Below are 112,234 nucleotides of genomic sequence, written 5' to 3' on the forward strand. Positions count from 1 at the left end.
GCTCCCGCGCTGGAAACGGCGCGGCACCTCGACGAGGTGCTCGAAGCCGGTGGTGCGCTGGTGCGGCTCGTGGGGCAGCCGGTCGATCACGACGCCGAAGCCGACGAGTTGCTTGCGCGGGTACGCGCCAGCGATGTGAGCGCCGAGACGCTCACCCGCATCGAGGCGAGCGTCGACGATCTGGCCAGCGCGTACGCGACCAGCCGGCCGGTGGATCTGCTGCCGCTGGTGCGTAGGCGGTTGGCGTACGTGGGTCGACTGCTCGACGGGCGGGGGACGCTGGCGCAGCGGCGGCGGTTGATCGTCGCCGGTGGCTGGTTGACCGTGCTGCGGGTGACGGTACACATCGATCTGTTGCAGCGTTCGGCGGGCAGCGCTCATCTGGTCGCCGCTGCCAGGCTTGCCGAGCATGCCGAACACCGGGAGATCCAGGCGTGGTGTCTGGAGACTCAGGCCTGGGACCGGCTGACCCAGGGCGGGTACCGGCAGGCGATCGACCTGTCCCAGCAGGCGCAGCGGGTGGCACCTCGGGGAAGCTCGGCGCACCTCCAGGCGACTGCTCAGGAGGCGCGGGGGTGGGCGCGGGTGGGTGACGTGCGGCGGACTCGTGCCGTGCTGGACCGCCTGGAACAGTCGACCTCTAACCTGCCGGTGCCGGAGCGGGCTGAGCACCATTACCGGTACGACCCGACGAAGGCCCTGGCGTACACGGCCACGACGCTGTCCTGGGCGGGCGATCCGGCTGCGGTGCAGGTGGCCCGGGTCGCGCTGGCGGAGCTGGATCCGCGCGGTGACGGGGGTGAGCGGCCCCGACGGTCCGCCTCTGCCCGCCTGGACCTGGCCTTGGCGTTGGTGGCCGCCGGCCAACCCGACGAAGCCAGCGCGGTCGCCGCTGAGGCGATCCGGTCCGGACGGGTGGTCTCGTCGAACTGGTGGCGGGCCCGCGAGGTGCTGGAACGGGTCGAGCAGATCGACGCGGCGGAGGCGTCGGTGCTGCGTGCGGCCTACCAGGTCTACCGGCCGGTCGACTGACAGCGGACAACCGACACGACCAGCGGACACCCAACTTCTTTGGGTAGCCGTGTGCTCGCTCAATGCTGTGACCAGGGCGGGTGTGTCACGGTCACCGCGACCGGACGCGACCCGCGCACAGCCGGGCGCGGCGGTGGCGGTCCTCCCACGAGCACGCCGCCGCGCCCCCTTCGAGCGGGAGTGGCGATGGGTGACGACAAACCGCAGCAGAGCCTGGGCGAGCAGCTCCAGTCCGCCGAGCACGAGGCGGCCCGCCAGCGGATTCTGGATCTGGCGGAGGCGGAGCGGATTCCGGTCGAGGAGACCACCCGCGTCGTCCCGGACCGCCATAGGCGGCGTGGTCGTGGGTGAGCTGCCGGTGGGCCGGCGGGTGGCGTACTGGCGGGCTCGCCGCCGCCTGTCGCAGCAGGTCTTCGCCGATCGGCTCGGTAAGTCCAAGAGCTGGGTCGACAAGGTGGAGCGTGGCGTCCGTGCCCTGGACAAGCTCTCCACCCTCCAGGACATCGCCACCGTCCTGCGGATCGACGCCGCCATCCTGTTCGGCCGCGACGCCCGACCCGTCGAGGTGACCACCCGGGCCGACGAGCTGGAACGCGTCCGGGCGGCCCTGTCCCGCTACGAGATCCCGTTCGGTCGGCCGCCGGGTGCCCGGCCGGTGTTGCCGGCCGACCGGATGGCCCGGCAGGTCGCGCACGCGTGGACCACCTTCCAGTACGCCCGCTATCCCCACCTGGTCGGCCTGTTGCCCGGCCTGTTGACCGACGCGCACCACTGCCACGCCGCCGATCCGGTCGGTGGGCGGGTGCCGTTGGTGCAGGCGTACCGGGTCACCGCGGCCGTACTGGTCAAGCTTGGTGATCCAGACCTGGGTTGGTTGGCCGTGGACCGGGCGATGAACGTCGCCAGCGGTGACCGGTACCTCGTCGCGGCGGCTGCGGTGCAGCTCGGGCAGGTGTTACGTGCCGCCGGGCGGGCCCGGGTGGCGAAGTCGGCGATGCTCGCCGCCGCGTACCGCATCGCCCCGGCCGAGCACGGCGACGGGCCGCAACTCTCGCTCTGTGGCACCCTGCTGGTCCAGGCGGCCCTGGCCGCCGCGCGGGACGGTGACGACAGCGCGGTGGCCGACCTCCTCGACGAGGCCGGGGCCATGGCCGCCCAGGTCGGCGACGGCCTGGACCACCAGTACACCGGGTTCGGGCCGACCGCCGTCACCCTGGCCCGTGCGGCGGCGGCGGTCGACCTCGGTGATGTCGGCCAGGCCATCGCCTGGCATCAGAGCGGCGTCCGCCGCGACGGCTGGCGCTGGCTGCCTGCCGAACACCGCGCCGCGCACCTGGTCGACACCGCCCGCGCCCACCTGCACGCCACCGACCCGCGTACCGCCGGGCGCATCCTCACCGAGGCGGACCGGATCGCGCCCGCCGAGGTACGCCGCCGACCTGCCGGCCGTGACCTGCTGGCCCGGATCGCCCACGACCCTGACGCGCCGGCCACCATCACCCACCTCGCGACCTGCCTTGGCGTCGGCTGATGACCGGCCCGTTCCTGAGCCTGGCCCAGATCCACAACCGGCTGGTCCTCACCGCCCGCCAGGTCCTCCGTCAGCACCGACCCGGCACCGACGGCCGCTGCCCGGTGTGCCGCACGGCAGGCTGTCCGGTCGCCGACGCCGCCCGCGACATCATCCGGACGGTCAGCCAGGTCCGCCTCTGGCGGGTCACCGGGCAGGACCGGTGAGGGTCAGCCGATGACGGCGGTGGCGGTGCGGGCCTCCGGCTGGAAGCAGGCCAGCGCGTACCCCCGGACCGTGGTGACCACCCACGGGTGCCCCACGTAGGTGTGCTGGCGGCGGGTCTGGCCCGGGTCCAGCACCGCGTACTGGCGTCGGCGGCCGTCGTAGCCGATCCAGTGGATCACCACCGGGTGCGCGCGGGTGTTCCGGAACTCCACGTACGTCTGCGCACCGCCGCCGACCGAGCGGAGCCGCCGCTCGGCCGAGGCGGGCAGCGGCGTGAGTTCCGCCGGCCGTGGTGAGCTGGACGGTTTCGGTGGTGCGGTCGACGGACGGGGCGAAGGCGGTGCCGTGCTGGGGCGTACCGACGGGGTGTTGGCGGGCTTCGGGGCCGGCGGTCGGGTCGAGGGCCGGGAGGTGCTGGGCGTCGCAGTGGGGGTGGCCGTGGAGGTGGGCGGGGGCGGGCTCGTCGCGGTCGCACGGGCCGACAGCGAGCCCGACGAGGTCGCGCCGGTGCCGGTCGGCGGCGGGGCCGGCTGGAGGCTGTCCGCCCCGACGATCGCGATCGGCGTCTCGTCCATCGGCTGGTATTCCGACCGCTGCGGCCCGGTGAGGTAGGGCAGCAACCCGATCGCCAGGGCCGCGAGCAGCCCGACGGCGACCAGACCCGGCACGACCGCCGCCCCGCCCCGGCCGGTCGTCCGCCGTCGCGGCCCGTCGTGCTCCGACAGACCCACGAGGGGTACGCCGGGAGTATCCGTCCCGGTCGGGTAGGTGCTGAGTGTGATGCGCGGCTCGCCGCGAGTGTGGTCCGGTGCGTCCGCCATGAACCCCTGATCCCGAGTACGCGGGTGCCACCGGCGTTGTCGCCAGTGGCACGGCCACGATTATGCGGCCAGGACCGGTGGATTCGTCAATGGTGCGCTCGATTGATCTTCATCCGGGGTGCTTCGGACATAGCAGATCCACCGCGTTCGCGGGCGTTATCCACAGTCCACAGGGTTATCCACAGGCGACGGTCGGTGAGCGGTCGGGTGTGTCCCGGTGACGGCAGGGTGGGGCCTCAGTCATCCCGTACCCCTGGAGGCCGCGATGCCGCCCCGTACCTCCGTTCCGACCGGCCGACGACGGCCGCTGATCGTCACCGCCGACGGTGAACTGCTCGACGACCTGCTCCGGCTCGCCGCGGCCGGGGGCGTCGAGGTCGACGTGGCGGCCGATCCGGCCGCCGCGCGGGCCCGCTGGCTGCCCGCACCCCTGGTACTGGTCGGCAGCGACCAGGCTCAGGCCTGTCTGCGGGCCCGGTTGCCGCGCCGGCCACGGCTGGTCATCGTGGGCCGCTCCGGTCAGCTCGACCCCGGCTGGGAGATCGCCGAGCTGGTCGGGGCCGAGCACGTCGCCACGCTGCCGGCCGCCGAGCCGTGGTTGGTCGACCGGTTCGTGGAGTGTGCCCCGGACCAGCCGACCTCGACCGCCCGGATGGTCGCGGTGCTCGGCGGGCGGGGTGGTGCCGGGGCCAGCGTGCTCGCCGGTGGGCTCGCGGTCACCGCCGCCCGGTCCCGGCTGCGTACCCTGCTCGTCGACGCCGATCCGCTCGGCGGTGGCCTCGACCTGGTGCTCGGGTGGGAGCAACTGGAAGGGTTGCGCTGGCCGGCGCTCAGCGACACCGACGGCCGGGTGGACCCGCCGGCCCTGGTGCGCGCCCTGCCCAGCCGGGGCGACCTGGTGGTGCTCTCCTGGGACCGGGGTGAGCTGCTCAACCTGCCGGCTCCGGCGATGGCCGCCACGATGGACGCGGCGCGGCGCGGCCGGGACTTCGTGGTCGTCGACCTGCCCCGACAGCTCGACGACGCGGCCGTGATCGCGTTGCAGAGCACCGACCAGGCCTACCTGGTGGTGCCCGCCGAGCTGCGCGCCACCGCGGCGGCGGCCCGGGTGGTCGCCACCGCCGCCGCGCACTGCGCGCAGCTGTCGGTGATCGTCCGCGGCCCGGCGCCGGGCCGGTTGAAGGCGGCCGAGATCGCCCGCTCCCTCGGGTTGCCGCTGGTCGGCACGCTGCGCCCGGAGCCGGGTCTCTGCCGGGGCCTGGAACGGGGCGAGGCACCGGCCGCCGCCGGGCGGGGGCCGCTCGCGGTGCTCTGCCAGCGGCTCGTCGCCGAGGTGACCGGCCGGTCGACGGCGGGTGCGGCGTGACCGCCCGCGCGGACACCGAGGCGCTCTCCGCCCGGGTCCGGCAGCGCTTCGCCACCGCGGCCACCCCGGTCACCGCCGCCGCCATCGTCTCCGCCGTACGCGCCGAGCCGGCCGCCGCGGTGCTCGGCGACACGGCGCTGCTGCGGATGGCCGACCGGGTGCACGACGACCTGGTGGGCGCGGGACCGCTCGCTCCGCTGCTCGCCGACGAGCAGGTGACCGACATCCTGGTCAACGGCACCCGGGTCTGGGTCGACCGGGGCCGGGGCCTGCACCAGGTGGCGGTCCCGATGGGCACCGTCGAGGACGTCCGGCGGTTGGCGGTGCGGCTGGCGGCCGGTGCCGGGCGACGCCTCGACGACGGTGTGCCGTACGCCGACGCCCGGCTGCCCGACGGGACCCGGCTGCACGCGGTCCTGCCGCCGGTGGCGACCACCGGCCCGTACCTGTCGCTGCGGACCTTCCGGCAGCGGCCGTTCACCCTCGACGAGCTGGTCCGCCAGGGGACCGTGCCGGCGGCGGTGGCCCCGGTGCTCGCCGCCGTCGTGGCGGGTCGGCTGGCGTACCTGGTCACCGGTGGTACGGGCTCGGGCAAGACCACGCTGCTCAACACGCTGCTCGGCCTGGTGCCGCCGACCGAGCGGATCGTGCTGGTGGAGGACGCGGCCGAGCTGTACCCGGTGCACCCGCACGTGGTCGGCCTACAGGCGCGCACCTCCAACGTGGAGGGCTCCGGCGCGGTCGGGCTGAGCGACCTGGTCCGGCAGGCGCTGCGGATGCGTCCCGACCGGCTGGTGGTGGGGGAGTGTCGGGGCGCGGAGATCGTCGACCTGCTGGCCGCCCTGAACACCGGCCACGACGGTGGCGCGGGCACCCTGCACGCCAACGCCCCGGTCGACGTGCCGGCCCGGTTGGAGGCGCTCGGGCTGCTCGGTGGGCTGCCCCGGGCGGCCCTGCACGCCCAGGTGACCGCCGCCCTCCAGGTGATCCTCCAGGTCCGCCGGGGTGCCCGGGGCCGGCTGCTGGAGTCCATCTGCCTGCTACTGCCCGAAGGGCCGGAACGCCTGGTCGGCGTGGTTCCCGCCTGGACCCGGGGGCAGGGGCCCGGCCCGGCCGCCGGTGCCCTGGCCGCGTTGCTGCACACCCGCGAGGTGCCGCCACCGGCGGTGCTGGCCTCGACCGGGGAGCGGAGGTGACCGCCCTGGTCTGGTCGCTGGTCGTGGCGGTCCTGGTGGTCGCCGGGCTGCTCGGGGCGATGGCCCGACGGCAGGCCCGTCGCGTCGTGTCGTCCCGACCGGATCCGCTGGTCACCTGGGTCACCGAGCTGAGCCGTACGCCGGAGCACGACGCACCCCGTCCCGGCCGGTCCGGCACCGGGTCGGTGCCGCCGGGTGCCGGGGCGGGGCGGCCCGAGATCGGTGGGTATCACCGCCAGGTCCGGCCGCTGCCGTCCCGGCCGCCCGGCCGCCGGGAGTCCCTCCGACCGCCGACGGTAGCGACGCTGGCGCACCCGGCGCTCGACGAGCACCCCGATGCTCTCCCCGACCCGCACGACGACCCACCGGACGCGGCCCACGCCGGCTGGCGGGTGCGGATCGCGCGGCTACCGGGCCGGATCGCCGACGTGCCCCGGCGGGCCCTGTTCCTGAGCGGCCTCGCCGCAGCCGTGGCCGGTGGTGTGTCGGCCGGTCCGGTGGCGGCGGTGGCCTGCGCCGGGTACGCCCTGCTGGGCAGCGGTGCGCTGATACGACGGCAGAGCACCCGGCGGGCGCAGCGCGCCCGGCGGCGGCGCCTCGACCAGCTCTGCGCCCTCGCCGCCGACCTGCGGGCCGGGCTACCGGCACCGACGACGATGCGGCTGACCGGATCGGGCCCGACCGCCGCCCGGATCGACAGGCCGGATCGGATCGACAGGCCGGACCGGATCGACAGGCCGGACCGGATCGACGTGCCGGAGCGGGGCGACGTGCCGGACCGGGGCGACGTGCCGGACCGGGGCGACGTGCCGGATCGGATCGAGCAGCTGACCGTGGCCGCCGTACGCCTGGCCGAACGTACCGGTGCACCCCTGGCCGAGCTGCTGGAGCGGATCGAGGCGGACCACCGCGCCGGTGACCGGGGGCTGGCCGCGGCGGCAGCGCAGGCCGCCGGCGCCAGGGCGACCGCCTGGTTGCTCGCCGCGCTGCCGCTCGGCGGGATCGGACTCGGCTACGGCATCGGCGTCGACCCGATCGGCATCCTGCTGCACACCCCCATCGGGGCCGCCTGCACCCTCGCCGCCGTCGCCCTGCAGGCCGTCGGGCTGGCCTGGGCCGACAAGCTCACCAGCGGGCCGGGAGGAGTCGGCTGATGTCCCAGGCATCCCTGCTACTCGCCGGTCTGGGCACCGTGGCGGTGGCCGCGCTGGTCGCCCTTGCCACCCGCCGTCCGCTGCGTCGCCTGCGCCGGCTGCCGGCCGCCCCGGCCGGGACGTCGAGGCCGCGACGCACCGGGCCGGTCGACTCCGCCGGGCCGCAGGCCGGTGTCCGTCCCCGGCCGGGCTGGCGGCCGGACCGGATCCGCTGGGCGGCGGCGTTTGGCGGGCTGGCCGTGGCGGTCGTGGTCGGCGGCTGGGCCGGGGCGATCGGCGCGCTGCCCACGGCGGTGCTCGCCGACCGGCTGCTCCGACGGATCGAGCCCCCGGCGGAACGTCGGCGCAGGCTGCGGGAGGCCACCGACCTGCCGCTGGCCGCCGACCTGTTGGCGGCGGCCCTGCGGGCGGGTGCCCCGGTGGACCGTTCGGTGCTGGCCGTGGCCGAGACGCTCGACGGTCCACTGGGTGCGCGACTCGGTCAGGTCGGCCGGACGCTGCTGCTCGGTGGTGAGCCCGGCGAGGCGTGGGCGTACCTGACCCCGGTGTCCGGGGCGGACCGGCTGGTGGCCGCCGCCATCCGGTCGTCGGCCAGCGGCGCGGCGCTGACCGGTGCGTTGACCCGGCTCGCCGACGACCTGCGGGCCGACCGATCGGTGGCCGTGGAGGCCTCGGCCCGTCGGGCCGGCGTGCTCATCGTGCTGCCGCTGGGGCTCTGCTTCCTGCCGGCCTTCATTCTCGCCGGCCTGGTGCCGGTGATCGTCGCCGTCCTCGGCGACGTGCTCTGACAACTCCTTCGAGAAGGGAACGACATGCGCACACTCCTCACCCGGTTACGAACCCGGCTACGCAGCCGCCTGCGCGGCGACGCCGGGATGAACACCGCCGAATACGCGGTGGGCACCCTGGCCGCCGTGGCCTTCGCCGGCCTGCTGCTCAAGGTGCTGACCTCCGACAGCGTGCAGGCGGCGCTGGCCGGGGTCGTCGACCGGGCCCTGCAGTGACCCGGCGCCGGTGGGCCGGTGACGACCGGGGCTCGTTCACCGCCGAGTTGGCGGCCGGCCTACCGGCGCTCCTGCTGCTCCTGCTCACCGGGTTGACCGCCGTCGACTCGGTGAGCACGAAGGCCAGTTGTCTGAACGCGGCCCGGGAGGCGGCCCTGGCCGCCTCCCGGGGCGACGACGGCGAGGCGGCGGCCGTCGGTGTCGCGCCGGTCGGTGCCCAGGTCACCGTCGGCGTCGATGCCGGCCGGGTCACCGCGACGGTGCGGGCTCCGGTCCGGGCCCTCGGTGCTCGGTTGCCCCGGCTCAACGTCTCCGCCACCGTCGTCGCCGCCGTGGAACCGGGCCTACCGGAGCCGTCCCGGTGAAAAATGCGCCCGAGGACCGGGGTGGGGCCACCGTCTGTGTGTTCGCCGCGGGATTGGTGCTGCTCACGTTCGCGACCTTCGCCGCGGCGGTCGCCGCTGCCGGGGTGGCCCGACAGCGGGCCGGCGTCGCGGCGGACTTCGCGGCGCTCGCCGGCGCCGGTGCGGTGGCCCAGGGCGACGAGGCGGCCTGCCGATCCGCCGCGACCCTCGCCGAGGCCAACGGCGGGCGGCTTACCGGTTGCCGGGTCGACGGCCTCGACGTGCAGGTGACGGCGGCGGTCACCGTGACCGCCCTGCCCGGCCTCACCCGGACCGTCACCGCCACCGCCCGCGCCGGCCCGGTACGCGCGTGACGGGAGTGGTGAGCGTGCTGTCGTGGACGGTCCAGCCCGGCCGGGGCGGTGGAGGGAGGTGCCGACCTTCGGCGGTCGGCACCTCCGGCGGGTCACCGGCCCTGGAGCGCGTCCAGGGCGATCGACATGGCGATGACCAGCCGCCGGTCGATCTGCGGGTTGGGGATCTCGACGACGTACCGGTCGCGCAGGCCCCACTTCTTGATCACCGAGAAGACCGGCTGACCGTTGGCGGCGAAGTCGAAGTGGTACGGCAGCCAGGAGAGCGAGTCGACGAAGCGCCGCAGGATCGCCACCGGCATGCTGCGTTCCTGGCCGACGACCGCCGGCAGGCCGGGCTGCTCGACGTGCCAGGTCGAGCGGAGCAGGGACTGGCCGAAGTCCTTACGGAACAGGCCGATCGGGTTGCCGGCCGCGTCGGTCACGTCGTACGTGGCGGCGAGGTCGAGCCGTTGCCGGGCCTTGAAACCGAGCAGCGGCTGCTGCTTGGTGTCGTCGGTGTAGATGGTCACCTGCTCCTTGAAGGCGAGCCGCTTCTGCTGCGCGAACGCGAGCAGCCCGGCCTCACCACCGTCGGGCCCGACGGCGTGCACCTCGTACTGGTTGACCATCAGCCGGATGCGCTGGCGGATGTGGAACTGCTGCTGGCCCTGCAGAACGTCTGGCTGCATGAATATCTCCTTGGAAGGGTGCGCCGGAGTGTTGCACAATCCGGCAACCCGCTGGTGCCTGCTCCCGCCCGGACGACCGGCACCGCGCCGCCCGGGTCAGCGGGTCAGCGTCCGCCGTCCACCGGTACCCGCATCACCAAGGTGTTGAGCACCTGGTGGATGCTGCGCAGCCGCTCACTTATCTGGTCCAGTCGTTCGGCCTGGGCCAGCGCGGCGAGCGCCGAGCCCAGGGCGATCTGCTGGTCGGGGGTGAGGTGCTCCTGGTTGATCGTGTACAGCAGGTCGACAGTTTCGGCGATGGTGTCGGCCACGACTCCTCCTCCGGCGGAAGGGCAACGAGCTAAGGGCTGCGCCAACGTCGATGGAAGCGCTCCCACGCCCCCCATTTCCCAGACTGACCGCGATCTATTCCTGCCGCCGGCCAGCCAGCTCGGCCAGCACCACGTCGAGGACCCGGACCGCCTCCGGCTTGGCCAGCGGGTTGTTGCCGTTGCCGCACTTCGGGGACTGGACGCAGGACGGGCAGCCGGACTCGCAGCCGCACTGGTCGATCGCCTCCCGGGTGGCCCGCAGCCACTCGGTGGCCGTCCGGTACGCCCGTTCGGCGAAGCCGGCCCCGCCGGGGTGCCCGTCGTAGACGAAGACGGTCGGGGCCTCGGTGTCCGGGTGCAGCGCGGTGGAGAGTCCGCCGATGTCCCAGCGGTCGCAGGTGGCGATCAGCGGCAGCAACCCGATCGCGGCGTGTTCGGCGGCGTGCAGGGCGCCCGGGACGTCGGCCGGCTCCACCCCGGCCAGCGCCAGCGCCTGCGGCGACACGGTGAACCAGACCGCGACGGTGCGCAGCTCACGGGCGGGCAGGTCCAGCGGGCGGGTGTCGATGACCTCGCCGGAGGCGATCCGTCGCCGCTGGTACGAGACCACCTGGCTGGTCACGTCCACCTCGCCGAGGAAGAGCCCGACCGGGCCGGCGTCCACGTACGACCTTACGGAGACCACCGACAGCGAGGTGACGTCCCGGGCGTGGGTGGACCAGTCCGGCTCCTCCGGGTGCACCAGCGCGCAGCCGTCGGCGAGGTCCAGCTCGTCCACCACGTACGACACGCCCTGGTGCAGGTAGACCGCGCCGGGGTGGATCAGGAAGTGCGACGAGCCGCCGTCGACGGTGCCGAGCAGCCGACCGGTGGCCGACTCGACCACGCAGACCGGTGCGCCGCCGGAGCCCCGCAGGTCCACCTCGGGGCGTTCCCGGTGCCGCCAGTACCAGCCGGTCGGCCGGGCCCGCAGCGCGCCGGCGGCGACCAGCGAGTCCACCGCCTCCTTCGCCCCGTCGCCGAAGAGCTCCAGGTCGGCGGGGGTGAGCGGGGACTCGGCCGCCGCGCAGGCCAACTGTGGGGCGAGCACGTACGGGTTGGCCGGGTCGAGCACGGTCGCCTCGACCGGGCGGCCGAACAGCGCCTCCGGGTGGTGCACCAGGTAGGTGTCCAGCGGGTCGTCCCGGGCCACCAGCACCGCCAGCGCCTCCTGCCCCGAGCGTCCGGCCCGGCCGGCCTGCTGCCACAGCGACGCCCGGGTGCCCGGCCAACCGCAGATCAGCACGGCGTCCAGCCCGACCAGGTCGACGCCGAGTTCCAGCGCGTTGGTGGAGGCGAGCCCGAGCAGGTCGCCGTCGAGCAGCGCCCGTTCCAACTCCCGGCGTTCCTCCCGCAGGTAGCCGGCCCGGTAGGCGGCGACCCGGTCACCCAGCCCGGCGACGGCCTCGTCGAGGGCCCGTCGGGCGTTGGCGGCGACCACCTCGGCACCCCGGCGGGACCGGACGAAGGCGAGCGTGCGTACCCCCTCGGCGACCGTGTCGGCGAGCAGGTCGGCGGTCTCCCGCAGCGCCGACCGGCGGACCTGGGTCAGCTCCGCGACGGCGGCGTCCACGGCGGAGTCCGGCGGGAGCAGTGGCGGCTCCCAGAGGGCGAAGGTGACCCCGCCGCGCGGCGAGGCGTCCTCGGTGACGGCGGTTACCGGCACCCCGGTGAGTCGTCCGGCGGTCGTCGCCGGGTCACCGGAGGTGGCCGACGCGAGCAGGAAGACCGGCCCACCGGCCGCCCCCGCCCCCACCTGCCGGGGAATCCGACCATCACCCGCGCCCGCCGAGCCCGCGCCCGCGCCCGCGCCCGAGCCCGAGCCCGCGCCCGCCGAGCCCGAGCCCGCCGAGCCCGTGCCCGCGCCCGCGCCCGCGCCCGCCGAGCCTGCGGCCGCCGAGCCCGCGCCCGCCGCGCCCGAGCGGCCCGGGACGCCGGCCGAACCCCGGCCGGACGGCGCGCAGCGGCGGCGGAGCCGGCGGAGCACGTGTGCGACGTGGGAGCCGAAGACGCCCCGGTAGGTGTGGCACTCGTCGACGATCACGTACGTCAACCGGCGCAGGAACCCGGACCACTGGGCGTGTCCGGGCAGGATGCCGTGGTGCAGCATGTCGGGGTTGGTCAGCACGAACCGGGAGTGCCGCCGGATCCACTCCCGTTCGGTGCGCGGGGTGTCGCCGTCGTAGCAGGCGGGGCGTACCCCGGGTAGTTCCAGGGCGGCGACGGCGCGCAACTGGTCGGCGGCGAGGGCCTTGGTCGGGGCCAGGTACAGCACCGTGGCGCGCGGGTCGGCGAGCAGGGTGGCCAGGGCGGGCAGCAGGTAGGCCAGGGACTTGCCGCTGGCGGTGCCGGTGGCGACCACCACGTGCCGGCCGGCGTACGCCAGGTCGGCCGCCTCGGCCTGGTGCCGCCAGGGCGCGTCCACGCCGCGCCCGGCCAGCGCCGCCCGTAGCTCCTCGGGGACCCAGTCGGGCCAGGGCGCCGGTACGCCGATGCGGGCCGGCACCTGCTCGACGTGGGTGACCGGGTCACCGGCGGTCCGGGCGCGCAGCCGGCGTAGCAGGTCGGCGGGCGCCGCCACCGGCGTCCGCTCGCGGCCGGCTCGGGTGGCTGCGGAGGTCACGTCCTGCACTCTCGCACTGGTGTTCGGAGATGAAAACCGGGGGTGCTGGGTATGGGGTGGAGCGGTCGACGCTCCACCGGGGGCTTCGACCGGGGATGGTTAGATGCCCCAGAAGAGTTTACGGCTCTTGCGAGGAGGACCGATGGAGCTGTCGCTGGCGACCCACACGGTGGGGGAGCACACGGTGCTCTCCGTCGGCGGCGAGGTGGACGTCTACACCGCCCCCCGGCTGAGGGAACGGCTGCTGGAGTTGATCGACGGCGGGGACCGGCGGATCGTGGTGGATCTCGGTCGGGTGGACTTCCTCGACTCCACCGGCCTGGGTGTGCTGGTCGGGGCGCTCAAGCGGCTGCGGGCCGCCGGTGGTTCGTTCGCGCTGGTCTGCGACAAGGAGCCGCTGCTCAAGATCTTCCGGATCACCGCGCTGGACCAGGTCTTCCCGTTGCACCCCACGGTCGACGCGGCGGTCGAGGCGGACCCGACCGGCTCCGGCGCGTGATGGCGACCGTCAAGCTCTCCTTCTCGCCCGCTCCGGTGCACGTGCGCACCGCCCGCCTGGTCGGCGTCGCGGTGGCCCGTCGGGCCGGGGTCCGCGAGGACCTGCTCGACGAGGTACGCCTGGCCATCGGCGAGGCCTGCACCCGGGCGGTCGCCCTGCACCGGCAGTACGGGGTGCCCGATCCGGTGCTGGTGGAGATGTCCGACGGCGGGACGTACGCGGTCCGGGTGGTGGACCGGGCCCCGATCGAGGCGAGCATCGGCCTGGCCGCGTTGCCGCCGGACGCGCTGGCCAACGAGTCGCTCACCGATGAGGCGCTGACCACCGGCGTGGGCTTCGCCCTGCTCGCCGGGTTCGTCGAGGACCTGCAGGTGCGCCCGGTCGACGAGGGCGTCGGCACCGAGGTCCGGATGGTCTGGCCGGTGTCCCGCTGACCCCGCAGCGGCGGCGACAGGTGCTCCGCTAAAGCGGAGTCGACGACTGCCTATATCAGATTTTTCCTCGTAACACAGCGACGAAGATCATCAGCTGTGGGTGCACCCTCCGTGTGACCTCCAACACGACCGGCGGCTACAGTACCCGGGTTGTCAGCAAGTGATCCGCCCCGCAGCCAGCGGGTACGTTCGGCGCTGGTCTGCCCCGACGGGCCGGCGCACTTGCTTTTCCGCATCCGGGCGCCGGTCGGTGCGTCTCCACCGTCGGCGCGAGTGCACGGTTCAGGAGGACATAGATGTCCGGGACTCTGGCCGCCCAGGGTGGCGAGCTCTCCCTCACCGGTGCCAATCTGACGTATGTCGTCATCGCGGCGGTCGTCGCGCTGGTGGCCCTCGTCTTCGCCGCCACCCTCACCAAGACGGTCCTGGCGGCCGGTACGGGCACCGAGAAGATGCAGGAGATCTCCGGAGCTGTCCAGGAGGGTGCCTCGGCGTACCTGACCCGGCAGTTCCGGACCCTGGCGATCTTCGTGGTCATCGCGGTGGTGCTGCTCTTCCTGCTGCCGGTGCACGACACCGACGGCAGTGAGCTGCTGGTCAAGATCGGCCGTTCGGCGTTCTTCGTGGTCGGCGCGCTGTTCAGCGCGTTCATCGGTGGCGCCGGCATGTGGCTGGCCACCCGCGCCAACCTGCGGGTCGCCGCCGCCGCCCGGGAACGTGAAGGTGGCCGCGAGGCGGCCATGAAGATCGCCTTCCGGACCGGTGGCGTGGTCGGCTTCCTCACCGTCGGCCTCGGCCTGGTAGGTGCGGCGGCGGTCGTGCTGCTGTACCGGGGTGACGCGCCGACCGTGCTGGAGGGCTTCGGCTTCGGTGCCGCCCTGCTCGCCATGTTCATGCGGGTCGGCGGTGGCATCTTCACCAAGGCCGCCGACGTCGGCGCGGACCTGGTCGGCAAGGTCGAGCAGGGCATTCCCGAGGACGACCCGCGGAACGCGGCCACCATCGCCGACAACGTGGGCGACAACGTCGGTGACTGCGCCGGCATGGCCGCCGACCTCTTCGAGTCGTACGCGGTCACCCTGGTCGCCGCGCTGATCCTCGGTCGGGCCGCGTTCGGCAACGAGGGCCTGGTCCTGCCGCTGATCATCTCGACCATCGGCGTACTGGTGGCGATCATCGGTGTCTTCATCACCCGGCTGCGCGCCTCCGACCGCAACGGGCTGACCGCGATCAACCGGGCCTTCTACCTCTCCGCGGTGATCTCCGCCGCGCTGGTGGCTGTCGCCTCCTTCGGCTACCTCCAGCCCAGCTGGGCCGACCAGCTCGGCGACCAGTGGCGGCAGGGGCTGGGTGTCGACGGCGGCGACCCGCCGTTCGGCCCGCGCGGCACCGTCATCGCCGCGGTGGTCATCGGTATCGTGCTGGCCGCCGCGATCCAGGCGCTGACCGGCTACTTCACCGAGACCAACCGGCGGCCGGTGCAGGACATCGGCAAGAGCTCGCAGACCGGGCCGGCCACCGTCATCCTCGCCGGCATCAGCATCGGCCTGGAGTCGGCGGTCTACTCCGCGCTGCTGATCGGCGCGGGTGTCTTCGGCGCGTTCCTGCTCGGCGGCGGGTCGATCACGCTGTCGCTGTTCGCCGTGGCGCTGGCCGGTACCGGCCTGCTCACCACCGTCGGCGTGATCGTCGCGATGGACACCTTCGGCCCGATCTCCGACAACGCCCAGGGCGTGGCGGAGATGTCCGGCGACATCGACGAGCACGGCGCGCAGACGCTCACCGAGCTCGACGCGGTAGGCAACACCACCAAGGCGATCACCAAGGGCATCGCGATCGCCACCGCCGTGCTCGCCGCGACCGCGCTGTTCGGCTCGTACACCGACACGCTGCGCACCGCGTACGCCGACGCGGGTGTCGGTGACGTCGGCGCGGAGATCCTCAACGCGCTGAACGTGGCCAACCCGCAGAACCTGGTCGGCCTGATCATCGGGGCGGCGGTGGTCTTCCTCTTCTCCGGGCTGGCCATCAACGCGGTCTCCCGCTCGGCAGGTGCCGTGGTGATGGAGGTGCGCCGGCAGTTCCGCGAGCTGCCCGGGATCATGGACGGCACCCAGCGCCCCGAGTACGGCAAGGTGGTCGACATCTGCACCCGGGACGCGCAGCGGGAGCTGCTCACCCCGGGGCTGCTCGCCATCCTCGCCCCGATCGCGGTCGGTTTCGGTCTCGGTCCGGGCGCGTTGGCGGCGTACCTGGCCGGCGCGATCGGTGCCGGTACGTTGATGGCGGTCTTCCTGTCCAACTCCGGTGGGGCCTGGGACAACGCCAAGAAGCTGGTCGAGGACGGCGCGTACGGCGGCAAGGGCTCCGAGTCGCACTCCGCCACCGTCATCGGCGACACCGTCGGTGACCCGTTCAAGGACACCGCCGGCCCGGCGATCAACCCGCTGCTCAAGGTGATGAACCTGGTGTCGCTGCTGATCGCCCCGGCCGTGGTGGCGTTCAGCGTCGGCGACGACCGCAACGCGCCGCTGCGCATCGGCATCGCCGTGGTGGCGACGCTGATCGTCGTCGCGGCGGTGGTGTTCAGCAAGCGCAAGGGCGTGGCGATGTCCGACGCCGACGACGGTGACGCCGGGCGCTCGGACCAGCGTCCGGAGACGGTGAACGCCTGAGTCGTACCGGATGACGGGACCCCGACCGATCACCTTCGGTCGGGGTCCCCGCCGGGGTCCGGTCGGCAAACCTGACCGGTGGCATGCGTGGCCTGAGGCCGTACCCTGCAACGCATGCGTACCTGCCGGGCGAGCGCCGCCGGAAAGCTGACGGTCGTCCTGGCCACGCTCCTGCTCGTCGCCGGTTGTGCCAGCGGGCCCAGCCCCCGGGCCTGGGCCGCCTCGGTCTGCGAGGCGCTCACCCCGTGGCGGGCCGAGATCAGCAAGCTGACCAGCAGCACGCAGCAGCAGATGACCGCCAAGACCACCCCGCCCCAGGCGAAGGAGAATCTGGTGCGTCTGTTCGCCGGGGCGGAACAGGCGAGCGAGACCGCCCGCCGGACGGTCGAGGAGGCCGGAGTGCCCCAGGCCGACCAGGGCGAGCAGGTTGCTGCCGGCTTCCTCGCCGCGCTGGGCAAGGTGCGGGACGCGTACGGCCGGGCCCGCGACACCATCGACGGACTGGGCACCGGCGAACCCGCCGCCTTCTACGACGGGGTCCGGGCCGCCGTGACGAAACTGAACGAGGAGTACGACGCCGGCGCGCTGGACACCAGCCGGCTGCATTCGGAAGAGCTCAAACAGGCCTTCGACGAGGTCCCGGAGTGTCGCTGACGCCACCCGACCCGACCACCGGCCCACCCGGGGCGGCGGTCCGGCAGCTCTCGCTCTTCGGCGCGGAGGTGGCCGAGCCGTCGGTCGCCGACCTGGCCGGGTTGCTCGCCGGGCCGGGCGAGGTGGTCCGGATGGGCGGCACGGCCCGCCTGAGCATCGTCGTGGACGCCGCCTGGCGGGTACACGCCCTGGTGCGTGAGCTGGCCCGCCGGGGACTGGCCGCGGCCTGGGAGCCCACCGCCGACCAGCGGCACACCGTGCGTACCTCGTACGCCAGCACGCTGGCTCCGCTGGCGGTGGCCTGGCTGCGCGGCGACGTCCAGTGCCCACCCGCCCGCTTCCACCTCGACGGCCGCCGGTTGCGGCTCTGGCTGATGGCCGCCGGTACCGCCGACCCGTCCGGTTTCCGGTTCGGGCTGGGCGGGCACGAGGCCGGTTGGGAGCCGGTCGGTGCCGCGCTGGCCGCCGTCGGCCTGCCCGGGATCCTGCTGGACCCGGCGGCGGGCGGCCCGGCGTACCGGATCACCGGCCGCCGTCGGCTGGCCCGCCTGGCCGAACTGGTGGGCGATCCGCCGCCGACGGTGCCCGGGACGCACTGGCCGGCCCGGGACCCCTGACGCGGTGACGTCCGTCGCTGTAACGTTCGGTGTGCTGTCCGATGGGGGACAGCCGCACGGGTCGTTTCCGGCGGAGGATGGGCTGGTCCCGCCTCGACCGGTGAGGCGGGTTCGTCACGGTCGACGACTGACCGGCCTACCCACGGTGTACGGTCGTGCCGTCCGGGTCGACCGGCGCAGCGGTGGTGTCGACCGCCGTCGCCGGGGCGGGACGGGTCGCCGCCTGCGACACCGAAACGCGGGCGAGGCGTTACGTTGGACGTCCGGACCGCCGTGGGCCGGTGGGGCCCGGAGCGGGTCCGTGCCGGGCCGGTCGGCGGGGACACGAGCAGGAGTGAGGTCGGGGAGTAACGTGCCGAGCAACGCCAGGACCACCCGTCTGGTCATCGTCGAGTCACCGGCGAAGGCCAAGACGATCTCGGGCTACCTCGGCCCGGGGTACGTCGTGGAGGCCAGCTTCGGTCACGTCCGTGACCTGCCGCGCAACGCCGCCGACGTGCCCGCCAAGTACAAGGGCGAGTCGTGGGCCCGGCTCGGGGTCGACGTGGACAACGGCTTCCACGCCCTCTACGTGGTCTCCGCCGACCGCAAGCAGCAGATCAGCAAGCTGGTGAAGCTGGCCAAGGAGGTCGACGAGATCTTCCTGGCCACGGATGAGGACCGCGAGGGCGAGGCGATCGCCTGGCACCTGGTGGAGACCCTCAAGCCCAAGGTGCCGGTCAAGCGGATGGTCTTCCACGAGATCACCAAGCCGGCGATCCAGGCCGCGGTGGCCAACCCCCGGGAGATCGACCGGGACCTGGTCGACGCCCAGGAGGCCCGGCGCATCCTCGACCGGCTGTACGGCTACGAGGTCTCCCCGGTGCTGTGGAAGAAGGTCATGCCGAAGCTCTCGGCGGGCCGGGTGCAGTCCGTGGCGACCCGGATCGTGGTCGAGCGGGAACGCCAGCGGATGGCCTTCCGCACCGCCGAGTACTGGGACATCCTGGCCACCCTCGCGGTGACCGACGCCGGCGAGGGCCCGCGAAACTTCAACGCCACCCTGGTCGCGCTGAACGGCGACCGGATCGCCACCGGCAAGGACTTCGAGCCGACCACCGGCCGGGTACGCCCCGGCGCCGGCGTGGTGCACCTCGACTCCGACGGGGCACGGGGGCTGGCCGCCCGACTCGAGGGCCGGCCGTTCACGGTCACCCGGGTCGAGGAGAAGCCCTACCGCCGCCGCCCGTACGCGCCGTTCATCACCTCCACCCTCCAGCAGGAGGCGGCCCGCAAGCTGCGGTTCTCGTCCCAGCAGACGATGCGCACCGCGCAGCGGCTCTACGAGAACGGCTACATCACCTACATGCGTACCGACTCGGTGAACCTGTCGGAGACCGCCATCGCCGCGGCCCGCCGGCAGATCGTCGAGCTGTACGGCGAGCGCAGCGTGCCGCCGGAGCCGCGCCGCTACACCGGCAAGGTCAAGAACGCCCAGGAGGCGCACGAGGCGATCCGCCCGGCCGGGGACAACTTCCGCACCCCGGGCGACGTGGCCAACGAGCTCTCCGGCGAGGAGTTCAAGCTCTACGAGCTGATCTGGCGGCGGACCATCGCCTCGCAGATGACCGACGCGGTCGGCTCCAGCGTCTCGGTCCGCATCCGCGCGGTCTCGGCCGCCCAGGAGGAGGCCGACTTCGGCGCGACCGGCAAGACCATCACCGACCCGGGCTTCCTGCGCGCCTACGTCGAGTCCAGCGACGACGAGAACGCCGAGGCCGAGGACGCCGAGCGTCGCCTGCCCAACCTGGTCAAGGGCCAGCCGCTGACCGCCGACGAGCTGGCCGCGCAGGGCCACCACACCCAGCCGCCGTCGCGCTACACCGAGGCCTCGCTGGTCAAGGCCCTGGAGGAGCTGGGCATCGGCCGCCCCTCCACCTACGCGTCGATCATGCAGACGATCCAGGACCGGGGGTACGTCACCAAGCGCGGCCAGGCGATGATCCCCACGTTCCTGGCCTTCGCGGTGATCGGGCTGATGGAACGGCACTACCCCCGCCTGATCGACTACGACTTCACCGCCAGCATGGAGAACGAGCTGGACGAGATCGCCGGCGGTGACCACGCGGCGGTCGACTTCCTCACCGCCTTCTACTTCGGCGGCGCCAACGGCGCGGGTGACCAGGACATCGCCCGCTCCGGTGGGCTGAAGAAGCTGGTCACCGAGAACCTCAGCGAGATCGACGCGCGCAGCGTCAACTCGATCCCGCTGCACATCGACGACGAGGGCCGCGAGGTAGTCGTCCGGGTCGGCCGGTACGGGCCGTACCTCCAGCGGGAACTGCCCGGTGGCGAGTCGGCCACGACCGCCGGTGCCGGTGCCGGCGGTGCTGGTGCTGAGGGTGCCGCTGGTGCCGGTGGTGCTGGTGCTGGCGGTGCCGAGGGCGGTGCTGCCGACGGCGGTAGCCAGGGGGACCGGGCGCCGATCCCGGAGGGGCTGGCCCCCGACGAGCTGACCCCGGAGAAGGTGCACGAGCTGTTCCTGGGCGGCGGCGGCGAGCGCAAGCTCGGCGACGACCCGGCCACCGGAGAGCCGATCCTGCTCAAGGCCGGCCGCTTCGGCCCGTACGTCGCCAGTGGCGAACGCAAGTCCTCGCTGCTGCGCTCCCAGTCGCCGGACTCGCTCACCTTCGACCAGGCGTTGCGGCTGCTCAGCCTGCCCCGCCTGATCGGGGTGGCCCCCGACGGCGGCGAGGTCTTCGCCAACAACGGCCGCTACGGCCCGTACGTCAAGCGTGGTGACGAGTTCCGCTCGCTTGACTCGGAAGAGAAGATGTTCACCGTCACGCTGGACGAGGCGCTGGCCCTGCTGGCCGCCCCGAAGACCCGCCAGCGTCGCGCCGCCGCGCCGCCGCTGCGGGAGATGGGCGTCGACCCGCTGACCGAGAAGCCACTGGTGATCAAGGACGGCCGGTTCGGCCCGTACGTCACCGACGGGGAGTTCAACGCCTCGCTGCGGCGCGGCCAGACCCCGGAGGAGCTGACCGTCGAGCAGGCCTCCGAGATGCTCGCCGAGAAGCGGGCCAAGGGGCCGGCCCCGAAGAAGAAGGCCACCGCCAAGAAGGCCCCCGCCAAGAAGACCGCCACCAAGGCCGCCGGCGCGACGAAGGCGGCTGCCACCAAGGCGGCTGCGGCCAAAGCCGGTGCGGCGAAGGCGGGCGCGACCAAGGCGGCTGCTACCAAGGCGGCTGCTACCAAGGCCGGTGCGGCGAAGGCCGGTGCCGGTGGTGCGGGTGCGGGTGCGGCGAAGGCGACCGCCGCCAAGAAGGCGGCCCCCCGCAAGGCCGCCCCCAGGAAACAGAGCAGCACCTCAACCTCCGAGTGAGCCCGACGGTCTGACCGGAGACGGAACCACCTTGGACCGGCCTGCCCTGTTCGACGGCCTGCCCTGTTCGACGGCCTGCGAGGCATCTGCGGCAGACAGGGTGACTGGGAAACGAAGCCCAAGGGCTCTTCTACCCATCACCTGGACTGCTGCCGACGCCTCGCTGGCCCGAGCGGACAGGTGGGTGCAAGGTGGTTCGATTTCTCGGTCACCCCCACCAGCCCCGACCCGTCGATCATCCCGGCTCCCGCCCTCTTCCGCCGCCGATGCGCCTCGCCCTCTCCGTGCCCGACCGGGGTGTAGATCTTGGACACTTACCGTCCAAATAGAACGGTAAGTGTCCAAGATTCACTTCGGGGCCCGCTCCGGCGGTGACGGGGTGGGTGGGTGGGTGGGTGGGGAGATGGAATGGGCTTGCGTCGAAGCCGAGGGCCGAGGGCCGAGGGCCGACAGCCGAGGGCCGAGGGGTAGGGACAGTTCTCGGTCAGGGGCCGAGGAGATGGGTCAGGTGGGGGTTGGCGAAGACCCGGTGGGGGTCCAGGCGGTCGCGGAGGCGCTGGAAGTCGGCGAACCGCGGGTAGGCGGGGGCGAGGGACTCCGCGTCGCGCCAGTGCAGCTTGCCCCAGTGCGGCCGGCCGGCCAGGTCGGTGGCGACCCGTTCGAAGGCCCGGAAGTACGGCTCGTACGGCATTCCGGCGTACTGGTGGATGGCCAGGTACGCCGAGTCCCGCCCGTGACCGTGCGACAGCCAGATGTCGTCGGCGGCGGTGAACCGTACCTCGGCCGGGAAGAGCACCCTGGTCGGTAGCGTGTCGACGATGCGGCGCAGCGCGTCGAGGGCCTCGGGCAGGGCGGCGCGTGGCAGGGCGTACTCCATCTCGGTGAAACGGACCCGGCGCGGTGAGCAGAAGACCCGGTCGGAGCGGCCGGTGTAGCGGCGTTCACCGAGCAGCCCGGCAGCGGTCGCGCTGATCGTCGGGGCCAACGCCGGTACGGCCCGGCCGAGCCGGCAGGCGGCACCGAAGACGGTGTTGGCGAGCAGGTCGTCGTCGAGCCAGCCGCGCCACCGGGACAGTGGCCGGTCGTCGACAGGTACCCGGTCGTTGGTCTTGACCTGCACCCGGTCGGTGTAGGGGAACCAGAAGAACTCGACGTGGTCGTGTGCCTCGACCAGGGCCGGCAGGTCGGCCAGTACGTCGCCGAGCCGGGCCGGTCGTTCGTGGGCGTGTAGCACGAACGCGTCGACACACTGGAGGGTCACGTCGACCAGGATGCCGAGCGCGCCGAGGGAGACCCGGGCGGCGGCGAAGACGTCGGGGTGCTGGTCGGCCGAGCAGCGCAGCACCTCACCGGTGCCGGTGACCAGGGTCAACGCGGTGACGGCGGTGGCCAGGCAGCCGAGTCTCGCGCCGGTGCCGTGGGTGCCGGTGGAGATCGCGCCGGCGATGGTCTGCGCGTCGATGTCGCCGAGGTTGGGCAGCGCGAGGCCGTGCCGGTCGAGCAGTCGGTTGAGCGCCCGCAGGGTCGTCCCGGCCGGCACGGTGACCTGCCGCCGATCGACATCCACCCGGACACCGGCCCCGCCACCCGGCCCGGCAAGCGGCCCGTCACCCGGCCCGGCAAGCGGCCCACCACCTGGCCTGTCGGCCAAGCCATCGAGCGGCCCGGCAAGCGGATCGCCACCCGGCTGGAGGTGGTATCCGTCGGTGACGGCGAGGGCGGTGAAGGAGTGGCCACTGCCGACCGGTCGGATCCGTCGACCCTGGGCCGCGGCGGCCCGGACGGCGGCGACGGTCTCGGCGACGGTGCCGGGTCGGATCACCTCGGCGGTGGTCCGTTGGTTGCCCGCCCAGTTGGTCCAGAGGACACGCGGTGTCACCGGTTCGGCCATCGACCCTCCTCGAAACATAGGTGAACGAACTTCGCAACAGGAACGTTGTCCCTGGTAGATACCGCAATCGAGGTCGGCTCGTTAGTACCGGTAGTCACGCATTCGTGACGGGCAGATATGTTCATCCGTCGAAGGGGGGTGGCGCCGAGTGTCCACACCAGCCGCCACGACCGGGCCACTGCGCCGGGTACCGGTGCAGGGTCGAAGCGTCGCTCGGGTCCAGCGGATGCTGGACGCCTGTGCCGAACTCGTCGACGAGGTGGGGTACGAGGGCCTGACCACGACCCTGCTCGCCGAGCGCGCCGAGGTGGCGATCGGGTCGGTCTACCAGTTCTTTCCGGACAAGCGGGCGATCGTGCAGGCGTTGACCCTGCGCACGATCGAGTCGTACCTGCAGCGACTCGACGAGCGGTTCGCCGTCGACGACCTCGCCCACTGGTGGGACGGGGTCGACGCGGGCATCGACGAGTACATCACGATGCACCGTACGGTCCCCGGATTCCGTACCCTCCACTTCGGCGACGTGGTCGACCTGCACCTGCTCGACGAGCAGCGGGACAACAACGGCGTGATCGCCGACCAGTTGGCCCGGGTGCTCATCGAGCGTTTCGGCATCGCCGACGAGCCCCGGTTGCGGTTCATCCTGGAGATCGCCGTCGAGGCCGCCGACGCCCTGATCAAGCTGGCCTTCCGCCGTCAGCCCGACGGCGACGAGCGGGTGCTGGTGGAGGCCAAGGCGCTGATCCGGGAGTACCTGCACCGCCAGGTCGACGCCCCGGCGGTCAGCAACCAGCCCGGCTGACGCCAGGTCGGCGGCCAGCCCGGCTGACGTCGGGCCGGCAGCGGCCAGCCTGGCTGACGTCCGGGTCACAGGAAGGCCCGTCCCTCGCCCCGGTAGGTGGGCACCGTGGCCACCACCGTGTCGTCGGCGACCAGGTGTAGTTCGTTCACCCGTTCACACAGCTCACCGGCCTTGGCGTGGCGGAACCAGACCCGGTCGCCCAGCCGGAGTCCGGCCGCCGCCGGGCCGGTGAGCGGGGTCTGCACCTCACCGGCGCCCTCCGCGTTGATCAGTTTCAGTCCCTCGGGTAGCCACGGGGTGGGCAGTCGGCTGGGCGCGGCCGACCCGGAGGCGATCCAGCCGCCGCCGAGCACGGTGACCAGCCCGGGGGCCGGGTGCCGGACCACCGGGCAGGCGAAGAACGCGGCCGGGGTGGGGCGCCAGGTCCGGTAGGCGTCGAAGAGCGTCGGCCCGTACAGCCCCGATCCCGCGGTGACCTCGGTGACCGCGGGATCGGCGCTGGTCGCGGCGATGCTGCCGGTGCCGCCGCCGTTGACGAACGCCAGGTCGGCGTGTTCGCGTACCGCGGCCACCGCCGCACCACGACGGGCCAGCAACTCGCGGTACGACCCGCGCTGGGCGAGCCGGATCGCGGCGGCCAGCGCGGCCCGGCCGGGCGGGGCGTCGCCGAGGCCGGCGATCTGTGCCTCGTACGCCATCAGCCCGACCAGCCGGAAGCCGGGCCGGGCGGTGATCGCGGCGGCGAGCGCGCCGGCGGCCCGTGCGCTGTGCACCGGCGATCGGCGTACCCCGAGGTGTAACCGTCCGCGTAGGGGTCGCCAGGAGGCGTCCAGGTCGAGGCAGATCCGGACGGCGGGACGCCGGGTGGCGGGGCGGACGGCGTCGACGAGGTCGAGTTGCCCGGTGGCGTCCACCATCAGGGTGACCCGGTCGGCGAGGGTGGTGTCGGCGGTCAACTCGGCAAGCGCCGCCCGGTCGGCGCTGGGGTAGGCCACCAGCACGTCGTCGGTGAGTCCGGTCCGGGCCAGCCAGATCCCCTCGGCCAGGGTGAAGGCGAGTACCCCCCGCCAGCCGGGCCGCGCCAACGCCCGGCTGGCCAGGTCGCGGCAGCGCACCGACTTGCTGGCCAGCCGGACGGGCTTGGCCCCGGCCCGGTCGGCCAGGGCGGCGGCGTTGGCATCGAAGGCGGTCAGGTCCAGGACCGCGTACGGCGGGTCGAGGTGGGCGGTCGCCCGGTCGAGGCGTTCGCGAAGTTCGTCACGTTCGGTGGCCACTGGTGCACGCTAACTGTCCGGCGAAGAATGCGAAATAGCCTCACCTCTGTCGGGGCTGCGGTCGGTGGCTCCGGCCACCTAGGCTCGACGAGCAGGCGATGTCGCGGCGGGGTGACTCCCCTCCGGGGCTAGAGTGTTCCACCGGGGGTGCCCAGCGATGGGCCGGCACGTGGAGGTACGGCCATCGAAAGCCAGCAGCACGGCGAGTCGCCCGGCGTGTCGTCGAACAACGATCCCGCCACCGGCGGAAAGGACCCGACGGGTGCCGGCCAGCCCGGTGGCCAGAGCGACCGCTCCGGGTACGCGGGGATCCGCTCGGTGCTGCGCATCCAGCCGTTCCGCCGGCTCTGGATCGTGCTCGGCGCGGCCTCCTTCGGCGACTGGCTCGGCCTGCTCGCCACCTCGGTCTTCGCCGCCGCCCAGGTGCAGGGCAGCACCGCGCAGGGTGCCGCGTTCGGTGGCGTGATCGCCATCCGGCTGCTGCCGGCGTTGCTGCTGGGGCCGATCGCCGGTGTCTTCGCCGACCGCTTCGACCGGCGCTGGACGATGGTCATCTGCGACCTGCTGCGGTTCCTGCTCTTCGCCTCGATCCCGATGGTCGCGCTCCTGGGGGCCCGGGGTGCGGTGGTGGTCGGCTGGGCGGCCGTGGCCACCTTCCTGATCGAGACGATCACCCTGCTCTGGATCCCGGCCAAGGAGGCCGCGGTCCCGAACCTGATCCCCCGGGCCCGGCTGGAGGCGGCCAACCAGCTCACCCTGATCACCACGTACGGCTTCACCCCGGTGCTCGCCGCGCTGGGCATCGCGGTGCTCGACCGCAGCGTGCGCGCGGCGACCGGCGGCGAGATGCCCAACTGGGCCGAGCCCGCCCAGTTGGCGCTCTGGTTCAACGCGTTCTCCCGGCTGGCCACCGCGCTGGTGGTGGCCTTCGGGATCAAGGAGATCAGCCGGACCCAGGCCGCCGAGCGGGACCGCACCGAGCAGAGCATGATGCGCCAGTTCACCGAGGGGTGGCGGTTCATCGCCAAGACGCCCCTGGTCCGGGGCCTGGTGCTGGGGATCTTCGGCGCGTTCGCCGGCGGCGGCATCGTGATCGGCACCGCCCGGTTCTTCGCCAACTCCCTCGGTGCCGGTGACGCCGCCTTCTACCTGCTCTTCGGCGCGATCTTCATCGGTCTGGCACTCGGCATCGGGCTCGGCCCGATGATCGTGCGGGACATGTCCCGCCGCCGCTGGTTCGGCATGAGCATCGTGCTGGCCAGCGCGGCCGTGATGACCCTGGCCTTCGCCATCCACCTGTCGATGGCGATCGTCGGCGCGATCGTGGTCGGCGCGGGCGCGGGCATGGCGTTCCTGGCCGGCACCACCCTGCTCGGTGGCGAGATCGCCGACGAGGTACGCGGCCGGGTCTTCGCGGTGGTGCAGATCGGCACCCGGATGGTGCTGATCCTGGCCATCGGCCTGAGCAGCCTGCTCGCCGGGGTCGGCGGCTCGCGCGAGCTGAACATCGTCGACCTGGGCATCTCGATCTCCTCGACCCGGCTGCTGCTGCTCGCCGCCGGTGCGGCCGGCATCTTCGCCGGGATCAGCGCCTTCGGCCAGATGGACGACAAGAAGGGCGTGCCGGTCCTGGCCGACCTCTGGGGCTCGATCCGGGGCCGCCCGCTGATGCCGGCCGAGCCGTTCGTCTCCGCCGGCCTCTTCGTGGTCTTCGAGGGTGGTGAGGGCGCCGGCAAGTCGACCCAGGTCAGCCAGCTCGCCGGGCGGCTGGACGGTCAGGGCCGGGAGGTCCTGGTGACCCGCGAGCCCGGGGCCACCGGGGTCGGTGAACGGATCCGCGCGCTGCTGCTGGGCACCACCGAGGCCGACGCGCCGTCACCGCGGGCCGAGGCGCTGCTCTACGCCGCCGACCGGGCCCACCACGTCGCCACCGTGGTCCGTCCCGCCCTGGTCCGGGGCGCGGTGGTGATCAGCGACCGGTACGTCGACTCGTCGCTGGCGTACCAGGGTGCCGGACGGACCCTCCCGGTGGACGAGGTCTCCTGGCTCTCCTCCTGGGCCACCGGTGGGCTCAAGCCCGACCTGGTGGTGCTGCTCGACGTCGACCCGCGCACCGGGCTGTCCCGGGTCACCGCCCGCGGCGCGGACACCGACCGGTTGGAGGCCGAGTCGGTGGCCTTCCACGAGCGGGTCCGGTACGCCTTCCTCGACCTGGCCGCCACCGATCCGAAGCGCTACCTCGTGCTCGACGCCTCCCGCCCGGCCGAGGAGCTGGCCGAGCTGGTCGCCGCCCGGGTCGACGAGCTGCTCGTCGCGCCCGGTGACCCGGCGCGGCCCCGGCCGACCGGGACGTCGGAGACGCCGGGCCGCCCGGAGTTATCGGACGAGGAACTGGTGGGCGTGAGGCGCCCGGGCTGATGTCGGACGTCTTCGTCGATCTGGTCGGCCAGGACGACGCGGTCGACACCCTGCGCCGGGCGGCCGCCGCCGCGGCCGACGTGCTGCGGGGTACCGCCGACCCCGGGGCCGGGATGACCCACGCCTGGATCTTCACCGGCCCGCCCGGTTCGGGCCGCTCGGTGGCGGCGCGGGCCTTCGCCGCCGCCCTGCAGTGTGCCCACGGCACCGGGTGCGGCCGGTGCCCCGGCTGCCACACCACGCTGGCCGGGACCCACGCCGACGTCCGGCTGGTCGTGCCGGAGGGGCTCTCCATCGGGGTCACCGAGATGCGGGCGTTGGTGCTGCGGGCGGCGAGCACCCCCTCCGGGGGCCGGTGGCAGGTGGTGGTGGTCACCGACGCCGACCGGCTCACCGAGGCGGCGGGCAACGCCCTGCTCAAGGCGATCGAGGAGCCGCCGCCGCGTACCGTCTTCCTGCTCTGTGCGCCGTCGACCCACCCGGACGACGTCTCGGTGACCATCCGGTCGCGGTGCCGGCTGGTCCAGCTCCGGCAGCCGCCGGCCAGCGCGGTGGCCGAGGTGCTGGTCCGCCGGGACGGGACCGCCCCGGACGTCGCCGAGTGGGCGGCGGCCGCCGCGCAGGGGCACGTGGGCCGGGCCCGCCGGCTGGCGGCCGACCCGCAGGCGCGCGAGCGGCGGGCCGCGGTGCTGGCGGTGCCGCGTCGGTTGACCGGGGTGGGTGCCGCCTTCGACGCCGCCGCCGCGTTGATCGCCGCCGCCGAGGCGGAGGCCGAGGCGGCGGTGGCCGAGAGCGACGCCGCCGAGCGGGCGGCGCTGCAGACCGCGCTCGGTGCGGGTGGCACCGGCCGGGGGGCCGCCGGGGCGGCCCGGGGCAGCGCCGGTCAGCTCAAGGAGCTGGAACGGCGGCAGAAGTCGCGGGCCACCCGGGCCCAGCGGGACGCGCTGGACCGGGCCCTGGTCGACCTGGCCGGCTTCTACCGGGACGCGCTGACCATCGCGGTCGGTGCCCCGGTGGCCCCGGTGCACGCCGACACCGCCGAGCTGGCCGGGGCGGGGGCGCAGAAGTGGTCGGCCGAGGGGGCGTTGCGCCGGTTGGAGGCCGTACTGGCCTGCCGGTCGGCGATCGAGGCCAACGTCAAGCCCCGGATCGCGGTGGAGTCCATGATGCTCACTCTCTGGCGGGGCTGACCTGCCGCTCAGGCAGGCCCCCGCGTAGGGCCATCGACAGTCGCAACCGGGTGCGGTACGGTCCCGGTGATGTCACCGTGACCCTGGTGGCACGCTGCGTGAGGCAGCGCGGTCGGCCCGACCAGGCGACCGTGGCGAGCACTGCCGGGAGGAGCCGCCGATGCCGCGGGGGGAGATCGACGAGGCCTGGATCGAGGAGGCGGTGCGCAGATACCGCCGGATCGAGACCCTGCAGGCCGAGTTCGACCGGGCGGTGGCCACCGTCGAGGTGACCGTCCGGTCGCCGGACGGGCTGGTCGAGGTGGTGGTGACCGCCGACGGGAAGATCACCGACGTCCGGTTCCTGGGCCCGCTGCACTCCCGCAACCCGCGCGCCGTCGCCGGCAGCGTACAGGCCGCGATCGCCGCCGCCGCCGACGCCGCGCAGTGGGCCCGGGAGAAGCTGCACAACGAGACCTTTTCGGCGTACCGCACGTTGGCGGGGGCCTGAGATGGACCGGTTGCCGGCGCTCGCCGCCCGGCTGGACGAGGCGAGCGACACGCTGAGCACGCTTGCCCGCTCGGTGACCGCCACCGACCCGGCCCACCCGGCCTTCGGCGCCGACGCCGCGGGCCGCCCCGGTGAGGTGGGGCGGGCCCTGCACCGGCAGTGGGTCGCCGCCACCGAGCAGCGGGCCCGCGAGGCCACCGCCGCCGCCGCGCGACTGGCCGCCGCCGCCACCGCCGTGCGGTCGGCCGCCGAGCGGTACGTCGACACCGACGCCGCCGCCGAACACCGCCTGCGCGGCCTCGACCCTTCCGCCCACCGCACCGGCGGGCCGCGGTGATGGACGCGCTGGACCGGCTCGCCGAGCCCGGCCTGGACCTGCTCCGCCGGGTGGACACCCTGCTCGCCGGCGGCGCGCCGGAGGGGCACCCGGTCTGGCCCCTGCTGCGCCGCCTCCAGGTGCTGCCCGCCGAGGCCGTCCGCGGCTTCCTCGACCTGCATCCCGCGCCGTTGACGACCGCCGGCGACGAGGTGCGCCGGCTGATCCGCTCCTACGACCAGGCCTGCGCCCCGTTGACCGATCCGGTCGCCTGGTCGGGGCCGGCCGCCGCGTCGTACGGGCAGGCGCGGGCGGCGTTGCTGCGCCACCTCGACGAGGGGCCGGAGAGCCTGATCGGCCGGCTGGAGTCCACCGCGGGGTACGCCGACGCGCTCGCCGACTGGGTGGAGCGCAGTCGGATCGCGCTGGCCCGGACCCTGGCCGAGGTGCTCGGCTCGACCGAGGCGGTGACGGTGGTCGCGGCCACCACGACCGCCACCGGCGCCGGCACCGGCCTGACCGCCAGCGGCACCGGCCTGACGGCCACCGGCGTCGGCGCGGGCGTGACTGCCACCGGCGGCACCCCGACTGCCGGCGGTGCCGTCGACCAGCAGCCGGGGGCCGGCCGGCGGGGTCACCGCGAGGCGGCCGAGATCGCCCGGCGGGTGCTGGCGGTGCTCTGTGTGGCCTACGACGGCGCGGAGACCCTGCTGCGGCAGTGGTCGCCGAGCCTGGCCGTCGCGCCCTGGCGGCCGGCGGTGGACGCCCCGCCGCGCGTCGACGCCACCACCCGGCTGGGTTGGTGACCGTGACTGCTGACGGTGATCCTCCGGTGACCGCCGGCCGGACGCCGCCGGCCGATCCGTCGTAGGGTGGGGCCATGGGCATGCTCTGCGCGGTCAGCTTCAACCGGTACGGGCGTCTCTACTACCTGGACCCCGGCGAGTTCAGCCCACAGGTCGGCGACAAGGTGCTGGTGCCCACCGACGACGGCCCCGAGGTGGCCGAGTGTGTCTGGGCCGCCCAGTGGGTCACCGAGGACACCGACGGTTTCCCCCGGCTGGCGGGGCTGGCCCAGGACGACGACCTGCGCCGCGACGAGACGCTGCGGCGGCGTAAGGCCGAGGCCAAGGTGGCCGCCAAGCGGCTGATCCGGGGGCACGGCCTGCCGATGAAGGTGGTCGCGGTGGACCACGTCCTGGCCGCCGCTGACGGCAGCAGCGACCGGACCACCATCTACTTCACCGCGCCGCACCGGGTGGACTTCCGGGCGCTGGTCCGGGACCTGGGGGCCACCCTGCGGTGCCGGGTCGAGCTGCGGCAGCTCTCGGCCCGTGACTCGGCCCGGGTGCAGGGCGGCATCGGCTCCTGCGGCCGGGACCTGTGCTGCGCCACCTTCCTCAACGACTTCGAGCCGGTGACCATCCGGATGGCCAAGGACCAGGACCTCCCGCTCAACCCGCTGCGGATCTCCGGGGCGTGCGGCCGGCTGATGTGTTGCCTCAAGTACGAACATCCGCTGTATGCCGGAGGCGGCACCTCCTATCCGAACCCGGGCCAGCGGGTGGAGACCCCGGAAGGCCAGGCCAAGGTGATCTCCCGGCACCCACCGAGCGAGACCGTCGTGGTCCGGCAGCTCACCGGGGGCGAGACCAAGCGGTGCGGCCTCGCCGAGGTCTGTGGCTCCCGCCAGGCGTACGAAGCAGGGGGCGATCCCCTTCCTCTCCGGGCGGAGTGACGGTCAGTTGGATGCCCGGGCGTCGGCCGGGACGACGGTCGGCGGCTCGGCCAGCCGGGGGCGCAGCGGCTCGGCGGGAGCCAGCCAGGAGGCGTCCGGACCGGGATCGGGGTTGACCTGCCAGCGGCGGCCCACCCGGTCGATCGCGACCGGATAGATCGTCAGCGTGCCGTCGGGGTCGATCCGCATCCGCAGGAAGGCCTTGGCGTCCTCGATGCCCTGACCGGCGAAGAGCTCGTTCAGGTTCACCCCGAACGCCCCGGCCAGCAGCAGGTACCCGGCCACCAGCTGGGTGGCCACCAGCCCGGCGACCGGGCCGTACAGCGCCGCGGCGGCGACCGCCGGCAGGGGCCAGGGCCAGTCGTGCGGGGGCAGGCCGAGCCAGGCCCAGGTGCCGAGGGCGGCCAGCCCGACATGCGCCAGCCCGTGGCCCACCCCGAGCAGCCAGTGCCGCACCTGCCGGTTGCCGCTGGCCGTGGGTGGCTTGGCGAAGAAGGCCGCCCCGAGCAGGGTCACCACCACCATCATCACCAGCGGTACGCTGAACAGCCGCTGGTCGGTGCTGTCCACGTCCTGGGTGGCGACCCCGGCCATGGCCAGCATCAACAGCGTGTGCAGGGTGCCGAGCAGGGTGACGAAGCCCGGGTTGCGCCAGGGCAGCCGGGCGAAGACCCCGAAGCCGTACCGTCGGGAGCGGCCCGCCGTCGGATAGCGCCCGGCCAGCGCGTACTCCCGGGTGCGGCTGGCCCGCCGGGACAGCGTCTCCCGGGGCGGCACCTCGATCCGTTCGGGCAGCTGGTGGGTGGGGTAGAGGTACGCCCCGCCGCCGCCACAGGTGATCAGCTGCCGGTCGCCGCTTTCGTACCGGGAGTAGTGGTGCAGGTCGCCGGAGAGGATCACCCGGACCCGGGCCCCGGTCGGCGCGACCACGGTCCGCACGAAGTAGTCGATCGAGTCGTACGCGGTGGGGTCGTCGACGGCCTTGACCCAGGTCGGCTCCGGCACCACCAGGATCACCCGGGACTGCGGCCCGAGCCGCCGGGCGACCTGCTCGAAGTAGGTAAGCTGCGGATCGTCGAGGTACGAGCCGGACTGGTCGTCCAGGCCGAGCAGCCACCAGTCGGCCGGCAGTTCGGCGGCGAAGTACGACCGGGTCTGCCCGGTCAGCCAGCCGCCGAAGTGCCGGTCCCGGGTCCGGGCGAAGATCCGCAGGAACGCGGTCAGCCCGTCGTACCAGTCGTGGTTGCCGGGAATCGCGAAGAGGGTGGGCCGCTCGGGCGGGGTGACCGGCAGCGCGGCCTGGTAGGGCCCCTTGCACCGGTCCTCGTACGCCGCGTAGCTCGCCGACGGGTAGACCTGGTCGCCTCCCATGATCAGGGTCTGCGCCCGGGGCAGCCGGTGGCCGTCGACGGTCAGCTCCCGCTGGGCGAGCAGGTACGCCACCGAGTACGTGGCGTCGAAGCCGTCACCCAGGTCGGCGACGTAGTCCAGCCAGAGCCCGCCGTCCGGTCCCACCTGTCGGGGCACCTCGTCGGCGAAGGCCCGCTGCAACTCCCGCTTGTCCAGGTACGCCCCGAACAACATCGCCAGCAGCGTACGCAGCCCGGTGCTGATCAACAGCAGCGGCGCGAGCCACGGCACCGGCCGGCGCGGCGTGAAGCCCAACTCGTGCGGCTTGGTGGAACGCGGCCGGTGCGCCTCGCGGCCGCCTGCGGCCTCGCTGGCGTGGGTGTCGTCCGGCTCGACGACGGGGGCGGAATCGTCGGTCACCCGGGGCAGCGTAGTGCTCCCGGCCCGGTGGCGCTGTCTGGCGACCGACGCTGGGCCGGTCGGGGAACCCGTGCGGGCGGAGGGCTGCCGGTGCCGTACACTTGCTGATCGTTGCCGCCTTAGCTCAGTCGGCTAGAGCGACGCACTCGTAATGCGTAGGTCGACGGTTCGATTCCGTCAGGCGGCTCAGAGGATGCCCTGACCAGCGGAGACGCAGGTCAGGGCATCGTTTGTATCGATGAGGATTCGAGTCACCCCCCCCGGAAGCCAGGTCAGGTGGCCGATGTGAACTCCGCTTCTCAGCTCTGCAGGTAGGCCAGGACCGCCAGGATCCGGCGGTTGTCGTCCTCGGAGGGCTTGAGACCGAGCTTGGTGAAGATGCTGTTGCTGTGTTTGCTGACAGTCTTCTCGGTGACGAACATCCGGGTGGCGATCGCAGCGTTCGACCGGCCCTGGGCCATCAGAGCGAGGACCTCATGCTCGCGCTGGCTCAGCTTCAGGAGCTTGGGGTCGGCGGCGCGGTGGGTGAGCAGTGCACTCACCACGTCGGGGTCCATGACGACGCTCCCGGAAGCGACCTGCCGGACGTTGTCGATGAACTGGCCGACGTCCGTGACCCGATCCTTCAACAGATAGCCCACCGCGCCCGCGCGATCCGACATCAGCTCCCGGGCGTAAATCTGCTCGACATACTGTGAGAGCACCAGAATGGGAAGCCCTGGAATCTGCCGGCGGACTTCTACGGCGGAACGCAGTCCCTCGTCGGTGAAGGTCGGCGGCAACCGCACGTCGACGATGGCGACGTCAGGACGGTGCGTCATCAGCGCCCGGATCAGGGCGGCCCCGTTGTCAACGGCTTCCACAACCTCGAACCCATTGGCCCGCAAGATCCTGATCAGGCCCTCGCGGAGCAGGGCGAGGTCCTCGGCTATCACGATACGCACGGCAGCGACATCCTCACCTCGGTAGGTCCGCCCGGCGGACTGTCAACGGTCAGCGTGCCGTCGAAGGCCGCCAGCCGACGCTGGATGCCACGCAGGCCGGTGCCGGAATCGATCGAAGCACCCCCACGGCCGTCGTCGGACACCAGCATCGTCAACTCTCCCGCAGCGCCGTCCCGATGGGGTGCGAACTCCACGGTGATCCGGATCTGCCGGGCCTGGGCGTGCTTGATGGCGTTCGACAACGCCTCGGCGACGGCGAAATAGGCCGCGGACTCGACCGGGGCCGGCAGCCGTCCCGGTAGGCGGGTCACCACCGTGGTCGGGATCGGATTCACCAGGGCCAAGGCCTTGAGGGCGCCGTCCAGGCCACGGTCGGCCAGTACCGGCGGATGGATGCCCCGCACCAGCTCACGCAGCTCGGTCAAAGCGCTGGCGGTCGACTCGCGGGCCTCGGCCAGCAACTGTCGGACGGTCTGCGGATCCTTGGGCAGTAACTGTTCGGCCAAGCCCAGGCTCATGCCCAGCGACACCAGCCTTGCCTGCGCGCCGTCGTGCAGGTCGCGTTCGATTCGGCGCAGCTCGTGGGCCTGGGTGTCGACGGTCTCAGCGCGCGTGGTCGCCAACTGTTGGACGCGGGCCCGCAGGCGCGCCTGCTCGGTGGGGCCGAGCAGAGCGCGGATCATCCGAGCGTTGAGGTTCGCCAGGCGCGCCGCAGTGGCGTACCAGAGCAGAAGGAAAACCGGACCGAGCGGTACCAGCGCGAAAGACTGCGCGACGCTGTGCAGCCGGAAGGACTCCCCCATCGGAGTGCGGAATACCTGAGGAGGCGTCAGTTGATAGATGAGCGGATAGGTCAGGTAGACGACTCCGAAGGCGAAGAACAGCAGCGACAGTCCGCAACTCCACCATATGGTGATCGAGTTGACCACCAACCAGATCCAGTCCCGCCACGTCGCCGGATCGCGCAGGATCGTCCAGAGCCGCACCAGCCAACCGGCGTCCGGTGTGGGCTGATAGGGGTGGGCGGGCACCGGTACGCCGAGCCGGTCGGCGGCCCACTGGCGGTGCAGGTCGGCAAACCAGCGCACCAGCGCGGTGGTGAGCAGAATCAAGGGGATCCCGACGCCGAGAGCGGCGACTGACATCGAGGTGATCCAGACCGTGGCCAGCACGGCACCCAGGGCCGAACCCGTCAGCAGCACCAGCGACCAGCCCAACAGGCTCATCCGCAAGCCCAGCGCGGAGCGCGGAGCTGGACCGCTGCGTGCGACGGGACCAGGCCCGGAGCGTTCCCGCGAGGGCGAGGAGCCGCCGGGAAGGGTGGTTCCGCTGGAATCGGTCATTTCACTCCCTCATCGCGCATCGTGCCGAATCGACGGGACTGGCGGTCGGTCCATATCGGCCCCCGGGCGATCCGCAATTTCCGCGCGGTGAGGTTTCTTCACTTCCGCCGGTAGACGACTCAGCCGGCTGAGTCGTCTACCGGCGCACACCTTACCCGCCGCGCAAGCAGTGTCGGCCCGCTCCCGGAATCTCTGCCGCCACCTCGCCGTCATCGAGATCCGGGCCCCTGTCACCCGCTGGCACGATGCCGTTACTTGACGGTGGCGGTCATCTGTGCGATTTCGTTGAGCACCAGGACGGGCTCGTCCTGGGGAACGTCGTGCGAGCTGCCCTTGGCGGTGACGAGGGTGCGGTCGGGCCCCGCCTTGACGAACGCGGCGGCCGCGTCGCGCCAGGCCTGAGCGTCCTGCGGAGATCCGTCGAAGGGTGTCTTGTCCGACACGACATAGATGACGGGGATGCTGTCGGGCCAGGAGACCTTGTGGTACGCCTGGTGCGTGGGACCGAAGTTGTCGGCCGTGGCAATGAGCTGGCGGTTCGCCTTCGTCGACGGCGCCTTCTTGAGCTCTTCGATCTGCGGCGCGGTCAGCGTGACAATTCGTTGGATCTGGGTGTCGGTGAAGAATTGCGGCACGTTGGCATCGATCAGCACCGCCCCGGAGACAACGCCGGGGTTCGCGAGGACGAAGTAGTGGGCCACCTCTCCTGCCTGCGAGTGGCCCGCGAGGATCACGTTCTGGGTGACGCCGAGTTCACGCAGACCGGCCTGCAGGTCGGAGGCGGCGGCCTGGGGGTCCCATGGTCCCGTCACCTCCTCGCTGGCACCCATGCCGGCCCGGTCGTAGGTGATGATCTGCGATCCGGTGGCCTGCGACAGCTGCGGCACCAGGGCATCCCAGTACGAGGAGTCCTCGCCGCCGCCGGCGTCCAGCACGATGGTGGGAGAACCTCCGGGCGTGACGTGGAAGGCAAGCTGATGCCCGTTGTTGGCGATCATATGCAGGCCCGCTGCGGGCGCCGCGCTTGTCGAGGTCGAGGGAACCGCGGCTTCCGGACCAGCCGCGGGCGCGGCCTGCGACGCCGCCGAGTCATCACACGCGGCGAGGGCCCCTATCACGGCGACGGGAAGGACGAGGGCCACGGCGGCCCGATGGAACCGTGAGATTTTCTGTGTGGTCATGGAAATGAGCTTCCACGGTTTCTAGATCTTGTGCAATCATGCTATCCCCCCAGTCGGGTTGGGAGTTATCTCCACGCTTTCCGGAGGCGAGTCAGAACCCGTCAGGTACTGCTGGACGCGCATTTTCCAGGATCCGTCCGGGTGATAACGGGGGCGCTGGAGCTACCGCTCCCGCCACGCCAGGTGCGCCCGGTCCTAGGCGAGAAGCCCGGCCCCGACGCCGTCGGCGTTCGGGTCGGTGCGATTGTGGAAGGGGCGTTCGGCGGTGGGGCTCAGCGAAGGGGTGCGGGGACGGTGAAGCTGGGCTTGCCGATGGGCATCTTCTCGGTGGTGGAGAGAGCGGTGTAGATGTCGAGGAACACGGCGCGTTCGCCATCCGTCGGGCGGTCGTCGCGCGGGTCGTCCAGGTCGAGGTCGAGCCGGACGTTCTCGACGGTGATCTTCCGGTTGGAGGGTGTGTCGGTCCAGTCGCTGAACAGTCCGGGGGCCTGGATGGTGCCGATCTGCACGGCGAGGCGGTGGCCGGCGGCGAGGGTCCAGTCGTTCGACTTGAGGTCGAAGGCGAGCTTGCCGCCGTTCACCAGTGCCACCTGCTCGTTGAAGAAGACCCCGGTGCCGTCGGGGGCGACGTCGTAGAGCCGGACCATCAGGTTGCCGTGGCCCCGGGCGGTGAGGGAGAGGCGAGGAGTGCCGGTCACCCGGGTGGCCTGGCGCAGCGGCTGTGACCAGCGGTAGAAGCTGTTACCGGTATCGACCTTGGGGTCGCCTTCGGCGCTGTCGTCGAGGTATCGGCCGCCGGGCAACGCGAGGGTGGGCGAGCTGTCCACGACCGGCCAGTTGTCCTGGGCGCGCCACCGGCCGTTGTTGTCCTGGATGGCGTACGCGGGGTAGTCGACCGTCGGCGTGACGCCGCGCAGGTACTGGTCGAAGAAGGAGATGGTCTCGGCGAACCAGCTGTCGCGGCCCATCTCCAGCCGGCCGTCGGCGGCGCGTTCGTTGCCCCGCTTGTGGTCCCACGGTCCGAGCCAGCCCCGCTGCGGACCATGGTGGTTGGTGAGGTATTCCTCCATCCCCTCCGGTTCGGTGTTCCACTCGGTGAAGCCCTGGGTGAAGAACAGCGGGGTGTCGCTGCCCTTGGCCTGCCGGGCCAGGTCGCGCGTCTGCCAGTACTCGGACTCGTAGTCGGCGGTCAGGTACTGGATCGAGTTGACGGCCACGCAGGGATGCTTCTCCTCGTACGCGGCATTGGTCCGGTATCGCTCGTCGTCGTCGGGCAGCTGGGGCAGGGTGGCGATCCGGTTGTAGCTGGTGGCCACGTTGCCGATGGTCGAGCGGGGTACGCCGTTGGAGCGGATGTTGCGGTACAGGTCCCAGATGGGTTCCTGGGCGACGACCGCCTTGAGGGCGTCCTGGTTGAGGTTGTTGCCGATCAGGCCGGTGATGGCGTCGTAGGACTTGCCGTACATGCCGACGGCGCCGGTGGACCAGGGCTGGGTGGCGGCCCAGTCGATGGCCGCCTTCACGTCGGCCTGCTCGCCGGGGCCCTGGAAGTCGAGGCATCCTGTGGAGCCGCCGAAGCCGCGTTGGTCGACCATCACGAACGCGTAGCCGCGGGAGAACAGGTCGGTGCCCTCGATGAAGTCGTAGAAGCGGTTCGAGGGGCCGGTGTGCGGGTGCTTCTCGTCATCGAGCTGCCCGGAGTGCCCGAAGTAGGCACCGACCGACAGGATCACCGGTACTTTCTTGCCCTCGGGCAGGTTCTCGGGCAGCAGGACGTCGGCGTGCAACTCGACGTCCGACCCGTCGGAGGAGGGGAAGTAGTGCTGGGTCCACCGGGCACCCTTGGCCACCCGCTTGTTCTCGGCATGGGTGACCGCATCTTCGGCGGTGGCGACCGCTGGCGCCGCCTGGACTGACGGCGTGCAGGCGCCGAGGCCGACCAGCAGGGACGCCGCGGCTGCGGTAGCGACAAGGCGGGCAGCGGTCTTTCCCGAGACGAGCGGCCTTTCCCGGTGGGTGGTGCGCGGGTCGGGTATGGCGGGCCTGTACACGAGTGGCTCCTTGAGTTCGTAGGCAGCAAGTTGCCGACGACCCGAGCGAGTCGGGTGCGGCTGGAAAGGACCGGCAGCGCCGGTGCCCCGGCGGCCGGCAGGGCAAAAGGCGGACGAGGGCCCGGTCAGGTCGACGAGCCCCGATAGGCGCGGTCCTCAGCCCGTACCCCGAAGGAGGTCCTTGACGGCGTGGAAGTCGCCGTACGTGAGGTTCAGCCGGTCGACGTCGATGACGGGTGAGGCGGACATGCACCCATCACAGCGCGGACGACGCCGGCCCGGCAGTGGCGCCGCGTCACCGCCGAATGTGACGTGGTGTCACTGTCCATGGTCCATGGCCACCTGCGCTGACGCCGTCCGCCCATGCGCTGACGGGCGTGTCACTATCCTTGTGGATATTGGCATTGCTGCCACTGGAGGGTGTGGATCGTGCGCGCGACGCTGGGCGGGAAGCACCGTCCCGGCGCGTCGCGCGCCCCGAACCACGATGAGGAACGTCGATATGACGGATTCGATGAAGGCCGTTGTGCTCGCCCGTTTCGGCGGGGCCGATGCCTTCGAGCTGCGCGATGTCTCCGTACCGCGGGTCGGACCCCGCCAGGTGCGGGTGCGCGTCCACGCGACCGCGGTCAACCCGCTCGACTACCAGATCCGTCGCGGAGACTACGCGGATCAGGTGCCGCTCCCGGCGATCATCGGGCACGACATCTCCGGCGTGGTCGAGGAGGTCGGATCCCACGTGACCGAGTTCCGCGTCGGCGATGAGGTGTACTACACGCCCCGGATCTTCGGCGGCCCCGGCTCCTACGCCGAGCAGCACGTCGCCGACGTCGACCTGGTCGGCCGGAAGCCTGCGAACCTCAGTCACCTGGAGGCGGCGAGCCTGACTCTCGTCGGCGGCACGGTCTGGGAGGCCCTGGTGACGCGGGCCCAGCTCGCCGTGGGGGAGACGATCCTCATCCATGGCGGCGCGGGCGGTGTCGGCACGATCGCGATCCAGATCGCGAAGGCGATCGGCGCCCGGGTGATCACCACCGCGAAGGCCGGCGACCACGAGTTCGTACGCTCTCTCGGGGCGGATGCGGCGATCGACTTCACGTCGGCGGACTACGTCGACGCGGTGGCCGAGCTGACCCGGGGCAGGGGGGTCGACGTCGTCTTCGACACGATCGGCGGCGACGCGCTCACCCGGAGCCCGCTGACGCTCGCCGACTTCGGACGCGTCGTCAGCATCGTCGACATCGCGCAGCCGCAGAACCTCATCGAGGCGTGGGGTCGCAACGCCGCCTACCACTTCGTCTTCACCCGGCAGAACCAGGGAAAGCTGAACGCGCTCACCACGCTTGTCGAGCGTGGCCTGGTGAAGCCGGTGATCGGCGCGACTCTTCCGCTGGCCCGGATGGGCGAGGCGCATGAGCTTCTGGAGAACCGGCGGTCGTACGCCCTGCACGGCAAGGTCGCGATCGACGTGGCGGGCGAAACCCTCGCGCTTCCCGCGCGCGTCTCGTAGCGGGGCGCTCGGGGGGTGGCCGGACGATGACCGCGGTGGTCAGCTCCGCCCGGAGAAGGTGGCGCGGTACTCCGAGGGGGACACGTCCAGGAGCCGGCGGAAGTGCAGGCGGAGGTTCGCTCCGGTGCCCAGGCCGACCTCGTGCGCGATGCGGTCGACCGACAGCGTCGTGCTCTCCAGGAGTCCACGGGCGGTGTCGACCCGCGCCCGCAGGATCCACTGCAGCGGGGTGCTGCCGGTCTCCTCGGCGAAGCGGCGCAGGAACGTGCGGGGCGACAGCTTCGCGTGTGCGGCGAGTCCGGCGATCGTGAGCTGCTTGTCGAGCCGCGTCAGGGCCCATTCGCGCGTCGCCGCGAGGGTTTCGCCGTGGGCGGCCGAGCTGCTCTTCGGCAGGTACTGGGCCTGACCCCCGGTCCGGTAGGGCGCGGTGACGAGTCCTCGGGCGATCTCGTTCGCCGCGCCCACGCCGAGATCCCGCCGGACGATGTGCAGGCACAGGTCGAGACCGGCGGCGGCCCCCGCCGAGGTGAGGATGGCTCCCTCGTCGACGAAGAGCACGTTCGGCTCGACCGTGATCCGCGGATGCCGCCGGGCGAGCTGCTCCGCCGCATCCCAGTGCGTCGTCGCCCGTAGACCGTCGAGCAGACCGGCATCCGCGAGGGCGAACGCGCCGTAGCAGATCGACGCGATGCGCGCCCCGCGGGACGCGGCGTTCCGCAGCGCTTCGCGCACCGCCACCGGTATCGGCCGACCCGCCGGGGCGTACCCCGGTACGACGATCGTGTCCGCGTCGGCCAGGGCGTCCAGGCCCCGCGGGACCGCGTAGCCGAAGTCCCCGTGGGACGGCACCGTTCCGGCGGTGACCCCGCAGGTCGACACCGCGTAGGGGAACCCCGTCTCCGGATGGAACACCTCCGCCGGGATCCCGACGTCCAGCGGGAGCGCCCCGTCGAGCACGAGGGACACCACCCGGTGCGGTCGCTGCATCACCCGACTCCGATCCGACCGACGCGCCGCCGACCGTGTCATGATCCTTGCGCGTACGCGCATTGCCGCCATCTTCGAGGAAAGTTCCGGTTGGCGGCAACCTGTGGCCGGCGGATCGCATGTACCCGGATGTACGCAACGACCGCCACGATCCACAGGGGTCCGGAAATGTCTGCACGTCGTCTTCTGCTGCTGCTGCCCGCTGCCGCCGCCCTGGCCGCACTCACCGCCTGTACCGTCACGGCGGCACCCGGTCCTGACTCCACCGCGTCCGCTCCGTCGCCGGCCGCCCCGGCGGACGGCACCCCCGGTGCTCCGCCCACGGCGGCCACCGGGGCGGCCGGGGATGTCGCAAGCGCCGCCTGCCCCTCGGGGGCGACCCTGCAGAAACTGGTCGAGCTGCCGGAGGGCGTCACCTTCGGCGGGGTCGAGTGCGTGCAGGGCTGGGCGGGAGCCGACCCGCAGGGGCCGAACGTCGGTGACGGCGTCTACCTGTTCCGCCACACCGCCGGTACCGGCTGGAAGTACTACGGCGAGGGCAGCGGATACGACTGCGCGGACCTCGGCGTCACCGAGCCGGCACCGTTCTGCATCTCCGGCTGACCGGGTGACCGCGGTCGCGCGCGGTGGTGTACACCAGCTACGGTGTGCGCCACAGTGGACGGCCTCGTCGACGCCGCCGCGCCCTGACTGGCAACCTGTGCGGTACGTGGGGGCACGAGCGGGGCATGGCGGATTCGATCGACGACCAGTTCCGGGAGTTCGTCCGGACCCGCTCGCCGGCGTTGCTCCGGACGGCGTTCCTGCTGACCGGCGACCGGCACCTCGCCGAGGACCTGGTGCAGGACGCGCTGGCCCGTACCCATCGGGGCCGGCGGCGGCTGGACGATCCGGGGCACTTCGAGGCGTACACCCGCACCGCCATGTACCACCAGCAGGTGAGCTGGTGGCGGCGCCGCAGGGTGGCCGAGTCCCTGCCCGGGGAACTGGCCGACGTGGCGCAGCCCGGCAGTGACCACGCCCGCCGTACCGATCTCAAGCTCGCCCTGCACCAGGCACTCGCCCAACTCACCCCGCGACAACGCGCGGTGCTGGTGGTCCGCTTCTTCGAGGACCGCAGCGAGGCCGAGGCCGCGAACCTGTTGCAGTGCTCGGTCGGCACGATCAAGAGTCAGACCAGCAAGGCACTGGCCCGGATGCGGGAGATAGCGCCCGAGCTGCTCTCGGCCGTGATGGAGGAGGCCTGATGACCGACCACTTCGGGCCGCTGCGTCAGGCCATGTCCGACCTGAGCGAGCACGGCGGCAGCGCCGACCTCTACGAGCGGTCCCTGCGCAGGTCGCGGCAGTCGCAACGGCGGGCGACCCTCGTCACCGGCACCACGGCCGCAGCGGTGGTGTTGGCCCTCGGCGGTACGGTCGCCTTCGTTACCAGCCACCGGCCCGATCCGTGGGCGACACCCGCCGCCGCCCCCAGCGGTGCCGGATCCGAAGAACCCGACTGTCCATCGGTCGAAGCCCTCGGTGACCTGGTCGAACTGCCCCAGGGCTGGTCCTTCGGGTCCGTCGGGGTGCAGTGCGCGCAGACCTGGGCGGCGGCCGACGTGCAGCGCCCGGGCGGCGGCAGCGTCCGCTACCTTTTCCACTACACGGCCGGTACGGGTTGGCGGTACCACGACCAGGGCACCGAATGGGACTGCGCGGAGCTCGGCCTCACCGAGCCGGCGCCGTTCTGCACCTCCTGACCGGCTGCCGTCCGCACCGTCGGCCGTCCTGTCCCGGGCCGAACTGCGGCCTCAGCGTCCCCGGGACAGGCCCGCCAGAGGAGTCGGCCCGCCCCGGGGTGCGGGACGGGCCGGGGCGCGCAGGTCAGTTGGCGGTGGTGGCGGCCGGGTCGGCGTTGGCCATCAGCACGACGAAGATCACGAAGAAGAGAACCGAGAGGCCGGTGAAGAGGTAGCTCAGCACCAGGCCGGCCTTGGCCAGCCCGGCACCCTGCTCTCCGGTCTGCCGGATCTGCCGCTTGGCCAGGTGACCCAGCACGATGCCGACCGGGGCGGCGACGAAGGCGAAGACCAGCGACAGGATCGCCAGGATGTTGGTGCCGCCGGCCCCGCCGGTGGGGGCGGCGGCGGACTTGTGGCCTTCGTGAACGGTGGCCTGGCTCACTGGAACCTCCCGTGTGGACCGTCGTCGGTGGCGGCACTGGTTTCCGCTCCGCCGCATCCATAAACCTGCCAGGTGCGGATCGGCCCGGCCCGTTGACCGTCACTGGGACCCACCCGTCCCCGTTGATCTCGGTGACGGCGTCCGCGCGGCCCCACCGCGCGCGAGCGCCGCGGTCAGGTCAGGAGCGCGCCGGACGCGAGGTTTGCCCCCGAAACAACGGGGTACGGCCTGAGCAGCAGATCCCGGACGCCCGAGGCAGTGGAGAGGCGCACGATGGAGAGCCGACTGAAGGTGCTGGGCCATCCCGTCCATCCGATGCTGGTGATGTTCCCGGTTGCCCTGCTGGTCACCGCCGTACTCTTCGACGTGGTCGACACCGTCGGCGGGCCGGACTTCCTCGGCGAGGTGGCGTACTGGAACATCACCGTCGGTCTGGTCGTCGGTCTGCTGGCTGCGGCGGCCGGGGTGTTCGACCTGCTGGCGATCCCCGCCGGCACCCGCGCCAAGCGGGTGGGCCTGACCCACGCCGCCGCGAACATCGCGGTGATCCTGCTCTTCGCCGCCGTCTGGGTGGTCCGGCTCAACGCCGAGTCCCGGGCCGCCGGAGGCGCGTTGATCGCGATCGAGGTGGTCGGCGTGGCCATCCTCGGCATCAGCGCCTGGCTCGGCGGCGAGCTGGTCGACCGGCTCGGGGTCGGGGTGGACCGCGACGCCGACCTGGACGCGCCCAGCTCGCTGCGGCCCGCCGCCCGGTCGGGGGAGCCACGGTGACCGAGCCGGAGCGCGGCTGGTGTTCGCCCGGCTGGGACCCCGTCGGCGAACTCCAGGCCCTGCGCGCCGAGCTGAGCCGGCTGATCAACGGCCGGTCCGGGCCGCCGGAGGTCGAGCTCTCCGAGGTCGCCGAGGGCTGGGAGGTCGTCGTCCGGCTACCCGGGGTGGCCCCCGAGGAGGTGGCCGTCGAGCTGGACGACCGGGAGCTGTGCGTACGGGCCCGTTCGGAGGCCGAGGTCAACGCCGACCAGGGCATCCCGGGCGGCTTCGAGACCCGTGGCTTCGAGTACCGGGTGGACCTGCCGGCCCGGGTCGACCCCGACTCGATCGACGCGGTGATGGACCACGGACTGCTCCGGATCCGGTTGCCCCGAGCCTCCCGCCCGCGACCGCGCACCATCACCATCGGCGGCACCAGTCGCCGGCCGCCCGGCCGTACCGCGCCACCGAGGGCCGGCGGCGGCGCGCCGCGACCGGTCGACCCGGCCGCCGACCGGGAGCTGCACCACCCGGACACCCGACCCGACGACGACCGGCGATGACGGACCGCCCGGCCACCCCGTCCCGGTTCACACCCGTCGGCAGTCCGCCGGTCGGCGGTGCCGCCCCGGGCCTTCCGGCCGACGGTTCCGGGCTGGGCCTTCCGGCCGGCGGTGCCGCCCCGGGCCTTCCGGCCGACGGTTTCGGGCTGGATCGGGACCGGCCGGTCGACGGGCCGGGCCCGCTGGGTGAGACGCGGGGTCGGGGGTTGGTGCCGGAGGTCGAGCGGATCGCCGTACTGCGGGCCAACGCACTCGGTGACTTCATCTTCATCCTGCCGGCGCTCGACGCGCTGCGGGCGGCGTACCCGGGGGCGGAGATCGTGCTGCTCGGCGCGCCGTGGCACGCGAAGCTGCTGCGCGACCGGCCCGGCCCGGTCGACCGGGTCGCGGTGGTGCCGCCGGCCCCGGGGATCCGGGCGGCCGAGCCGGGCGAGGCCGAGGGCCGGTTGGCCGCCTTCCTGACGGCGGCCCGTACCGAACGCTTCGATCTGGCGTTGCAGCTGCACGGCGGCGGTGCGAACTCCAACCCGGTGGTCAGCGGGCTCGGCGCCCGGGTCACCGCCGGTCTGCGCGCCGAGGACGCCCCGCCGCTGGACCGTTGGGTCCGTTACGTCTACTACCAGCACGAGGTGCTGCGGTACCTGGAGGTGGTCACGCTGGTCGGGGCCCCGGCCACCACCATCGTGCCGAGGTTGGCGGTCACCGACACCGACCGGGCCGAGGCCCGCGCCGTGCTCGGCGAGCCCGGCCGGCCCCGGGTGGCGCTGCACCCGGGGGCCACCGACACCCGCCGCCGCTGGCCCGTCGAACGCTTCGCCGAGGTCGCCCGGGAGCTGGCCACCGCCGGGTACGAGGTCCTGGTCACCGGTACGCCGTCCGAACGCGCCGTGGTGGACCGGCTGGTCACCCTCGCCGAGGCGCCGGTCCGGCCACTGGTCGGCACGCTCGGCCTCGGCGGGCTGGCCGCCTGCTACGCCGAGTGTGCCCTGGTGGTCTCCAACGACACCGGTCCGCTGCACCTGGCCGCAGCGGTGGGCACGGCGACCGTCGGCGTCTACTGGGTGGGCAACCTGATCAACTCCGGCAGCCTGGTACGCGACCGGCACCGGCCGATCGTCTCGTGGACCGTGCACTGCCCGGTCTGCGGCGTCGACTGCACCCGGGGCCTCTACCCGCACCGCGACGGCAGCGGGGAATGCCCGCACCGGGACTCCTTCGTGGCGGACGTACCCGCCGCCGAGGTCCTGGAAGCCGCCCACGAACTCCTCACCTGACCCGCCGCCCCGTCGCCCGCGCTCGCCGCGCGCTCTCCGCGCCGCGCGCTCTCCGCGCCGCGCGCTCTCCGCGCCGCGCGCTCTCCGCGCCGCGCGCTCTCCGCGCCGCGCGCTCTCCGCGCCGCGCGCTCTCCGCGCCGATTCGGGTGTGAGAAGGGGACCCTTCTCGACTGTATGCGTTAAGCAGGGGCCCTTCCTTACAGGAGTTGCCAGGCTTCGACGGCGCGGTCGGTGACGGTGGTGGGGGACTCCAGGTGGTAGGCGCCGCTGGGCAGGACGCCGGCGCCGCCGTGGGACGCCAGCACGGACAGTTGGGCGGCGACGTCCTCGCCCTGGTGGTTCGGCGGTAGCCGCCGCCAGAAGTCGAAGCCGCCGGAGTCGACCAGTTTCGCCCGGTCGTACAGCACGCAGCCGCCGATCCAGGAGACCCGGTACGCCCGCCAGCTCTCCGGCGTGAGGTCCAGTCCGGCGGTGACGTGCAGCAGGTTCGCCGCCGAGTGGATCTGCGCCCGGTCCCATTCCGGGCTGCCCGGCCGGATCCGCTCCGGCACCGGCGGGCCGTCCCACTCCCGGTAGTGCCGGTGCGTCTCGGGCCGCACGTCGTCCAGGTACGACAGTCCGTGTACGCCGTTGCCGACGAACCCGCAGCCCAGCTCCTCGATGGCGGTGACCAGCCGGTGTACCGCCCCGGGTTCCAGCCAGACGTCGTCGTCGAGGCAGAGCACGTACCGGGCGGTCGAGGCGGCCAGCAGGTACGCCCGGTGTTCGGCCAGGCCGCGCCGGGGCAGCCGCCGGGTGAGCAGCACCGGGTGACCCCGGTGGCGCAGGGCCCGGACCATGGTGGCCGCCGCCGGGTGGGCGAAGCCCGGCGGGTCGTCGGACTGGTCGCTGACCACCACCCCGAATCCGGGTACGCCCTCCTGGGCGGCCAGCCCGGCCAGGGTGACCGCCAGTTCGGCGGGGCGGTCGCGGGTGGGGATCAGCACGTCGAGCAGCCGGTCCCGGCGGAACTCCTGCACCGAGCCGGTGGCCAACGGCCGGTTCACGACGGCGTGCTCGGCACGGTCTGCTCAGGACCGGGCCGGGACGCGGCCGGGTCGGCCGGCGAAGCGGCAGGGCCGGGCGGGGTCGTGGCAGGGCCGGGCCGGGTCGCGGCGGGATCGGGTTCGGTCGGTAGGTGGTGGGCGCGGATCCGGTCGATGATCGCCGAGGTGGACCGGTCCGGGACGTACCCGAGGGTGCGCACCTGACCGCCGAGGCGGCGGACCAGCGGTGCCTCGGGCACCATCTCGGGCGGGTAGTCGCCGCCCTTGACGTACACGTCGGGGCGGAGGGCTCCGATCAGCCCGGCCGGTGAGTCCTCGGCGAAGACCACCACGTGGTCCACGCAGGAGAGTGCGGCCAGCAGGGTGACCCGGTCCTCGACCGGGTTGACCGGCCGGTCCGGGCCCTTGAGCCGGCGTACGCTCTCGTCGGAGTTGACCGCCACCACCAGCAGGTCACCGAGGCCCCGGGCCTGTTCCAGGTAGCGGACGTGGCCGGGGTGCAGCACGTCGAAGCAGCCGTTGGTGAAGACCACCGTCCGGCCCGCCCGTCGGTGTTGGGCGACGATGGCGCCCAGCTCGTCCGGGCCGACCAGCACCGGTCGTACCGTGCTGGTCGGTGCCTCGCCGCCGAGCGCGGCGAGCAGGTCGTCGCGGCGGCACACGCAGGTGCCGGTGTCGGAGACCGTGCTGGTGGCGGCGAGTTGGGCGAGCTGCGCGGCGACCGGCAGCGGTGCCTCGGCGGCCAACGCCAGGGTCATCGCGGCGAGGTACACGTCCCCGGCGCCCACCGCGTGGCTGGCCGGCACCGGGGTGCTGTGGCTGCGCCGGGGGGTGCCGTCGGCCCCGCCGACCACCGCGCCCTCGGTGTCCAGGGTCACCGCCACCACGTCGGCCCCGGTCTGCTCCCGCAGCTCGGTCAGGCGGGACTCGGCAAGTACGGCCCGGTCCACGCCCTCGCCGACGGTGGCGTTGACGGTCACCCCGGTACCGGTCACGCTCGACCCGTCCACGGTCATCGCCACCCGACCCTCAGCCGCCGTCGGCTCCCCCCGCGGCCCGGGTGCACCGGCCGGCGGGTAACCGTCGGTGGGCGCGGACCGGGCGGCCGGCCCGGACGAGTCGGTCGGCCCCGATCCTGCGGCGGCCGGTAGTGGCCCGGCGCGGCCGGGGGCGGCACCGACGGTCAGCTCGGACGGGCCGTCGGAGGGGTCGCTGCCCGCGTGTTCCAGGTGCAGGTCGCTGCCGCCGGAGCCGGCCGCGCCGGGGGTGGCCCGGGCGAGCAGCCGGGTCGCCTCGGCGAAACTCGGGGTCACCACCGTGGGGGCCAGCCCGTGCCAGTCGGCGAGGTCGTGCGCGTCCAGGGCCACCGTGGTGAAGCGGTCCCGGGCGGCGATCAGCCAGGCGCGTACCGGTGCGGGCAGGGCGCCCAGGCCGTAGTCGCAGACCACCAGGGTGGGGCGCTGCCCACCGGCGGCGGCCCGCAGCTCCTCGGTGGCGCAGTCCATGGCGGTGAGCAGCCGGGCCACCCCGTCGGCGGTGAGCGCGTCCTCCGGGTCGCCGGAGTCCTCGCGCAGCAGGATCTGCCGGTCGGCGAGCATCCGGCGCTTCACCGGGGTCGGCCGGCCGGGTTCGTTGACGGTACGGTCCCAGACGCCGGCCCGGTCCAGGCAGTCGTGCAACTCGTCACCGGCGACGTCGCCGCCGACCGGGGCGACGAGGACGGCCCGCCCGCCCAGCGCGGCGATGTTCACCGCCGTGTTGGCCGCGCCACCGGCGGCGGAGATCCGCCGGCGCAGGGTGAGTACCGGGGCCGGTGCCTCCCGACAGAGGCGCTCGGAGTCGGCGAACCGCCACTCGTCGAGCATCGCGTCCCCGATGACCAGTACGGGCCGTCCCAGCCAGCTCTGCACGACGGTGGCGAGCCGGTGCTGTTCCGCTGCTGCTCCTGCCATGCCCTGCCGGGTCCCCCGGGCGACCCCGGTCAAACCTGGCTCCGGACCGGGCTCCCGCCCGTCAGTTCTCCGGTTCCGCCGGACGCACTGACTGAAGAGGCATAATCCGGGCCAGGCGGGAAACCGGCTACCATGACGACCCATGCGGCCCGCCCGGTGTTGACCGCACGACAGTTGCGCCTGCTGATGGCCGGGTTGATGACCGGCATGCTGCTCGCCGCGCTGGACCAGACGATCGTGGGTACCGCGCTACCCACGATCGTCGGCGAGTTGGGCGGGATCGACCACTACTCCTGGGTGGTGACGGCGTACCTGCTGGCCTCCACCGCCTCCACCCCGCTGTACGGCAAGATGGCCGACCTGTACGGGCGGCGGCCGGTGTTCCTCTTCTCCATCGGCACGTTCCTGCTCGGCTCCCTGCTGGCCGGGTTGTCGCAGGACATGACCCAGTTGATCGTCACCCGTGCGGTGCAGGGGGTGGGGGCCGGTGGGCTGATGACGCTCGCCTTCACCATCATCTCGGATGTGGTCTCGCCCCGGGAGCGGGGCCGCTACCAGGGGGTGTTCGGCGCGGTCTTCGGCGTGTCGTCGGTGGCCGGGCCGCTGGTAGGCGGTTACTTCGCCGAGACCAACTGGCGGTTGATCTTCTACCTGAACGTGCCGCTGGCGATCCTGGCCATCGCGGTCTGCTCCCGGGTGCTGCGGCTGGTGCCGTTCACCCGGCGGCGGCACGCGATCGACTGGCTGGGCGCGACGCTGCTGGTCGCCGGGGTGAGCTGCCTGCTGCTGGCGCTGAGCTGGGGCGGCACCTCGTACCCGTGGCGCAGTCCGGTGATCGTCGGACTCTTCGCCGCCGGTGCGGTGCTGGCGGCGGCCTTCGTCTTCCAGGAGTCCCGGGCCCGCGAGCCGATCCTGCCGTTGCGGCTGTTCCGGGGCCGAACCTTCACGCTTGCCAACGTGGCCGGTTTCGTCCTCGGCCTGATGATGTTCGGGTCGATCATCTTCATCCCGCTGTACCTGCAGATCGTCAAGGGCGCCTCGCCCACCCGCAGCGGCCTGCTGATGTTGCCGATGATGGCCGGCATCATCGTGACCTCCATCGTGACCGGCCGGGCGATGAGCCGGCTCGGGCGGTACAAGTGGTTCCCGGTGGCCGGTTCGGCGGTGCTGCTGGCCGGGATGCTGCTCTTCACCCGGCTGCGGGTGGAGACCTCGCTCTGGATCGCCTTCGGTTTCATGGTGGTGATCGGGGTCGGGCTGGGGCTCAGCATGCAGTCGCTGGTGCTCGGCGTGCAGAACGCGGTGGACCCGCGTGACCTGGGTGCCGGCACCTCCTCGGCGACCTTCTTCCGGTCGCTGGGCGGCTCGTTCGGGGTGGCCATCCTCGGCGCGGTGCTCGCCGGCCGGCTCGACACCGCACTCGCCGACCGGCTGCCCGCCGCGATCGCCCAACTGCCGCCCGACCAGGCCGCCGCCGTCACCGCCCAGGGCGGCACCGACATCTCGATCAACGCGCCGGGTGCGATCCTGGCCCTACCCGAGCCGGTACGCGCGGCGATCCAGGCCGCCTTCGTCGAGGCGCTGCACCTGGTCTTCCTGACCACCGCGTTGATCGCGGTGCTGGCGGTGCTGGTCACCCTGGCCCTGCCGAACGACCAGCTCAAGGGGGCCGCCGACGACGACCCGCGGACCGGCGACGCCCCAGCCCCCGGCGGCCGGCCACTGGCGAAGGAGTCCAAGGAGGAGGCGGCGACCAGCATGGAGGCCAAGAGCCAGACGATGCTCTGAGCGTCGGGCCCGCGCCGCGGTCAGCGGTGGGTCACTTCAGGATCAGGCGGTTGGTCTGCTCGAAGACGGCCAGGTCGGCGAGGGTCTCCGGGACCGAGGCGGAGAGCGGGCCGGGGAACTGCCCCGGCCGGAAGAAGCCGGCGTCGGTGGTCTCGTCGGTGGTCCGGCTCAGCTGTCCGGACCACTCGTCGATGCGGAACGCGGCGGTGAAGATCTGGTACGTGTGGCCGTACATGTTGGTGTGGGTCCGGTCCGGGCCGGTGTAGAGGGCGAAGGCGCTTACCCGCAGGGCGCGTAGCCCGGTCTCCTCGCGCACCTCGCGTACCGCGCAGTCGGCGATCGACTCGCCCAACTCCATCGCGCCGGCCGGCAGCGCCCACTGACCGTTGTCGGAGCGCTGGATCAGCAGGATCCGGCCGGCGCTGTCGCGCACCACCGCGCGGGCGCCGACGAACATCAACGTCCGGTCACCGGCGAGTGCGCGTAGTTGGCCCACGTACGAGTCAGCCCAGGAGATGCTCACCCGGACAATTTACGAGGGTTCGCCGCTGCGGTGGGGCGTTCCGGGGTTCCCGCCGTAACGTTTTCCGGTGGGTCGTCGCCTTGTGGGGTAGGGGGCAACACTCCTCGATCCCTCCCCACAAGGGGCGGCCCCGGCGTTCGCACCGCGCCGGGGCCGCCCCGCCCTCCATTGTCGCGAAACTTATTCGCTTTCGCCCTGGTGACCGGAAATTCCGGACAACCCGGATCTCACTCGGTGGTGGTGACCAGCACCTTGCCGACCACCGAGTTCTCCACCGCCCGGTGGGCGGCGGCGGTCGCGGCCAGCGGATGGTGGTGCAACGGCAGTCCGGCCGCCGCGCCGACCCGTAGTGCGCCCTGTGCCGCCGCGGCGGCCACATCCGCGACCCCGTGCGCCTTGGCCGCCCGAGGCGCGGTGTAGACCAGCACGAACTGCCAACGGGCGTTCTGGGCCATCAGCGGACGGATCGGCAGGGTGACCTCGGCACCGCCGTCGTCGGCGTACACGCAGACCACGCCGCCGGGGGCGACGACCTGGACGTCGGTGGCGGCGTTGCGCGCGGCGGAGACCTCGACGACCGTGCGCACACCCTGCGGCGCGACGGCCCGGACCTCGGCCACCACGTCCTGCTCCCGGTAGTCGATCACGTGGTCGGCCCCGGCCGCCGCCGCGAGCTGCGCCTTCTCCGGGCTGCTGACCGTCGCGATCACGGTCGCGTCGGCCCAGCGGGCCAACTGGATCGCCGCGTTGCCCACCGCGCCCGCCCCACCCTGCACCAGCACCGTACGGTCGGCCAGCGCGCCCGGGTGCAACCGGTCCGGCATCGTCTCGCCCACGGTCAGGCACCGGTGCGCGGTCAGGAACGGGATGCCCAACGCGGCACCCAGGTCGAAGGAGGCGTCGCCGAGGCGTACCGCCTGGGTCACCGGGACCACCGTGTACTCGGCGGCCGTGCCCCAGGGCCGCTGCCAGGCGGCCTCCCAGAGCCAGACCCGCTCACCCGTCAACGCCCGGTCCACACCCTGACCGACCGCCTCCACCACCCCCGCGCCGTCCTGCCCGGGGATCTGCCAACCCGCCGACAACCAGCCCTGCTGGCGGGCCTTCCAGTCGGTCGGGTTGACCCCGGAGACGGCCACCCGCACCAGCACCTCACCCGGGCCGGGCTCCGGCACCGGCCGGTCGACGAGCTGCAGCACCGAGGCGTCCCCGGCGGATTCGTACACGATCGCCTTCATCCGGGGACGGTACCCGCCCCACCGAAGATCATGCCGTTCGGCGCGCTCAGGCCGCGGGCTTGAGCACCACCTTGGAGTAGCCCGCCTCGCGCTTGTCGAACCGTTGGTACGCCTCGGGCGCGGCATCCAGCGGCAGCTCCTTGCTGACCACGAAACTCGGCGTCGCCCGCCCCGCCACGATCAGGTTGCGCAGATACTCGTTGTACGCCTTGACGTTCGCCTGCCCACTGCCCATCCGCAGGCCCTTCTCGAAGAACCTGCCCATCTTGACCAGCAGCTCACCCCGACCGGAGTGCTCATCCGGCGCGCCCGGGTCATGCGCCAGGTAGAGCCCGACCACCCCGATCATCCCGGTCGCCCGGACCACCTCGATCAGGCTGTTCAACACCGCCGCCGGCTGCTCCTGCCCACCCGCGCCGTGCGCCTGGTAGCCGACCGCGTCCACACCCCGGTCGGTGCCAATGCCGTCGGTGCGGTCCAGGATCTGCCCGACCGGGTCACCGGCGGAGAAGTCGATCGGGGTGGCCCCGATCGACTCGGCCAGCCGGAGCCGGTCGGCGACCCGGTCCACCACGAAGACCTCCGCCGCCCCCATCAACAGCGCCGAGTACGCGGCCATCAACCCGACCGGCCCACCACCCATCACGGTGATCGTCTCGCCGGGGCGCAGCTCACTCATGGCCACCCCGTGGTACCCGGTGGGGAAGATGTCGGCCAGCATCGCGAAGTCGTTCTCGAACCCGGTGCCCGGCGGCAGCTTCAGACAGTTGAAGTCGGCGAACGGCACCCGCAGGTACTCGGCCTGCCCACCCCGGTACGGGCCCATCGACACGTACCCGTACGCGCCACCGGCGAAGCCGGGGTTCACCGTCAGACAGAACCCCGTCTTACCGGCCCGGCAGTTGCGGCAGAACCCGCAGGCCACGTTGAACGGCATACTGACCCGGTCACCGACGCGCAGGCTGACCACCCCCGGACCGGTCTCCACGATCGTGCCCATGTTCTCGTGACCGAAGACGATGCCCGGCTCGGCGTCCGTGCGCCCCTCGTACATGTGCAGGTCAGACCCGCAGATCGCGGTCGTCGTGACCTTGACGACCACGTCGTTGGGATCCTCGATGCGCGGATCGTCGACCTCGGTGACCGTCACGTCGTGCGGCCCCTGGTACACCACAGCCCTCATACCCCGACCGTAGGCCCACCCCGCCCCCACCACCCCCCACTCCGGTAAGGAAGGGCCCCCTGTTAACGATTTTTGTATAGCGGGGCACCCCTCTCACCGGCTGCGGGAGGTGAGACGCCGGCGGCTCAGGTGAGCTGGTCGACCACCTGCGGGGTCAGGTCGGCCACCGTGCGCAGGACCACCGCGGCGAGCGCCTCGGCGTCCGGGTCCAACGGGTACGCCCCGTGCGGGATCGCCACCACCCGCATGCCGGCGGCGGCTGCCGACCGTACCCCGTTGGAGGAGTCCTCGACCGCGGCGCAGCGGGCCGGATCGACGCCGAGCCGCTCGGCGACGGCCAGGTAGACGTCCGGAGCGGGCTTGCCCCGCGCGGTCCGCTCGGTCGACAGCGTCGCCCCGAAGGCGTCGGTCAGCTCGGTGGCGACCAGCGCCGCCTCGATCAGCCGGGTCGGGGAGGAACTGGCCAACCCCAGCGGCCACCGCGCGGCCAGCCGGCGCACCACCCGGTCCGCGCCGTCGATCACCGGCACCCGGGCGGCGTACCGGCGGGCCATCTGGTCGACGACCTCGGCGGCGACCTGCTCGGCGCTGCGGTCCACCCCCAGCTCACCACTGAGGTACGCGGCCCACTCGCCGGTGCTCATCCCCATCAGCCGCCGCTGGGTGTCCGGTTGCCAGGTGCCGTGATGATCGGCCACGTACGCCCGGCGGACCTCCTCCCACACCGGCTCGGAGTCCACGATCACGCCGTCCAGGTCGAAGATCACTGCGTCTACCACGCCCCCATCCTGCCCAACCCACCCCCGACCGAAGGAAGGGCCCCTTGTTAACACCGCGGAGTGAGAGGGGAACCCTTCTCTACCGAAAGCGTTAACAAGGGGCCCTTCCTTACCCGCGGGGGGCTAGGCCGGGGGTGGGAGGCCGATCGGGTTGTCGGTGGGGATGACGCTGTGGCAGCGGCGGGCGATCGGGCCGAGCAGCTCCCGCAGGCGGGCGGTGTGTGTCGCGCCCAGCGCCTCCCACGGCCGGGCGGCGGCCAGATCGGTGGCGTCCTCCACCGCCTGGAAGGCGGCGTGACCGTCGGCGGTCGGCTCGCCCTCGGCGGTCAGCCAACCCCGCTCGGCCAGCCGCCGCTTCGCGGCCTGCCACTGCTGCTCCGACCAGCCGCGCCCGAGTAGCCCCTGGGCGGACAGGTCCACGGCGGCCCGCCAGGCGAGCGTCTCGACCGGGTCCAGGCCGGCGCTGACCAGAGCTGCGACGTGCCCGTCTCCCCGGTGCTCGCGCAGGGTGGTGGCCGCCTGCCAGAGCCGGGCCAGCGGGTACTCGGCGGTCGGCAGGGCCGCGTTGGCCGCCGCGAGCACCCGGCCGGCGCAGTCAGCCTCCCCGGCCGCCGCCTCCAGCAGCGCGGCGGCCTCGGCGAGGTACGTCTCGGGCAGCTCGTAGGTCAGCTCGGCCAGGGCCTGCACGGCACCGGTCAGCCGGGCCCGCAACGCCTCCTGCGGGCCGGCCAGCTCCCAGACCGCCGGCAGCGCCCGGGCCACCATGTGCGGCGCGAAGGCGAAGAACGCGGCGGTGACCGGTGCCGCGTCGACCGGCCCGAGCGGCGCGGCCCGGCCGGCGAAGTAGCCCCGCCAGTACCCGCGCAGCCCGACCGACTCGTAGGCGGCCCGCGACCGGGGGTGGAAGTAGGTCACCGCGTGCACCGGCTCGACGTGGGTCCACATCGACCGGGCCGGGTGCCCCGGCTGGGTCACTGGGCGGCGAGCACGTCGACGACGAAGCGCAGCGGGCCGGTCGGCCGGCCGCCGGAGGCGTCGTCGCCGTACGCCAGGTCGGACGGAAGGTCGAGCTGCACGCGGCTGCCGACCTTCACCCCGACCAGGCCCTGGTCCCAGCCCTTGATGACCTGGCCGACGCCGATCGAGAAGGTGGCCGGCTCGCCCCGCTCCCAGGACGAGTCGAACTCCTTGCCGTCGGCGTAGAAGACCCCCACGTAGTTGGTGGTGATGCTCTGGCCGGACTTGACCTCCGCGCCGGTGCCCTCGATCAACGGGGTCACCTTCAGCTCTTTCAGCTCACCCTGGCCCGCCTCGACCTTCGGCTTGCTGCCCAGGGCCGGGTCCGCGCCCTCGGGCAGCTGCGGCGCGGGCGGCGCGCCCGGCGCGTTGGGGTCGGCGGCGGGGGCGGAGGCCGAAGGCTCGCTGGCCATGGTGTCGGCGGGGTCGTCGTCGCCCTGGCCGACGACCACGAACACCCCGATCAGCACCGCGGCCACGGCCAGGCCGGCGAGGCCACCGGCCCACGCCTGCCGGCGTCGCTTGGCCTCGGCCGCCTTCTGCGCCGCCAGTTGGGCGGCCAGTCGGCGCTGGGACTTGGAGGCCTGGGCCTGGCCACCCGTACGCTCGCTCACGTCGTCGACTCCCTGCTGGAGAGGTGGTGTGCGTCGGCGCCGGACACCGTCGCCGACGCACACGGTACCTGGTAGGTGGCGCGCTGCCGACGATCGATGTTGTCACGAGTGACTCCTGGGGCGGTTCGTGCCGGTGATCCCACCGGGTTCGGGGGTACTTTCAGCCCCATGACGATCCTCACCGACGAAGACCTGGCCCTGCTCGCCGAGCCGCAGTTGGCGCACGTGGCGACCATCGAGCCCGACGGCAGCCCGCACGTGACCCCGGTCTGGGTGGACACCGACGGCGAGACCATCGTGTTCAACACCGCCAAGGGTCGGCAGAAGTACAACAACATCCTGCGCAACCCGGTGGTCGCGGTCAGCGTGGTGGACAAGGCCGACGACTACCGCACCCTCTGGGTCAAGGGCAACGCCGAGTTCGTCACCGAGGGCGCCGACGCGCACATCGACAAGCTGGCCAAGAAGTACCTCGGCCAGGAGACCTACCCGTTCCGCCAGCCCAACGAGGAGCGGATCATCGTCCGGATCACCCCCACCCAGAAGCTCGGCCGCGGCTGAGGTGTAAGGAAGGGCCCCCTATTATCGCTTTCTGTTGTATAGGGGACCCTTCCTTACACCTGGGAGGGGTTAGCTGGGGGATCGACCTTGGCGGGGGGCTGCGGTCGGAGTGCCGTGCCAGGCGGGGTTGGTCGCCGACGGCTGTTGGTAGGAGGCGCCGGCAGAGGTCAGGGCGGCGGCGTTCGCCACCAGCGCCTGCGGCGCGGCTCCGGCGGCACGGATCGCGAAGGCCTGCTCGACCAGCGGTTTGACGGCAGTGGCCAGCTCCATTTTGGCCTGGCTGGCCACCGCCTCGGCGTGCCTCACCTGGTTGATGTCCGTGTGTGTCCCGGCGGCCGAGAGCGCGTCGATGAGCTGCTTCTCCTGCTGGCTGAAAACCCCCCGGACCTCGGTCAGGTAACTCACCGCAGTAGACTTCTGACCCTCGGGAGTGAACTCTGGTCTTGGCGGTGGAATGACGATGTGATCCGGGTTCCGGTAGATCATCGACTCCGGTTGACCGAACGGGCCGGGTACGGCCTCCTGGTAGCTGGAATCCTCCTTGCCGTAGGTCGCTCGGTACTGCTGGGCGGCGTCTCGAATGCCCAGCACCCGGCCGGCTTCCATCAGTTTGTCGAGCGGCCTGGCGACCGCCGGATTCATGACGATCGCGCGGCGTTCCGCATCGGTGAGGCGGGTCGTGGCTTCCTGGAGGGGACCTTCGTCCAGGTATCGGGCGAGTTGTGTTGCTCTGGCGTCTGTGTGTGGATCCATGAGGTGCTCCTGAGGGGCAAGAGGGCGGCTGGTGGCACCGGGGGGGCGGTCAGCGGACCAGACGTGACAACGATGATGTCCGAACTCCCGAGCCGCCAGCGGAACCGGTACCTACGTACTACGGCACCACCCGTGACCTGGTTCACTCGGTCACGGGCTGACTGCCACCCGGTGCCGGACGGCGGTGGCTGTTCAGGCCGACTTGCGCGGGGCGGCCTTCTTCGGGGCGGTCTTCGTCGTCGCCTTCTTCCCGGCTGCCCCGCCGGAGCGGGCCTCCTTCGCCGAGGAGTGCTCGGCGGTCTTCTTCGCCGGCGCCTTCTTCCCAGCCGACTTCGCCGCACCGGACCGCGCCGGCTCGGACTTCGCCGCACTGGACCGCGCCGGCTCGGACTTCGCGGCCCTGGACCGCGCCGGCTCGGACTTCGCCGCACTGGACTTCGCGGCCCTGGACCGCGCCGGTTCGGACTTCGCGGCCCGCTCGGACTTGGTTCCCGTACCCGACTTCGCGGCCTTGCGGGCCGAGCGAGCCGAGGTGATCGGCGTCGGCTCACCGGCCCCGCCACCCCGGCCGGCCCCGGTCCTGCCGCCCCCGAAAGCGGCGGCCCCGCCGCTTTCGCCCCGGGCGGCCTTGGCGCGTTCCACGGAGGCCTTCAGCGCGGCCATCAGGTCCACGGCGGCGGCCGGGGCCTCCTCGGCCTCCTCCGGCTGGACCACCTCGCGACCCTCCACCTTGGCGTCGATGACCTCCTGCAACGCTGTCCGGTAGTCGTCGGTGAAGGCCTCCGGCTGGAACTCGCCGGCCATCGAGTCGATCAGGGAGCTGGCCATCGCCAGCTCCGGCGCGCGGATCTTCAGGTCCTCGTCCAGGAAACCGAAACCGGGGGTACGGACCTCGTCCGGCCAGAGCATCGTGTTGAGCAGCAGCACGCCCTCGCGTACCCGCAGGGTGGCGAGCTGTTCGCGTTGCCGCAGCGCCACCTTGACGATGGCCACCCGCTCCGAGTCGGTCAACGCGTCGCGTAGCAGCACGTACGGCTTGGTGGCGGTCCCCTCCGGCTCCAGGAAGTACGCCTTGTTGTAGAGGATCGGGTCGACCTGCTCGGCCGGGACGAACTCCAGCACGTCGATGGCGCGGGAGGAGGTCAACGGCAGGTCGGCGAAGTCTTCGTCGGTGAGGATGACCAACTCGCCCCCGCCCAGGTCGTACCCCTTGGCGATGTCGTCGTAGCTGACCTCCTCGCCGCAGATCTGGCAGGTGCGCTTGTACCGGATCCGGCCGCCGTCTTCCCGGTGTACCTGGTGGAAGCGGATGTCCTTCTCCTCGGTGGCGGAGTAGAGCTTCACGCCGATCGAGACCAGACCGAACGAGACGGCCCCCTTCCAGATGGCCCGCACGCTGCGCTCCTCCCGCCGGCTCCGCCGCAGGTAGCCGGTACTTCTCAGGATGGCAAAGGATCGAAGCCCAGGTGACCGGTTCGGCGGGCAATTAATGTCGAAAGGTGCCAAAAGCGCCGCTCACCCCGATGCTCGCGATGACCGGCCCGCTGCCCCGCGGTGCCGGCTGGGCGTACGAGTTCAAGTGGGACGGCATCCGCGCGCTGGCCGACATCCGCGCCGGCCGGCAACACCTGTACGCCCGTACCGGCGTGGAGATCACCGCCGCGTACCCGGAGCTGGCGACCCTGCCCGGTCAGCTCGCCGCGCGGCCGGTCGAGGAGGGGCCACCGATCGACGACGCGTTGTTCGACGGTGAGGTGGTGCTCTTCGCCGGCGACTCCGGGGCACCCTCGTTCACCGCGTTGGCCGAACGGATGCACGTGCGGGACCGGGACCGGGCGGCGCGGCTGGCGGCGGTCGCCCCGGTGACGTACATGATCTTCGATCTGCTCCGGCTGCGGGGTGCGGACCTGACCGGCTGGCCCTACCACCAGCGGCGGGCGACCCTGGCCGGGCTCGGGCTCGGCGGCAGCCGGTGGGCGGTGCCGCCGGACTTCGCCGACGGGCCGGCGACCTGGGCGGCGGCCGGCGAACACGGGCTGGAAGGGGTGCTGGCCAAGCGGGTCGGCTCGGTCTACCGGCCCGGGGTCCGCTCGCCGGACTGGGTGAAGGTCAAACTGGAGGTCACCGGGGACTTCGTGGTGGGCGGCTGGCGACCCGGGGCCCGTCGGATCGGCGGCCTGCTGGTCGGGGTGCCCGGCCCGGATGGGCGGCTGACCTACCGGGGACGGGTCGGTGGGGGCATCGGCGCGACCATGGAACGACAGCTGCTGCGGGAGTTGGAGCCGCTGCGGACCGGCGCGTCCCCGTTCGCCGGGGACGTACCCCGAGAGGACGTCCGGGGCGCGATCTGGGTGACCCCGACGGTGGTGGTGGAGATCAAGTACGGCCAGCGGACCCCGGACGGGCGACTGCGCTTCCCCCGGGTCCTGCGGCTACGCCCGGACAAACCGGCCGAGGAGGTCACCGATGCCCAGTGAGCGGCTCCGGGTCGAGGTGCAGGGGCGGGCGCTGGAGCTGTCCAACCTCGACAAGGTGCTCTACCCGGCGGCCGGATTCACCAAGGGCGAGGTGATCGACTACTACACCCGGATCGCCCCGGTGCTCCTGCCGCACCTGGCCGACCGGGCGCTGACCCGGATCCGGTACCCCAACGGCGTCGACGGCGGCTCGTTCTTCGAGAAGAACGCCCCCGCCGCCACCCCCGACTGGGTACGGGTGGCCACCCTGCCCGCGCCCGGCTCCCGCAAGGGCCGGGACACCATCGACTACGTGGTCGCCGACGACCTACCCACCCTGGTCTGGCTGGCCAACCTGGCCGCCCTGGAACTGCACACCCCGCAGTGGCGGATCGGCGCGCACCCGGACCTGCTCGTCGTCGACCTGGACCCGGGCGCCCCGGCCGGGCTGCGCCAGTGCTGCCAGGTGGCGCTGCTGCTGCGCGACCGGCTGGCCGCCGACGGGGTACGGGCCTTCCCGAAGACCTCCGGCAAGAAGGGCATGCAGCTCTCCTGCCCGATCGCCGGCACCCAGTCCGCCGAGTTGGTCAGCTCCTACGCTCGCCGGGTCGCCCAGGAGTTGGAGGGTGAGCACCCGAAGTTGATCGTGTCGAAGATGGCGAAGAACCTCCGCCCCGGCAAGATCTTCATCGACTGGAGCCAGAACAACGCGGCGAAGACCACAGTCGCGCCGTACTCGCTGCGGGCCGCGCCGACGCCTACCGTCTCCACCCCGCTGACCTGGGACGAGGTCGAGGCCGGCGCAGCCGGCAAGGGTCCGGCCCGCACCCCGTACGGCCCCCCCGAAGTCCTAGCCCGAGTCGATTCCCACGGCGACCTCCTGGTAAGGAAGGGCCCCTTCTTAACGCTTCCGGTATAGCGGGGCACCCCGCTCACCATCGAGGGTGCCGGTGAGCGGCGGACTACGGCAGCCGGGGACCACGGCGGGCGGGTCAGGGGGCGGTGGTCAGCGCTTGAAGACCGTGCGGGCGAGGTTCCTGAGATCGTGGTGGCCGGTGGAACTGCTGGCCTGACCGGCCGCCGGGCCACCGCCCAGGTTGGCTGCCGCGGCGACTCCGGAGTTGCGCCCTCGAACGATGTCCCGGGCCGCGCCGGCCACCACCGGAGTCAGTTCTCCCAGCCGGTTCTCGTACCGCTGACGGGCTTTCAGCAGCAGATCTTCGGAGGTTGCCAGTCCACTCCTGAGTGCGGCCTCGTAGGCGGTGGCCTCGGGATGGGGGATCCTGTTGGCCCACTCGTACCCCATCGCCTGCATGTTGATGTCGTCGTGGGCCTGGCGCGTCGTGTAGTGCACGACCTCCCCGGCGTCGTCATACCCGACATGGTGTCCGGGAGTCTGGAACGAGCCGCCCCCGAGCGCCTTCTCCTTGATCCCCTCGTGCCGCAGCCACTCGACAAGGTCGGCCTTCGCGGCCGCGAACGCGCCGGCCGCCGCACTGTCCTGGAACAGGGTCTGCCGCTCAGTGTCGGTCAGTTTGTCGAGCTGCTTCGCATCTCTCCTCGGAAGTCGCTTGCCGAGATCGTCAAGGATCTGCTGGTCGTTCTCGTCCATCTCCGTCACTCCACATCGGCCTGAGTAGGGGCTGCCCCGTCTACGGCCGCGGCTTCGTCCCGGTTCAATCGGTTCCCGGCGACGTCGAGTGACACCGACGCGTCACCCGGCGGCACCGTAGCGGCGCTGGTTGCCACGGCTGGTGCAGGCCGCGACGTGGTCGGTGGGCAGCCCGCACCGCGCGCCGCCGGGCAGTCGCCGGTCACAGAAGACCCGATGATGTACGCCCTGCTCGTCCTCCCGCGACACGGTCACCTCCCCGACGTCGACCGCGCGGCTGAGCCGCACCAACACCCGAGCGGCGGTACGGGCGAAGATCCGCGCCCGGAGCAGATCCGGTACGCCGACCGGCAGGTGGATCACCCACCGGTCCTCGGGTCCGCCGCTCACCGGCGCGCCAACTCGGGTAGGCCGGCGGCCTGGGCGGACTGCCACGAGCGCAGCGTCCGCTTGATCCGGGCGTTCTCCTCCCGGAGCGCCCCGAGCGCGGTCTGGGCCACGGTCAGCTCGTCGGCCACCAGGTGCAGGAACTCGGTCACCTCGACCGGGTCCAGCCCGTGTCGGCGTACCGTGAACCAGCGGTGCCGGACCTGCCACGGCCGTAACGGCATCCGGTGGGCCGCCGCCCGGTGGCGGCCGGGCGGTTCGGCCAGGTCGGCCGGGCTCGGCGCGGGTCGGAATCGGCGCAGCAGGGATCGCATCGGTGCCGCCTTTCGCAGGTCGGTGGGGGTGGACCGGCCGGCGCAGCCTTCGATCGGCGGTACGCCGGCAGGGCACATCACGGGGGCCCGGGGCGGCCGGACCGGGGGATGGCCCGGCCGCCCCGGACCGGGGGGAGTAAAGCCGACGCGACGGGCCACCACCACGGCAAGCGCCAACCGACCGCAGGCACCCCATCACTAAAAGCAACGGTACGGCTGTACGCGCAGCAGTGTCAAGAGGGCACGCAGTGTCTTCATTGGCTCCACCTATGTCACCAGTTTCAAAACCCTTAGCTGTGTTGATCCTGCCAACCCGCGCGTCGATACTGGCGGTGCCAACCGACTGCAAGGGGCCCTGCTGTGCCTATCCCGCCGACCATGGCCGAGCTCGTCGACGATCACATCAGGCGTATCGAGGAAGGTGAGTGGTCGCCGGGCACCCAGTTGCCTGCCGCGCACGTGATGGCCGACGAGTACAACGTGTCTCTGTCGACCATCAACCGGGCGTGGGCGACGTTGCGCAAGCGCGGCGTACTGGTTGGGCGGCCTGGTCGGGGGGTTTTCGTCGCCGAGCGGTAGCCGAGGGCTGCCGAGCCGGGCTCAGCACTCAAAGCGTGGACGCGACCATGCGGGCTGATCGCGTCCACGGTAGGGGTGTGTCGTCGCTGGGCGGGGAGCGGGGCTCAGGCGGGCCCGGTCACCGACCCGATCGGCGCTGCTGCGGCGGTACGCCGTCCTTGAAGAAGTGGTCGGCCCCGGGCCGACTGGCCGCGCTGGTCCGGCCCGGCGCGGCCGGGTCCTTCAGGTACTGGCCGGGCCAGGCACCCGTCGTCCGGGTCTGCTCCGCGAAGTCGTCGGCCGTCGGCCGCCGCGGACTCGGCTCGCTGTCGACCCCCGGTACGACGTAGAAGTAGCCCTTTCCGCCCTGGCTGGTTGAGGTCGACGGAGCCGGCGCGGTCGGGTCCGGCCCGCCGTACTGCGGTGCCCGTGCCTGGGCCGCCCACGCCTGGGCGGGGTCGAAGCTGGGCTGCGCCGGGGAGGTCGTCGGCGCTGCGGTCCGGTGCGAACCGTTGGCCCACGCGCTGACGAAAGCGTTGAGCATCGGCTCTCCAGTCTCTCGTCGTCCGTGCCGATCCGATCGAGTCCGCCCAAGGGTCTGCTGCGGGGATCGATGGGTACCCACCCTGACGGCTGCCGAGGTGACGCGGTTCACTTTTCCGTCCGATCTGGACTTCAACCTGGATGCCGGCTTCGACCTGGTCACCAGCCGGCACCCGGTCGCACCCGACTGGCCGGAGATCGCCCGGATTCTGGTCGACGGCGGCACCTACCTGGCCCAGCACGTCGGGCCGGCGTCGGTCTTCGAGCTGATCGAGTGCTTCCTCGGGCCGCAGCCGACGCATCGGCGGGACCGGGACCCGGCCCAGGAGTCGGCTGCGGCCGAGGCGGCCGGGCTGCGGGTGGTGGACCTGCGCAGCGTCCGGTGCCGGATGGAGCTGTTCGACGTCGGGGCGGTCGTCTACCTGCTGCGCAAGTGCGTCTGGTGGGTGCCGGACTTCCAGGTCGAGCGGTACCGGGACACGCTCGTGCGGCTCGATGGGCACATCCGCGAGCACGGCTGTTTCGTCGCGTACTCGACCCGTACCCTGATCGAGGCGCGGCGGGTGGTCGGGGGCTGACGGTTACCGGCGGGCGGGTCCCTGGGGCGTCGGTGCGCCGGGCCAGCCGAAGAACTGTTGACCGTAGGGGCCCTGAGGGGCCATGGGTGGCGGCGGCTGGTGTGGGTTCGACGGCGCGTACTGCGTTGCCCGGGCCTGCGCGACCCCGGCCAACGCGGTCTGGTCTTGGGCGACCGGTCCGGCTGACCACGACGACTGTGCGGGCGGCGCGGTCAGCTCCTGAATCTTGCCACTGACGACGGAGTTCACACCATTTTGGAGTGTTTGGATCTCCTGTTCGCAGCTCTTCGTCTCGTCGGTGCTGCCGAGGATTCTAGCCTGCTTGGCGCGTTCGATCTGGGGCGGCTCACCGGGGAGGTTCGGCATGGGCCAGTGACCGCCGAGCAGGTAACTTCCCTGCATCCCCGTCTCCGCATCGCGGAAGACGATGTGGGTGCTGTTGCTCAGCGTCTCACGGCCCGGTTCGGAGTAGTAGTTGCCCTTCCCTTTGTCGATCGCATCCATGGCCTTCGCTCGCACCGATTGGTTATGTCCCACGACGCTTTCGAGATAGGTCAGCTGCTCAAGCGCGTATGCCGCATCGTTGGCGATGGGCGCTTGCTGGTCGCGGCTGAGCTGCTCGAAGTTCGCTCGAATTTCCGGATCCAGGCGGTGCCGCAGCTGTTCGATCGCTTGGTCTGTGGTCAGGGGCATGGCGGTTACTCCGTTCGGTCGTCGCGCTCCGCTGCCTTGACGGCTGGCGGCCCCGGCTGGTTCAACCCGGACGCTTCTGAAAGGCGAGGATCCGGTGCCCGGCGATGTCTGGTACGTCCCTTTCGCCGACTACCTTCCAGCCCGTGCGCTCCACTGACTCCCGTGACCGCACGCCGCCCGGCCCGTACGTGTTGACGACGAGGTGGCCGCCCCCTCTGGTAATGCGGTGCAGTTCCTCGAAGGCGCGTACCGGCAGCGTGAAGTGCAGGACGAAACAGGCAACTGTGAGGTCCATCCGGGAGTTCCCGATGGGAATGTCACCGTCGGTGGAGATCTGGAACACCCGTCCCTTCGGCCTGGACCGGCGCAGCGAAGCGAAGCTTATGTCGCACCCGAGCACGTGGGCGTTCGGCAATCTGGTGGCAAGTGTCCGGGAGAACCTGCCGTCACCGGTTCCGAAGTCCAGCACGACCGGCCCTGCGTCGGCGGCCGCGATCCTCTCCGCCGCCGCCTCGCGGAGCTGGTGGGCCACCTTCGCGTAGATCGTCTCGTCGATCAGTTCGTCCATGAACTCAAGACGCAGTTCACACAGCTCGGCAACCATCGAAGGATCGAGATCGTGCACCGGTAGCGGGCTGTACAGGCGATCCATGAACCGGAACCACGGCCGGCCGTCGATCATCAGTTGTCGCGGTCCTCGGGGTTGGCCAGGTGCCAGGAGCAGGAAGGAGCCGTGCCGGGTGAGGTCAAACATCGCTCCAGGAACCTATTCTCACGCCCCGGTCGAGCTGCCACCGCACTTCCTCGGCGATGCTGTCGGCGAGGAGCGGGTGTCGGCGCTCGGCGAGCGGAACATGAAACTGTACGGCCTGCCAGAGCCAGCGGGGAATCTTCCGGTAGGCCTGGTGTCGGTCGTCGACGAACCGACACGAGATCAGATTGTCCAACACATCGACCAGATGGACCAGCAGGGTGATCCCGCCCTCGGCGGAGACCCGCTGCCACTTCTCCTGCTTCCGCTGCGAGCGGGCCGTTGACGACTCGCCGACAGTGGCCGGAGCGGAGAGCAGCACGACCGACCGGGCGACCTGCCCACCGTAGTCGCGGGCCAGCTCGGCAGCGGTGACGCCGCAGTCCTCGACGACGTCGTGCAGCAGCGAGATGAGGACCGTCTCCACCGGGCCGGCCGGGCGGTAGGCGAGACTCAGCAGGGCGACGCGTCGGGGATGGACGATGTACGGCGACCCGTCCCCCCTGGTCTGGCCGCGGTGCCACGTCTCGGCCTGGCGGTCGCAGCGCAGCACGGTCTGGGCCCCGGTTGGCTCGTACGACGCGTCCTGTGTCGCCTGGGCGAGCAGGTTCCGGTAGGACTCCGCAGGCTCGATGGATTCGCGGAGTCGCGTCACGGTCCGCCCGAAAGCAGGCGCGTCAGAGGTGGATGGACTTGAGGACTTCAAGCTTTATCCCCTTCGGTCCGCTTCTGGCGATGTCGATCGTGCTGACGGTGGCTGGCGGAATCGGGGGAGCGGTGTTGATTATCCCGTCCAACTGCGCCCCGGACTGCTCCGTGCACGAGATGGTGAGGTGCGGGGTGGCGCTGGTGCGGGACGGTTCCGCGTAGATGTCCACCAACCGCGACTGGATCAGTGACCGCCAGTTGGCCACCCGGTCGGGGAGCACCACGTCGAGGAGGATGTAGCGGCCGGTCTCCGTTTCACGGTAGGCGGGACCAAACGTCATGTCGAATGGCCCGCCGAGTTCGGTCAGCAGGCTGCGGGTCGCTTCCTCGACAGCGGCCACCCTGCTGCTCGGCAACAGTCCCATCGCCACCGTCACGTGCGGTTCGGAGTTGCCGGCTGCTCCCAGCCGCACCTGTACCGGCACCTCGGCCGCCACCGCGTCACTGAGCCGTACGCAGGTGGAGCGGGCCGAACCCCCCACCGGAAAGCTGACACCTACCTTGATCAGGTCGGTCACGCCTGCTTCCTCCTTATGTCCTCGATGATGTCGCTGGTGGACCGTTCCTGGGGTCGCGGTAGCTGCATGAGCCTGATCTCCAGTCGCCGCAGTTCCGCGATGTCAGCTGTCGAGAAGTACTCGAAGTGGGTCGCGCAGAAGCAGGAGGGGCGAACCGCGAGGATGGTCGAGCACGGGTTCGTGTCGTCGTAGGGGACAATGTAGTCGATCATTGTGAGGCTCGACAGGATGCCGACCCGTTCACGAAAGGTCAGAATCGGTCGACCCGGACCCTTGCGTCGCCTGACCGATGTGTCGGTGGCAAGCGCCACCACCAGGGAGTCTCCGTGTTCCCGGGCCATCCAGAGAGATTCCACGTGACCGAGGTGGGTGAGGTCGTAGACACCCTTGGCCATCGAGATCCGCCCGAGCCGGTTCCGGATCTCGGTGCTCTGCAGATGAGGCAGGTCGACCAGTCGTGACCTGGGTGACCGGTTCACGGGGCTGATCCTGGAGTTGGTCCGGCGGTCAGGTCGGGGAACTCCCCGATTATGTGGCGGAGCACGGTGTGTGCGGTGTCCACCACCCGGCCGTTCAGTTCGGCGGTGTCCACCAGGACGACCTTGCTGGCCATGCCGATATCGGCTCGCGTATCGGCGACCGCCCGCGCGGAGAACTCAAGCTCGTGCAGGAAGGATCTGTTCATAACTCGGCCGGCACCGGTCGAGAGCTTGTTTCTGGTCTCCCGGTCGAGGCTCAACTCGGGAGTGGTGACGAAGATGAAGCAGAGGTCCGGGCGCGGGACATCAGTGCAGCCGAGCAGCGCGGTGACAAGCGCTTGATGGGAGTCTGAGACCCGGCCCATGCGAGTAAGTGCATCGGTGAAGATGAATCGGTCGACCGGTCCCCGGTCCATCAGGTGAATCTGGGGAGACCTTCTGCGGCTGTTCCCCTCCAGCAGGTACTGGACCGCCTGGCAGGCGAGGTAGACGTTCAGGGCGCCAAGATCCTCCTTGCCGACCGGAGCGTAGCGTCCGCCGCCGTGGAACTCCGCGATGTCCGCGCCGGACCGGCGCAGATAGTGGCTGATGACGTCCACGATCGTCGTCTTGCCGCTTTTCGGCATGCCGGCGAACTCGATGTAGGTGTTCCCCGCACGGATAGCCTGGGACATCAGTTTCCTTCCCTGAGCACTCGTTTTCGAGCGGACACGACGTCGGCCTCGGGAAAAGCCTGAAGAGACGCTTCGGCATCCAGGTCGATGCCTTTTGCCGCGAGGTAGAAGGTCATGTGGCCGAGGACCGCCTGCCGGTCCCGCGCCTCGTGGCACGCCACGGCGAGAAGTGCCACGATCTTGTTTGCCGCGTCCTCCTGCTCCGGAGTGTCGAGGCTGCGGCGATACGTCCACTCGATGGTCATGCACCAGATTTCCTTGATCCTTCTGGCACTCCTGAGCGTCTCGGCGTCGGCGTGGGCGTCGCGCAGCACGGGAATCGCGGCCCGGTCGTCCTGGAGCTTGGTGAGGATGAGGGCCTGATAGAACTTTCCGAACGGCTCTCGCGGGGCAACCCTCGTCGCCTCCCCGAAGGCCGACAGCGCGTCCTCGTACCGTTCGCTGTCTCTGAGTAGCAGCCCCAGGTAGTTCCAGTTGTCGCTGGACTTCGGATCGAGGTCGACTGCCCGCTCGGCAAAGTCGATGGCCTCGGTCAGGTTGACGTAGCGACGACAGGTGGAGAGCGCCCGCCAGGCGTCCGCGTTCAGGGGATCCCGGGTCGTCGCCGCACGCAGCACGCGTTCGGCACGGCTGTTGAAGCCCTTGTTCACCAGGGCCCGCGCGAAACGGACCTGAATCCGCGGATTGTCGGGTTGAAGCTCCAGCGCCTGCTGGTAGGAGGAGATCGCTCGATCGTAGTCCGCTTTCGCGTACGCCACCTGTCCCTCGTGGAACAGATGTGCGGTCATCACGAGCGCCTCAAGGTCGACGTGGAGGCTCTTGAGCTTGCCCTCGATCTCGTCACGGGTCTCCTGGGCCGCGGCCAGGGCCCTACTCAACTCGCGTTGCCGTCGCCTGATCGTCGCCATCTCCCGCAGGCCCAGGAACGCCAGCAGGGCGAGGAAGAGGGTCAGCACCGTGACGACACCGACGCTGATCTGAAGGGCCAGGTTGGCGGTGTCGAGATAGGTCCCGGGGTCCAGTGCGGGGGGTGGTGCGTCCCCACCGGGCGGCGCAGTCCCGGGTGGCGGCAGGCTGATCAGGGGAGAAAGCGGTGTGCGGCCGGATCCGAGCGGCACCGTTGATCTCCTTGCTGCTGGGCCAGAAGATTCATCGACCCCGATTATGTGGGGTGGGTGCACGCGCGTGAAGGTGTGGCGTTGGCGCAGCAGTTTTCTGCCGGTCGGAGCGGCTTGTGGCGGAGGCTACCGCTGGCCTCGCAGCTGGGGTGGCGGTGCGTTGCCCGGGCCGCCGCTGAACTGCTGCCAGGCCGGGGGCGGCGGGAACTGGGTGGTGGGGTGCTGGCTCGACGGCGGGTACCCGGCTGCCCGTGCCTGCGTCACCTCCGCCAGGGTGGCCTGGTCCGGCGGAGCTGGTGTCGGTGGTCGCACGCGCAGGATCGCGTCACGCACCCTGGTGTCCAGTGTCGACGTGGCAAGTTCCAGCTGGTCGGTGTGGTACATGATCTCGTTCGTGCTGGAGTACCGGCCGTTGGCCTTGGCGTGTTGGATCTGTTCCGCCTCGCCGGCCTGTACAAGGTGGTGGTTCTGGAGCAGGTGACTGCCCTGCCGGTTCGCCCAGACGACGTGATCCCGGTTTTCCTCGGGCTGGCCGGCTGCCCGGTAGAAGGACGCCTTTCCTGCCGCCACCGCCGCACAGGCCTGGTCCTTCACCGCTTCGCTCGGTCTCTGCTGACGGTGGCGATGACGGATGCCGGATGCCTGTCGGTTCAACCCAGACCCCGCCTGACCTTGCCGATCGTGGCTTTCTCTGACTATGGTCAGAGAATGGACGGGGTGTTGGTGGGGCAGGTGCGGCGGTTCAACCGTACGGTCACCCAGCGGATCGGGGTGCTCACCGACACGTACCTGGCGCGTGGGCGGTCGCTGGGGCAGTGCCGGGTGCTGTGGGAGGTCGGTCCGGAGGGGATCGAGGTCCGCGCGCTGCGCGCCCGCCTCGACCTGGACTCCGGCTACCTCAGCCGGTTGCTGCGCGCCCTGGAGACCGAAGGGCTCGTCGTGGTCGAGGCCGACGACGACGACGCCCGGGTACGCCGGATCCGGCTCACCCCGGCCGGCGTCACCGAACGGGCCGAGCTGGACCGGCGCTCCGACGAGCTGGCCGCCTCGATCCTGACGCCGCTCGACGGGCGGCAGCGGGACCGGCTGGTGGCGGCGATGGCCGAGGTGGAACGGCTGCTGCTCGCCTCGATGGTGGAGGTCACCGCCACCGAACCGACGCACGCCGACGCCCGGCACTGCCTGCGGGCGTACGCGGAGGAGTTGAACTCGCGTTTCGCGGCCGGCTTCGACCTGACGCGGGCCCAACCGGCGGACCTGACCCCGCCGGCCGGGCTGCTGCTGGTGGCCCGGTTGCACGCCGCGCCGGTCGGCTGCGGCGCGCTGGTCTTCAAGGGTGACCGGGTGGCGGAGATCAAGCGGCTCTGGGTGTCCACCTCGGTCCGCGGGCTGGGCCTGGGCCGTCGGTTGCTCACCGAACTGGAGACCACCGCCACCGACCACGGGGTACGCCTGCTGCGGCTGGACACCAACAGCGCGCTGCCGGAGGCGACCGCCCTGTACCGCTCGGCCGGCTACCAGGAGGTGGACCGGTTCAACGACGACCCGTACCCGGAGCTGTTCTTCGCCAAGCAGCTCGGCTGACTCGGGCGCCGCTCGCCGGGCACCCCCGGCCGGCCTGACCGGGTTAGGGTGAGGACGATCGTGCTCACCCTGCGTATCCGGCTGGAGAGTTCTTCGTGGACGCTGCCCTTCCCGTGCTGGTCCCCGGCGATGTTCCCGGGGGCGAGCAGCCGCTGCTCACCTACCTCGACGGGACGACCGGGGAACGCACCGAGCTGACCGCCGCCGAGCTGGGCGGCTGGGCGGCCCGCAGCGCCGGGTTGCTGCGCGACGGGTGCGGGCTGGCCCCGGGCAGTCGGGTCGCGGTGCTGCTGCCGCCGCACTGGCGTACCGCGGCGGTGTTGCTCGGGGCGTGGTCGGTGGGGCTGACGGTGTCGTTCCGGCCGCGCGCCACGGCGGGCCTGCCGGTGCTGGAGCCCGGCGGCGACCGACCCTACGACGCGGTCTTCGTCACCCCGGCCCGGCTCGACGACTGGCTGGAGGAGGTGCCCGCCGGCACCCACCGCTACCTGGTAGGCACCGGGGCGCAGCCGCTGGTCGAGCCGCCGGCCGGCTGGCTGGACTGGTCGATCGAGGTGCTCCGGCACGGCGACACGCCACCCGCGCACCACCTGATCCACCCGGCCGATCCGGCGAGCCCCGACGGCACCAGCTACGGCGCGTTGGGGCGGATCGCCGCCGAGATGGCCGGGCAGCTGGACCTGCGGGCCGGTGACCGGTTGCTGGTGGACGTGGCCGAGCACGAGCAGCCGTTGAAGTGGCTGCTCGCGCCGCTGCTCACCGGGGCGTCGGTGCTGCTCGTCGCCGACCTCGACCCGGACCGCCGGGCTGCCCTGATCGACGCCGAGCAGATCACCCGCACGCTCTGACCCCGCGCCGGCCCGGACCCGCCGCGTGCCGGGTCCGTGGTCGGTGGGACCGCGCCGGCTCAGCGGCCCGGTGGGGAGACCCGGCGGGACAGGGTGGCCGCGTGGTGCTTCGCCGGGGTGGTGTGGCCGTACCAGCTGCTCGGTGTGCTGGTATTCTCCCACCGGCGGGCCTCGCCGACGCTCTTCGCGGCGAGTCCGACCGCCTGGAGGCTGAGGCCGGCGTACCGGGCGACCGGGTTGGCGGTGGCGACCCCACCGGCGATGGTGGCCGCGCCCACCGCGCTGAACAGGCCGCCCATCAGCTTGGGCACGTTCACCCCCTTGCCCTGGACTCCCCGGACCACCTCGCTGGCGAACTCGCCGGCCGCCGTACCGCCGGCGAACAGGGCGGCGGCCACCGCCGTCGGGATCGGTCCGGCCGTTCCGGTGCCGCCGGTGTCGAGGCTGCGCTGCTCCAGCTGGCGCTGGGTGCGTAGCGCCACGGCCTGTAGCACCGGGGCGGCGGTGGTGACGAAGGCGCCCACCATCTTGGCGATGTCCCCGCTCGGCGTACGGGTCAGAGCGGGGGTGCCGTCCTCCCACCGGTACCCCTCGCCGATGCCCTTGAGGACCAGGCCGACGTCCTGCACGCCCATGCCGGCGTACCGGGTCGGATCGACCCGGTTGGCCATGCCACCCACGTTGACCAGCAGCCCACCGGAGGTGAGGACGCCGCCGAGCAGCTTCGGCACGTTGATCCGGCCCTCCTGGAGGTACTTGACCACCTCACTTGCCGCGTCGCCGATCGCGGTGGCGATGGAGACACCGACCCCGGCGGTGGCCAGCTGCTGGCCCTGACCGGCCACGTTGGCGATGCCCACCCCGGGCACCGCCAGCGCGACGGCCGCCCCGATCGACTTGGCCAGGTCCCCGTCCAGGTACGACCGCCGGACCGGCTCGTACCCACCCGACTCCGGCGAGCCGGGTGGGCGGTGTCCCGGGTACGGCGGCGGGCTGGGTTGCCGGGAAACTGCCGGGCTGGATTGCGGGGAGACCGCCGGGCTGGGCTGCCGGGAGACTGCCGGGCTGGAGTCGCGGGAGGGGGGCAACGGGATCTGCGCGGGGTCGACGGGCTGTCGTACCACGGGAGGACTCCTCGCCTCGGAACCACTGGCGAGGCAAGGCTAGGAAGCCGAAACGGCCGGATCCCTACCCGAAGGTGAACGGAACGGGTCCCGGAGGCGGCAGGCGGGTCACCGCCGCTGACCCGCCCCGGGACGGCCCTGGGCCTGGCTCGATCCGCCTGCCGGCGGTGAGTACCCGGAGGGCGCGGACTGCGCGGTCTGATGTCGCCAAGACTCGGGCATCTGCTGCCACAGCGGGGCGGACGGGCGCGTCGGGGACGCTCCACCCTGCCCGTGTAGTCGTTGCAGGTCCGTCGCCGCCCGGTACAGCGGGCCGCTGACATGACCTGCCTCCACCATCATCCCCACGACGGTGGCGGCGGCTGCCGCCTGCTGATCGGGGCCAATGTTCGCCATCCTCGCGATCTGGTAGTTGAGTTTCCCGGTGAGCTCCGGTGCGAGATGGGGGCGCTCGTTCAGAAAGGCCCGTTCCAGTGACCGCCTGCTGTCCTGAAAGGATGGTGCCGGATTGGACATCGAGTGCGGCAGGGTGGCTGCCCTGGCCGGTGCGGGCAGGGAACTCTCCGATGCGTTCCCCGCCACCGGGTGCGTCGCCCGTCGAACGGCCGGACGCGGGGGATCCGTGGGGCCGGTCCGTGAGGCGGGAAAGGCCGCGGCAATCGCCTTGAAGGTCTCCTTGGCCTGCGAGGCGGCTGTGTAGAGTCCCCAGTTCGACCCGTCGACGCGGCCGTCCGGTCTGCGGAGGGCCGCCAGCACGCCGCGGACCGCGGACAGGTTCTGCCGCACGTCGTTCGGGTCCGGCTCCGGTCGCCAGGACGCCCGCTGCCCGAGGAGGCCGTCCACCTGGCTCAGGGTCTCGTTCGAGATGGGGGAGACCCGCTCGTGCAGAGTCTGCCAGAGGCTGGTCATCGTGTCGTAGGCGAGTTTCCTGGTGCCCTCGGGGAGAGGGTTCCGTGGTGGCTGTCTGGCCGGCGGCGGGGACTGCAGGGCGGCGGCACTGCTGGTCACGGCGGTCTCCGAGCCGTACCGCACCCTCGGCAGGGTGACCTCGGGAGCCGACCAGGTGTGACCGGTCGACCTGAAATCCACCACGGCGGCGTCCTGGTACTTGCCGATCACCTCATTGGTGAGCAGGTACGCGTAGTCTGTCTTGTCCAGGCCGGACTCGATCAGGTGCCGCTTTGCCAGCTTGGCCAGGGTCAGGTTGACTGACCGGACGCTCTCCAGGCTGTCGCTATTCGCCTCGCGCCACGCATTTGCCTCGTCGAGGACAGGCGCGACACGCGACCAGTGGCTTCGGTCGGTCAGCCTGCGCAGATCGCGAAGCGCCTCGGTGAGCTCAGTGAAGTCCCGCTCGCTTCGCTCCTTCGCGGCCTGTTGGGCACCGCCGAGGGAAGCGGGCCCACGGCCGGGGTAGTCGTACATGTCGCCTCCTCCTCACGGTCAGCGGACCCGCTACGGTCGATGCGACTGGTTGCCGGAGCGGCGGTGGTGCTCGCGGCCGTGGTGCTCGCGGGTGGCGCTGCTGGTCGGCGCGGCACCGCCGGTGGCTCCGCGCCGGCTCCGCCCGGCCGCCGCCTCGGCGACGGACATGCTCGCCCGGACCGAGGCCAACTCCTCGTCGCTCAGCGGTTGCGCACCCGGGGGCAGCGGGGGGAGCGGAAGGGGCGGTCCGGCCCAGGGCCGGGGAGCCTGGGGCGGGGGGAAGGTCGGATCGAGGTGGGTGGACCAGAACGGCGACGTCCCCGCCGGGCTTCCCCAGCCGGCCGCCTCGCTGGTCAGCGCCGGGCCCCGGTAGTCGGCCGGGTCCCAGTTCGTGCGCGCGTCGTGCTCCGCGACGAGCCGCTGCCGGACCCCCGTCGCCTGCTGGTAGAGGGGGTCCCCGGTCAGGTTGTGCCGTTGCAGCGTCGACAGGACCTGGTCGAGGCCCAGTCGGTTGTCCTCGTATCCGTAGGCCTGGCCCGTGTAGGCCAGGGCGTTCGTGAGCATGTTCCGCACATTGGGGTCGAGGTCGGTGCGGGCGCGGACGGCGTTGTCGAGACTGATCAGCGCCTGCTGTCCCCTTGACGGTGGCAGGCTGTCGACGCGGGCCTGGGCCACTGCGGCCTGGTCTGCCAGGAAGTCCATGTACTCGTCGTACCCGGCATCACTCATCGTCGACCTCCTGGTGTCTGGGCGTGGCCGGTGCTGCCCGGCCACGTCGCACTACGGCCCAGGAGGGCCACCGGTTCGCCGTCGAACCGACTTTTCGCTGGTCGCCGTATCGCCTGTCGTCGCTTTTCGTGCTGACCCGCGTAACTCAGTCGACCGAGGGTAGGGGCGGGCCGAGGACGTCGTCGGCGTCGACGATGGTGTAGGCGTACCCCTGCTCGGCGAGGAAGCGTTGCCGGTGGGCGGCGTACTCGGTGTCGATGGTGTCCCGGGAGACCACTGTGTAGAAGTGCGCCTGCCGGCGGTCGGCCTTGGGGCGCAGCACCCGGCCGAGGCGTTGGGCCTCCTCCTGCCGGGAGCCGAAGGTGCCGGAGACCTGGATCGCCACCGCCGCCTCCGGCAGGTCGATGGAGAAGTTGCCCACCTTCGAGATGACCAGGGTACGGACCTCACCCGAGCGGAACGCGTCGAAGAGCCGCTCCCGCTCCTTGTTGGTGGTCGACCCCTGGATGATCGGCGCGTCGAGGTACTCGCCGAGCTGGTGCAACTGGTCGATGTACCCGCCGATCACCAGCACCTGGTCGTCGGCGTGCCGCCGCACCAGGGCCCGGACCACCGGCAGCTTGGTGCGCGCGGTGGCCGCCATCCGGTACCGCTCCTCGGCCTCGGCCGTCGCGTACGACATCCGCTCGGCGTCGGTGAGGGTGACCCGTACCTCGGTGCACTCGGCCGGGGCGATCCAGCCCTGCTGCTCGATGTCCTTCCACGGCGCGTCGTACCGCTTCGGGCCGATCAGGCTGAACACGTCGCCCTCCCGGCCGTCCTCCCGGACCAGGGTCGCGGTCAGGCCGAGCCGGCGACGGGCCTGCAGGTCGGCGGTGAACCGGAAGATCGGCGCGGGCAGCAGGTGCACCTCGTCGTAGACGACCAGCCCCCAGTCCCGGGCCCCGAACAGGTCCAGGTGGGTGAAGGCGCCACCGCGCCGCGCGGTGAGCACCTGGTACGTGGCGATGGTGACCGGCCGGATCTCCTTGCGCTCGCCGGAGTACTCGCCGATCTCCTCCTCGGTCAGCGAGGTGCGGGCGATCAGCTCCCGCTTCCACTGCCGGCCGGCCACCGTGTTGGTCACCAGGATCAGGGTGGTCGCCTTCGCCTCGGCCATCGCCGCCGCCCCGACCAGGGTCTTGCCCGCGCCGCAGGGCAGCACCACCACACCGGAGCCGCCGGCCCAGAACGCCTCCACCGCCTCCCGCTGGTACGACCGCAGCGTCCACGGCTTCGACCCGTCCCCGCCCGCCTCGGCCAGCTCGATCGGGTGCGCCTCACCGTCGACGTACCCGGCCAGGTCCTCCGCCGGCCAACCCAGCTTGAGTAGCGCCTGCTTGAGCCGGCCCCGCTCGGAGGGGTGCACCGCGATGGTGTCGTCGTCGAGCTTGTTGCCGAGCATCCCGGCGAGCTTCTTGCTCTTGGCGACCTCGATCAGCACCATCCGGTCCAGGCCGCGCAGGACCAGGCCGTGCGCCGGGTCGTTGGCCAGCTGCAGCCGGCCGTACCGGTCCATGGTCTCGGCCACGTCGACCAGCAGCCCGTGCGGCACCGGGTAGCGGGAGTACTTGATCAGCGAGTCGACCACGCCCTCGGCGTCGTGGCCGGCGGCGCGGGCGTTCCAGAGCCCCAACGGGGTCAACCGGTACGTGTGCACGTGCTCCGGAGAGCGTTCCAGCTCGGCGAAGGGCGCGATCGCCATCCGGCAGGCCTGCGCGTCGGGATGGTCGATCTCCAACAGCAGGGTCTTGTCGGACTGCACGATCAGTGGTCCACCGCTCACCCGGGTGTCCTCTCTGCGCTGTGACGTCGCCGGCCGACCGTGGCTGACCTGCCCCGGGCCGACCTACCAGTGTTACACGCCGAAATACCGTCCGGACCTGTCACTTCGCCCGTACCGGTGCCACCCTGGTAGGGCCGGTGCCGGACGAACGGGGAGGCTGAGGCGATGACCGTCGACCGTGAGGCGATCTCCGGGGAGGAACGGACACCGGTCGAGGAGGTGTCCACGGCCACCGTGATGGCGTACGCGTTCGCCGCGATCGTGCTGTTCGGGTGGTTTCTCTTCGGGTGGCTGGTGCTCCAGCAGGGCTTCGTCGCCTCGGTGGGTGAGGCGGCCGGTGCCGGGTTCGCCCTGCTGCTGGCCGTGACGATCATCGGCAGCGTCCGGCGCAGTCGCCGCTGACCGGTTACTTCTCCCGGACCGCCGCGGTGATCCGGTGCAGGGCGAAGGTGTGCAGCATCTCGGTGCGCTCGTCCTCGGCCCGCAGGTAACCAGCGCCTATCGACACCGGCCGCAGCAGCCGCGACGCGGTCGCCCCGTGCGCGTCGACGTAGCCCACCCAGACCAGCGCCTTCTCCCGTACCGCCTGCTGCAACACGGCGATGGCGTCGGCGTGGCCGGTCACCGGCACCGGGCCGGTCCGCTCGGTGGGGGTGCCGCCGCGCACCGACACCGGTGCCCGGCGGGCCGCCCGCGACGCCGCCTCGCCCCGCCGGATCTGCTCCACCACCCCCAGCAGGCGTGGCATCGCCAGCCTCGGCGTGGCCAGCGGATCGACCGCCCGGCTCGCCGCCGGCACCCGGGTCGGGGCCCGCCGGGCCTTCGGCCGGGACAACACGATCGCCCCGGCCGCGTCCTCCGGCACCGGGGCGTACCCGGCGTCACGCAACGCGGTCAACAGCCGGTTGATCTGGTACGGCGTGACCAGCACCGTCGGGGCCAACCGGCGCAACGCCAACGCCTCCAACCGCCGGTCCACCAGCACCTCGGCCAGCAACGACTCGTCGTCGCTGCGCAGGTACCCGCCGGCCGAGCCGGCCCGCAGGCCACCGTGCTTGCGGGCCACGTCGTCGATCAGGTACGTCAACCCCTGCGGCACCGGGGTACGCGACCGGGCGGCGAAGAGGCCGTGCAGGTCGTCGGCGGAGTACCCGGAGTCCAACGCCCGCCGGACACTCGCCGGGCTGACCCGGTGCACGCTGGCCCCACCGGCGGACTCGTGCTCGGCCACCACCTCCAACTCGGCGGCCAGCGCCGGATCGGGTGGACCGGGCACCACCACGCTCAGGTCGGCCTGCACCAGGAAATGGTCGACAGGTGCCGGCAGCAGCGCGTCCAACGCCCGCACGACTGTCGACGCCTGGCCCGGATCGGCCTCGGTGAGCAGCCCCAACGGATCGGTGTCCCGCTCGTCGGCGGCGGTGACGTCGTCCAACAGCAGCCGCCCGTACGAGGTGAGCGCCCCCAGCCCGGTCACGCCCAGCGTGGCCGCCTCGGTGAGCACCTGCCGGTGGGCGGCCTCCCGGCCCCGGCTGCGGCGCGGCGCCCGCCACTCCAGCAGCGCCAACACCTCCTCGGCGGTGGGTGCGGTGGCCGGCACCAGATCGGCCAGCACCCCGAGCACCGCCCGCCGGGCGGCCGGCGCACCGGCCCGTTCCGCCTCGGCGGAGAGCACCGGGATCGGGCGGTCCCGGTCGTCGCGCTGCCCGACCAGCCCGGCCTGCCGGGACATGGTCAGCCAGGCGCGGGCCAGCTGCTCCCACCGCTGGGCCAGCGAACCGGCCCGCCACACCTCGTACCCGGCGGTGGCCAGCACCTGCTGGTCGGCGCCGTACCGGCCGCCGGTGGCACCGGGCAGGTCCAGCTCGCCGATCAGTCCGGCCGCGTGCGCCACCTCCAGCAGCAACGCCGTCGCCGACTCGTCCACCCCGACCGTACGGGCCAGCCGACGCAGGTCACGTACCCCGATACCGCCCGAACGCAGCATCGGCGCCGGCTCGGCGATCAGCTGCTCCACCAGCGCCTCGGTCTGGCGTACCAGCTCCATGGTCTGCCCGGCCCCGGCGGAGTCGGCGGCCTTCGGCTCGCGCGGCGCGGCGGCCACCGGCGGCGGCGCGGAACGCAACGCGCCGAGCGGGCCGGTGTCCCGGCGCAACAGCAGCCCGACCTCCCGGGGCAGCTCCACGGTGCCCGGGGTGCCGGCCCGACCGCCGGCCACCACGGCCAGCAGCCGGTTGTCGACCAGCCACCGCACCGGCGAACCGGTCGGGGTGCCGCCGTTGGTCGGATCCGGCGGCAGGCTCTGCTCGGCCCCCGCCGCCGGTGCCTGCAACGCCCCCGGCGGGACGCTGCCCACCGGCGGTCCGGCGGCCAGCCGGTCCAGGATCGCCCGGGCCGAGGGCGGCGCGGCCAGCAGCGTGCGCCGTAGCTTCGCCGGGTCCGCGCAGAGCGCCGCCGTCGCCGGGGCCAGCTCCGCCGCCGGTCGACCCAACCCCGCCGGGTACGGGGCCAGCTCGTCGACGGACTCGACGACCCGCAGGTCGCTCTCCGGGCCGTACAGCAGGAACCGGGCGCGCAGCCGCTGCACCGCCGAACGGACACTGGTCGGCGCGGGCGGGTGCGCGCCGGCGGTGGCCATGGCGAGCACCGCCTCGACGGAGGTGGTGCCCTCCTCGGGATGCCGGGTCAGCCGGGCGGCGTCGAGAATCAGGAGGGTGAACTGGTCCAGCCCGTCCAGGGCGCGGGCCACCGAGACCCGGGAGTTGGCCCGGGTGGCGAGCGCGCCGAAGTCGGCCGGCACCGGTACGACCAGGTCCGGCCGCAACTGGAGCAGCGCGGCGAGGGCGTCGTCGGGAAGCGACCGCAGGTGGTCCGCGAGTGAGGTGGTCATCGTCGTTCCACGCTAGCCCGCGGGGTGGCCCTCGCGCCCCTCGGACGTCCGGCTGGGGTGCGGCGTCCCGGGTACCGTCGCGGGATGCCCCTTCTGACGGTCGGCTTCGACCTCGACATGACCCTGGTCGACTCGCGTCCCGGCATCGCCGCCACGTTCCGCGCGCTGAGCGCCCGTACCGGCGTGTACGTCGACACCGACGCGGTGGTGTCCCGACTGGGACCCCCGTTGCGTACCGAACTCGCCCGCTGGTTCCCGGCCGACCAGGTGGAGGCGGCGGTGCTGGTCTACCGGGAGCTGTACCCGGCGTACGCGATCACGCCCACCGTGCCGATGCCCGGCGCGGAGGCGGCGATCGAGGCGGTGCACGCCCGGGGCGGCCGGGTGATGGTGGTCACCGCCAAGATGGGCCCGCTGGCCCGGCTGCACCTGGACCACCTCGGCCTGGCCGTCGACGAGCTGGCCGGCGACCTCTTCGCCGAGCAGAAGGCCACTGCGCTGCGCGAACACGGTGCGACCCACTACGTCGGCGACCACACCGCCGACATGGTGGCCGCCGACACGGCCGGGGTGCCCGGGATCGCGGTCGCCACCGGCCCCTGCACGGCGCAGGAGCTACGCGACGCGGGGGCCGCGCAGGTGCTCGACGATCTCACCGGATTCCCGGCGGCACTCGACGCCATGATCCGGCTAGCCTTGACGGAGTAGTCGTCTCGAGCGAAGCAGGGGTCTGAAGGTGCCGACGGGTCGAGTGAAGTGGTACGACGCGGCCAAGGGATACGGGTTCGTCACCAGTGACGAGGGTGGCGACGTGTTCCTGCCGAAGGGCGCGCTACCGGCGGGTGTCACCGACCTCAAGGGTGGTCAGCGGGTCGACTTCAGTGTGGTGGACAGCCGCCGTGGCGCCCAGGCGATGGGGGTGAAGCTGCTCGACGCCCCGCCGTCAATGGCGGAGCTGCGGCGACGCCCGGCCGAGGAGCTGCACGGCCTGGTCGAGGACATGATCAAGGTGCTGGAGGCGAAGGTCCAGCCGGACCTGCGGCGGGGGCGTTTCCCCGACCGCAGGACCGCGCAGAAGATCGCTCAACTGGTCCACGCGGTCGCCAACGAGCTGGAGGTCTGAGGGACCAGCCCGGCCTCGGTGGCCCGACCCAACAGCGCCCGTACGGCGGCCAGCCCCGCGTCCCCCAGGTTCGCGGTGAACTCGTTGACGTACAGGTCGATGTGCCGGTCCACCACGTCGGGCTCCATCTCCTGGGCGTGTGCCAGCACGTACGGTCGGCTCACCGCCGGGTCGGCCCAGGCCTGCCGGACGGACTCCCGGATCCACCCGGCGGCGGCCTGCGGGTCGACCACGCCCCGGCGGGCCAGGATCGCGCCGAGCGGGATCGGCAGGCCGGTGTCGGCCTCCCACCACTCGCCCAGGTCCACCAGGGCGGTCAGCCCGTGCCGGTGATAGGTGAACCGCGCCTCGTGGATCACCAGACCGGCGTCGTACCGCCCGGCCGCCACCCCCGGCATGATCTCGTGGAACGGGACCACCTCGATCCGCGCCGGTGGCCGCTGCGCCGACCAGAGCCGGAACAACAGGTACGCCGTGGTCCGGTCCCCCGGGACCGCCACGGTGGCCCCGGTCAGGTCGCCCGCCGGGGTGCTGCCCCCGGTCCTGCCCGTCGGGGTGCTGCCCCCGGTCCTGCCCGTCGGGGTCGGGTGGTCCTGCCGGGTGAGCACCAGCGGGCCGCAGCCACGCCCGAGGGCACCACCACAGGGCAGTAGGTGGTAGTCGTCGAGGAGCCAGGGCAGCGCCGCGTAACTCACCTTGACCAGGTCGTAGGCCCCCCGCTCGGCGGCGGTGTTGGTCACGTCCACGTCGGCGAAGGTCACCTCGACCGGTGGTGCTCCCGGCACCCGCCCGTGCACCAGGGCGTCGAAGACGAACGTGTCGTTGGGACAGGGCGAGATCGCCAGGGAGAGCGCCACGCCCCCACGGTAACCCGCCTAGCTCCCCTCCCCGCGCCGCCCTGCTCCCGTGCCCCTCGCCCTGCTCCCCGCGCTGCCCTGCTCCCCGCGCTGCCCTGCTCCCCGCGCTGCCCTGCTCCCCGCGCTGCCCTGCTCCCCGCGCTGCCCTGCTCCCCGCGCTGCCCTGCTCCCCGCGCTGCCCTGCTCCCCGTGCCCCTCGCCCTGCTCCGCCGCCCGGCTCGCGTATGCGATCCGGGTGTAGATCTTGGACACTTACCGTTCTATTTCGACGGTAAGTGTCCAAGATCTACCTCGGAGCCCGGCTTTGGGCGATGGCGGGGGGCGTGATTGGGGGATTTGCGGGGTTTGGGGTGGCTGGTTTGGGTGGCGCTGCTTCGTGTTGGTGGGGGTGCCGTTCGCAGTCAGCAGCCCGGCGGCGTAGCTGCTTGATCACCGGTCGGGCCCAGCGCCGCCGCCGCAGCGGTCAGGGCGGTCAGCGCGGTACCGAGCTGCCAGGCAGCCCGGTCACGGGGGCCGATCGGGTTGGAGATGGTGCGCAGCTCGACGAAGGGGAGCCGGGCCTGGTCGGCGGCGACCGCGACGGCGTACCCCTCCATGGCCTCGGCCACGGCGGTGGGGTGCCGGGCGACCAGGGCGGCGGTGCTGGTGACGGTGCCGGTCACCGTGCTTACCGTCAACACCGGCCCGACGGTCGCCCCGGGCAGCCGTTGGCGTAGCCGGGTCAGCAGGGTCGGGTCGGCGGCGAGCACGCTCGGCGCACCTAGTAGTTCCGCCGGCATGCCCAACTCCTCGACGGGGAGGAACCCCTCGGGGGACTCGGCACCCAGGTCGGCGGCGACGCTGTGGTCACCCAGCACGGTCCCGCCGACCGGCACCCGACCGGGGAAGCCGCCGGCGACGCCCGCGCTTACCACCCCCTGGTACGGCCGGCCGGCAGCCTCGGCGAGCGCGAGCAGCCGGGCGGTGGCGGCACCGGCCACGGCGGGGCCGACTCCGACGGGTACCACGGTCACCGTCGTCGGATCGGCGAGTCCCTGCCGGACCGCCTCCGCCTCGGCGGGCACCGCGGTCACCACCAACAGCCCAGTCACCGACGGCCTCCCGGCCCGGTCCCGCCCGGCTTCGTGCGGCCGGTGGTGCCGGTCCCACCCGGCTTCGTGCGGCCGGTGGTGTCGGTTGCGGTCGGCATCGGGTCTCCGGTCGGGTCGGTCACGGCAGTGAGCCGGGTGACTCACGGCGACCGCTGTCGTCCTTGCCCGCGGCACCGCCGACGGTGGAGGAGGGGCGGTAGATGTGGTAGCCCGGTGGTGCGGTCCGGGTCGCGTCGGCCGGTGCCGGGCGTGGGCCGGCGGGTGCCGGTGACGTGGGGGTGGGATCGTCGGCACCACCGGTGTCGCCGGTGTCGATGGGCTTTCCGGCCGGGCCCGGCCCGTCGGTGCCGGGTCGGTCCGGGCTGGGGTGGTGGCCCGGCTCGTCGGCGGGCGGCGAAGTGGTCGACAGTTCGTCGTCGGCCAGCGGGCGTCCGACCAGGCGTTCGGCGCGCAGTCGACCGGCCACCAGTACCCCCCGGGCGGCGGCCAGCACGGCGACGGCGGCGGCGACGGCGATGCCGGTCCGGCCGGTGAAGGGGACGAGTCCCAGCGCGCCGCCGGCCACGAAGGCGAGCATCAGCGCGGTTTCGGAGTGGGCGAAGGAACTGGCGCGCAGCCGTTCCGGAATCCGCTCCTGGATCGAGGCGTCCACGGCGAGTTTGGCGATGCCGCTGAAGAGGGCGGCCACCACGCAGAGCAGGGTGACCATGGCCAGCGAGAACTTCAGGGTGGCCAGGATCGCCACGCCGGCCACGATGACCAGGCCGCTGGACTGCAGGGCGGCGGGCCGGTGGATACGCAGTCGGGTGCCGATCGCGGTGGCCAGGAAGGTGCCGACGGCCAGCGCGCCGCCGACCACCCCGAGCGCCAGCTCCGGGCCCAGGTCCCGGCCGAAGAAGGTGGTGTCCAGGTCGCCCTTCTTGAGGGCGAACGCCAGGAAGAGCAGCAGGAAACCGTAGACCGCGCGGAGGGTGGCGGCGCCGGTCAGGGTGGCGATGACCAGGCGGCCGGCCGGTCGGCCCCGGCCCAACGGTCGGTCGCCGTCGCGGCGCCACAGCGCCCGTAGTGGACGGGGGACCCGCTCCGGTGGCTCGGAGTCGGCCTTCGGTGGCAGCCGTAGCGCGACCACCATGCCGATCAGGAAGATCACCGAGGCGACCCGCAGCGGCCACTGCGGGCCGAACCAGAAGGCGGCCAAGCCGATCGGTGCGACCAGTGCGCCGGCGATCGTGCCGTAGACACTGGCCCGGGCGCCGGCCTGGGACAGGCCGAGGCCGTCCGGGAGTAACCGGGGTACCGCCGCCGAGCGGGCCACCCCGTACGCCCGGGAGAGCGCCAGGACACCGAACGCGGCCGGGTAGAGCCCGAAAGCGTGGATGTAGTCGGAGATCAACCAGGCCAGGAAGGCCCGGCCCAGCATGGTGACGGCCAGCGCGTACCGCCGGCCGTGCCGGAAGTGGTCGAGCAGTGGACCGACCACCGGTGCCAGCATGGCGAACGGCACCATCGTCACCAGCAGGTAGAGCGCTACCTTGCTGCGCGCCTCACCAAGCGGAACGTTGAAGAAGATCGTCCCGGCCAGGCCGATCGCGATCAGGGTGTCCCCGGCACAGGAGACGGCGTGCAGGTCGAAGAGCCGGACCATGCCGGTCTCGCCACCGGCGCCCCGGGTCCGGGCCTGCCCGGCCTGCCGGGTGACCCAGCGTCCGCTGCGGGCCGAGCCGCGGAACAGCAGCCGGGTGGCCCGGATGCCGGTGCCGACGGTCCGCCCGAGTGCGGACCGCCCGGAGCGGGAGAACAACGGCATGTGCACCATCCTCACCCATCTGCTGCGCCCGTGCCCACCACTGTGGCAGAAGGTTGGCGGGGAGCCCCTGTCGCCGGTCGGCGGGCATGGGGAACAATGGTCGGGTGACCAGGCCCGCCTCCACCCGCGCCGCCCGCCTCGACCAGGTCTGTGCCGCCGCCGTCGAGGTGGCCCGCGCCGGCATCACCGAGGTGGGTGCCGACGACGTCGGCGAGCACCTTCAGGTTCTCGCCGAGGCGGACCGGCTCGTCACGCACTACTTCGAGTGTCGGTTGGCCGGTTACCGGGGCTGGCGGTGGGCGGTCACCGTCACCCGGGTGCCCCGCAGCCGGCAGGTGACCGTCTGCGAGACGGTGCTGCTGCCCGGCCCGGACGCGCTGCTGGCCCCTGGCTGGCTGCCCTGGCAGGAGCGGCTCAAGCCGGGTGACCTGGGCCCGGGTGACCTGCTGTTCACTCCGCACGACGACGACCGGCTCGCCCCCGGGTACGTCCTCTCCGACGACCCGGCGGTCGAGGAGACCGCCTGGGAGCTGGGTCTCGGTCGGCCCCGGGTGCTGTCCCGGGAGGGCCGGGCCGAGACGGCCCAACGGTGGTACGACGGCGAGCACGGCCCCAGCGCGCCGATCGCGATCTCCGCCCCCGCCGCCGCCCGCTGTGGCAGCTGTGGTTTCTACCTGCCGTTGGCCGGTGCGCTACGGCAGTCCTTCGGGGCCTGCGGCAACTTCTACGCCCCGGACGACGGTCGGGTGGTCAGCGCCGACCACGGATGCGGCGCGCACTCGGAGGCCCTGGTCGACACGGCGGAGACGCCCGTCGACGAGCTGCCCACGGTCTACGACGACAGCGCCGTCGAGGCGATGACGGTCAACCCCGCGCCGGGGCCGGCCGGGTCGGGCGACGTCGACCTCGCGGCGGCCGAGTCGGCGAGCCCCACGTCCCCGGCGGCGGAGTCAGTCGAGCCGGTGGAGTCGACCGACCCGGCGGAGTCGGCGAGCTAGGACTGCCGAGTCGGCCGAGTCGGCGAGCTAGGACTGCCGAGTCGGCCGAGTCGGCGAGCTAGGACTACCGAGTCGGCCGAGTCGGCGAGCTAGGACTACCGAGTCGGCCGAGTCGCCGATCTAGGACCGTCGGATCGGCCGCGTTGCGCTGACCGGGCCACGAGGTCAGGACAGTCCGGCGGCCGCGCGGCGACGGCGGCGTTTCGCGTCGTGCCGCATCATCACCGCCAGACCGGGAAGGCCCCACAGAAAACCGGCCAGGCAGGTCCAGAGCCAGTGCTGGTGACCGTTGGCGGTGAGCCAGTCCGACCGGACGAGCAGCACCACCCCGGCCAGTGCCCAGGCGGCCATCCCGGCGAGCACGAACGGCACCATCGGCGGGTCGAGCGGCTCGGGGCGGGGCATCGGCTGCGGGGCCATGACCCCGAGGGTACGCGATCCTGCTTCCCAGCCCGTCGTTGATCTGCGACGATGCCGGCGACCAGTCGATGATCCCTGTGAGGTCCCGATGGCAGTAGCGCCGCCCGAGAACGGCACGCCACCCGAGCCCGCTCGACCACGTAACGGCTTCGACCGGTACTTCGAGATCTCGGCCCGGGGCTCCACGCTGAGCCGGGAGGTACGGGGTGGCCTGGCCACCTTCTTCACGATGGCGTACATCGTGGTGCTCAACCCGTTGATCCTCGGCGCCGCGCTGGACGGGGACGGGCAGAGCCTGGCCATCCCGGCGTTGGCGGCGGCCACCGCCCTGCTGGCCGGGTTGATGACCATCCTGATGGGCGTGGTGGGCCGGTTCCCGCTGGCGGTCGCTGCCGGGCTCGGTGTCAACGCGCTTGTCGCGTACGAGATCGCCCCGGAGATGACCTGGGCGGACGCGATGGGCCTGGTGGTGATCGAGGGTGTGATCATCGGGGTGTTGGTGCTGACCGGCCTGCGGACCGCGGTGTTCCGCTCGGTGCCCACCCAGATGAAGACCGCTATCGGGGTCGGCATCGGGCTGTTCCTGACCATCATCGGTCTGGTCGACGCCGGTTTCGTCAGGCGGATCCCGGACGCGGCGAACACCACCGTGCCGGTCGGGTTGGGCATCGGCGGCAAGCTGGTGAGCTGGCCGATGCTGGTCTTCGTGGTGGGGCTGCTGCTGACCCTGGTACTGGTGGTACGTCGGGTGCGCGGGGCGATCCTGATCGGCATCCTGGTCTCGACCGGGTTGGCGATCGTCATCCAGGCGCTGTTCAACGTCGGCCCGTCCGTGGTCGACGGGGTGGCCAACCCGAAGGGCTGGTCGCTGAGCGTCCCGGAGTTGCCGAGCACGATCGTGGACGTGCCGGACCTCTCCCTGCTCGGCAACTTCAACGTGTTGGACTCGTGGGGCCGGGCCGGCTGGCTGGTCGTGCTGATGTTCGTCTTCACCCTGCTGATCACCGACTTCTTCGACACCATGGGCACGATGGTGGCGGTGGGGCAGGAGGGGAGCATGCTCGACGAGCAGGGCACCCCGCCCCGGGCCAAGGAGATCCTGCTGGTCGACTCGATCGGCGCGATGGCCGGTGGCGCGGCGAGCGTCTCCAGCAACACGGCGTACGTGGAGAGCGCGGCCGGGGTGGCCGAGGGGGCCCGTACCGGGGCGGCGAACCTGGTCACCGGCGCGCTGTTCCTGCTGGCGATGTTCTTCGCCCCGCTGGTGCTGATCGTGCCGTTCGAGGCGGCCTCGACCGCCCTGGTGGTGGTCGGGTTCCTGATGATGACCGCGGTACGCACCATCGACTGGTCGGACTACGAGATCGCCGTGCCGGCGTTCCTCACCATCGTGCTGATGCCGTTCACTTACTCGATCTCCAACGGTATCGGGGCCGGTCTGATCACGTACGTGGTGGTCAAGCTGGCCAAGGGCAAGGCGCGTGAGGTGCACCCGCTGCTGTACGGGGTGGCCCTGGTCTTCGTGCTGTACTTCCTGCGCGGGCCGATCGAGTCGGCCCTGCTGTAACCGCCGGTGAGCATGGTCATATCGCACCTCGTTAGCCATGCTCATTAGTTATGCTAACTATCGTGACGGAGCGGACGGTGACGGCGAGACGCGTGCCACCGGCGCAGCTGGCTGGCCAGTTGCGTGATGCGATCACCAGGTTGAACCGACGGGTCCGCCAGGCCCGGCCGGTTGGCGACCTGACGGCGACCCAGCTCAGCGCGCTCACCAGTCTCCGGCTGGCGGGTGCGCTGACGCCCCGGGAACTGGCCGACATCGAGCGGGTGCAACCGCCGACCATGACCAGGATCGTCGCGAAGTTGGAGGGGCGCGGGCTGGTCCGGCGTACCCCCCATCCGACCGACGGTCGCCAGGTGATCCTGGCGGCCACCGAGGGCGGCCAGCGGGTGCTCGACCAGTTCGAGCGGGCCCGCGACGAGTGGCTGGCCCGCCGGCTGACCGAGCTCGACGAGGAGGAACGCGACACGCTGCGGCGTGCCGCCGAGATCCTCCAAGCCTTGGCCCGCGACTGAACGGCCCGCGACCGATCTGGTCGACGACCGATCTGGGTCCGCGCCAACCGCGCCGCGCCGTCCGCTGTCGATGACGCGTACCACGGCGAGGAGGCGCACCAAGCGTGCAAGCCACGTTGAGCACGATGTTCCAGTCCCTGAACGTCCGTAACTACCGGCTCTTCGCGTCCGGGCAGCTGATCAAACTGATCGGCGTCTGGATGATGTTCGTCGCCCAGGACTGGCTCGTGCTCGAACTCACGGACAACTCGGCCACCGCGCTCGGCGTGGTGGTGGCCCTCCAGTTCACCCCGGTGCTGCTGCTCACGCTGCTCAGCGGGCGGCTCGCCGACCGGTACGACAAGCGGATGCTGCTCTTCGTGGCCAACGCGTTCTGGAGCGTGCTGGCCCTGGCGATGGCCGTACTGGTGATCACCGGACTGGTCCAGCTCTGGCACGTCTTCGTCTTCGCCGCCCTGCTGGGCGTGGCCAACGCCGTGGAGACCCCGGTCCGGCAGTCCTTCGTCTCCGAGCTGGTCGGCACCTCGCTGCTGCCGAACGCGTTGTCGCTCAACGCGGCGGTGTTCAACTCGGCCCGGATCATCGGCCCCGCCGTCGCCGGTCTGGCGATCGCCGCCGTCGACGTCGGTCCGGTCTTCCTGGTCACCGCGATCAGCTCGATCGCCCCGCTGGCCAACGTGGTCCGGATGCGACCGGAGGAGCTGTACCGCAAGGACCTCCCACCGATCGCCGACCGGGACTCGGCCAGGGTGATCGACGGCCTGCGTTACGTCGCCCGCCGGGCCGACCTGGTGCTGCCGATGGCGCTGATGTCGGTGATCGGCATGACGTTGTTCAACTTCCAGCTCACCCTCGCCGCCCTGGCCAAGACCGTCTTCGAGACCGGTGCCGCCACCTTCGGTCTGTTCAGTACCGCGCTGGCCGTCGGCGCGTTGGGTGGGGCGTTGGCCGGTACGGGCCGGCGCAGCCGACCCTCGGTCTGGGTGGTGCTCGGTGCCGCGGTCGGCTGCGCGGTCTTCGGCACCCTGGTCGGGCTGGCCCCGGCGTACTGGCTGGTGGTGACGCTGCTGGTGCCTACCGGTTTCTTCATGGTCTACTTCGCCCAGGCGGCCAACCAGCGGGTGCAGCTCGGCGTCGACGCCGCCTTCCGGGGCCGGGTGATGGCCCTCTGGGTGCTGGTCTTCCTCGGTACCAACCCGGTCGGCGCACCGCTGATCGGCTGGGTCGCGGAGACCTTCGGCGCGGGGGCCAGCATCTGGATCGGTGGGCTGATCTCGTTGACCGTCGCCCTGCTCGCCCTGGCCTGGCAGCTGCGCCGGGAGGGGGCCCGGCTGCGGGTGCGGATGCTGCCCGTCCCACGGTTCTACGTGGTGTCGCCGGACTGCTGAGTACGGTCGAACCCGCCTGACTGCGAAGAGTGACAACGTCAAACCTGAGCGTGTCGATCGTGCGGATGGCGCGGATACCGGGAAACCGGTGGCGGCCCGGGTCGGCCGGGCCTTAGCGTCGATGCGTGGGAGTCGATCCAGCGCTGCCCGTGACGCTCGTCGCCGCAGCGGGGCTGCTGGCGGCGGTCGCCCTGCTGCGCCGCTCCGGCCGGATCACCGGCCGAGTCACCGGCCGGGCCGCCGGCGGGATCACCGGCCGGGCCACCGGCGGGATCACCGGCCGGTACGCCGGCGGGATCACCGGCCGGTACGCCGGCGGGATCGCCGGCGGGATCGCCGGCCGGTGCGCGCGGTGGCGTGACCGGCGGCGCGAACGGCGGACGATCGCCCGGCTCGACCGGGCCTTCGAGGCCGACGCGCTCACCCGGGACATCGACCTCACCGAGTTCGACCGTCCCGACCGGCGTCCGGTCGAGCAGGCCGTCGCCCACCTGCGGCGGCTCGGCGAGAACCGGGTCGCCCCGGTCGGGCGGACGGTGGTCTGGAACGTCGCGGTGGTCGAGGCGTACGACACTCAGCTGCGGACGGTCTGCCGGGCCCTGGGCATCGCCGAGCACCTCGGCGAGCTGACCGGCTTCGACCGGGAGATCGAACGGGTCCGCGTCGAGGGCCTGCTCCACCGAGCCGGCTTCCCCCTCCCCGCGACCCAACCCGAACACCACCAACGCCACCACTGACACCCACCCTCAACCTGGACGCTGCATCGTGGATCCGGTGGTGTCCGGGGCGGATGAGGCCACTGTTTCCGCGATCCTGCGCGCGGGTTCGGGTGGTCGCGGCACGGGCGCGGAGTACGGGCGCGGAGTTCGGGCGCTCGCAGGGCGCGAGTTCGGGTGCCCGTGCCCTGTGCGGGAGGGGCGTGGGTCAGGAGGACTCGCGGGCGGCGGGGCCGCTGCCGAAGAGCACGTCGTCCCAGCTGGGCAGCCGCTTGCGGGGCTTACCGGTGGCGTCGGTCGGCTCGGCGGCCGGCGTGCCCGTGCGACGCGGCCGGAGCACCGCCAACGACGGCACGGCCGGCACCTCCTTGGGCGCGTCGGAGTCGTCCTCGAAGGCGGAACCCTGACCGCCACCGAGCAGCGCGGCGGCCCCACCGGTGACCGCCCGCTGGCGGGGCGAGTCGGAACCGGCCAGGGCGGCCGGTGAACGGGGCTCCAGGCCCCGGCCGGAGGTCGAGCCGAGCGGCCGGTCGAGGGAGGCGAGCAGGGCGTCCCGGCCGGCCCGGATCGGATCCCGCCCGGAGCGGCTCTGCTCGCTCGCCGCCGGCACGCCGTGCCCGCCACCCCGGCTCGGCTCGCCGCGCGACGGGCCGGGCAGCGCGTGGCCGCCCCGCTCCGGTGCCGGCTCCTGGCCGAGGATCGGCATGGGACGCTCGGCGCACAGGTACTGCGCCATGTCGTCGTGCGGGATGACGTTCTGCCGGGTCTTGTCGAGATCCCAGACCGCCTGGGCGGTGGCCTTGCCGGAGGGCCAGGTGGCCACGATCCGCCAGGTGCCGTCGTCACGCCGCCAGGCGTCCCAGGAGATCTTCTCGGTGTCGATCCCGTGCTGGGCCAGCCGGCCGTTGACCACCTCGGCGAGGGGGGTCGGCTTGTCCGCGCCCTTGAGCCGGGTGCGGCGGGCGTGCTGGGCGAGCATCGCCCGCTCCTGGAGCACCGGACCGGCGTACCGCAGGACGCGGTCGACCGGGACCCCGGCGATCCGGGCGACGTCCTCGGCGGACTCGCCGGCGCGGATGCGGGCCTGGATGTCCCGGGGGGAGAGCGACGGCACCGGGTCGACGTTGCTCGCGGCCACGGAGAGCGCGGGGGTGCCCGGCTCCGCGTGCAGCGCGGTGGCGATGCGTTCGTCGATGGGCAGGGCGAGCAGTCGACCGACCTCGTCGGCGAGCACCATTGCCTGGCCGTCCTCGGAGAGGGCGACGAAGCGTACTGGGCGCATGACGTTGCCTCCGTCCCACTCCGCTGGCCGCACGCCGCGAGTCGGCCACCCGGGCGTCTTGACGACCACCGTACGCCCCTCGGCCCACCGATGGGGGATGCCACGCCCGCATGTTGCGGATGACCAGCCTGATCAGTCAGTCGGGGTCGCCGCCGAAGTCCGGCGACGACCCCTCGACGGAACCGGTCAGAGCCGCTCGACGACGTAGTCGATGCTGGCGGTCAGCGCCTCCACGTCGGCCGGCTCGACGGCCGGGTAGAGCGCGATCCGCAGCTGGTTGCGACCCAGCTTCCGGTACGGCTCGGTGTCGACGATCCCGTTGGCCCGCAGCGCCTTGGCGATCGCCGTGGCGTCCACCCCGTCGGCGAAGTCGATGGTGGCGACCACGTTGGAGCGCAGCGCCGGGTCGGTGACGAACGGGGTGGCCACCGCGGAGCGCTCGGCCCAGCCGTACACGATGCCGGCGCTCTCGGCGGTGCGCTTGGCCGCCCAGGCCAGGCCGCCCTGGGAGTTCATCCAGTCGGTCTGCTCGGCGGCGAGGAAGATGGTGGCCAGCGCCGGGGTGTTGTACGTCTGCTCCAGCCGCGAGTTGTCGATCGCGGTGACCAGGTCGAGGAAGGCCGGGATGTAGCGGCCGGACGCCTTGATCTCGGTGGCCCGCGCCAACGCGGCCGGCGACATCAGGGCCAGCCAGAGCCCGCCGTCGGAGGCGAAGCACTTCTGCGGGGCGAAGTAGTAGACGTCGGTCTCGGCGACGTCGACCGCCAGGCCACCGGCGGCGGAGGTGGCGTCGACCAGCAGCAGCGAGCCCTCGTCGGCCCCGACCACCCGGTTGATCGGCACCGCGACGCCGGTCGAGGTCTCGTTCTGCGGCAGAGCGTAGGCGTCCACGCCGGCCTCGGCCTGCAACGCGGGGGCGCTGCCCGGCTGGGACTTGCGGACGGTCGGCTCGCCGAGGAACGGCGCCTGGCTCACCGACTTGGCGAACTTCGCGCCGAACTCGCCGAAGCTGGCGAACTGGGCCCGGTCCCGGATCAGGCCGAAGGTGGCGACCTCCCAGAACGCGGTGGTGCCGCCGTTGCCGATCACCACCTCGTACCCCTCGGGGAGGGAGTAGAACTCGGCGATGCCCCGGCGCAACCGGGCGACCTGGTCGCGGACGGTCTTCTGCCGGTGCGAGGTGCCCAGGAAGCCCGTCGCCGCGTCGGCGAGAGCGGACACGGCCGCCGGACGGATCTTGGACGGCCCGCAGCCGAACCGGCCGTCGGCGGGCTTGATCTCGTCGGGAATCCGGATGGTCGGTGCGTCAGCCACGGTCCTGAAAGTCCTTCCGCATGGGGCACTGCCGGCCTTCATCCTCGCACCCGGGGCGGGTCGCCAGCAGGCTTGACCCGACCCGGGTGCTGAGGTCTCCAACACACCCTGAGGCCTGCACCACAGCGCCCCGGCGGCGTGCTGCGGGCTGGCTCACACGTCGTGCGGTACCGCGCTCCAGCCCTCGACCTGTGAGGGCTTGCGGGTGGCCGGCCCGACGTAGCGGGCGGCCGGCCGGACCAACCGGCCGAGCTTCTTCTGTTCCAGGATGTGCGCGCTCCAGCCACCCATCCGGGCGCAGGTGAACATCGAGGTGAACATGTGCGCGGGCACCTCGGCGAAGTCGAGGACCACGGCCGACCAGAACTCGACGTTGGTGGCGAGCACCCGGTCCGGACGGCGGGCCTGCAACTCGGCGAGCGCGGCCTTCTCCAGCGCCTCGGCGATCTCGAAGCGCGGCGCGCCCAGCTCCTTGGCGGTGCGGCGCAGCACCCGGGCGCGCGGGTCCTCGGCCCGGTAGACCCGGTGGCCGAAGCCCATCAGCCGTTCGCCCCGGTCCAGCACGCCCTTGACGTACCCCTCGGCGTCGCCGCTGCGTTCGACCGCCTCCAGCATGGAGAGCACCCGCGAGGGCGCGCCGCCGTGCAGCGGGCCGGAGAGTGCGCCGATGCCCGACGAGATGCAGGCCGCGGCGTCCGCGCCGGTGGAGGCGACGATCCGGGCGGTGAAGGTGGAGGCGTTCAGGCCGTGCTCGGCGGCCGAGATGAAGTACGCGTCGACGGCCTTGACGTGCCGGGGGTCCGGCTCACCACGCCAGCGCTTCATGAACCGCTCGACGACGGTGGAGGCCTTGTCGATCTCCTTCTGCGGCACCGCCGGCAGGCCCAGGCCACGCGCGGACTGGGCGACGAAGGAGAGCGCGGTGACCGAGACCCGGGCCAGGTCCTCGCGGGCCTGGGCGTCGGAGATGTCGAGGAACTGGTCGAGCCCCCAGTACGGTGCGAGCATCGCCACCGCGGACTGCACGTCGACCCGGATGTCGCCGGAGTGCACCGGCACCGGGAAGGGCTCGGCCGGTGGCAGGCCGGGGCCGAACCGGCCGTCGACCAGCAGGGCCCAGACGTTGCCGAAGGAGACCTGACCGATGAGATCCTCGATGTCGACCCCGCGGTAGCGCAGCGCCCCGCCCTCCCGGTCGGGCTCGGCGATCTCGGTCTCGAAGGCTACGACGCCCTCCAGCCCAGGTTTGAAGTCGGCCATGTCGCTCTCCTGACTCTGGTCCGTGCGCCCGGCTGGGCGCGGGGGCCCGGCCCGGCCGGACGAGCGCCTCAGGCGACCCTCAGGGATGTGTTCGTGACATCTTGCCTGCTGGGTAACCCGGTTTGCGACCCATCGCGGCTGTGCTACGTACGACATTCATGGCGGTGTCCGTCGATGACACCCGGGAAATACCGGTCGGTAGCCGCTGAACAGCGCGGCAGGGGGCGGATCCGACCGGGCAGGAGGAGGGGAAAGTGACAGGCGACACAGTGGTGCCGGCCGCGATGCGGAACGAGTACGCCGAGGAGAAAGCGTTTTCCCCGGCGGATCTGGCGGCCGACTGGGCCACCCAGTTCGATCACTGGTTCCACGACGCGGTGACGGCCGGTCTGCCCGAGCCGAACGCCATGGTGCTCGGCACGGCCGACGCCGCCGGTCGACCGAGCGGCCGTACCGTGCTGCTCAAGGGGTACGACCCGACCGGGTTCGTGTTCTTCACCAACCACGACTCGCGCAAGGGCACCGAGCTGGCCGGCAACCCGTACGCCAGTCTGGTCTTCCCCTGGTTCGCCATGCACCGGCAGGTGGTGGTCGTCGGCCGGGTGCGCCGGCTGGCCCGGTCGGCGACCGAGGCGTACTTCGCCAGCCGGCCGCGCGGGGCGCAGCTGGGCGCCTGGGCCAGCACCCAGTCCCAGGTGATCACCGACCGATCGGTGCTGGACGAGCGCTACCGGGCGGCGGCCGAGCGCTTCGCCGACGTCGAGCCGATCCCCGCCCCGCCACACTGGGGCGGGCTGCTGGTCTGCCCGGACACGGTGGAGTTCTGGCAGGGCCGGCCGAGCCGACTGCACGACCGGCTCCGCTACCGGCGGACCGGAGCGGACGACGCCGGGCCGGACGACGCCGGGCCGGACGACGCCGGGCCGGAGGGGGCCGGGGGCCCCGAAGAGTGGATCATCGAACGGCTCGCCCCGTGACCACTGCCACCTCGCCCCGGGCGCCGCGCGTCGCGCGCCGGGGACTGGCCCGGCGGCTCGCCATCGACCTGAGTCCGCTGCGGGTGCCGGCGTACCGGCGACTCTGGCTCGGCAACACGGTGGCCATGTTCGGCTTCCAGGTCACCGCGGTCGCCGTACCGGTGGAGATGTACGCGCTGACCCGCGACTCGCTCTGGGTCGGCCTGCTGGGCGTGGCGTCGTTCGTACCGTTGCTGGTCTTCGGGCTCTGGGCCGGCGCGGTCGCCGACGCCCGGGACCGACGGCAGGTCCTGTTGACCGGCTCGGTGCTGCTCTGGCTCTCGATGCTGGGGCTGCTGGGCCAGGCGCTGCTCGACGTGGGCAGCCCGGTGCTGCTGCTGACGCTGGTCACCCTGCACTCGGTCGCCTTCGCGATCAGCTCGCCGGCGCGCAGCGCGGTGATGCCCCGGATCCTGCCGCCGGAGCTGCTCCCGGCGGCGATGACGTTGAACTTCACCACCTTCACCGCCGCCTCCGTGGTCGGGCCGCTCGCCGCCGGCGTGATCTTCGCCGCCTGGGGCACCGGGGCCGGCCTGCCGATCGCGTACGGGCTGGACGTCGTGCTCTTCCTCGGCCTGATCGTCGCGACCCTGCGGCTGCCGGCCATGCCACCGGCGACCACCACCGCCGGCGCGGCGGTCCGGTCCGGGCTGGCCGGAGTCCTCGACGGGCTGCGCTACCTGACCACCACGCCGGTCCTGCTGCTCTCCTTCGGCATCGACCTGATCGCGATGATCCTGGCCATGCCCCGGGCCCTCTTCCCCGAGATCGCGGTGGAGCGCTTCGGCGGCGGTGCGGCGGTCGGTTGGCTCTACAGCGCGATGGCGATCGGGGCGATGTTCGCCGGGCTCACCTCCGGCTGGATCGGCCGGATGCAGCGGCAGGGCCGGGCCCTGGTGCTCGCCGTGCTGGCCTGGGGGGCGGTGATCGCCCTGGCCGGGTTGGCCCGGCAGCTCTGGCTGATGGTGCTGCTGCTCGCCCTGGCCGGGATGGCCGACCTGGTGAGCGCGGTACTGCGGCAGTCGATGCTGCTGGTCCACGCCCCCGACGAGATGCGTGGCCGACTGCAGGGGGTGAACCTGGTGGTGGTCGCGGGCGGGCCGCGCCTGGGCGACCTGCGGGCCGGCGCGATGGCCGGGGCCGGCGGCGCGGGGTTGGCCTGGATCGCCGGTGGGCTCGGCGCGGTCGTGCTGACCGCACTGCTCGCGCTGACCTTCCCGGCCCTGTGGCGCTACCGGCCCGGCACGGTCGGCGAACCACGGCCATCCGGCAAGCGGGACGGTGGGTGACGTGTCCAGCGCGCAGCGGCAGCCACCCGTTAAGGTCGCCGGCATGCAGAACGTCGAGCCGCGCCCGCCGTCGGGCGCCCAGTGGACCATCGCCGCCGCGGGCCAGGAGGCCGTCATCGTCGAGGTGGGCGGTGGGTTGCGGAGTTACCGGCACGAGGGGGTCGACTACCTCGACGGGTACGCCGCGGACGAGATCAGCCCCGGCGGGGCGGGGCAGGTGCTCGCCCCGTGGCCGAACCGCATCCGGGACGGCCGGTACACCGTCGACGGTGAGACGTACCTGCTGCCGCTCACCGAGCCGGAGCGCGGGGTGGCGCTGCACGGGCTGGTCAACTGGGCGCGGTGGCGGCTGGTGGAGCAGTCCGACGACTCGGTCACCGTCGAGTACGACCTGCCGCCGCACCCGGCGTACCCGTGGGCGTTGCGGGTCCGTGGCCGGTGGAGTCTCGGCCCGGAGGGGCTGCGCGCCGAGCACGAGACGACCAACCTGTCCACCGAGGCGGCACCGTTCGGCTTCTCGGTCCACCCGTACCTGCAGTTGCCCGGGGTGGCCGTGGACGATCTGGTCATGCGGGTGCCGGCGCGCAACCGGTTGGTGGTGGACAGCCGGCTGCTGCCGGTGGGCGCCACCGCGGTGGCCGGCACCGAGCAGGACTACACCGCGCCGCGGCGGATCGGTGCGGCCCAACTGGACATGACCTTCGGAGAGGTGATCCGGGACGCCGACGGTGGTTCCGCGGTGAGCCTGACCGCGCCCGACGGCGCGACCGGGGTGCGGATCTGGGCCGACCAGCAGTTCGGCTGGTGGCAGGTGTTCACCGGGGACGCCCTCACCGGCGAGCGGCACCGCCGTTCGGTGGCGATCGAGCCGATGACCTGCCCGCCCGACGCGTTCCGGTCCGGCCGGGACCTGATCAAGCTGGCCCCCGGCGAGACCTGGCGGGGTGCCTGGGGCATCCGACCGGGCGTCTGAGCGGACGCGGCCGCCAGCATGGAGTTCGCCGAGGTGATCCGGCGTCGCCGGATGGTACGCAACTACGACCCGGACCGGCCGGTGCCGCCCGAGGTGGTCCGGCGACTGCTGGACCACGCCACCCGCGCCCCCTCGGCGGGCTTCGCCCAGGGCTGGGGTTTCCTGGTGCTGGACACCGCGGCCGACATCGAGCGGTTCTGGGCGGCGACCACCCCGGACGGCGGGGGGCGGGAACGCTGGCTGGCCGGCATGCGCCGGGCCCCGCTGATCGTCGTGCCGCACGCCAACCGCGCCGCCTACCTGCGACGGTACGCCGAGGCGGACAAGGGCTGGACGGACCGGTCGGAGGCCCGCTGGCCGGTGCCGTACTGGTACGTCGACACCGGCTTCGCGTCGTTGCTGATGCTGCTCACCGCCGTGGACGAGGGGCTGGGTGCCTGCTTCTTCGGCATCCCGGCCGCCCGGACCGACTCCTACCGGGCGGCGTTCGGGGTGCCGGCGGAGTACGAGCCGATCGGCGCGGTGACGGTGGGTTACCGGGCGGCCGACCACCGGTCACCGTCGCTGCGCCGGGGCCGCCGCCCGGTGACCGAAGTGATCCACCGGGGACGCTGGAGCCAAACGTGATGTGGCGGGGCCGGTTAGGCTGGCATCGCCAGGTTCCGGGTCGGTCCGGTCAGGGGGAGGGGTGCGTGCCGTCGTGATCTTCAGAGCGGTCCGGGACGGGCGTCCCTACCCGGAGCACAACCTGACGCTCAAGCAGTGGGCGGAGATCCCGCCCCGACCGGTCAGGCTGGACCAGCTGATCACCACCAAGCGGGAGCTGGCGTTGGACAAGCTCCTCGCCGAGGACTCCACCTTCTACGGTGACCTGTTTCCGCACGTGGTGCAGTGGAGCGGTGGGCTCTTCCTGGAGGACGGGTTGCACCGGGCGCTGCGCGCCGCCCTGCAACAGCGCAACCAGATCCACGCCCGGGTCTTCGTCTTCGCCGGTCCCGAGTGAGCGGTGCGCCGGGCGGCTGTCGTACGGAGGACGTACCGTCATCGGCAGGAGGTCATCGACCGTGGTGGCCTGTCGCAGGAGGACGGTGAGGGCCATGTCGCGCAGGAGTAACGACCAGCCCACCAACGAGTTCCCCGGGGACGACCCCGGTGCCCGACCGGTCGCGCCACCGCCGGCGGCGTCCCGTGGCCCGGTGCGCGGACTGCTCGTGGTGCTGGGCGGCGCGGCGGTGGCGGTGGTGGTGCTGCTCGGGGTGCAGACCACCGGGCTGCTGCCCAGCTTCCGCAACCCGTTCAGCCAGGAGCAGACCGACCGGAGCCAGCCGCCGCTGCTCAAGTCGATCCAGGACCTCAGCCGCTACGTGGCCGCCGAGGGTAACTTCCAGGTGGTGGTCGACCTGCAGAACGACCGCCGCAACGTGCCGGACTTCCTGCTCAACGAGCGCACCCTCTTCGTCGGCAGTGGCAGCGTCGAGGCGTACGTCGACTTCGGCAAGATCGCCGAGGGGGCGATCGTCGTCTCCGACGACGGAAAGACGGCCGAGATCAAGCTGCCGGCGCCGCAGCTCGGCCAGACCAACCTCGACATGGAGAAGAGCTACGTCGTCGCCCAGGAGCGCGGCCTGCTCAACCGGATCGGTGACCTGGTCGAGGGCGACCCCAACCGGCAGCAGCAGGTCTACCGGATGGCCGAGGAGCGGATCACCACCGCGGCCCGCGACAGCGGGCTCGGCGAGCGCGCCGAGGAGAACACCCGCAAGATGCTGGCGGGGCTGCTGCGCTCCCTCGGCTACGAGCAGGTGACCGTCACCTACGTCGCACCCTGAACGCCGCAGCGCCCGCCCCGGAGGTCCGGGGCGGGCGCCGGCGGGACGGTGTGGATCAGTAGCCGGTGGCGGCGGGGTAGCGGTCCTCGTTGGGCATCAGCACCCAGAGCACCAGATAGATGATCACCTGGGTGCCGGGCAGCAGCAGGGACAGCAGGAACAGCAGCCGCACCATGGTGGCGGACATGCCGAACCGCTTGCCCAGACCGGCGCAGACGCCGGCGAGCATGCGCCCCTCCCGGGGCCGGACCAGTTTGCGACTCATCGTCGTCTCCCACTCTGCGGCGTCGTGCCGCCTCTGCCTCCACGGTAGGAACGGGCCACCTGCGCGCCCTCGCTCGTAGGGAGGAACCGTTCGTCCGGTACCCGTAGGTGCATACCCCGGACCCTCCCGCCCGACTCCCCCCGACGCCGGCCCGCCGCCGACCCCGGCCCGCCGCCGGCCGGGCGGGGGCCGCACGCCGGGCCGCCACCCGGTCGGGGTACCGCAGGCGGCGAGCGGGCCAGCCGGCGGCAGCTGGCTGTTAGCCTGTGCGCGGTCAACGAGGAGGCGACGGTGACCTCTGGCGTCGGGGCGTTGTGGTCGCACCGCGACGCGCTGCGCATCCTGGTCAAGCGCGACCTCGCGGTGAAGTACCAGCAGTCGGTGCTCGGGTACCTCTGGTCGTTGATCGAGCCGCTCGGCATGGGCGCGATCTACTGGTTCGTCTTCGGGGTGCTCTACTCCCGCGACACCGGCCGGCACCTGGGCGACGCGGCCGACTCGTACCCGTTGTTCCTGGTCACCGGGATCTTCGCGTGGATGTGGACCAGTTCGGCGTTGAGCGAGGCGACCAACGCCCTGACCGGGCAGGCCCGGTTGATCACCACGATGAACGTGCCCCGGCAGGCGTTCCCGATCGGCCGGGTCGTCGGTCGGTTCGCCGAGTACGCCGCCGGGCTGCCGATCCTGGCCGCGATCGCCGCCTGGTACGCCAGCCAGGGCCGGATCGACCCCGGGTGGTCGCTGCTCGCCCTGCCGCTGGCCGTCGCGGTGCAGGCGACCCTGCTGATCGGGCTGGCGCTGCTGCTGTCGGCGTGCAACGTGCTGATGCGCGACATCGAACGGTTCATGCGGCTGGTGATCCGGGTGCTCTTCTACGCCACGCCGATCATCTACCCGCTCAGTCTGGTCCGCGACTCCGACCTGCCCGGTTGGGCGAGGACCGGGTACGAGCTGAACCCGCTGGTCGGCATCTTCCAACTGCACCACGCCATCTGGTACCCGGACGAGTTCCCCCCGGTCGGCCTGCTCTCGGCCACGGTCGCCGGCAGTCTGCTGGTGCTGGCGGCCGGCTGGTGGGCGTTCGGCCGGCTCGAACCCGCAGTGCTCAAGGAACTGTAGATGACCGGTCCGCTGATCGAGGCCGACCGGCTCGGCATCCGGTTCGTCCGCAACCGCCGGCGTCAGTTGCGCCTGCGTGACCTGCTGATCCGCCGCAACACCACGCCGGCCGGGCAGTTCTGGCCGCTGCGCGACGTGTCGTTCGAGATCGCCGCCGGTGACACCGTCGGGGTGGTCGGGCGCAACGGCACCGGCAAGAGCACCCTGCTGCGGCTGATCGCCGGGGTGCTGATCCCCGACGAGGGGCGGATCCGGGTCCGGGGTGAGGTGGCCCCGCTGCTGGAACTCTCCGCCGGTTTCTCCAACGACCTGACCGGCCGGGAGAACCTGTACCTCGTCGGCGGGCTGCACGGGTTGGACGCCGGCTACCTGCGGCGGCACTTCGACGAGATCGTCCAGTTCGCCGGTGAGCAGGTGGAACGGGCCATCGACACCGCGGTGCGGCACTACTCCTCGGGGATGAAGGTGCGGCTCGGTTTCGCGATCATCTCCCACCTGCCGCACCCGATCCTGTTGATGGACGAGGTGACCGCGGTCGGGGACGCGGAGTTCCGGCAGAAGTGCTATGGCACGATCGACCGACTGCTTGGGGAAGGGCGCACACTGGTGCTGGTGTCACACAACGAAAAGGACCTGACCCGGTTCTGCCGTCGAGGGCTGTATCTCGACGCGGGCCGATTGACCGTCGACGGGACGGTCGCCGAGGCGCTGGGCGCGTACCACGACGCGGTCCAGCGGTGACGCTCGCGATCGTGCTCGCCGCCGGTAGCGCGGGAGCCGAGCGATCCGCGCCCGCTGCGCCGCTGCCCGCGGCGGGCCTGGCAGCTGGGGCGCCGCCGCCCGCGGCGGGCTCGGCAGCTGGTGTGCCGCTGCCCGCGACGCGCCTGGCGACCGATGCCGGGGCGACGCTTGCCGACCGGCTGGCCGACCAGTGGCGGCGGGCCGGCGCGACCGAGGTGCGGCACGCCGCCGACCTGACCGAGGTGGCCGCCCTGGCCGACGCGGCCACCGGACCGGTGATCGTCAGCGGCGCCGACCTGGTCGCGCACACCGCCGTGCTGCGGCACCTGCTCACCAGCCCGGTCGGGCCGACGGTGGCGCTGGTGCTCACCGACCCGGCCGGGGCCGGGCGGGCAGCGGTCCGGGAGGAACGCGGCCAGGTGGTCGCCGCCGGCACGCCGACGGAGCTGACCGACGCGGCCACCGGGATCTTCGGTGGCGCGCTGCGGGTCGGCGTCGCCGACCTGCCCGCGCTCGCCGCCGCCGCCCGCGCCACCGGGGCCGACGGCCTGCCCGGGGCCGACGGCCTGCCCGGGGCCGACGGCCCGGCCGGGGCCGACGGCCTGTCGGCCGGGCCCGAGGTGGATCGGCTCTTCGTGGGGCTCACCGCGCTGGGCACGCTCACCTTCGCCCACCGGGTACGCCTGCTGGTGGCGCACCGGGTGACCGATCCGGCCGAACTGGCCGCCGCCGAGGCCGCCGTGGCCGGCGTCGACGAGGACCGGGCCGAGCTGCGGCTGTCGGTGAAGGAGAAGGACGACTTCTTCACCACGTACTTCGTCAGCACCTGGTCGCCGTACGTGACGAAGGCCTGCGCCCGGATCGGGCTCGGGCCGACCTCGGTCACGATGATCTCGGTGGCCTTCGCGGTGGCCGCCGCGGTGTTCTTCGCCGTCGGCGGGCGACCCGCGCTGGTCGCCGGTGCGGTCCTGCTCTACCTCGGGTTCGTGCTGGACTGCGTGGACGGGCAGCTGGCCCGCTACACCCGGCACTTCAGCGCCTGGGGTGGCTGGCTGGACACGATGGCCGACCGGGCCAAGGAGTACGTCGTCTACGCCGGTCTCGGCTTCGGCGCGACGGCAGCCGGGTTCCGGTACGGCTGGGCGCTGGCCATCGCGGCGATGACCCTGCAGACCGTGCGGCACATGACCGACGCCTGGTACGGGGTGCTGCACGACGAGGCCGCCCGGCGACCGAAACCGGCCACCGGCGGCGGGGACGGCGGGATCGGTGACCGGCTGAACGCCGCCTCGACGAGGGTGCAGGCCGACACCGGGTCGCTGTCGTACTGGCTGAAGCGCACGGTGGTCTTCCCGATCGGGGAGCGGTGGGCGTTGATCGCGCTCGCCACGGCGCTCTTCTCGCCGCTGGTGGCGCTGGTCGCGGTGCTGGTCTGGGGCACGTTGGCGTTCGGCTACACCGGTGCGCTGCGTACCCTGCGGGCCCGCTGGATGTGGGTGCCGGTGCTGGACACCGTGGATGCCACCCTGCACCGCGACGACGGCCCGTTGGCCGGCCGGCTGCCGGCGCTGCGTCCGGTGGGTCCGCTGGTGCTGGCCGTGGTCGGCGCGCTCGGCGCGGCCGGGTTGCTGGCGGCGGCGTTGCTCGCCGACCCGACCGGGCTGGCCGCCGACCCGACCGGGCTGCGCTGGGCGGTGCCGGTCGGGCTGTTGGTGCTGCTGGTGGCCGGGCTGGGGGCGGGTGCGGCGCACAACGGCCCGCTGGACTGGCTGGTGCCGGCGGTGCTGCGGGCGGCGGAGTACCTCTTCGCGATCGCGGTGGGGGTGGTCGGCGGCGTACCCGCGTGGTTGATCTTCGCTTATGTCTTCGTGCTGACCGTGCACCACTACGACCTGGTGGCCCGCTTGGAGAAGCGGCAGGCGGCTCCGCCGCTGCACGGGGTCACGCTGGGCTGGGAGGGCCGCTCGGTGCTGCTGACGGTGGCGTCGATCGCGGGAATTGCGGGCATTGGTCTGGCTACACTCGGTTCGTACCTCTTGGTGGTTTTCGCGGCGAGTGTGGTCCTGGCCTGGGTCGTCCTGCCGGCCCGCGCGGCGCGGACGCCGGCCGACGCGGTGCCCGTGGGAGGCCGCTCGCCGCTCTGACGGAAGGGGCCGGCCCGATGACGCTGATCAGCTTCGTCGTGCCGGCCTTCCGCGTGCAGGGCTACCTGCGCGAGTGCCTGGACTCGATCCTCGGCCAGCCGTTCGCCGACTTCGAGGTGATCGGCGTCGACGACTGCTCGCCGGACGACAGCGGGGAGATCCTGGCCGGGTACGCCGACCGGGACGCCCGGGTCCGGGTGCTCCGGCTGGCCGAGAACGTCGGGCTCGGTCCGGCCCGCAACGCCGGGCTGGACCGGGCCGTCGGCGAGTACGTCTGGTTCCTCGACTCCGACGACTGGCTGGCCCCGGACTGCCTGCCCGAGGTGGCGGCCCGGCTGCGCGAAAGCGGGCCGGACGTGCTGATCGTCGACCACGTGCGGCGGCACTGGAACGAGACGGCCAGCCCCAGCGCGCTGGCGGAGGTCTTCCCCGCCGGCGTCGAGACGGACACCTTCGCGCTGGTCGAGCGGCCGGAGACGCTGCGGCTGCTGCACACCGCCTGGAACCGGCTGCTGCGGCGGGAGTTCCTGCTCACCTCGGGGCTGCGCTTCGCGTCCGGCTGGTACGAGGACGTCTCGTTCACCTACCCGACGCTGCTGGCCGCCGAGCGGATCTCGGTGCTGGACCTGGTCTGCGTCAACTACCGGCAGCGGCGGGCCGGGGCGATCACCCGGACCCGGGGGGAGCGGCACTTCGAGGTCTTCGACCAGTGGGACCGGGTGTTCCGCTGGCTGGACGGGCAGGGGCCGGAGCCGCAACGGCTGCGACCGGTGGTCTTCGAACGGATGCTCTGGCACTACCTGACCGTGCTCGGCAACGGTGAGCGGATCGCCCCGGCCCTTCGTCCGGCCTTCTTCGACCGGATCACCGCCGAGGTGGCCCGCCGCCGGCCGGCCGACGCCCTCCCGTCGCCCGGCGGGACGGCCGGGCTCAAGCAGCGGCTGGTGGCCGGCGGGCACTGGCACACCTTCACCGCGCTGCGCCTGGCCCACCAGGCCACCGACACCGCCCGCGCCCGGCTGACGGCGACCCGCCACCGGATCCACCCGGTGGCGCGGGCCACCCGCGACACGCTCTGGCAGCAGTACTACCGGGCCGAGCTGCGCCGGCCGGTGGACGAGACGCTGGCCGTCTACGCCGCCTACTGGTACCGGGGGTACGCGTGCAACCCGGCCGCCGTCTACGAGGCGGCCCGCCGGCTGGTGCCGCAGGTCCGGGGGGTGTGGATCGTCCGCGCCGACCGGGTGGGCAGCCTGCCCGACGGGGTCGAGTACGTGGTGGCGGGCACGCCCGCGTACCACCGGGTGCTGGCGCGGGCCCGGTGGCTGGTCAACAACGTCAACTTCCCCGACTTCGTCCGCAAACGGCCGGGCACGGTGCACGTGCAGACCCACCACGGCACCCCGGTCAAGGTGATGGGGCTGGACCAGCAGCGGTACCCGGTAGGCGCGGTCGGGATGGACTTCGCCGGGCTGCTGCGGCGGGTGGACCGGTGGGACTTCAGCATCACCGCCAACAGCTTCTCCACCCAGATGTGGGAGCGGGCGTACCCGGCGGACTACACCACCCTGGAGTACGGCTACCCCCGCAACGACCGGCTGGTCACCGCCACCGCAGCCGAGGTACGCCGACTGCGGGCCCGGTTCGGCGTCACCGGTGCCGAGCCGGTGGTGCTCTACGCCCCGACCCACCGGGAACACCTGCCCGGATACCGGCCGCCGTTCCGGCCGGTGCAGCTGCTCGACACCCTCGGCCCCGGCGGGCGGTTACTGGTGCGCAGCCACTACTTCCACGACCGGGATCCCGCCCGCCGGTCGGCCTCGGCGGAACGGATCCTCGACGTGAGCGGCCACGACCGGGTGGAGGATCTCTATCTCGCCGCCGACGTGCTGGTCACCGACTACTCGTCGGCGATGTTCGACTACGCGGTGCTGGACCGGCCGATCGTCGTCTACGCCCCCGACCACGAGGCGTACCGGCTGGCCCGGGGGGTCTACCTGGACGTGACCGCCGAGCCGCCGGGTGCGGTGGCGACCGACTTCGCCGGGCTGGTGGAGCTGTTCCGCAGCGGTGCGGTGGACGCGCCCGCGGCCCGGCAGGCCCGGCAGCGCTTCCGGGCCCGGTACTGCGCCCTCGACGACGGCCACGCCGCCGAACGGGTGGTCCGACGGGTCTTTCTCGGTCAGCATCCGGAAAACAGGTAATAAACCTGTCACGAGTCGAACATGGCACGTTTACCCGATGTGCGAAGCCGATGATCCTGGTCACAGTCATTCGGACCCGACCGCGCTGCCTGGGGGAGGAGACGGTGACCACCGTCGCGCTGAAGGACGTCAGCAAGGTGTTCCGCAACGGGACGCTCGCGGTCGACAACGTCACCCTCGACGTGCACGACGGCGAGTTCATGGTGCTGCTCGGCCCCTCGGGGTGCGGCAAGTCGACGGTGCTGCGGATGATCGCCGGGCTGGAGGACCCGACCCGGGGCGCGGTGCTGCTCGACGGGGACCTCGCCAACGACCTGCCACCGCAGGACCGCCGGATCGCCATGGTCTTCCAGGACTTCGCGCTCTACCCGCACATGACGGTGCGGGAGAACATCTCCTTCCCGCTGCGGCTGGCCGGGATCGAGCCGGCCCCGCGCGGCGAACGGGTCGCCGACGTGGCCAGCGCGCTGGGCATCGGTGACGTGCTGGGCCGCAAGCCGAGCCAGCTCTCCGGCGGGCAGCGGCAGCGGGTGGCGATGGGCCGGGCGATCGTCCGCCGGCCCGGGTTGTTCCTGATGGACGAGCCGTTGTCCAACCTGGACAGTGGGCTGCGCGCGGAACTCCGGGCCGAGATCTCCGCCCTCACCCGGGAGTTGGGCGTCACCACCATCTACGTCACCCACGACCAGGCCGAGGCGCTGACCATGGCCGACCGGGTGGCGATCATGCGGCGCGGTGTCCTGCAGGACGTCGGCACCCCGACCCAGGTGTACGGCCGACCGGCCACCCTCTACGTCGCGGCCTTCCTCGGCAGTCCCCGGATGAACCTGCTGGAGGCCTCGGTCTACGTCCACCTCGACCGGTACGTCCAGCTCAAGTTGGGTGAGCAGTCGCTCTACCTGCCCTGGACCGACATCCGCAGTCGGGCCGTGGCGCACTACCACGGTGAGCGGATCGTGGTGGGGATGCGCGCCGAGGCGTTGACCCCGGTGGTGCCCGACGACCCGGGCGACGTGCTGCGCGGGCGGATCCGGTACCTGGAGCACCACGGGCACGAGTCGCTGGCCTTCCTCGACATCGGGGCCACCGCGGTCGTGGTGGACGAGATGGGCGCCCCGGTCGAGGTGACCGAGCCCGGCCAGCGTGGGCTGCGTCGGCTCGGGCGGGTCGTGCAGCGGCTGGCCGGTCGGCCGGTGGAGCCGGCACCGCCGCCGGCACCGGCCACCGACCGGCGCGGCGGCAGCGTGCTCAGCGACCCCGGCCGGCACCACCGGCGGCCGGCGGAACTGGCCGTGCGTCTGGCCCCGTACCCGACGGTCACCGCCGGCCATCCGCTGACCGTCTCGGTACGCATGGACGCCCTGCACTTCTTCGACGAGCGGGGCGGCCGGATCGACATCGGTTGGCGTTGACCTGCATCGATGTGATTGTGGGTGGCTGCCACGACACCCCGGGTGATCGGGCTTCGATAGGCGTTTGCCGGGCCCGGCGGGTGGATAGTGTCGTAGCCGTGCTGGGCCTACCTGCTCATGTGACCGCCTGCCTCTTCGACCTGGACGGTGTGCTGACACAGACCGCCCTGGTGCACAACGCCGCCTGGAAGCAGACCTTCGACGCGTTCCTGCGCGCCCACTCGGCAGCCACCGGTGAGCCGTACCGGCCCTTCGATCCCGGGCCGGACTACCACCGCTACGTCGACGGGCGACCGCGTGCCGACGGGGTGCGTTCCTTCCTCGCCTCCCGGGGCATCGTGCTGCCCGACGGTGGCCCGGACGACCCGCCGGAGGCGGAGACCGTGTACGGCCTGGGCAACCGCAAGAACATCGTCCTCAAGGAGCGGATCCGCACCGACGGGGTGCAGGCGTACCCCGGCTCGGTGCGGTACCTGAAGGAGACCGTCGCCGCCGGGCTGCGCCGGGCGGTCGTCTCGGCCAGCGCCAACTGCCAGGAGGTGGTCGCCGCCGCCGGCCTGGCACCGCTGCTCGAAGCGCGGGTGGACGGGGTGGTCGCCCGCGCCGAGGGGCTGCGCGGCAAGCCGCACCCGGACACCTTCCTGGCCGGCGCGAAGCTGCTCGGGGTCGCCCCGGCCCACGCCGCCGTCTTCGAGGACGCCTTCGCCGGGGTCGCCGCCGGTCGGGCCGGCGGATTCGGTTACGTGATCGGCGTCGACCGGGGCGGTCAGGCCGACGAACTACGGGCCCACGGCGCCGACATCGTCGTCGACGACCTCGCCGACCTACTCGACGCCGATCGGGGTGACCAGCGATGATCCGTGAACGGGCCTATCCCGTCGAGCCGTGGCACGTCCGGGAGACCCGGCTGGACATGGACGTCCTCGCCCAGTCCGAGTCGGTCTTCGCGCTCTCCAACGGCCACGTCGGACTGCGCGGCAACCTGGACGAGGGCGAGCCGCACGGCCTGCCCGGGACGTACCTCAACTCCTTCTACGAGCTGCGGCCCCTGCCGTACGCCGAGGCGGGCTTCGGCTTCCCGGAGTCCGGCCAGACCATCGTCAACGTGACCAACGGCAAGCTGATCCGGCTGCTGGTCGACGACGAGCCCCTCGACGTGCGCTACGGCGAACTCCTCGACCACGAGCGCATCCTCGACCTGCGCGCCGGCACCCTGCACCGCCGGCTGCACTGGCGTTCGCCGGCCGGCCGGGAGGTCAGGGTACGCAGCACCCGGTTGGTCTCCTTCACCCAACGCTCGGTCGCCGCGATCAGCTACGAGGTCGAGGCGGTGGACGGCCCGCTGCGGCTGATCCTCCAGTCGGAGCTGGTGGCCAACGAGTCGCTGCCGCCGCAGAGCCGGGACCCACGGGTCGCCGCGGTGCTGGAGTCACCGCTGCTGGCCGAGGGGGAGCTGACCACCGGCGACGGCGGGCTGCTCATCCACCGGACCAAGGTCTCCGGCCTGCGGGTCGCCGCCGCGATGGACCACGAGGTGTCCGGTCCGACGCGCACCACCGTCGAGTCCGAGGGGTACGAGGACTGGGTGCGTACCACCGTGGGGTGCGTGCTGGCCCCCGGCGAGACGCTGCGGGTGGTCAAGTACCTCACCTACGGCTGGTCCAGCCGGCGCTCCCTGCCGGCGCTGCGCGACCAGGTGGGCGCGGCCCTCGCGGCGGCGAAACTGGACGGCTGGGACGGGCTGCGCCGGGCCCAGCGGGAGTACCTCGACGAGTTCTGGGACGCCGCCGACGTGGTGGTCGAGGGGGACCCGGAGGTGCAGCAGGCGGTCCGGTTCGGCATGTTCCACGTGCTGCAGGCCGGCGCCCGCGCCGAACGCCGACCCATCTCCGCGAAGGGACTCACCGGTCCGGGGTACGACGGCCACGCGTTCTGGGACACCGAGATGTTCGTGTTGCCGGTGCTCACCTACACCCAACCGAGCGCGGTCCGGGACGCGTTGTTCTGGCGGCACTCCACTCTCGACCAGGCCCAGGACCGGGCCCGTACGCTGAACCTGCACGGCGCGGCGTTCCCCTGGCGCACCATCGAGGGGGCCGAGTCGTCGGCGTACTGGCCGGCCGGGACGGCGGCCTTCCACATCGCCGCCGACGTGGCCGACGCGCTGCGCCGGTACGTCCTGGTCACCGGCGACGAGCAGCTGGAACGGGAGATCGGCCTGGAGCTGCTGGTGGAGACCGCCCGGCTCTGGCGTTCGCTTGGCCACCACGACCGGCAGGGCAACTTCCACATCGACGGGGTGACCGGCCCGGACGAGTACACGGCGGTCAAGAACGACAACATCTACACCAACCTGATGGCCCAGCGGAACCTGGCCACCGCCGCCGACGCGGCCATGCGGCTGCACGACGAGGCGCTCGCCCTCGGGGTCACCGAGGAGGAGGCGGCCGGCTGGCGGGACGCGGCAGAGTCGATGTCGCTGCCGTACGACCCGGAGATGGCCGTCCACGAGCAGGTGGAGGGCTTCACCCGGCTCCAGGAGTGGGACTTCGAGCACACCCCGGGGGGGAAGTACCCGCTGCTGCTGCACTACCCGTACTTCGACCTGTACCGCAAACAGGTGGTCAAGCAGGCCGACCTGGTGCTGGCGATGCACTGGCGGGGTGACGCCTTCACCGGCGAGCAGAAGGCCCGCAACTTCGCGTACTACGAGCGCCGGACGGTACGCGACTCGTCGCTGTCCGCCTGCACCCAGGCGGTGCTCGCGGCCGAGGTGGGCCAGCCCGAACTGGCGCACAGCTACCTGCGCGAGGCAGCGCTGATGGACCTGCACGACCTCAACGAGAACACCCGCGACGGGGTGCACATGGCGTCGTTGGCCGGGGCCTGGATCGCGCTGGTGTCCGGCTTCGGTGGGCTGCGGGACCACGACGGCTCGCTGTCCTTCGCTCCCCGGCTGCCCAGTCGGCTCACCCGGCTGGAGTTCTCCCTGCAGTGGCGGTCCATGCGGCTGCGGGTGGACGTCCGACCGCACCAGACGACGTACGCGCTGCGCAACGGTGGGCCGGACACCGTGCTGGAGCTACGGCACCACGACGAGACCGTCACGGTCACCTGCGCCCAGCCGACCACGCTGCCCAACCCGCCGGCCGAGCCGAGCGGCCCCAACCCGGAGCAGCCCGCCGGCCGGGCACCCCTGATGCACCCGCCGCCCGTACCGGACAAGTGACCTGAGAGGTCCCGGCCCGCTCGGGCCCGTTCGGGACGTCCCGGCCCGCTCGGGTCCCGGGCGGGCCGGGTCAGCGGTCGCCGGTGGAGGGGGTGCCGGTGGCGTCACGGGGTGCCCGCGCCCGCGGGTCGTCGGCGGTGCGGGCCCGCGCGGCCTCGTCCGCCCAGTCCCGCTCCTTGTCCGGTTCGCTCCGGTCCGGCCCGCTCTGCCGGGACTTTTCGGATCGCTCGCCCATGGTGGTCCTCCGCCCGCCTCGCGTCGACTTCCGACGCCCGCCGGCTACCCGTCGGCGTAGCCGACAAACGGCCTGCCCGACCGCGGTGGCCGAGCCGTGGTGACCGTCTACGCGGGCCGGCCGGCGATGCGGGCCGGCGGTGTCGGGCCGGCCGGTGGTGTCGGACCCGCCGGCCGTCCCGCTTACCCGCCCCGGCGGTGTCGGACCCGCCGGGGCGGGTAAGCGGGACGGCCGGTGCCGGTGCCGGCGAGGGCGGGGAGGTCGCAGATGGAGACACTCAGCAGCGCGGTGACGATCCCGGTGGCCGGAGCTGCCCTCGCGGCCGATCTGGTGGTGCCCGCCGAGGCCAACGGCGTGGTGCTGTTCGCCCACGGCAGCGGCAGCTCCCGGCACAGCCCGCGCAACACCTCGGTGGCCCGGGTGCTGCACCGGCGGTCGCTCGGCACCGTCCTGGTCGACCTGCTCACCCCGCAGGAGGACCGGGTGGACGCCCGGACCGCCGAACTCCGCTTCGACATCGGTCTGCTGGCCGACCGGCTGACCGCGATCGTGGACTGGCTGCGCACCGCCTCGGGGGTCGCCGCCCTGCCGCTGGGGCTCTTCGGGGCCAGCACCGGGGCCGCCGCCGCCCTGGTCGCCGCCGCGGCCCGTACCGCCCAGGTGGGCGCGGTGGTCTCCCGGGGCGGGCGGCCGGACCTGGCCGGCCGCGCCCTGTCCCAGGTACGCGCACCGACGCTGCTGCTGGTCGGTGGGGCGGACGAGCAGGTGCTCACCCTCAACGAGGAGGCCCTGGGCCAGCTGCCCGACGGGGTGGGTGAGCTGCGGGTGGTACCCGGCGCGACCCACCTGTTCGAAGAGCCCGGCGCCCTCGACGAGGTGGCCGACCAGACCGCCGGGTGGTTCGCCAACCGACTGCACTGAGCGCCGCGGCACCGCGACCTTTCCCAGCAGGTACATCCCGGCCGCGATCACCACCAGGCAGGCGCTCCACAGCACCGCCGTGCGGACCAGCCACGGCAACGCCGCCCAGCTCTGACGGGGCCCGGTGGTTGCCGCCCCGGGTGTCCGCCCGGATTCGTCAGGTGTCACGTCGGTCCTCCTCGGTCGCCGGGCAGTCCGTTACCCGTGGTACGTCACTCCGACACCCGGGGGTGGTGGCGATCGACAACTCTCGCTACCATCCGCAATCATGGCATAACTCACCGTCCAGTCATGATCCGCGGACCGGCGTCGCCCTGACGTGGCGCCGGAGACGACAGGGAGTCCTCGTTGACCGCTGCGACCCACGCGACGATCCCGCCCCGCTATCCCTTCAGCGCCCCGGACCGCCTCACCCTGGATCCGCGCTACTCCCAGCTGCGCCGGGACGAGCCACTGATCCGGGTACGTCTGCCCTTCGGCGAGCCGGTGTGGTTGGCCACCCGGCACGCCGACGTCAAGACGGTGCTCGGCGACGCCCGGTTCAGCCGGGCCGCCGCCGAAGGGCGCGACGAACCGCGCAACACCGAGCGACAGGTGCAGACCGGCATCCTCGGCCTGGACCCGCCGGAGCACACCCGGCTGCGGCGACTGGCGGCGAAGGCGTTCACCGCCCGTCGGGTGGAGCAGCTGCGCCCCCGTACCCGGGCGGTGGCGCACGAGTTGGTGGACGGCCTGATCGCCGCCGGTGCCCCGGCGGACCTGGTCGAGCACGTCGCCACGCCGCTGCCGATCCGGGTCATCTGCGACCTGCTCGGGGTGCCGGTGACCGACCAGGACAGGTTCCACACCTGGGCGGAGGCGATCGTCTCGACCACCTCGCTCAGCGACGAGCAGGCCCAGCGGTACCTGGACAACCTCTTCGAGTACATCGGAGGTCTGATCGCCCAGCGCCGCCGCGACCCGGCCGACGACCTGCTCACCGCGATGGTGGAGGCCCGCGACGCCGACGCCGACCGGCTCACCGAGGAGGAGGTGGTGCGGCTCGCCGCCGGCCTGCTCGCCGCCGGCCACGAGACCACCGTCACCCAGATCCCCAACTTCGTGTACGTGCTGCTCACCGAGGCCGGTGCCTGGGCGCGGCTGTGCCGCGAACCGGAGCTGCTGCCGGGCGCGGTGGAGGAGCTGATGCGGTTCGTGCCGCTGGGCGCGACCGCCGGCTTCCCCCGGTACGCGCTGGAGGACGTCACCGTCGGCGGGGTGCTGGTACGCGCCGGCGAACCGGTGATCGTCTCCATCGCCTCGGCCAACCGCGACGAGCGGGTCTTCGCCGATCCGGACACCCTGGACCTGTCCCGGGAGACCAACCCGCACGTCGGGTTCGGTCACGGGGTGCACCACTGCATCGGCGCCCAACTGGCCCGGATGGAGCTTCAGGTGGTGCTCGAAACACTTGCCCAACGGCTGCCGGGACTCCGGTTGGGGGTGCCCGAGGCGGAGCTGAGCTGGAAGAGCGGGCTGCTGGTCCGGGGCCTGACCGCGCTACCGGTCAGCTGGTAGGGCGGGCATGGCGACGACGGAGCACGGCTGGCGGATCGAGGTCGACGCCCTTCGCTGCATCGGCGCCGGGATCTGCGCCGGTGTCGCACCGGGCCACTTCGCGCTCACCGACGGGCTGTCC

The 112,234-nt window shown here is 72.4% G+C and carries 110 protein-coding genes, 1 tRNA gene and 2 pseudogenes (2 of these 113 cut by a window edge); 64 read left to right on the forward strand and 49 right to left on the reverse strand.

All coding sequences use genetic code 11. From position 1 onward, the window contains the following. The 4 genes from ACN28G_RS28160 to ACN28G_RS28175 form a co-directional block, all read left to right on the forward strand. Window positions 1–1,032: the 3' portion of a helix-turn-helix domain-containing protein gene (locus ACN28G_RS28160; protein ID WP_421480992.1), read on the forward strand. Its footprint begins 165 nt before the window's first position; only the last 1,032 of its 1,197 coding nucleotides appear in the window; its start codon lies off the left edge, out of view; the stop codon is at window positions 1,030–1,032. A 186-nt stretch (window positions 1,033–1,218) separates the two neighbouring features. Next, window positions 1,219–1,383 (forward strand): hypothetical protein, encoded by a 165-nt coding sequence (locus tag ACN28G_RS28165; protein WP_421480720.1) that lies wholly within the window; start codon window positions 1,219–1,221, stop codon window positions 1,381–1,383. Beyond that, entirely contained in the window at window positions 1,370–2,563 is a 1,194-nt protein-coding gene (locus tag ACN28G_RS28170) for a helix-turn-helix domain-containing protein (protein WP_421480721.1), read from the forward strand. The genes ACN28G_RS28165 and ACN28G_RS28170 overlap by 14 nt, the downstream gene beginning before the upstream one ends. Continuing rightward, window positions 2,563–2,769 carry a hypothetical protein gene (locus tag ACN28G_RS28175; RefSeq protein ID WP_091433527.1) on the forward strand — a complete coding sequence of 69 codons (207 nt, stop codon included), beginning with the start codon at window positions 2,563–2,565 and terminating at the stop codon, window positions 2,767–2,769. The genes ACN28G_RS28170 and ACN28G_RS28175 overlap by 1 nt, the downstream gene beginning before the upstream one ends. 3 nt (window positions 2,770–2,772) lie before the next feature. Here ACN28G_RS28175 and ACN28G_RS28180 read toward each other — a convergent pair whose 3' ends face one another. Then, entirely contained in the window at window positions 2,773–3,501 is a 729-nt protein-coding gene (locus tag ACN28G_RS28180; RefSeq protein ID WP_229688547.1) for a hypothetical protein, read from the reverse strand. Window positions 3,502–3,856: 355 nt separating this feature from the next. Here ACN28G_RS28180 and ssd point away from each other — a divergent pair, with 355 nt between their 5' ends. Genes ssd through ACN28G_RS28215 form a run of 7 tightly spaced genes read left to right on the forward strand, consistent with a single transcriptional unit; the run spans window position 3,857 to window position 9,029 of the window. After that, window positions 3,857–4,957: a septum site-determining protein Ssd gene (gene ssd, locus ACN28G_RS28185; protein ID WP_421480722.1), complete on the forward strand. Its 1,101-nt coding sequence runs from the start codon at window positions 3,857–3,859 to the stop codon at window positions 4,955–4,957. Then, window positions 4,954–6,153: a TadA family conjugal transfer-associated ATPase gene (locus ACN28G_RS28190; RefSeq protein WP_091433534.1), complete on the forward strand. Its 1,200-nt coding sequence runs from the start codon at window positions 4,954–4,956 to the stop codon at window positions 6,151–6,153. Before ssd ends, ACN28G_RS28190 begins: the two co-directional genes overlap by 4 nt. After that, window positions 6,150–7,307 carry a hypothetical protein gene (locus ACN28G_RS28195; RefSeq protein ID WP_421480723.1) on the forward strand — a complete coding sequence of 386 codons (1,158 nt, stop codon included), beginning with the start codon at window positions 6,150–6,152 and terminating at the stop codon, window positions 7,305–7,307. Before ACN28G_RS28190 ends, ACN28G_RS28195 begins: the two co-directional genes overlap by 4 nt. Beyond that, on the forward strand, window positions 7,307–8,095 hold the full coding sequence (locus ACN28G_RS28200) for a type II secretion system F family protein (protein ID WP_091433538.1): 789 nt from the start codon (window positions 7,307–7,309) through the stop codon (window positions 8,093–8,095). The genes ACN28G_RS28195 and ACN28G_RS28200 overlap by 1 nt, the downstream gene beginning before the upstream one ends. Window positions 8,096–8,119: 24 nt before the next feature. Beyond that, window positions 8,120–8,311 (forward strand): DUF4244 domain-containing protein, encoded by a 192-nt coding sequence (locus ACN28G_RS28205; RefSeq protein WP_091433542.1) that lies wholly within the window; start codon window positions 8,120–8,122, stop codon window positions 8,309–8,311. After that, entirely contained in the window at window positions 8,308–8,676 is a 369-nt protein-coding gene (locus tag ACN28G_RS28210; RefSeq protein ID WP_091433544.1) for a TadE family type IV pilus minor pilin, read from the forward strand. Before ACN28G_RS28205 ends, ACN28G_RS28210 begins: the two co-directional genes overlap by 4 nt. Then, complete coding sequence (locus ACN28G_RS28215; RefSeq protein WP_421480724.1) at window positions 8,673–9,029, forward strand: Rv3654c family TadE-like protein; 357 nt, start codon at window positions 8,673–8,675, stop codon at window positions 9,027–9,029. Before ACN28G_RS28210 ends, ACN28G_RS28215 begins: the two co-directional genes overlap by 4 nt. A gap of 92 nt (window positions 9,030–9,121) precedes the next feature. Here ACN28G_RS28215 and ACN28G_RS28220 read toward each other — a convergent pair whose 3' ends face one another. The 3 genes and pseudogenes from ACN28G_RS28220 to ACN28G_RS28230 all read right to left on the reverse strand — a co-directional run. Beyond that, window positions 9,122–9,700, reverse strand: coding sequence for a hypothetical protein (locus ACN28G_RS28220; protein WP_421480725.1), 579 nt, complete (start codon window positions 9,698–9,700; stop codon window positions 9,122–9,124). A gap of 104 nt (window positions 9,701–9,804) precedes the next feature. Continuing rightward, window positions 9,805–10,011, reverse strand: a complete 207-nt coding sequence (locus ACN28G_RS28225) for a hypothetical protein (protein ID WP_091433555.1) — start codon at window positions 10,009–10,011, stop codon at window positions 9,805–9,807. 94 nt (window positions 10,012–10,105) lie between these two features. Continuing rightward, a pseudogene (locus tag ACN28G_RS28230) lies at window positions 10,106–12,631 on the reverse strand (DEAD/DEAH box helicase); the annotation flags it as partial. Between the two features lie 184 nt (window positions 12,632–12,815). Between ACN28G_RS28230 and ACN28G_RS28235 the strand changes: the two are divergent. The 6 genes from ACN28G_RS28235 to topA all read left to right on the forward strand — a co-directional run bounded on the left by ACN28G_RS28235 (window position 12,816) and on the right by topA (window position 20,916). Further along, window positions 12,816–13,172: an STAS domain-containing protein gene (locus ACN28G_RS28235; protein ID WP_091433558.1), complete on the forward strand. Its 357-nt coding sequence runs from the start codon at window positions 12,816–12,818 to the stop codon at window positions 13,170–13,172. Beyond that, window positions 13,169–13,606, forward strand: coding sequence for an ATP-binding protein (locus ACN28G_RS28240; protein ID WP_091433561.1), 438 nt, complete (start codon window positions 13,169–13,171; stop codon window positions 13,604–13,606). Before ACN28G_RS28235 ends, ACN28G_RS28240 begins: the two co-directional genes overlap by 4 nt. Before the next feature lie 296 nt (window positions 13,607–13,902). Beyond that, window positions 13,903–16,281 (forward strand): sodium-translocating pyrophosphatase, encoded by a 2,379-nt coding sequence (locus ACN28G_RS28245; RefSeq protein WP_091433564.1) that lies wholly within the window; start codon window positions 13,903–13,905, stop codon window positions 16,279–16,281. A gap of 114 nt (window positions 16,282–16,395) precedes the next feature. Next, a complete protein-coding gene (locus ACN28G_RS28250; RefSeq protein ID WP_091433566.1) occupies window positions 16,396–16,935 on the forward strand; it encodes a hypothetical protein in 540 nt (179 codons plus the stop codon). After that, window positions 16,926–17,552 (forward strand): hypothetical protein, encoded by a 627-nt coding sequence (locus ACN28G_RS28255; protein WP_229688408.1) that lies wholly within the window; start codon window positions 16,926–16,928, stop codon window positions 17,550–17,552. Before ACN28G_RS28250 ends, ACN28G_RS28255 begins: the two co-directional genes overlap by 10 nt. A 352-nt stretch (window positions 17,553–17,904) precedes the next feature. Beyond that, on the forward strand, window positions 17,905–20,916 hold the full coding sequence (gene topA / locus ACN28G_RS28260; protein WP_421480726.1) for a type I DNA topoisomerase: 3,012 nt from the start codon (window positions 17,905–17,907) through the stop codon (window positions 20,914–20,916). 484 nt (window positions 20,917–21,400) lie between these two features. On the opposite strand, the gene ACN28G_RS28265 is transcribed toward topA, so the two are convergent. Then, on the reverse strand, window positions 21,401–22,807 hold the full coding sequence (locus tag ACN28G_RS28265) for a D-arabinono-1,4-lactone oxidase (RefSeq protein WP_421480727.1): 1,407 nt from the start codon (window positions 22,805–22,807) through the stop codon (window positions 21,401–21,403). Window positions 22,808–22,955: 148 nt separating this feature from the next. On the opposite strand from ACN28G_RS28265, the gene ACN28G_RS28270 reads away from it, so the two are divergent. Continuing rightward, window positions 22,956–23,609: a TetR family transcriptional regulator gene (locus tag ACN28G_RS28270; protein ID WP_175440413.1), complete on the forward strand. Its 654-nt coding sequence runs from the start codon at window positions 22,956–22,958 to the stop codon at window positions 23,607–23,609. 65 nt (window positions 23,610–23,674) lie between these two features. On the opposite strand, the gene ACN28G_RS28275 is transcribed toward ACN28G_RS28270, so the two are convergent. Continuing rightward, a complete protein-coding gene (locus tag ACN28G_RS28275) occupies window positions 23,675–24,883 on the reverse strand; it encodes an alanine racemase (protein WP_421480728.1) in 1,209 nt (402 codons plus the stop codon). A gap of 318 nt (window positions 24,884–25,201) precedes the next feature. On the opposite strand from ACN28G_RS28275, the gene tmk reads away from it, so the two are divergent. The 6 genes from tmk (at window position 25,202) to ACN28G_RS28305 (ending at window position 31,035) form a co-directional block, all read left to right on the forward strand. Next, entirely contained in the window at window positions 25,202–27,301 is a 2,100-nt protein-coding gene (gene tmk, locus ACN28G_RS28280; protein WP_091445801.1) for a dTMP kinase, read from the forward strand. Beyond that, window positions 27,301–28,491, forward strand: a complete 1,191-nt coding sequence (locus ACN28G_RS28285; protein WP_421480729.1) for a DNA polymerase III subunit delta' — start codon at window positions 27,301–27,303, stop codon at window positions 28,489–28,491. Before tmk ends, ACN28G_RS28285 begins: the two co-directional genes overlap by 1 nt. Before the next feature lie 160 nt (window positions 28,492–28,651). Further along, the gene (locus ACN28G_RS28290; protein WP_091433580.1) at window positions 28,652–28,981 is read left to right on the forward strand and encodes a YbaB/EbfC family nucleoid-associated protein; all 330 of its coding nucleotides are present in this window, start codon (window positions 28,652–28,654) and stop codon (window positions 28,979–28,981) included. Window position 28,982: 1 nt separating this feature from the next. Further along, a complete protein-coding gene (locus tag ACN28G_RS28295; protein ID WP_421480730.1) occupies window positions 28,983–29,318 on the forward strand; it encodes a hypothetical protein in 336 nt (111 codons plus the stop codon). Beyond that, on the forward strand, window positions 29,318–30,103 hold the full coding sequence (locus ACN28G_RS28300; RefSeq protein ID WP_421480731.1) for a hypothetical protein: 786 nt from the start codon (window positions 29,318–29,320) through the stop codon (window positions 30,101–30,103). Before ACN28G_RS28295 ends, ACN28G_RS28300 begins: the two co-directional genes overlap by 1 nt. Before the next feature lie 74 nt (window positions 30,104–30,177). Beyond that, window positions 30,178–31,035 (forward strand): PSP1 domain-containing protein, encoded by an 858-nt coding sequence (locus tag ACN28G_RS28305; RefSeq protein ID WP_091433586.1) that lies wholly within the window; start codon window positions 30,178–30,180, stop codon window positions 31,033–31,035. A 3-nt stretch (window positions 31,036–31,038) separates the two neighbouring features. Here the strand turns inward: ACN28G_RS28305 and ACN28G_RS28310 are convergent, their stop codons facing one another. Then, on the reverse strand, window positions 31,039–32,814 hold the full coding sequence (locus tag ACN28G_RS28310; RefSeq protein WP_421480993.1) for a metallophosphoesterase family protein: 1,776 nt from the start codon (window positions 32,812–32,814) through the stop codon (window positions 31,039–31,041). 104 nt (window positions 32,815–32,918) lie between these two features. Between ACN28G_RS28310 and ACN28G_RS28315 the strand changes: the two genes are divergently transcribed. After that, window positions 32,919–32,992: transfer RNA gene (locus tag ACN28G_RS28315), tRNA-Thr, on the forward strand. 112 nt (window positions 32,993–33,104) lie between these two features. On the opposite strand, the gene ACN28G_RS28320 is transcribed toward ACN28G_RS28315, so the two are convergent. From ACN28G_RS28320 to ACN28G_RS28335, 4 genes are all read right to left on the reverse strand, one after another. Further along, window positions 33,105–33,749: a response regulator transcription factor gene (locus ACN28G_RS28320; protein WP_091433588.1), complete on the reverse strand. Its 645-nt coding sequence runs from the start codon at window positions 33,747–33,749 to the stop codon at window positions 33,105–33,107. Beyond that, window positions 33,737–34,975, reverse strand: a complete 1,239-nt coding sequence (locus ACN28G_RS28325; protein WP_421480732.1) for a sensor histidine kinase — start codon at window positions 34,973–34,975, stop codon at window positions 33,737–33,739. Before ACN28G_RS28325 ends, ACN28G_RS28320 begins: the two co-directional genes overlap by 13 nt. Before the next feature lie 368 nt (window positions 34,976–35,343). After that, complete coding sequence (locus ACN28G_RS28330; RefSeq protein ID WP_421480733.1) at window positions 35,344–36,273, reverse strand: alpha/beta fold hydrolase; 930 nt, start codon at window positions 36,271–36,273, stop codon at window positions 35,344–35,346. Between the two features lie 272 nt (window positions 36,274–36,545). Further along, window positions 36,546–38,324, reverse strand: a complete 1,779-nt coding sequence (locus ACN28G_RS28335) for a CocE/NonD family hydrolase (protein ID WP_421480734.1) — start codon at window positions 38,322–38,324, stop codon at window positions 36,546–36,548. 502 nt (window positions 38,325–38,826) lie between these two features. Here ACN28G_RS28335 and ACN28G_RS28340 point away from each other — a divergent pair. Beyond that, complete coding sequence (locus ACN28G_RS28340) at window positions 38,827–39,834, forward strand: zinc-dependent alcohol dehydrogenase family protein (protein ID WP_421480735.1); 1,008 nt, start codon at window positions 38,827–38,829, stop codon at window positions 39,832–39,834. Window positions 39,835–39,873: 39 nt separating this feature from the next. On the opposite strand, the gene ACN28G_RS28345 is transcribed toward ACN28G_RS28340, so the two are convergent. Beyond that, complete coding sequence (locus ACN28G_RS28345) at window positions 39,874–40,821, reverse strand: GlxA family transcriptional regulator (protein ID WP_091445805.1); 948 nt, start codon at window positions 40,819–40,821, stop codon at window positions 39,874–39,876. Between the two features lie 168 nt (window positions 40,822–40,989). On the opposite strand from ACN28G_RS28345, the gene ACN28G_RS28350 reads away from it, so the two are divergent. The 3 genes from ACN28G_RS28350 to ACN28G_RS28360 all read left to right on the forward strand — a co-directional run bounded on the left by ACN28G_RS28350 (window position 40,990) and on the right by ACN28G_RS28360 (window position 42,565). Beyond that, on the forward strand, window positions 40,990–41,424 hold the full coding sequence (locus tag ACN28G_RS28350) for a hypothetical protein (protein ID WP_091433597.1): 435 nt from the start codon (window positions 40,990–40,992) through the stop codon (window positions 41,422–41,424). Window positions 41,425–41,549: 125 nt separating this feature from the next. After that, entirely contained in the window at window positions 41,550–42,068 is a 519-nt protein-coding gene (locus ACN28G_RS28355) for a SigE family RNA polymerase sigma factor (protein ID WP_421480736.1), read from the forward strand. After that, window positions 42,068–42,565 (forward strand): hypothetical protein, encoded by a 498-nt coding sequence (locus tag ACN28G_RS28360; protein ID WP_421480737.1) that lies wholly within the window; start codon window positions 42,068–42,070, stop codon window positions 42,563–42,565. Before ACN28G_RS28355 ends, ACN28G_RS28360 begins: the two co-directional genes overlap by 1 nt. Window positions 42,566–42,689: 124 nt before the next feature. Here ACN28G_RS28360 and ACN28G_RS28365 read toward each other — a convergent pair whose 3' ends face one another. Continuing rightward, window positions 42,690–42,989, reverse strand: coding sequence for a DUF4190 domain-containing protein (locus ACN28G_RS28365; RefSeq protein ID WP_421480738.1), 300 nt, complete (start codon window positions 42,987–42,989; stop codon window positions 42,690–42,692). Between the two features lie 273 nt (window positions 42,990–43,262). Here ACN28G_RS28365 and ACN28G_RS28370 point away from each other — a divergent pair, with 273 nt between their 5' ends. Genes ACN28G_RS28370 through ACN28G_RS28380 form a run of 3 tightly spaced genes read left to right on the forward strand, consistent with a single transcriptional unit; the run spans window position 43,263 to window position 45,576 of the window. After that, on the forward strand, window positions 43,263–43,760 hold the full coding sequence (locus ACN28G_RS28370; RefSeq protein WP_091433609.1) for a DUF2231 domain-containing protein: 498 nt from the start codon (window positions 43,263–43,265) through the stop codon (window positions 43,758–43,760). Continuing rightward, window positions 43,757–44,302 (forward strand): Hsp20/alpha crystallin family protein, encoded by a 546-nt coding sequence (locus tag ACN28G_RS28375; protein ID WP_091433612.1) that lies wholly within the window; start codon window positions 43,757–43,759, stop codon window positions 44,300–44,302. Before ACN28G_RS28370 ends, ACN28G_RS28375 begins: the two co-directional genes overlap by 4 nt. Further along, window positions 44,299–45,576 carry a glycosyltransferase family 9 protein gene (locus tag ACN28G_RS28380; protein WP_421480739.1) on the forward strand — a complete coding sequence of 426 codons (1,278 nt, stop codon included), beginning with the start codon at window positions 44,299–44,301 and terminating at the stop codon, window positions 45,574–45,576. Before ACN28G_RS28375 ends, ACN28G_RS28380 begins: the two co-directional genes overlap by 4 nt. 197 nt (window positions 45,577–45,773) lie before the next feature. On the opposite strand, the gene ACN28G_RS28385 is transcribed toward ACN28G_RS28380, so the two are convergent. Together ACN28G_RS28385 and rfaE2 are read right to left on the reverse strand one after the other, a co-directional pair. Continuing rightward, entirely contained in the window at window positions 45,774–46,622 is an 849-nt protein-coding gene (locus ACN28G_RS28385; RefSeq protein WP_421480740.1) for a glycosyltransferase, read from the reverse strand. Next, window positions 46,619–48,574, reverse strand: a complete 1,956-nt coding sequence (gene rfaE2 / locus ACN28G_RS28390) for a D-glycero-beta-D-manno-heptose 1-phosphate adenylyltransferase (RefSeq protein ID WP_421480741.1) — start codon at window positions 48,572–48,574, stop codon at window positions 46,619–46,621. The genes ACN28G_RS28385 and rfaE2 overlap by 4 nt, the downstream gene beginning before the upstream one ends. Before the next feature lie 132 nt (window positions 48,575–48,706). Here rfaE2 and ACN28G_RS28395 point away from each other — a divergent pair, with 132 nt between their 5' ends. Next, window positions 48,707–50,362 (forward strand): MDR family MFS transporter, encoded by a 1,656-nt coding sequence (locus ACN28G_RS28395; protein WP_421480742.1) that lies wholly within the window; start codon window positions 48,707–48,709, stop codon window positions 50,360–50,362. 31 nt (window positions 50,363–50,393) lie between these two features. On the opposite strand, the gene ACN28G_RS28400 is transcribed toward ACN28G_RS28395, so the two are convergent. The 6 genes from ACN28G_RS28400 to ACN28G_RS28425 all read right to left on the reverse strand — a co-directional run bounded on the left by ACN28G_RS28400 (window position 50,394) and on the right by ACN28G_RS28425 (window position 55,716). Beyond that, entirely contained in the window at window positions 50,394–50,885 is a 492-nt protein-coding gene (locus ACN28G_RS28400; protein WP_091433620.1) for an NUDIX domain-containing protein, read from the reverse strand. 227 nt (window positions 50,886–51,112) lie between these two features. Next, window positions 51,113–52,123: an NADPH:quinone reductase gene (locus ACN28G_RS28405; protein WP_091433623.1), complete on the reverse strand. Its 1,011-nt coding sequence runs from the start codon at window positions 52,121–52,123 to the stop codon at window positions 51,113–51,115. Between the two features lie 46 nt (window positions 52,124–52,169). Continuing rightward, window positions 52,170–53,306 (reverse strand): glutathione-independent formaldehyde dehydrogenase, encoded by a 1,137-nt coding sequence (locus ACN28G_RS28410; RefSeq protein WP_091433626.1) that lies wholly within the window; start codon window positions 53,304–53,306, stop codon window positions 52,170–52,172. Window positions 53,307–53,431: 125 nt separating this feature from the next. Beyond that, window positions 53,432–54,085 (reverse strand): HAD family hydrolase, encoded by a 654-nt coding sequence (locus ACN28G_RS28415; protein WP_421480743.1) that lies wholly within the window; start codon window positions 54,083–54,085, stop codon window positions 53,432–53,434. 123 nt (window positions 54,086–54,208) lie between these two features. Further along, the gene (locus ACN28G_RS28420) at window positions 54,209–55,030 is read right to left on the reverse strand and encodes an SCO6745 family protein (protein ID WP_091445812.1); all 822 of its coding nucleotides are present in this window, start codon (window positions 55,028–55,030) and stop codon (window positions 54,209–54,211) included. Window positions 55,031–55,056: 26 nt separating this feature from the next. Further along, window positions 55,057–55,716, reverse strand: a complete 660-nt coding sequence (locus ACN28G_RS28425; protein WP_091433631.1) for an FKBP-type peptidyl-prolyl cis-trans isomerase — start codon at window positions 55,714–55,716, stop codon at window positions 55,057–55,059. 168 nt (window positions 55,717–55,884) lie between these two features. Between ACN28G_RS28425 and ACN28G_RS28430 the strand changes: the two genes are divergently transcribed. After that, window positions 55,885–56,277 (forward strand): PPOX class F420-dependent oxidoreductase, encoded by a 393-nt coding sequence (locus ACN28G_RS28430; protein ID WP_421480744.1) that lies wholly within the window; start codon window positions 55,885–55,887, stop codon window positions 56,275–56,277. 69 nt (window positions 56,278–56,346) lie between these two features. On the opposite strand, the gene ACN28G_RS28435 is transcribed toward ACN28G_RS28430, so the two are convergent. Both ACN28G_RS28435 and ACN28G_RS28440 read right to left on the reverse strand, forming a co-directional pair. Next, window positions 56,347–57,030: a hypothetical protein gene (locus ACN28G_RS28435; protein ID WP_139135558.1), complete on the reverse strand. Its 684-nt coding sequence runs from the start codon at window positions 57,028–57,030 to the stop codon at window positions 56,347–56,349. A 192-nt stretch (window positions 57,031–57,222) separates the two neighbouring features. Then, a complete protein-coding gene (locus ACN28G_RS28440; protein ID WP_421480745.1) occupies window positions 57,223–58,425 on the reverse strand; it encodes a Ku protein in 1,203 nt (400 codons plus the stop codon). Between the two features lie 128 nt (window positions 58,426–58,553). On the opposite strand from ACN28G_RS28440, the gene ACN28G_RS28445 reads away from it, so the two are divergent. Continuing rightward, on the forward strand, window positions 58,554–59,507 hold the full coding sequence (locus tag ACN28G_RS28445) for an ATP-dependent DNA ligase (protein ID WP_175440721.1): 954 nt from the start codon (window positions 58,554–58,556) through the stop codon (window positions 59,505–59,507). Continuing rightward, window positions 59,497–60,405 carry a non-homologous end-joining DNA ligase gene (gene ligD / locus ACN28G_RS28450; protein WP_091433642.1) on the forward strand — a complete coding sequence of 303 codons (909 nt, stop codon included), beginning with the start codon at window positions 59,497–59,499 and terminating at the stop codon, window positions 60,403–60,405. The genes ACN28G_RS28445 and ligD overlap by 11 nt, the downstream gene beginning before the upstream one ends. Window positions 60,406–60,492: 87 nt before the next feature. Here ligD and ACN28G_RS28455 read toward each other — a convergent pair whose 3' ends face one another. The 3 genes from ACN28G_RS28455 to ACN28G_RS28465 all read right to left on the reverse strand — a co-directional run bounded on the left by ACN28G_RS28455 (window position 60,493) and on the right by ACN28G_RS28465 (window position 61,799). Then, window positions 60,493–61,098, reverse strand: a complete 606-nt coding sequence (locus ACN28G_RS28455; RefSeq protein WP_421480746.1) for a hypothetical protein — start codon at window positions 61,096–61,098, stop codon at window positions 60,493–60,495. A gap of 102 nt (window positions 61,099–61,200) precedes the next feature. Further along, on the reverse strand, window positions 61,201–61,488 hold the full coding sequence (locus ACN28G_RS28460) for a hypothetical protein (protein WP_091445815.1): 288 nt from the start codon (window positions 61,486–61,488) through the stop codon (window positions 61,201–61,203). After that, complete coding sequence (locus tag ACN28G_RS28465; protein WP_421480747.1) at window positions 61,485–61,799, reverse strand: hypothetical protein; 315 nt, start codon at window positions 61,797–61,799, stop codon at window positions 61,485–61,487. The genes ACN28G_RS28460 and ACN28G_RS28465 overlap by 4 nt, the downstream gene beginning before the upstream one ends. A gap of 360 nt (window positions 61,800–62,159) precedes the next feature. Between ACN28G_RS28465 and ACN28G_RS28470 the strand changes: the two genes are divergently transcribed. Further along, the gene (locus ACN28G_RS28470) at window positions 62,160–62,378 is read left to right on the forward strand and encodes a winged helix-turn-helix domain-containing protein (RefSeq protein WP_091433648.1); all 219 of its coding nucleotides are present in this window, start codon (window positions 62,160–62,162) and stop codon (window positions 62,376–62,378) included. 118 nt (window positions 62,379–62,496) lie between these two features. Here the strand turns inward: ACN28G_RS28470 and ACN28G_RS28475 are convergent, their stop codons facing one another. After that, the gene (locus ACN28G_RS28475; protein WP_091433650.1) at window positions 62,497–62,901 is read right to left on the reverse strand and encodes a hypothetical protein; all 405 of its coding nucleotides are present in this window, start codon (window positions 62,899–62,901) and stop codon (window positions 62,497–62,499) included. A 136-nt stretch (window positions 62,902–63,037) separates the two neighbouring features. On the opposite strand from ACN28G_RS28475, the pseudogene ACN28G_RS28480 reads away from it, so the two are divergent. After that, window positions 63,038–63,478, forward strand: a pseudogene (locus tag ACN28G_RS28480) (SAM-dependent methyltransferase); the annotation flags it as partial. A gap of 3 nt (window positions 63,479–63,481) precedes the next feature. Here ACN28G_RS28480 and ACN28G_RS28485 read toward each other — a convergent pair. The 8 genes from ACN28G_RS28485 to ACN28G_RS28520 form a co-directional block, all read right to left on the reverse strand. Next, complete coding sequence (locus ACN28G_RS28485; protein WP_091433652.1) at window positions 63,482–64,171, reverse strand: hypothetical protein; 690 nt, start codon at window positions 64,169–64,171, stop codon at window positions 63,482–63,484. Window positions 64,172–64,232: 61 nt separating this feature from the next. Next, a complete protein-coding gene (locus ACN28G_RS28490) occupies window positions 64,233–64,853 on the reverse strand; it encodes a class I SAM-dependent methyltransferase (protein ID WP_175440415.1) in 621 nt (206 codons plus the stop codon). A gap of 64 nt (window positions 64,854–64,917) precedes the next feature. Further along, a complete protein-coding gene (locus ACN28G_RS28495; protein WP_175440416.1) occupies window positions 64,918–65,577 on the reverse strand; it encodes an HD domain-containing protein in 660 nt (219 codons plus the stop codon). A 22-nt stretch (window positions 65,578–65,599) separates the two neighbouring features. Continuing rightward, the gene (locus ACN28G_RS28500) at window positions 65,600–66,148 is read right to left on the reverse strand and encodes a 2'-5' RNA ligase family protein (protein WP_421480748.1); all 549 of its coding nucleotides are present in this window, start codon (window positions 66,146–66,148) and stop codon (window positions 65,600–65,602) included. Beyond that, entirely contained in the window at window positions 66,145–66,627 is a 483-nt protein-coding gene (locus tag ACN28G_RS28505) for an adenylyltransferase/cytidyltransferase family protein (protein ID WP_091433674.1), read from the reverse strand. The genes ACN28G_RS28500 and ACN28G_RS28505 overlap by 4 nt, the downstream gene beginning before the upstream one ends. Beyond that, entirely contained in the window at window positions 66,624–67,301 is a 678-nt protein-coding gene (locus tag ACN28G_RS28510; protein WP_091433677.1) for a hypothetical protein, read from the reverse strand. The genes ACN28G_RS28505 and ACN28G_RS28510 overlap by 4 nt, the downstream gene beginning before the upstream one ends. Next, window positions 67,301–68,419, reverse strand: a complete 1,119-nt coding sequence (locus ACN28G_RS28515; RefSeq protein WP_139135560.1) for a tetratricopeptide repeat protein — start codon at window positions 68,417–68,419, stop codon at window positions 67,301–67,303. The genes ACN28G_RS28510 and ACN28G_RS28515 overlap by 1 nt, the downstream gene beginning before the upstream one ends. A gap of 126 nt (window positions 68,420–68,545) precedes the next feature. Next, window positions 68,546–69,013 (reverse strand): hypothetical protein, encoded by a 468-nt coding sequence (locus ACN28G_RS28520; RefSeq protein WP_091433683.1) that lies wholly within the window; start codon window positions 69,011–69,013, stop codon window positions 68,546–68,548. Between the two features lie 114 nt (window positions 69,014–69,127). On the opposite strand from ACN28G_RS28520, the gene ACN28G_RS28525 reads away from it, so the two are divergent. Beyond that, on the forward strand, window positions 69,128–70,003 hold the full coding sequence (locus tag ACN28G_RS28525) for a bifunctional helix-turn-helix transcriptional regulator/GNAT family N-acetyltransferase (RefSeq protein WP_421480749.1): 876 nt from the start codon (window positions 69,128–69,130) through the stop codon (window positions 70,001–70,003). 95 nt (window positions 70,004–70,098) lie between these two features. Further along, window positions 70,099–70,851 carry a TIGR03089 family protein gene (locus tag ACN28G_RS28530; protein WP_421480750.1) on the forward strand — a complete coding sequence of 251 codons (753 nt, stop codon included), beginning with the start codon at window positions 70,099–70,101 and terminating at the stop codon, window positions 70,849–70,851. 59 nt (window positions 70,852–70,910) lie between these two features. On the opposite strand, the gene ACN28G_RS28535 is transcribed toward ACN28G_RS28530, so the two are convergent. The 4 genes from ACN28G_RS28535 to ACN28G_RS28550 all read right to left on the reverse strand — a co-directional run bounded on the left by ACN28G_RS28535 (window position 70,911) and on the right by ACN28G_RS28550 (window position 75,954). Continuing rightward, window positions 70,911–71,975: a hypothetical protein gene (locus ACN28G_RS28535; RefSeq protein ID WP_421480751.1), complete on the reverse strand. Its 1,065-nt coding sequence runs from the start codon at window positions 71,973–71,975 to the stop codon at window positions 70,911–70,913. A 108-nt stretch (window positions 71,976–72,083) separates the two neighbouring features. Continuing rightward, window positions 72,084–73,400: a hypothetical protein gene (locus ACN28G_RS28540; RefSeq protein ID WP_421480752.1), complete on the reverse strand. Its 1,317-nt coding sequence runs from the start codon at window positions 73,398–73,400 to the stop codon at window positions 72,084–72,086. Between the two features lie 30 nt (window positions 73,401–73,430). Further along, the gene (locus ACN28G_RS28545; RefSeq protein WP_421480753.1) at window positions 73,431–74,129 is read right to left on the reverse strand and encodes a hypothetical protein; all 699 of its coding nucleotides are present in this window, start codon (window positions 74,127–74,129) and stop codon (window positions 73,431–73,433) included. 145 nt (window positions 74,130–74,274) lie between these two features. Next, window positions 74,275–75,954: a DNA repair helicase XPB gene (locus tag ACN28G_RS28550; protein WP_091433701.1), complete on the reverse strand. Its 1,680-nt coding sequence runs from the start codon at window positions 75,952–75,954 to the stop codon at window positions 74,275–74,277. A gap of 165 nt (window positions 75,955–76,119) precedes the next feature. Between ACN28G_RS28550 and ACN28G_RS28555 the strand changes: the two genes are divergently transcribed. Further along, the gene (locus ACN28G_RS28555; protein WP_091433704.1) at window positions 76,120–76,356 is read left to right on the forward strand and encodes a hypothetical protein; all 237 of its coding nucleotides are present in this window, start codon (window positions 76,120–76,122) and stop codon (window positions 76,354–76,356) included. A gap of 4 nt (window positions 76,357–76,360) precedes the next feature. Here ACN28G_RS28555 and ACN28G_RS28560 read toward each other — a convergent pair whose 3' ends face one another. Next, window positions 76,361–78,844, reverse strand: a complete 2,484-nt coding sequence (locus tag ACN28G_RS28560) for a helicase-associated domain-containing protein (RefSeq protein ID WP_421480754.1) — start codon at window positions 78,842–78,844, stop codon at window positions 76,361–76,363. Between the two features lie 84 nt (window positions 78,845–78,928). Between ACN28G_RS28560 and ACN28G_RS28565 the strand changes: the two genes are divergently transcribed. Both ACN28G_RS28565 and ACN28G_RS28570 read left to right on the forward strand, forming a co-directional pair. Beyond that, the gene (locus ACN28G_RS28565) at window positions 78,929–79,552 is read left to right on the forward strand and encodes an HAD family hydrolase (protein ID WP_091433711.1); all 624 of its coding nucleotides are present in this window, start codon (window positions 78,929–78,931) and stop codon (window positions 79,550–79,552) included. A gap of 28 nt (window positions 79,553–79,580) precedes the next feature. Beyond that, entirely contained in the window at window positions 79,581–79,967 is a 387-nt protein-coding gene (locus ACN28G_RS28570) for a cold-shock protein (RefSeq protein ID WP_091433714.1), read from the forward strand. On the opposite strand, the gene ACN28G_RS28575 is transcribed toward ACN28G_RS28570, so the two are convergent. The 3 genes from ACN28G_RS28575 to ACN28G_RS28585 form a co-directional block, all read right to left on the reverse strand. Continuing rightward, complete coding sequence (locus ACN28G_RS28575; RefSeq protein ID WP_421480755.1) at window positions 79,928–80,824, reverse strand: 1,4-dihydroxy-6-naphthoate synthase; 897 nt, start codon at window positions 80,822–80,824, stop codon at window positions 79,928–79,930. The genes ACN28G_RS28570 and ACN28G_RS28575 overlap by 40 nt on opposite strands. 401 nt (window positions 80,825–81,225) lie before the next feature. After that, window positions 81,226–81,915: a futalosine hydrolase gene (locus tag ACN28G_RS28580; protein ID WP_091433721.1), complete on the reverse strand. Its 690-nt coding sequence runs from the start codon at window positions 81,913–81,915 to the stop codon at window positions 81,226–81,228. A 118-nt stretch (window positions 81,916–82,033) separates the two neighbouring features. Next, window positions 82,034–83,722, reverse strand: a complete 1,689-nt coding sequence (locus tag ACN28G_RS28585; RefSeq protein ID WP_421480756.1) for an MFS transporter — start codon at window positions 83,720–83,722, stop codon at window positions 82,034–82,036. An 86-nt stretch (window positions 83,723–83,808) separates the two neighbouring features. Here ACN28G_RS28585 and ACN28G_RS28590 point away from each other — a divergent pair, with 86 nt between their 5' ends. After that, on the forward strand, window positions 83,809–84,720 hold the full coding sequence (locus tag ACN28G_RS28590) for a DUF3027 domain-containing protein (RefSeq protein ID WP_421480757.1): 912 nt from the start codon (window positions 83,809–83,811) through the stop codon (window positions 84,718–84,720). A 165-nt stretch (window positions 84,721–84,885) separates the two neighbouring features. Here the strand turns inward: ACN28G_RS28590 and ACN28G_RS28595 are convergent, their stop codons facing one another. Continuing rightward, window positions 84,886–85,140, reverse strand: a complete 255-nt coding sequence (locus ACN28G_RS28595; protein WP_091433735.1) for a DUF2530 domain-containing protein — start codon at window positions 85,138–85,140, stop codon at window positions 84,886–84,888. Between the two features lie 88 nt (window positions 85,141–85,228). Here ACN28G_RS28595 and ACN28G_RS28600 point away from each other — a divergent pair, with 88 nt between their 5' ends. The 4 genes from ACN28G_RS28600 to ACN28G_RS28615 all read left to right on the forward strand — a co-directional run bounded on the left by ACN28G_RS28600 (window position 85,229) and on the right by ACN28G_RS28615 (window position 89,344). Beyond that, a complete protein-coding gene (locus ACN28G_RS28600) occupies window positions 85,229–86,707 on the forward strand; it encodes an NCS2 family permease (RefSeq protein WP_421480758.1) in 1,479 nt (492 codons plus the stop codon). A gap of 62 nt (window positions 86,708–86,769) precedes the next feature. Then, window positions 86,770–87,219: a MarR family winged helix-turn-helix transcriptional regulator gene (locus tag ACN28G_RS28605; RefSeq protein ID WP_175440417.1), complete on the forward strand. Its 450-nt coding sequence runs from the start codon at window positions 86,770–86,772 to the stop codon at window positions 87,217–87,219. A 104-nt stretch (window positions 87,220–87,323) separates the two neighbouring features. Continuing rightward, the gene (locus ACN28G_RS28610; protein ID WP_091433742.1) at window positions 87,324–88,607 is read left to right on the forward strand and encodes an MFS transporter; all 1,284 of its coding nucleotides are present in this window, start codon (window positions 87,324–87,326) and stop codon (window positions 88,605–88,607) included. 272 nt (window positions 88,608–88,879) lie between these two features. Next, on the forward strand, window positions 88,880–89,344 hold the full coding sequence (locus tag ACN28G_RS28615) for a hypothetical protein (protein ID WP_421480994.1): 465 nt from the start codon (window positions 88,880–88,882) through the stop codon (window positions 89,342–89,344). Between the two features lie 187 nt (window positions 89,345–89,531). Here the strand turns inward: ACN28G_RS28615 and sepH are convergent, their stop codons facing one another. The 3 genes from sepH to ACN28G_RS28630 form a co-directional block, all read right to left on the reverse strand. Further along, window positions 89,532–90,605: a septation protein SepH gene (gene sepH, locus ACN28G_RS28620; RefSeq protein WP_091433745.1), complete on the reverse strand. Its 1,074-nt coding sequence runs from the start codon at window positions 90,603–90,605 to the stop codon at window positions 89,532–89,534. 186 nt (window positions 90,606–90,791) lie between these two features. Beyond that, the gene (gene serC, locus ACN28G_RS28625; protein ID WP_421480759.1) at window positions 90,792–91,919 is read right to left on the reverse strand and encodes a phosphoserine transaminase; all 1,128 of its coding nucleotides are present in this window, start codon (window positions 91,917–91,919) and stop codon (window positions 90,792–90,794) included. Between the two features lie 153 nt (window positions 91,920–92,072). Next, window positions 92,073–93,179: a citrate synthase 2 gene (locus ACN28G_RS28630; protein WP_091433751.1), complete on the reverse strand. Its 1,107-nt coding sequence runs from the start codon at window positions 93,177–93,179 to the stop codon at window positions 92,073–92,075. 284 nt (window positions 93,180–93,463) lie between these two features. Here ACN28G_RS28630 and pdxH point away from each other — a divergent pair, with 284 nt between their 5' ends. From pdxH to ACN28G_RS28660, 6 genes are all read left to right on the forward strand, one after another. Beyond that, entirely contained in the window at window positions 93,464–94,156 is a 693-nt protein-coding gene (gene pdxH, locus ACN28G_RS28635; protein ID WP_421480995.1) for a pyridoxamine 5'-phosphate oxidase, read from the forward strand. Window positions 94,157–94,200: 44 nt separating this feature from the next. After that, entirely contained in the window at window positions 94,201–95,484 is a 1,284-nt protein-coding gene (locus tag ACN28G_RS28640; protein ID WP_421480996.1) for an MFS transporter, read from the forward strand. A 43-nt stretch (window positions 95,485–95,527) separates the two neighbouring features. Beyond that, the gene (locus ACN28G_RS28645; protein ID WP_421480760.1) at window positions 95,528–96,457 is read left to right on the forward strand and encodes an aldose 1-epimerase family protein; all 930 of its coding nucleotides are present in this window, start codon (window positions 95,528–95,530) and stop codon (window positions 96,455–96,457) included. An 18-nt stretch (window positions 96,458–96,475) separates the two neighbouring features. Then, complete coding sequence (locus tag ACN28G_RS28650; protein ID WP_091433754.1) at window positions 96,476–97,084, forward strand: nitroreductase family protein; 609 nt, start codon at window positions 96,476–96,478, stop codon at window positions 97,082–97,084. Between the two features lie 73 nt (window positions 97,085–97,157). Then, window positions 97,158–97,460 (forward strand): type II toxin-antitoxin system VapB family antitoxin, encoded by a 303-nt coding sequence (locus ACN28G_RS28655; RefSeq protein WP_091445823.1) that lies wholly within the window; start codon window positions 97,158–97,160, stop codon window positions 97,458–97,460. Window positions 97,461–97,554: 94 nt separating this feature from the next. Next, a complete protein-coding gene (locus ACN28G_RS28660) occupies window positions 97,555–98,286 on the forward strand; it encodes a DUF4230 domain-containing protein (RefSeq protein WP_091433757.1) in 732 nt (243 codons plus the stop codon). A gap of 55 nt (window positions 98,287–98,341) precedes the next feature. On the opposite strand, the gene ACN28G_RS28665 is transcribed toward ACN28G_RS28660, so the two are convergent. Beyond that, a complete protein-coding gene (locus ACN28G_RS28665; RefSeq protein WP_091433760.1) occupies window positions 98,342–98,551 on the reverse strand; it encodes a PspC domain-containing protein in 210 nt (69 codons plus the stop codon). A gap of 291 nt (window positions 98,552–98,842) precedes the next feature. Here ACN28G_RS28665 and ACN28G_RS28670 point away from each other — a divergent pair, with 291 nt between their 5' ends. The 7 genes from ACN28G_RS28670 to ACN28G_RS28700 all read left to right on the forward strand — a co-directional run bounded on the left by ACN28G_RS28670 (window position 98,843) and on the right by ACN28G_RS28700 (window position 109,400). Then, window positions 98,843–99,670, forward strand: a complete 828-nt coding sequence (locus ACN28G_RS28670; protein WP_091433763.1) for an ABC transporter permease — start codon at window positions 98,843–98,845, stop codon at window positions 99,668–99,670. After that, window positions 99,671–100,411, forward strand: coding sequence for an ABC transporter ATP-binding protein (locus tag ACN28G_RS28675; protein WP_091433765.1), 741 nt, complete (start codon window positions 99,671–99,673; stop codon window positions 100,409–100,411). Between the two features lie 122 nt (window positions 100,412–100,533). Continuing rightward, a complete protein-coding gene (locus ACN28G_RS28680) occupies window positions 100,534–102,555 on the forward strand; it encodes a DUF5941 domain-containing protein (protein WP_421480997.1) in 2,022 nt (673 codons plus the stop codon). A 17-nt stretch (window positions 102,556–102,572) separates the two neighbouring features. Further along, a complete protein-coding gene (locus ACN28G_RS28685) occupies window positions 102,573–104,759 on the forward strand; it encodes a bifunctional glycosyltransferase/CDP-glycerol:glycerophosphate glycerophosphotransferase (RefSeq protein WP_421480761.1) in 2,187 nt (728 codons plus the stop codon). A 104-nt stretch (window positions 104,760–104,863) separates the two neighbouring features. Beyond that, window positions 104,864–106,171 (forward strand): ABC transporter ATP-binding protein, encoded by a 1,308-nt coding sequence (locus ACN28G_RS28690; RefSeq protein ID WP_421480762.1) that lies wholly within the window; start codon window positions 104,864–104,866, stop codon window positions 106,169–106,171. Between the two features lie 98 nt (window positions 106,172–106,269). Then, window positions 106,270–107,028: a beta-phosphoglucomutase family hydrolase gene (locus ACN28G_RS28695; protein ID WP_421480763.1), complete on the forward strand. Its 759-nt coding sequence runs from the start codon at window positions 106,270–106,272 to the stop codon at window positions 107,026–107,028. Next, window positions 107,025–109,400: a glycoside hydrolase family 65 protein gene (locus ACN28G_RS28700; RefSeq protein WP_421480764.1), complete on the forward strand. Its 2,376-nt coding sequence runs from the start codon at window positions 107,025–107,027 to the stop codon at window positions 109,398–109,400. Before ACN28G_RS28695 ends, ACN28G_RS28700 begins: the two co-directional genes overlap by 4 nt. A 70-nt stretch (window positions 109,401–109,470) precedes the next feature. Here the strand turns inward: ACN28G_RS28700 and ACN28G_RS28705 are convergent, their stop codons facing one another. Then, window positions 109,471–109,635: a hypothetical protein gene (locus ACN28G_RS28705; RefSeq protein ID WP_175440420.1), complete on the reverse strand. Its 165-nt coding sequence runs from the start codon at window positions 109,633–109,635 to the stop codon at window positions 109,471–109,473. A gap of 267 nt (window positions 109,636–109,902) precedes the next feature. On the opposite strand from ACN28G_RS28705, the gene ACN28G_RS28710 reads away from it, so the two are divergent. The 3 genes from ACN28G_RS28710 to ACN28G_RS28720 all read left to right on the forward strand — a co-directional run. Beyond that, window positions 109,903–110,556, forward strand: a complete 654-nt coding sequence (locus ACN28G_RS28710) for a dienelactone hydrolase family protein (RefSeq protein ID WP_421480765.1) — start codon at window positions 109,903–109,905, stop codon at window positions 110,554–110,556. Window positions 110,557–110,904: 348 nt separating this feature from the next. After that, window positions 110,905–112,113: a cytochrome P450 gene (locus ACN28G_RS28715; RefSeq protein ID WP_421480766.1), complete on the forward strand. Its 1,209-nt coding sequence runs from the start codon at window positions 110,905–110,907 to the stop codon at window positions 112,111–112,113. A 7-nt stretch (window positions 112,114–112,120) separates the two neighbouring features. Beyond that, a protein-coding gene (locus ACN28G_RS28720) for a ferredoxin (protein WP_091433785.1) crosses the window boundary here: on the forward strand, window positions 112,121–112,234 show its start. Its footprint extends 123 nt past the window's final position; the window shows 114 of its 237 coding nt (coding positions 1–114); the start codon lies at window positions 112,121–112,123; the stop codon falls past the right edge of the window.

This window comes from Micromonospora sp. WMMA1923 (assembly GCF_049179195.1).
Classification (GTDB): domain Bacteria; phylum Actinomycetota; class Actinomycetes; order Mycobacteriales; family Micromonosporaceae; genus Micromonospora; species Micromonospora yangpuensis.

Bases quoted from the DNA above. Each gene is read 5' to 3' on its own strand.
- ACN28G_RS28355 (WP_421480736.1), top strand. From the start codon at position 41,550: ATGGCGGATTCGATCGACGACCAGTTCCGGGAGTTCGTCCGGACCCGC.
- ACN28G_RS28485 (WP_091433652.1), bottom strand. From the start codon at position 64,171: ATGCCCCTGACCACAGACCAAGCGATCGAACAGCTGCGGCACCGCCTG.
- ACN28G_RS28710 (WP_421480765.1), top strand. From the start codon at position 109,903: ATGGAGACACTCAGCAGCGCGGTGACGATCCCGGTGGCCGGAGCTGCC.
- ACN28G_RS28665 (WP_091433760.1), bottom strand. From the start codon at position 98,551: ATGAGTCGCAAACTGGTCCGGCCCCGGGAGGGGCGCATGCTCGCCGGC.
- ACN28G_RS28475 (WP_091433650.1), bottom strand. From the start codon at position 62,901: ATGCTCAACGCTTTCGTCAGCGCGTGGGCCAACGGTTCGCACCGGACC.
- ACN28G_RS28430 (WP_421480744.1), top strand. From the start codon at position 55,885: ATGACGATCCTCACCGACGAAGACCTGGCCCTGCTCGCCGAGCCGCAG.
- ACN28G_RS28525 (WP_421480749.1), top strand. From the start codon at position 69,128: ATGGACGGGGTGTTGGTGGGGCAGGTGCGGCGGTTCAACCGTACGGTC.
- ACN28G_RS28555 (WP_091433704.1), top strand. From the start codon at position 76,120: ATGACCGTCGACCGTGAGGCGATCTCCGGGGAGGAACGGACACCGGTC.
- pdxH (WP_421480995.1), top strand. From the start codon at position 93,464: ATGCGGAACGAGTACGCCGAGGAGAAAGCGTTTTCCCCGGCGGATCTG.
- ACN28G_RS28235 (WP_091433558.1), top strand. From the start codon at position 12,816: ATGGAGCTGTCGCTGGCGACCCACACGGTGGGGGAGCACACGGTGCTC.
- ACN28G_RS28660 (WP_091433757.1), top strand. From the start codon at position 97,555: ATGTCGCGCAGGAGTAACGACCAGCCCACCAACGAGTTCCCCGGGGAC.
- ACN28G_RS28445 (WP_175440721.1), top strand. From the start codon at position 58,554: ATGCTCGCGATGACCGGCCCGCTGCCCCGCGGTGCCGGCTGGGCGTAC.
- ACN28G_RS28220 (WP_421480725.1), bottom strand. From the start codon at position 9,700: ATGCAGCCAGACGTTCTGCAGGGCCAGCAGCAGTTCCACATCCGCCAG.
- ACN28G_RS28285 (WP_421480729.1), top strand. From the start codon at position 27,301: ATGTCGGACGTCTTCGTCGATCTGGTCGGCCAGGACGACGCGGTCGAC.
- ACN28G_RS28405 (WP_091433623.1), bottom strand. From the start codon at position 52,123: ATGAAGGCGATCGTGTACGAATCCGCCGGGGACGCCTCGGTGCTGCAG.
- ACN28G_RS28490 (WP_175440415.1), bottom strand. From the start codon at position 64,853: ATGATCGACGGCCGGCCGTGGTTCCGGTTCATGGATCGCCTGTACAGC.
- ACN28G_RS28345 (WP_091445805.1), bottom strand. From the start codon at position 40,821: ATGCAGCGACCGCACCGGGTGGTGTCCCTCGTGCTCGACGGGGCGCTC.
- ACN28G_RS28645 (WP_421480760.1), top strand. From the start codon at position 95,528: ATGCAGAACGTCGAGCCGCGCCCGCCGTCGGGCGCCCAGTGGACCATC.
- ACN28G_RS28675 (WP_091433765.1), top strand. From the start codon at position 99,671: ATGACCGGTCCGCTGATCGAGGCCGACCGGCTCGGCATCCGGTTCGTC.
- ACN28G_RS28175 (WP_091433527.1), top strand. From the start codon at position 2,563: ATGACCGGCCCGTTCCTGAGCCTGGCCCAGATCCACAACCGGCTGGTC.
- ACN28G_RS28350 (WP_091433597.1), top strand. From the start codon at position 40,990: ATGTCTGCACGTCGTCTTCTGCTGCTGCTGCCCGCTGCCGCCGCCCTG.
- ACN28G_RS28300 (WP_421480731.1), top strand. From the start codon at position 29,318: ATGGACGCGCTGGACCGGCTCGCCGAGCCCGGCCTGGACCTGCTCCGC.
- ACN28G_RS28590 (WP_421480757.1), top strand. From the start codon at position 83,809: ATGGGGAACAATGGTCGGGTGACCAGGCCCGCCTCCACCCGCGCCGCC.
- ACN28G_RS28245 (WP_091433564.1), top strand. From the start codon at position 13,903: ATGTCCGGGACTCTGGCCGCCCAGGGTGGCGAGCTCTCCCTCACCGGT.
- ACN28G_RS28420 (WP_091445812.1), bottom strand. From the start codon at position 55,030: ATGTGGACCCACGTCGAGCCGGTGCACGCGGTGACCTACTTCCACCCC.
- ACN28G_RS28700 (WP_421480764.1), top strand. From the start codon at position 107,025: ATGATCCGTGAACGGGCCTATCCCGTCGAGCCGTGGCACGTCCGGGAG.
- ligD (WP_091433642.1), top strand. From the start codon at position 59,497: ATGCCCAGTGAGCGGCTCCGGGTCGAGGTGCAGGGGCGGGCGCTGGAG.
- ACN28G_RS28290 (WP_091433580.1), top strand. From the start codon at position 28,652: ATGCCGCGGGGGGAGATCGACGAGGCCTGGATCGAGGAGGCGGTGCGC.
- ACN28G_RS28330 (WP_421480733.1), bottom strand. From the start codon at position 36,273: ATGACCACACAGAAAATCTCACGGTTCCATCGGGCCGCCGTGGCCCTC.
- ACN28G_RS28380 (WP_421480739.1), top strand. From the start codon at position 44,299: ATGACGGACCGCCCGGCCACCCCGTCCCGGTTCACACCCGTCGGCAGT.
- ACN28G_RS28340 (WP_421480735.1), top strand. From the start codon at position 38,827: ATGACGGATTCGATGAAGGCCGTTGTGCTCGCCCGTTTCGGCGGGGCC.
- sepH (WP_091433745.1), bottom strand. From the start codon at position 90,605: ATGCGCCCAGTACGCTTCGTCGCCCTCTCCGAGGACGGCCAGGCAATG.
- ACN28G_RS28630 (WP_091433751.1), bottom strand. From the start codon at position 93,179: ATGGCCGACTTCAAACCTGGGCTGGAGGGCGTCGTAGCCTTCGAGACC.
- ACN28G_RS28565 (WP_091433711.1), top strand. From the start codon at position 78,929: ATGCCCCTTCTGACGGTCGGCTTCGACCTCGACATGACCCTGGTCGAC.
- ACN28G_RS28200 (WP_091433538.1), top strand. From the start codon at position 7,307: ATGTCCCAGGCATCCCTGCTACTCGCCGGTCTGGGCACCGTGGCGGTG.
- ACN28G_RS28685 (WP_421480761.1), top strand. From the start codon at position 102,573: ATGACGCTGATCAGCTTCGTCGTGCCGGCCTTCCGCGTGCAGGGCTAC.
- ACN28G_RS28705 (WP_175440420.1), bottom strand. From the start codon at position 109,635: ATGGGCGAGCGATCCGAAAAGTCCCGGCAGAGCGGGCCGGACCGGAGC.
- ACN28G_RS28465 (WP_421480747.1), bottom strand. From the start codon at position 61,799: ATGCGATCCCTGCTGCGCCGATTCCGACCCGCGCCGAGCCCGGCCGAC.
- ACN28G_RS28585 (WP_421480756.1), bottom strand. From the start codon at position 83,722: ATGCCGTTGTTCTCCCGCTCCGGGCGGTCCGCACTCGGGCGGACCGTC.
- ACN28G_RS28250 (WP_091433566.1), top strand. From the start codon at position 16,396: ATGCGTACCTGCCGGGCGAGCGCCGCCGGAAAGCTGACGGTCGTCCTG.
- ACN28G_RS28265 (WP_421480727.1), bottom strand. From the start codon at position 22,807: ATGGCCGAACCGGTGACACCGCGTGTCCTCTGGACCAACTGGGCGGGC.
- ACN28G_RS28545 (WP_421480753.1), bottom strand. From the start codon at position 74,129: ATGAGTGATGCCGGGTACGACGAGTACATGGACTTCCTGGCAGACCAG.
- ACN28G_RS28395 (WP_421480742.1), top strand. From the start codon at position 48,707: ATGACGACCCATGCGGCCCGCCCGGTGTTGACCGCACGACAGTTGCGC.
- ACN28G_RS28600 (WP_421480758.1), top strand. From the start codon at position 85,229: ATGGCAGTAGCGCCGCCCGAGAACGGCACGCCACCCGAGCCCGCTCGA.
- ACN28G_RS28560 (WP_421480754.1), bottom strand. From the start codon at position 78,844: ATGACCACCTCACTCGCGGACCACCTGCGGTCGCTTCCCGACGACGCC.
- ACN28G_RS28370 (WP_091433609.1), top strand. From the start codon at position 43,263: ATGGAGAGCCGACTGAAGGTGCTGGGCCATCCCGTCCATCCGATGCTG.
- ACN28G_RS28595 (WP_091433735.1), bottom strand. From the start codon at position 85,140: ATGGCCCCGCAGCCGATGCCCCGCCCCGAGCCGCTCGACCCGCCGATG.
- ACN28G_RS28540 (WP_421480752.1), bottom strand. From the start codon at position 73,400: ATGTACGACTACCCCGGCCGTGGGCCCGCTTCCCTCGGCGGTGCCCAA.
- ACN28G_RS28295 (WP_421480730.1), top strand. From the start codon at position 28,983: ATGGACCGGTTGCCGGCGCTCGCCGCCCGGCTGGACGAGGCGAGCGAC.
- ACN28G_RS28435 (WP_139135558.1), bottom strand. From the start codon at position 57,030: ATGGATCCACACACAGACGCCAGAGCAACACAACTCGCCCGATACCTG.
- ACN28G_RS28455 (WP_421480746.1), bottom strand. From the start codon at position 61,098: ATGGACGAGAACGACCAGCAGATCCTTGACGATCTCGGCAAGCGACTT.
- ACN28G_RS28410 (WP_091433626.1), bottom strand. From the start codon at position 53,306: ATGAGGGCTGTGGTGTACCAGGGGCCGCACGACGTGACGGTCACCGAG.
- ssd (WP_421480722.1), top strand. From the start codon at position 3,857: ATGCCGCCCCGTACCTCCGTTCCGACCGGCCGACGACGGCCGCTGATC.
- ACN28G_RS28165 (WP_421480720.1), top strand. From the start codon at position 1,219: ATGGGTGACGACAAACCGCAGCAGAGCCTGGGCGAGCAGCTCCAGTCC.
- ACN28G_RS28510 (WP_091433677.1), bottom strand. From the start codon at position 67,301: ATGTCCCAGGCTATCCGTGCGGGGAACACCTACATCGAGTTCGCCGGC.
- ACN28G_RS28305 (WP_091433586.1), top strand. From the start codon at position 30,178: ATGGGCATGCTCTGCGCGGTCAGCTTCAACCGGTACGGGCGTCTCTAC.
- ACN28G_RS28325 (WP_421480732.1), bottom strand. From the start codon at position 34,975: ATGAGCCTGTTGGGCTGGTCGCTGGTGCTGCTGACGGGTTCGGCCCTG.
- ACN28G_RS28360 (WP_421480737.1), top strand. From the start codon at position 42,068: ATGACCGACCACTTCGGGCCGCTGCGTCAGGCCATGTCCGACCTGAGC.
- ACN28G_RS28650 (WP_091433754.1), top strand. From the start codon at position 96,476: ATGGAGTTCGCCGAGGTGATCCGGCGTCGCCGGATGGTACGCAACTAC.
- ACN28G_RS28205 (WP_091433542.1), top strand. From the start codon at position 8,120: ATGCGCACACTCCTCACCCGGTTACGAACCCGGCTACGCAGCCGCCTG.
- rfaE2 (WP_421480741.1), bottom strand. From the start codon at position 48,574: ATGGCAGGAGCAGCAGCGGAACAGCACCGGCTCGCCACCGTCGTGCAG.